Origin of the sequence: Neisseria sp. HMSC067G12, from assembly GCF_001812725.1 — a bacterium.
GTDB lineage: Bacteria > Pseudomonadota > Gammaproteobacteria > Burkholderiales > Neisseriaceae > Neisseria > Neisseria perflava.
The window spans coordinates 206,632-321,974 of sequence record NZ_KV810212.1; the positions used below are offsets into that span (position 1 = coordinate 206,632).

A 115,343-nucleotide genomic window follows, 5' to 3' on the forward strand; every position below is an offset into this window, starting at 1 on the left:
TCAAGTTTGCCGTCAAAATGCTGTCCAAAATCGCAGATGACGTTATCGAAGAAGCCGGTTATACCACCAATCAAATCGATTGGCTTGTGCCGCACCAAGCCAATAAGCGCATTATCGACTCTACCGCCAAACACTTGGGCTTGAGCATGGACAAAGTGATCCTGACCGTCCAAGACCACGGCAACACGTCCGCTGCCTCTATTCCGCTGGCACTGGATGTCGGTATTAAAAACGGCCAAATCAAACGCGGACAAAACCTCTTGCTCGAAGGCATCGGCGGCGGTTTTGCCTGGGGTGCGGTCTTAGTAAAATACTAACGGTTGGGCCGTCTGAACATCCCTTTCAGACAGCCTATTCTGCTAAAACCCATGAAATCCCTAACGTTTGCACTCTGCATCAGCAGCCTGTTTTTAAGCATAACGGCTATAATATTGCCCAAACTGGCAATCGCCTATCTCGCACTGAGTGCATACGTTTTCCTGCTTTACTACCTAGACAAACAGCGCGCACGCAACCACGGCAGACGCATACCCGAAGCAAAATTGCACCTGCTCAATCTGCTTGGCGGCTGACCGGGCGGTTATTGCAGCAGCCTCGCATTCCGGCATAAAACCAGCAAACTCAGTTTTGTCCGCACCTTCCGACTGACCGCCGCAACCAATACTGTCGCCACCCTCCTTCTGCTGGCGGACACCCTCAAACATTCAAACCAATAAGGAATTACCATGTCTTTCGCATTCTTCTTTCCCGGACAAGGCTCACAAAGCCTAGGCATGATGAACGGCTTTGCCGAGCAAGCCATCGTTAAAGCCACATTTGACGAAGCTTCCGCCGTATTGGGTCAAGACCTGTGGGCAATGATTAACGGCGAAGATGCCGAATTAATCGGACAAACCGTCAACACCCAGCCCATCATGCTGGCTGCCGGCGTTGCCACCTACCGCGCCTACTTGGAAGCCGGCGGTAAAATCCCTTCCGTCGTTGCAGGCCACAGTCTCGGCGAATACACCGCCCTCGTCGCTGCCGGCGCATTGGATTTCGCAGACGCGGTCAAACTGGTTCGTCTGCGCGCCGAACTTATGCAATCTGCCGTACCGCAAGGCGTAGGCGCAATGGCCGCTATTTTGGGTTTGGAAGACGATCAAGTAAAAGCCATTTGTGCCGAAGCTGCACAAGGCAAAGTCGTTGAAGCCGTCAACTTCAACTCCCCAGGCCAAGTCGTGATTGCCGGCAATACAGCCGCAGTCGAACGCGCCATGGCTGCCGCCAAAGAAGCCGGAGCCAAACGCGCCCTGCCGCTGCCTGTTTCCGTTCCCTCACATTGCAGCCTCATGAAGCCTGCAGCGGAAAAACTTGCCGAAGCACTGAAAGACATCACCATCAAACAACCGCAAATCCGCGTCATTCATAACGCCGATGTTGCCTCTTATGATGATGCTGACAAAATCAAAGATGCCTTGGTACGCCAACTGTACAGCCCGGTACGCTGGACAGAAACCGTCAACGCACTTGTCTCCGAAGGCATCACTGAATCCGCCGAATGCGGCCCCGGCAAAGTCCTCGCAGGCCTCGCCAAACGCATCAATAAAGAAGCCGCGTGCAGCGCATTGACCAATGCCGATCAAGTGACTGCATTTATCGAAGCCCACTAAAACGTTTTCAGACGGCCTTATCCTGTCAGGCAAGGCCGTCTGAAAAATCAGCTCACTCCAATCCGAATACATTATGAAAAAAAACATTATTCTTGCCGTTCCCTACATGTACGGACTGGATCAATGTATCGAAAAAAATCTGCGTTTTCTTGGTTTTGATGTCATTAACCTGTGCTATGACGACCGAGATTCCTATTATCCGAACTTGGGCAGCAGACTCAAAAATCTCTACCACAAACACATCACCAAAGACGGCAACTATAAAAAATACCTCAAATACAGCCGCCACCTCGACGACATTCAACAAAAACTGGCCTTGTTAAATGGTAAAAAAGCCGATTATGCGCTCTGTATCCGTGCCAATATTTACCCCAAAGAAATCATCGCCACCATCCGCGAACACAGCAATGTTTGTGTGAATTATCAATGGGATGGCGTAGGTCGTTTTCCAGATATTATTGAATATTTGGATTATTTTGACCAATGCTGGGTTTTCGATCCCGACGATATTCAAAAATATCCACAATGCCGTTTCAAAGCCACCACCAATTTTTACTTTGACTTTCCCGTGGCAGAATATGCACCTACCAACAAACTCTACTTTTTAGGCGGCTACGAACTTAGACGCGAAGAACAAACCAAACGCTTTATCCAAGAAACCGAACGCCTCAACCTACCCTTGGATTTTCATATCTACTGTAAAGACGATAGGGCTGAAAAAGCCTTCGGACACAACGGCATCCGCTATCTTGACCGCAGCAGCATCCTCAGCTTTGAAGAAAACCTCAGCCAAGTACAAAGTTGCGGTGCGGTTGTCGATTTTGCACAATTCGAACATTACGGCTTATCATTCCGTATCTTCGATGCGTTGCGTTTCGATAAAAAACTGATCACCACCAACAAACATATCTTGGAGACCGACCTATACCACCCGGACCGTGTGTTCGTATGGGACGGCAGTAATTTAGACGCATTGCCTGAATTCTTGGCGCGCCCGTATCAGCAACCTGACCCTGAAATCAAAGCCTATTATTCGTTTACACAATGGCTAAACCGCCTGCTCGGCATTGATTAACCCTATTGCCTACGGCAGATACTTCTGCCTGACAAAATATTACATCGAATACATTATGAGTAAGAAAAAAGTCATTCTCGCCATGCCGGAACTCTTCAAAATCCACGAACTCATTATTGAGAACTTGGAGAAATGCGGATTTGAAGTGCTGTCCCTGACCTATGAAGAAAAAGAGTTCAAATACAAAAATGTATTTCAACGGCTGAAAAAAATCTGGTATCGAAATATTCTTGGACAAAAAGACTTCAAAAAACGGACCATGTTCCGCGCCGTAGAAGAACGCCTCAATACCCTGTTAAGCGAACATCCCGAACAAGCGGATTATTGCTTCATGATTTGGCTAGGCGCCTACCCGAAAGACTTCATCGCCAAGCTCAGAGCGCATTCAAAATTGATGGTGTACTACAACTGGGAAGCCCTGACCTTCTTAAAAGAAGACTTCGACAACATCGAATTTTTCGACAAATTTTACTTTTTCGATCCGTTTGACCAAGGCAAACACCCCGAATACGCCGAAAAACTCTTTCCAACCACCAGCTTCTACTTTGACAGCTTCAGGCCGTCTGAAAACCCGCAAAACAAAATCTTGTTTATCGGCTCGTACGCTGCCGACCGCAACAATGACATCCGTGCATTTTGCGAAGCTGCACGTTCAATCGGTTTAGAAATAGATTTCCGCTTGGCCAGTAAGAAAATTGAAGAAGAAAAAGCGGCTTTGGGCATTCCCGAGGTCGAGTTCTTCTCATTTGAAAACGCCCTCTCCTATCGTCAAAACTTAGAAGAAGCGGCCAAATCCTCCGTATTGGTAGATTTCCTCAACCGCAAGCACTACGGCCTCTCTTTGCGGATTTTCGAAGCGATTGGTTTGGACAAAAAACTGATTACGACCAATCCGACCATCGTACATTACGATTTTTATCACCCGAACAATATGTTCTACTGGAATGGAAGCAACCTTGACGAACTCAAAGCCTTCCTGACCTTGCCGTATGTACCGCTTGCCCCCGGCCTGAAGCACAAATACAGCTTCAGCAACTGGATCAGCTGCGCATTTGATATTGAACCGAATATCCCTATCGGATTGCCTGAAATCGATAGAGACGTTGTGGAGAATTTAAATGTTTGATAGAGAAAAATTAGTATTAGAAACTGCTCATATCCGCAAACGAGAATTCATTGAACAGCCGAGACATATTGTTTATGCAGCCGATCAAAACTATATCAAACACATCGGCACTGCGTTACTTTCTGTGCTGCAAAACAATACCAATCCAATACATTTTCATTTGTTAGTTAGTGGTTCAGAAGGTTATGATTTTAATATTTTCGATCAAATTGAAACATCAAATCAAAACTACGCAATAAGCGTTTACCATTTAAATACAGAATACTTTTCTACCCTGCAGACTACCCATTATTTTACTATCGCTATGTATTACCGTATGAGTATCCCTTGCTTATTAAAAGGTATTGCTCATACTGCGCTTTATTTAGATACTGATGTACTGTGCTTGGGCAACATTGATGATTTATTTGAAATCGACATTTCAAATTCTTTGATTGCTGCCGTACCTGATGCAATCTTATACAGAGCATATATAAAACAACTCAATCAATTTGGTTTTACAGATACTGAGCCTTATTTCAACTCTGGGGTCATTCTATTCAATATTGACAAATGGAATGATATGGCAATAGATAAAATTTTGTCTGAAAAAATGCAAGCCGTAGAAAAACAGAATTTTAAACTCTCCTGTCCAGACCAAGATATTTTGAATTTAGCCTGTATAGGTCATGTACACTGGCTTTCAGAAAACTTTAACTGGATACATTGGCATCAAAAATACAGTGAATTAATCGACAATCCCAACAATATCCGCTTAGTCCATTTTGTTGGTCATATCAAACCGTGGCATCAATTAGGCTTCCACCCTGCATATGATCAATATTTTAAGAATTCCCCATGGAATAACGGATATCTAGAACAACCTCTATCAACTTGGTTGCCCTTTCCAAATCCTAAAAGGAAATTTAGACAAGCAGCCAAACGGCTTTGGAAACAAGGACAAAAAAAGCAAGCATGGGCATACTACAGAGAATATTTATTACGAAGAATCAACAAACGACGGTATCAAGCACCCTCCCCAGGTAAATAAGGCCGTCTGAAACCATTTTTCCAATCGCAATTAAGGAATAAAACATGAGTACACAAGATTTAAGCGGCAAAATCGCTTTGGTAACCGGCGCATCGCGCGGTATTGGTGCGGCAATTGCCGATACTTTGGCTGCGGCCGGTGCAAAAGTTATCGGCACTGCCACTAGTGAGAGTGGCGCGGTTGCAATCGGCGAACGCTTGGCACAATGGGGTGGCGAAGGCCGTGCATTAAATTCTGCCGAACCTGAAACCATCGAAAATCTAATTGCCGACATCGAAAAAGAATTCGGCAAACTGGATATTCTGGTCAACAACGCCGGCATTACCCGCGACAACCTCCTAATGCGCATGAAAGAGGAAGAGTGGGACGACATCATGCAGGTCAACCTCAAATCTGTCTTCCGCGCCTCTAAAGCCGTATTGCGCGGCATGATGAAACAGCGTGCCGGCCGCATCATCAACATCACATCCGTTGTCGGCGTGATGGGCAATGCCGGCCAAACCAACTATGCAGCCGCAAAAGCAGGCTTAATCGGCTTCTCCAAATCTATGGCGCGTGAAGTCGGCAGCCGTGGCATTACCGTCAACTGCGTTGCCCCCGGCTTTATCGACACCGATATGACCCGCGCCCTACCGGAAGAAACCCGCAAAACCTTTGAAGCGCAAACTTCTTTGGGCAAATTCGGTGAAGCACAAGATATTGCCGATGCAGTCTTGTTCTTGGCTTCTGATCAGGCAAAATACATTACCGGTCAGACACTTCATGTCAACGGCGGCATGTTGATGCCTTAAACCATTTATTTAAAGGCCGTCTGAATATTTCAGACGGCCTTTTTTGTCAATCAAAACACTACTTTACATTCTATCTTGATATAATCTTAATAATCCGTTAGATAACGCTCGAAACAGTAAGTCCAAATAAGCATGATACGGGAAATCAAATCGCAGAAATGAAGTTCATTCTGTGCGTTTTTATTTGGGTTTGCTGTCGGTTTTCGACGTGTTTCAGACGGCCTATATAACAATAGCTACTCTTAACGAAAGGCCGCCCACTCTATGCACGAATTCTCCCTCGGACCCATTGTCATTGTCTTGTTGGTTTCCGTCATTACAGTTATCTGCTGTCGCAAGTTCAACATTCCTTCCATGCTCGGTTATCTTTTGGTCGGTTTTATTGCCGGTCCGGGTATGTTCAAACTGATTCCGCAAAGCCATGCCACCGACTATTTGGGCGAAATAGGCATTGTATTCTTGATGTTCAGCATCGGTCTCGAATTCTCCCTGCCCAAACTCAAAGCCATGCGCCGTCTCGTATTCGGCTTGGGCGGTTTGCAAGTCATCATTACCATGCTCTCGATTATGGGCATTTTGATGGCAATGGGCACGCCGTTTAACTGGGCGTTTGCCACTGCGGGCGCACTGACCATGTCGTCCACCGCCATCGTCAGCCGCATTCTGTCGGAGAAAACCGAGCTGGGTCAGCCACATGGACAAATGGCCATGGGTGTTTTGCTGATGCAAGATATTGCCGTGGTACCGCTGATGATTCTGATTCCGGCACTTGCTGGCGGCAGCGAAGGCAACTTGTGGGTAGAACTGGGCTTGGCCGGTTTGAAAATGTTGCTGACCTTGGGCATTTTGTTTGTTGTCGGCAGCCGTGTGATGTCGCGCTGGTTCAGACTGGTTGCCAAACGCAAATCGTCCGAACTCTTTATGATCAACGTTTTGCTGGTTACTTTGGGCGTGGCCTATCTGACGGAGCTTGAAGGCCTGTCTATGGCATTGGGCGCATTCGTTGCCGGTATGCTGCTTTCCGAAACCGAATACCGTATTCAGGTGGAAGACGACATCCGTCCATTCCGCGATATCCTGCTGGGCTTCTTCTTCATTACCGTCGGTATGAAGCTGGATATTCAGGCGCTGATCGGCAACTGGCAGCAAATCCTGATTTTGTTGGCAATCCTGTTGGTCTTGAAAGCACTGGTCGTCTTCATCATCGCTTTGCGCATGAAAAACCCTACGAGCGACAGCCTCAAGAGTGCGCTTTATTTGGCACAAGGCGGCGAGTTCGGTTTCGTGATGCTGGCTATTTCCAGCAAAATCAATATGGTTTCGCCCGAATTGGAACAAGCAGCCACTGCAGCCGTCTTGCTCTCCATGATTGCCGCACCATTCATTTTGGGCAGCAGCGATGCCATCGTCAGCCGCTTTGTTAAATCCGACTGGGACATGAAAGCCTTGGACTTGCACTCCATGCTGGTGGAAACCATGAGCAAATCCGAACACGTCCTAATTATCGGTTTCGGACGCGGCGGTCAATCGGTTGCCCGTGTATTGGCGCAAGAAGGCATCCCCTACTTTGCCCTTGACTTGGATATTGCCCGCGTACAAGTGGCACGCAACGCAGGCGAACCGGTTTCCTTTGGCGATGCCAAACGCCGTGAAGTCTTGGAAGCCGCCGGCTTGGGACGTGCCAAAATGGTGGTCATCACGCTGAACAATATGCATGAAACCCAACATGTTCTCGGCAACATCATGTCCATGCATCCGAGCATGCCGGTTTATGTTCGCGCCACCAATGACGATTACGTTAAAACCTTTACCGAAATGGGTGCTGAAGAAACCGTCTCCGATACCAAAGAAACCAGCCTGGTGCTGGCAAGCTATGCCATGTTGGGCCACGGCCTTTCCTACAACCATGTTTATCAAACCATAACCCACATCCGTCACAGCCGCTATGCATCTTTGCAAGACTTGTTTGTCGGCAGTGATGATGACAGCTTCTCCGACGAAGACAGCAAGGCCGTCTGCCGCCATGCCTTCCCATTGCAAGGCGAGGCACATGCCATCGGTAAAACCATCCGTGAATTGCCCTTGACCGCCCATCATCTGAAACTATTGTTTATCCGCCGCAATACCGGAAAAATCCAAGACCTTGACCCTGATTTCGTTCTGGAAACCGGCGACATTTTGGTTGTCGCAGGCAAACAGGAAGAAATTATTTCCTTTGAAAACTGGTGCTTGCAGGGAGACATCTAATTATCGGCAAATAAATCTTGCGCGCATCAGGATTTTTTGGTTTAATAACGTCTTCGCAATTTTGCGCATGGGTGATTAGCTCAGTTGGTAGAGCGTCTGCCTTACAAGCAGAATGTCGGCGGTTCGACTCCGTCATCACCCACCACTTTACTTTTCATTGTCCCTGACAATGGATGCGCGGTGGTAGCTCAGTTGGTTAGAGTACCGGCCTGTCACGCCGGGGGTCGCGGGTTCGAGCCCCGTCCGCCGCGCCATTATTTAAAAATACTGATTCTTCAGTATCTCCCTTTTTTGGGTGATTAGCTCAGTTGGTAGAGCGTCTGCCTTACAAGCAGAATGTCGGCGGTTCGACTCCGTCATCACCCACCAAGTTTCCTTTCATTGTCTTTGACAGTGGATGCGCGGTGGTAGCTCAGTTGGTTAGAGTACCGGCCTGTCACGCCGGGGGTCGCGGGTTCGAGCCCCGTCCGCCGCGCCATCAAGTTAAAAATAAAAAATACCGGTTTTTACCGGTATTTTTTTCGTCTGTACCTTATGCCTTTTCGTAAAAAGTCCGATTATTTAGACAAGAGAAGGTGGGAATAAAACTTAAAACATACGTCTTAAATACCGAAGATAAAACCATCTATCTCAAGCGGATTTACACCAAACGCTTATCCATTAAATCCCTAAATTATCCTTCAAAATAGACATAAATACTTGTCCTTCTTACACAAAGGCCGTCTGAAAACGTCAATACATTTTCAGACGGCCTTTTTTAGCTTATCAAGCCTGATACCTAATCATGCAGGAAGCCTTAGCATCAATCCAATGTTCGCCACCGGGCTGAACAATTTTAGACACCAGCTTATCCAAGTCGCGTAAATAATCGGTTGACTTTTGGCTGTTGATAATGACGACAACCAACAACGGCTTTTCGCCCAACCAATACCCAGCCAGTGCGCGGACATCTTTGAGTGTACCGGTTTTGAGGCGCAGGTTTTCACCGGGCTGTTTCAAGCGTGTTTTAAGCGTGCCGTCTTTACCGGCAATCGGCAGCGTACTGATAAACTCGTTTTTAAACGGGCTGAAGTAGGCTTTTTCCAACATTTGCGCCATCATTCGCGCATTGAGCCGTTCTACGCGGGACAGGCCTGAGCCGTTTTCCAACACCAGCCCTTCCGTATTGATACCGGCAACCGCCAGCTCACTTTTTACGATAGACGCGGCCTTGGCCTGCGCCTGCTTGTAATCAGATATATGTCCGGCAAATTTAAGGAAAACCGAACGGGCAATCAGATTATTGGAATGCTTGTTCATATCGGTGAGGATATCGGCAAGCGGTTTGGATTGATGACTCGCCAACACATGCGCGTCATGAGGCGCAGCACCTGTCGTCAGGCCGTCTGAAATCGTGCCGTCTTGTTGGCGCCATTGGTTGACAAAACTTTTGCCGACAAATTCTTTCATGCTATACATATTCAGATACAGCTCTTTGCCCAAGCAGCTTTCCGGCAGCTTGCCCGATACGGTCAGCGTATTGTTTTTATAGGAAGTCTTCATGTGGTTTTTTAAAACACTGCACTTCCCTTCTTTATTCTCAAGTGTCAATTTGTTTTGAATGTTCAGATTCGGAAGCGGCGGATTGGTACGGATGACCAAGCTTCCGTCTTCTTCTTTTTCAGCACGCAGTTCAACGGTTTTATACCCCAACATATTAGGATCGGGCGGCGTCATAAAGCTTTCGGCAGAATCGGAAGCAAAATCATCCGGATTCTTCACATCGCCCCACAGGCTGCGGTCGAGTATCAGATGTCCGTCAATATGGCGTATGCCCTTATCGCGCATCTGTTGCTGCATTTGCACCAGATCATGCTGGTCAAACACAGGATCGCCGCTCCCCACCCAATACACATTGCCTTTCAACGTATCGCCTTTGATTGGGCCGTTGGTTTTAAACTCAGTTTTCCAACGATAATCACCGCCCAACATACGAAACGCGGTAAACGCCGTTACCAGCTTCATGGTCGAAGCAGGATTGCGCAATTCATTGGCACGGTGTTCGGCAATCACGTTGCCGCTGTCCAATTCCTGCACATAAACAGAAATCTCATTTTCAGGAATACGCCCGAAATCCAAAGCCCATGACGGACAAACCGCCATCATCAGGCCGATTGATAAAATACATTTTAACTTCATTGTGTTACAAAATCTTATAAATTCTTACGAGGTGCTTAGGCCGTCTGAACGTTTCAGACGGCCTTTTTCTTTATTTCTGATGCGCTTTCAAACGTAAAGCAAACATGACGACCACAACACCGACAACCAAAGCGCAACCCATCGCCAAATGGATACCGTCCAGCATTGCCTGTTGCGGCATATCTGCGCTGGAAAGTTTCTCGCCGATATTGGTCGCACCAACAAAAAACGCCGCGCCGATGGCACCGGCAATCGGGTTGATGGTGGTCAGAATCGCCGCACCGTGCGGATTGAGCATTTTCGGCAACGCGTTCAGACCATGGGTTTCGCCGGTTACACAAGCAGACACGGAAAGCGCCAACAGCGTAAACATCGCCGTCAACATCACCACTTGCGTATCAATCCGCAAAAACAGCCACAATACCGCCAACGACACCACCAGCATCACTGTTGCCGGCAAAACGACAAAGCGTCCGCCCTTTTTGTCCAACAATTTGCCGAACAAAGGCGCGGCAACCGCTTGGGCAATACTGGCAGGCATCAGGATCAGGCCAGTTGCCGTACCGGTCAGCATCAACACTTGCTGCGTGTACATCGGCACCATCAGTTCCAAGCCCAAAAACAGGAATATCGCACCGGCCAAAATCACAACGCAATATCTGAACTGTTTGTATTCAAACGCACGAAGGTTCAACAACGGCGTAGCCAAACGGAACTGCCGGCGCGCAAACCACCCCACCAGTACAACGGAAGCAGCAAAGAGCAGGATAAATTCCAGCAGCGGCATATGGGCAAAATTACTGCTCGCATAAACCAACCCGCCGAAGCCCACAATCGACAGCACAGCCGACAACATATCAATTTTCGGACGGCTGATGTTGCTCAAATTGACCGTTAAATATTTGCCCGCCAGCACCATCGCCGCCAACATAAACGGCGCGGTAAAACCGAACAGCACGCGCCAATGCGTATGGTCGATGATGATGCCCGACAGCGTCGGCCCCATTGCAGGCGCGGCGGTAAACATCATGGTAATCACACCCATCGCCGTTCCGCGCCTGTTGGGAGGGAAAATCGACAACACACCGTTAAACAGAAGCGGGACAAAAAACGCGGCAGACACTGCCTGCACCATCCGACCGACCACCAATACGCCAAACGTCGGTGCAAACACGCAAATCAGCGATCCTGCTAAAAACGTTGCCTGCGTAAACAGCACCATTTTGCGCGTTTCAAACCATTGAATCACGCCTGCCGTAATCGGCGTAAATGCCCCCATGACCAGCAAAAAGCCCGTTGTCAGCCATTGAACCGTGGTCTTATCGACACCAAAATCCTTCATAATCGGCGTAAGCGCGACATTCAACAGCGTGTCGTTGAGATAGCCGAAAAATGCGCCGATGAATAAGGTGGCGACAATGGTTTTAGCAGGAAAGTCGGTATCGTCGGCGTAGTATTCGTGTGCCGTTTCACCCTCTTGCGAATCAGAAGCGTGCATAATAATTTGAAATATCAGCGAAACCGTTATTTTAGCATAAACCATTTTGACAGGCCGTCTGAAACCTTGACCGCTTCCCCAGATAACACTAAAATTTAGAATTGTTTTCATTTTTATTATTAAACAGGAGAAAAACATGTCAAAGAAAGTCAGCATCTTGGTCGGCAGCCTGCGTAAAGGCTCGTTCGCACGAAAAGTCGCACAAAACGTCATTCCCATGTTCCACGAAGGCTACGAAGCGCAAATCGTCGAAATCGGCCATTTGCCTTTATACAACTTCGACTACGACGATCCTGCCGTTACCGACTTCCCCACTCCATCCAGCTATACCGAGTTCCGTGAAACCATCAAAGCCTCTGCCGGCGTATTGTTCGTGACTTCCGAAAACAACCGTACCGTCCCCGCCTGCCTGAAAAACGCCATCGACATCGGCTCCAAACCCAATGCCGATGTTGCCTGGAAAAAAACACCGGCCGGCATCATCAGCCATTCTGTCGGTAAAATGGGCGGTTATAGCGCGCAAAAAAATCTGCGCCTTGCCCTTTCGTATTTCGATATGCCATTGACCGGCCAACCGGAAGTGTTTCTCGGCAACTCGCCTACCCTGTTTGACGACAACGGCCAGCTCATCGAATCCGCGCGCGGATTTGTTCAAGGCTATATCGACCAATTGGTTGCCTTGATTGAGAAAAACCCTAAATAATCGGGATTGAAGCATACAGGCCGTCTGAAAAACGAAATTTCAGACGGCCTCATCTTTTGCAAAAAATCAGTTTTTAGACAGCTCCTAAATTTTTACTAATTGAGTGCGGTTATAATCACTGTCCACCCATCCTCACGGAGAACTTCCATGCGCGTATTATTGGTTGAAGACGATGCCATGATTGCCCAAGCCGTCAGTGCCAACCTGAAAGACACCGGCTACGCTGTCGATTGGGTCAGCCGCGGTTCGGAAGTTGCCGCAGCAGTGGCGGCGCAGGCATACGATTTGCTGCTTTTGGATTTGGGTTTGCCCGGCAAAGACGGTTTGGACGTATTGGCGCAAATCCGCAACGGCGGCTGTACCGTTCCCGTCTTAATCGTGACCGCGCGCGATGATTTGCACAGCCGCCTCAACGGCCTAGACGGCGGCGCAGACGACTACATCGTCAAACCCTTCGACATGGCGGAGCTGCAAGCCCGTATGCGCGCCGTATTGCGCCGACACGGCGGACAGGCGCAAACGCTACTAACCAACGGCATCATCATGCTCAACCCTTCCACCCATCAGGCAGAAGTGGTCGGGCAGGAACAGGCCATCATGCTCAGCAACAAAGAATTTGCCGTCCTCCAAGCCCTGCTGCTGCGTCCGGGCATGATTCTGTCGCGCAGCGATTTGGAAGACAAAATCTACGGCTGGGGCGAAGAAGTCGAAAGCAACGCCGTTGACTTCCTGATTCACGCCTTACGCAAAAAACTCGGCAAAGAAGCGATTCAAAACGTCCGCGGGGTCGGCTGGCTGGTTGCACAAAACAACCAGGCCGTCTGAAAAACCAAAACAATATCAACACACAAACCATGCAACGCCTTATCCACACTATCAAACAATCCCTGCAAGTCCGGATCAGCCTCGCCCTGATCTGTATGCTCCTGCCCCTCTCCATTCTTGCAGGCATATTTTCATATTACGATACTTATCACGAGACCCAAGAGGTTCAAGACGATCTGTTGCGCCAAGTCGCGAACTATCTCGACCCGAGCGATGCCGATGACGAGAATCACTCACTCGACAACGACAACAAGATTTCCGTTCAATTTCCCAATACGCCCAACCCCATTGTCAGCCTGCCTGAGAAGATTTCAGACGGCCTGCACACCATTCAGTCTGATGACGACGACGATTACTACCGCGTTTATACCCGCACCACCAAACAAGGCCGCATTGCCGTCATGCAGGAAAGCGACTACCGCGAAGAGCTGGCCGAAATGGCTGCCGTGCAGAGCATCCTCCCCATGCTCCTCGCCCTGCCCCTGATTATCCTGCTCACCGTCTGGATTACCCACCGCACCATGCGTTCCGTCAAAACCCTGTCCAACGATTTGGAGCTGCGCCAAATCAACGACCTCTCGCCTATGGACACGCAAGACATTCCCAGCGAAATCCAAGGCTTTGTCGTCGCCATCAACAACCTGTTGCAACGTACCGATGAAAACGTCCGCCAACAGCAACGCTTTATCGCCGATGCCGCACACGAATTGCGCAGCCCCATGACCGCCCTTTCCCTTCAGGCAGAGAGGCTCAACAATATGCAGCTGTCCGCCGAAGCGCGCGAGCAGTCCGCCCTGTTGCAACAAAGCATACAGCGCAACCGCCACCTGCTCGAGCAACTCCTCTCCCTCGCACGCGCCCAAGCGCCCGAAACCCAACGCCCCAAAACCCTGATCAGCCTGCAAAACCAGTTCCGCCGCGTCTTGCAGGAACTCATGCCGCTGGCGCTGGCCAAAGGTCAAGACATCGGCGTCGCCGTCGAAAACGACTGCCAAATCCACGCCGATGACACCGAAATCTACACCCTCATCAAAACCTTTACCGACAACGCCATCCGCTATACTCCCAAAGGCGGCCGCATCGATTTGGGCTTTGACGAAACCGCCGAATACCTCAACATCTGGGTGGAAGACAACGGCCCCGGCATTCCCCCAAGCGAACGCCAACGCGTTATCGACCCTTTCTACCGTATTCTCGGCACCGAACAACAAGGCACCGGACTTGGCCTGTCCATCGCAGACACCATTGTCAAACGCCATCAAGGCCGTCTGAAACTGGCCGACAGCCGACGCTTTGACAGCGGCTTGTTGATTATTGCCGAGTTGGATAAAAAGATGCTTTAAATAATTGACCCGCCCAAATTGGTTTATCTAGCTTTAATCCGATAAATGAAAACGTTTTAAAACCAAAGGCCGTCTGAAAATGACTTTCAGACGGCCTTTTTATATTTTGAAGCAAACCTACTTCATTCCTCACAAATACGGTTGCAAGGTTTGGCGGAGGATTTCCATATCGGTAATTTCGGTAATATTGGCTTTGCCCAAGTATTCCAAACCGACAAAACGCATGATGCCGCTGCTGACTTTTTTGTCGTGGCTCATGTGTTCAATCCATTTTTCAAAGGAGAAAACGGGCGGCGCAGACGGGAGGGAAGCGGCTTCCATTAAAGCGGCAATGCGGTCGGTGTCGGCCTGTCGGGTTTTGCCCAAGATTTGCGACAAACGGGAAGCGAGGACGCAACCGGCGGCAACGGCTTCTCCGTGCAGCCATACGCCGTAGCCCATTTCGGCTTCGATGGCATGGCCGAAAGTGTGGCCGAGATTAAGCCATGCGCGGATGCCCTGCTCGGTTTCGTCTTGGGCAACAATATCGGCCTTCATTTTGCAGCAATGGTAAACGGCTTCCGCCATTTTTTCTTGATGTTGCGCCATCAGGTCGGCCATATTTTCTTCCAACCAGGCAAAAAATTCGGCATCGCCCAATGCGCCGTATTTGATGACTTCGGCCATGCCTGCGGAAAGTTCGCGTTGCGGCAGCGTTTGCAAGGCGGTCAAATCGGCCAAAACGGCTTGCGGCTGGTAAAACGCGCCAATCATGTTTTTACCGAGCGGATGGTTGATGGCGGTTTTACCGCCGACCGAGGAATCGACCTGGCTGAGCAATGTGGTCGGTACTTGGATAAAAGGTGCGCCACGCTGATAAGTCGCCGCGGCAAAACCGACCATATCGCCTATCACGCCGCCGCCCAAAGCGATTAAAGTGGTTTTGCGTTCGGCACGGTTTTGCATCAGGCCATCGTAAATCAGGTTGAGCGTCTGCCAGTTTTTATATTCTTCGCCGTCGGGAAGGATAATGCTGAAATGTGGCACGCCCACTCTGTCTAAGGCCGTCTGAAGCTGTTTGAGATAAAGCGGCGCAACGGTTTCGTTGGTAATGATGGCTGTTTTTTTACCTAAATAGGGCTGAAGCAGCATATCTGCTTGCTCAATCAGTTTATGCCCGATAAAGATGGGGTATTGATGGGACGGGGTCTGGACAGTCAGTGTGCGCATGGTATTCCTTTGCAAAGCGTATTTATTCGTCTAAAGCCTGTATCAGGCGTTTGAGCGTTTTGTGACAACTGTCGGATTCGATGACGAGATGGGCGGTTTGGCGGTACAGCGTATCGCGTTGGTCATACAGCTCTTGCAGTTTGGCCAAAGGGTCGGCAACTTGCAACAGCGGCCGGTTGCTGTCGTAACGTGTACGCTCCAGCAAGGTTTCAGGGCTAGCATGCAGATAAACAACCATGCCGTTTTGGCGCAGAATCTGTCTGTTTTCACTGCGTAACACAGAGCCGCCACCGGTCGATAAAACGATGTTGCGCCGGGAAGCAAGCTTCTTCAGCATATTGGTTTCGCGGTTGCGGAAGCCTTCCTCCCCTTCCATCTCAAAAATGGTCGGAATGGATACGCCCGAAGAAGCGCAGATTTCGTAGTCACTGTCGTAAAACGGGCATTCAAACATTTGGGCAAGCTGCTTGCCCAAAGTGGTTTTGCCCGCGCCCATCAGCCCGATTAAAATTAAATTACCGTTGATTTTTTCCATGTGGGTCATTTTATACGATATGGCGGTTTCTTGGAAAAGTTCGTGGTTTTTCAGACGGCCTGAAACGAAAGGCCGTCTGAAAACGAAAACAGGCATACCTTTGCAGGTATGCCTGTTTGTTATTCTAAAATCAATAACGCAGATTGTTACCCACATTATCCATAATGCGCGGCGTGATGAAAATCAACAGCTCACGACGATTTTCACGCTTGCCGCGTGATTTGAACAGATTGCCGACAACAGGAATATCGCCCAAAACAGGGACTTTGTTCACTGCATTGGTGCTTTCTTCTTCGTAAATACCGCCGACAATCAGCGTACCGCCATCTTCAACCATGGCTTGGGTATTCAAGTGTTTGGTGTTGATACACTTGGTTGTCAGAGAATCCACGGTACAGTCGATCGGGGTATCGCGATTAATCTTCACAGTCATGATGATTTGACCGTCAGGCGTAATATTCGGCGTTACGGTCAAGCCCAAAACGGCTTTCTTGAAGGTAATCGAAGTCGCACCGCTGGAAGAAGCTTCTTGGTAAGGAATTTCCGTACCGGATTCGATTTTGGCTTCTTTGCGGTCTTGTGTCAGCACACGCGGATTGGAAATGGTTTTGCTCTTACCTTGTTCTTCAGACGCGCTGATTTCCAAACCCAATGCACCGGACGAGAACGCACGCACCAGCGCAATGCTGTTGACTGCGGCTGCGGTCGGCAGGCTGACGTTCGGATCCAAAGACCAAGTAGGATAGCGGACATCACCACGGTTAAACGAGGCATTGGTATTGTAGTTGGTTTGTGCATTGCTCCAGTTGCTGCCCCATGCGTTACGGCCACTTGCACCACCGGAACCAAATTTAACGCCCAAGTTGCGGAAGAAGGTATCTTCTGCTTCAACAATGCGCGCTTCCACCATCACTTGACGGGTTGGAACGTCCAATTCATCAATCAGTTTGCGGAATTTCTCAATCACGCCGCGGTTGTCGGTCACGATCAGCGTATTGGTAGCCGGATCGATTAAGGCGCTGCCTCGGTTGCTCAACAGAGTATTGCGGGTATTGGAATTATTGCTGTCGTATTCTTCCAAGCGCAGAATTTTGCGGAATTCTTCCACGTTTTTGTATTTCAACTGGAAGGTTTGAGAATACAGCGGACCCAATTCGGCAATCTCTTTTTCAGCCTGCAAGAAGGCTTTGTCTTTTGCCAACAATTCATCGCGGGGGGCGATATTGATAATGTTGCCTTGACGGCGCATATCCAAATTGCGCGCCTGCATGACCAAATCCAAAGCCTGATCCCAAGGTACATCTTTCAAGGACAAAGTCATGGTGCCTTTGACGGTATCGCTGGCAACAATATTCACGCCGGATTCTTTCGCCAAAATCTGCAAGATGGTACGAACTTCTACATCTTGGAAATCCAAAGAAATTTTACGGCCTTTGAACGATTTGTTCGCATTGTGGTTCAAGCCGCCGGATTCGGTATTGGCGGCTTTAGGCGATACTTCAAATACAAAACGGCCTGAAGAAGCTTTGGTATTGATGTCCCAATTCGCATTATTGTTGCGGATAATGAGCTGGGTAGAATTGCCGATACGTTTGAGCGTAACGTTTTGTACAGGGGTATTGAAGTCAGCCACATCCAAACTGCGTTGCGCTTGTGTCGGCAGCGTATGGTTTTTCAATGTCACAACCACGCGGTCGCGCTGCTGTTTAATGTCCGGCTGTCCGCTAAAACCTGGGGCGGACAATTCAATAATGCCGGAATTGCGTGCGCCTTTGCGGAAATCGATATTGGCTGCTGAAACGGCTTGATAAGTCTGAGCAGCACGCGCGGTAGACGGCGTAGCCGCACGTTCATTGGCAATGGCAGCATTGGTTTGATCAGTAGATTCATTTACAAATACCCAAACTTCGTTGCCGCGAATCTCAGTATTGTATTGGCTGATTTTGTTCAAACCCAAAACCACGCGTGCACGGTCATTGTTTTGTGCCGCAGTAATTTGATGCAGCAATGGGTCGGCATATTCCAAAACAGGCTGAGGCAAACGGATATTGGTGTTGGCAAAATCCAATGCGATACGCGCCGGAGTAGATGTTACAAAACCATGAGGTGTAGTGACGTCTTTGTCGAAACGGATTTTGATGATTTTTTGGTTGTCAGGCAAAGTGGAAACGTTGATATCGGTAATATTGCCTGCAAAGGCCGTCTGAACAGCGAGGGCAACGCTGAAGCCGGCAAATAATTTTGTCATGTGCTTGGTTTTCATAATCGAGTGAGACCCCTAAATTAATTTGAATTCGAACTATCGGAGCTATTGGAAGAATCCGCCTCTTTACTGCTCAATGGCAATTCGGCCTTCCGGTACACCCAGTTGCCGTAGCTGTCTTCAACTTGCTCGGTCAAGATAATTTTGTCTTCGGTAATACTTTGGATTCTGCCGTAATTCTGACCGATGTAGTTTCCGGGATAAACGGTATAAACATGGTCGTTGACCTTGATAAATCCGGAAACTTTGCCGCCGCTTTGCAGCGTTCCGACAAAGGCCATATTTTCCAAACTGAAGGCTTCCAATGTTTCTTTCGGACGGTTCACATCCGGCGCATTGCCGCCTTTAGGGGCAGTGTCCAAACGGCGTGAATCAAACGCATTCATGCCTTTAAAGTTCGGCGGGTTATACGGCTTAGGCAATGTAACCGTCGGCTCTTCAAACGGAATAATCTTGGATTTTGCTTCCTGACGGGTTTGCGTCATCCATTGAGTCAAATCTTCATAGCTTTGCGTACAGGCTGCCAAGGGAAGAAGACTTAAGAGTAAGATGATTTTTTTCATGATTTCCCTATTCTTTTATTTTTGCTCATTCTCGGCAGGTTTGCCTTCTTCTTGTGCCTGTTGCGCAGCCAATTCGGCAGCAATCTCTTCGGCCGGACGTGCTTTATAAGTCGTCGCAATCGCGCTCAATGTCAACTCGCCTTTATTGCCTTTGCCTTCTTTGTCCTCGCCTGCATTCACGAGTTTTAAAGAATCTAAAGTAATAATGCGCGACAAATCGCCTACATCACGGGTAAATTGACTGATCTGTGAGTATTTGCCTGTGATGGAAATCTGATACGGCAGTTTTTGAATCGGACCATCGTTTTCAGGTTGGAGCGGTGCAACGCTATCCAAACGCAACCCGTTGGTTGAACCTGCCTGATGAAGCTCTTGAATCAGGTTCGGAATTTCCGCGTCGGTCGGCAGTTGTTTCAACAAAACATCAAATGCAGAGCGGATCGAAGCCAATTCAGCCTTCAGATTATTCAAGCTTGCCGCCTGAATGCTTTTACGCGTAAAGGTTTCCTTCAGCTCTTCCTCTTTAGCTTCCTGCGTATTCAGGGTCTCAATCTGATCTTTAAATACGCCGACATAGCCCAAAGCCAACACACCGACAATCAATAAACCCGCCAGCAAAAGTTTTGAAGGCATATTGAGCAGGTACAGGTTTTGTACGTCCAATTGTTTCAGGTTTTTAGATGCCATTATTGAGCCTCCGGAGCAGGTTCTGCCACAGGTTCGGCCATTTCACCGCTGCTTTGGGCAGTCGGTGCAGGAGCCGGCGTATTCACTTGGTTGATTGAAGATTTCAAAGTAAATTCTTGGTAGTTATCTACTTTTTTAATGCTCAACAATTCAGGCTGCAAGAAAATACCTGTACTTGGCAGGGAGCGCATCATAACGGCGATTTTATTGTCGCTGACGGCATGGCCGCTGATTTTATAGCTGGTCGAGCTTTCCGCTTCCAACGCAGTCAAATAAGTATTATCGGGTGTAAGCGCATTCAAAGAATCAAGGATATAGGCCGCTTGATAGCGTTTTTCCTGTAACTCTTCCACTTTCAGTTTCTTGGCCAAGAAGGCTTCTTTTTCTTGCTGAAGTTTATCGATTTCGCCCAATTCTCTATCAAGTCTGTCGATTTCGGTTTGCAGGAAGTTGTTGCGCCCTTCTTGATTACTGATGGCGCTGTCAATACCGAGATAGGTAGCGGCCGCCAAGCCCAAACCCACTGCAAAAGCGCCAAGCATCAATACTTTGAATTGCTGCTGCTTGCGCTGTTTAATCTCTTCCCGATACGGAAGAAGGTTGATTCTGGTTAATTCGATCATGTTCTCAAAGCCCCCTTAATGCCAATCCGAACGCCAAAGTCAGTGACGGCGCATCAATTTGAAACTGCGGCAATTCTACTTTTGCACTGCGTTCCACATATGAAATCGGATGCAGATATTCTGTTGCCGTATTGGTTTGCGAGAAAATGCTTTCCGCCAAACCTGCCTGCTGCGCGGTAAAGCCGGTCAGCAGGATGTGTTTGATATTGGAGAAAGAATCAGTGGCCTGCGTGGTATAGTAAAATTGCAAAACACGCTGAACCTCCTGCGCAACCTGCACATTAAAACGGTCGGCAATCTGAGACTGGTAGTCGGAAGGCTTGTTTTGGGAAGCCATCATTTGTGCGGCTTTTTCTTCAGTTACCTGATAAGTACGCTGAATCAGCTGATTGAGCTGCTCTGTACTGACCGGCGTTTCTTGTTTGTAGAGGATACGGCCGTTTTGCAGGATCAGGGCATACATTTGCGTCGCATGAATGCCAAACACGGCAACTTTTTCATCTGCCATTTCGGGAGCATGCGTATTCATCCAATGAACAAAGGCATTGCGTTGCGCCAGCAAGTCTAAATCCAAAGCGGACAAAGGCAAGCCCGCATTCTCAAACATTTCAATGCGTGGCTCGACATCGTCTTTTTTGGCAGCAACAGCTAAAACATGCTGGCCTGAACCGACTTCTTCGGCTTGAAAGTCGTAGTTCATTTCTTCAATAGGCGCAAATTGGCCGACTTCCGCTTCGACAAACTCTTCCAAGTCCAAATCGGTATCACGCGGGTTGTAAATAATTTGCTCGACTGTCGCCAAATTTTGTGGCACGGCCGCAACAATATTTTTGCAAGAACTGCGTAATTGTGTGTAAGTATGTTGGATGTAAGTAGCAAGCTGATCGTAGTCTTGAATTTTGTTGCCTTTGACAATATTTTTAGGCAATTTGGTAATAACGTATTTTTCCAGCTGAATTTGGTTTAAACTACGGCCTGTCAGTTGTACCATCTTAATGGCATGTTGGCTGATATCGACACCGATGGCAGAGCGGTTGTTCAATCCACTAGAAGCCTTGCCTGTTTTGGTATCTTTCGTGCTTTTAAATAAGCGCATGATTTGACTTCCCTGTATCATTTAGGAGTGAGTAACTGTTTCGTTATCCGTAAAGGACTTCTTATTCTTTGCACAGTATTAACTGTGGCTGATAGAAATCGTTTCCCATTTTACTTTATTTATCGCCATTAATGGCAAATTATTACTTAGTCATGATTAAAAAGATTATAACGACCTGCCTGGGTCTCTTATTGGGACTGGCTCTTTTCGGCGTGGGGCTGATTGCAATTGCAATTTTGGTCACCTATCCGAAACTGCCGTCTTTGGACACTTTACAACACTACAAACCCAAAATGCCGCTGACGATTTATTCTTCAGACGGCCAAGTGATTGGCGTTTACGGCGAGCAACGGCGTGAATTCACCAAAATCGGTGACTTTCCCAAAGTTTTGAAAAATGCCGTGATTGCCGCCGAAGACAAACGCTTCTACGACCACTGGGGCGTGGACGTTTGGGGTGTGGCGCGCGCCGCGATCGGCAACGTCATGGCCGGCGGCGTCCAATCCGGTGCCAGTACGATTACGCAACAGGTTGCTAAAAACTTCTACCTGAGCAGCGAGCGTTCGTTCACCCGTAAATTCAACGAAGCCCTGTTGGCCTACAAAATCGAGCAGTCTTTGAGCAAAGACAAGATTTTGGAGCTGTACTTCAACCAAATCTATTTGGGTCAACGCGCTTATGGTTTTGCATCTGCAGCCCAAATTTATTTCAACAAAAATGTTAACGAGTTAACATTGGCCGAAGCCGCCATGTTGGCCGGCTTGCCCAAAGCCCCTTCCGCCTACAATCCGATTGTAAATCCTGAACGCGCCAAACTGCGTCAGGCTTATATTCTGAACAATATGCTGGAAGAAGGCATGATTACCCTGCAGCAACGCGATCAGGCTTTGAAAGAAGAGTTGCATTACGAGCGTTTTGTACAAAACATCGATCAAAGCGCCCTGTACGTTGCCGAAATGGTGCGTCAAGAGCTGTTTGAGAAATACGGCGAAGATGCCTACACTCAAGGCTTCAAGGTATATACCACCGTCGACACCGCACACCAGCGCGTGGCCACCGAGGCCCTGCGTAAAGTCCTGCGCAATTTCGACCGCGGCAGCAGCTACCGCGGTGCAGAAAACTACATCGACCTGAGCAAAAGCGACAACGTAGAAGAAACCGTCAGCCAATACCTTTCTACACTTTACACCGTCGATAAAATGATTCCGGCGGTTGTATTGGAAGCCTCCCGCAAAGGTGTACAGATTCAATTGCCGAGCGGCCGTAAAGTCACGCTGAACAGCCACGCTTTAGGCTTTGCCGCCCGTGCCGTCAACAACGAAAAAATGGGCGAAGACCGCATCCGCCGCGGCTCCGTCATCCGCGTTAAAGGCAGCGGCGATACCTTTACCGTCGTTCAAGAGCCTTTGCTGCAAGGCGCATTGGTGTCTTTAGATGCGAAAACCGGTGCAGTCCGCGCATTGGTCGGCGGCTACGACTACCACAGCAAAACCTTCAACCGCGCAACTCAAGCCATGCGCCAACCCGGCTCTACGTTTAAACCGTTTGTTTATTCCGCCGCTTTGGCAAAAGGCATGACTGCCTCCACCATGATTAACGATGCGCCGATTTCCCTGCCGGGCAAAGGTGCAAACGGCAAAGTGTGGAACCCGAAAAATTCAGACGGCCGCTATTCCGGTTACATCACGCTGCGCCAGGCTTTGACCGCTTCGAAAAACATGGTGTCCATCCGCATCCTGATGTCTATCGGCATCGGCTACGCGCAACAATACATCCAACGCTTCGGCTTCAAGCCGTCTGAAATCCCTGCTAGCCTGTCTATGGCTTTGGGTACAGGCGAAACCACACCGTTGCGTATTGCAGAAGGTTACAGCGTCTTTGCCAACGGCGGTTACAAAGTATCTGCCCACGTCATCGACAAAATCTACGACAGCCAAGGCCGTCTGAGAGCGCAAATGCAACCTTTGGTAGCCGGTGAGAACGCACCTCAGGCCATTGACCCGCGCAACGCCTACATCATGTACAAAATCATGCAAGACGTTGTCCGTGTCGGTACCGCACGCGGTGCAGCCGCACTCGGCCGCGCCGACATCGCCGGTAAAACCGGTACCACCAACGACAACAAAGACGCATGGTTTGTCGGCTTCAACCCTAGCGTTGTGACTGCCGTCTATATCGGCTTTGACAAACCGCGCAGCATGGGTCGTGCAGGTTACGGTGGTACAATCGCCGTACCGGTTTGGGTAGAATACATGCGCTTCGCCCTGAAAGGCACCAGCGTCAAACCGATGAAAGCACCTGAAGGCGTGGTTACAAACGGCGGCGAAGTGTATATGCGCGAACGCATGACCACCAGCTCCGACCTGGCCTTGGACAACAGCGGCGTTGCTCCGCGTCCTGCCCATCGTGCCGTTCCGAATGAAAACCGCCGCCGTACCGAGAGCGGCAATGCGCCAGCCCGTGAAGAATTAGACGAAACCCCAGTTCTGCCAAGCAATACCGGCAACAATAACAGACAACAACTGGACTCTCTGTTCTAACAAATCAAGGCCGTCTGAAACGTTCAGACGGCCTTTTTTGAGAAAATTCAAAGCAAAACCATGATTGATTTACACTGCCATTCAACCGTTTCAGACGGCATGCTTTCCCCAACCGAAGTCGTCCGACTCGCCCTTCAAAACGGTTGCACCCTGCTCGCCCTGACCGACCACGACCATACCGGCGGACTTGCCGAAGCACGTGCCGAAGCCGATACCCTCGGCCTCCCCTTCGTCAACGGCGTGGAAATATCCGTCACTTGGCGCGGCCGCACCATCCACATTGTCGGTTTGGACTTTGACGAACACAACGAAGCCCTGCAAAACCTGCTTGCCGAAGTCCGCAAAGGCCGTCTAAAACGATTGGAAGCCATCGCGGCCAAACTGGAGAAAAAAGGCATAACAGGCTCGTATGAAGGCGCGCTGGCATTGGCCGCCAACAAAGAAATGGCCAGCCGTACCCACATTGCCGAATTCCTCATTCGCGAAGGCCATGTTAAAAACAAACAGCAGGCATTTACCAAATATCTGGGCGACGGCAAATCCTGTTCCGTCAGACACGAATGGGCCACACTGGAAGACTGTGTAGCCGCGATTACAGGCGCGGGCGGCATGGCTATTATCGCCCACCCGATGCGCTATGAATTATCCGCTACCGCCAAACGAAACCTGTTTCAAGAATTTAAAAACCTTGGCGGCGCAGGGATTGAAGTACACAGCGGCAACTGCTGTAAAAACGACCGCCTCAACTATGCCCTGCTTGCCGACCGCTTCGACTTTCTCGCCAGCGCAGGCAGCGACTTCCACCGCCCCAACGACTTCAGCGGCGGCATACTCGGCGCCTGTCCCGACCTACCCGAACAATGCCGTCCTGTCTGGAAACACTTTAAGGCCGTCTGAATTTTTGACAGCAATTTTTCAGACGGCCTGCCAAGTATGAGACAGTTATAAACATATCACACTCTACATATTGAAACTGCCTGCCCGATACACCATAATAACCCTATAAATACCCCAAAAATAAAGGTTAACACCATGTGCCAACTGCTCGGCATGAATTGCAACACTCCCACAGACATCATGTTTTCTTTTGAAGGCTTCCGTCGTCGCGGCGGCATTACCGACCACCACGCCGACGGCTTCGGTATCGGCTTTTTCGAAGGCAAAGGCGTGCGCTTGTTTCACGACGACAAACCCAGCGCCAACTCGCCCGTTGCCGACTTGGTACGCGCCTACCAAATCAAATCTGAAAACGTTATCGCCCATATCCGCAAGGCCTCACAAGGCCAGACCTCATTGGCGAACACTCATCCCTTCATGCGCGAGATGTGGGGCGAATATTGGCTGTTTGCCCACAACGGCCATTTAATTGATTTTTTCCCCGAGCAGGGCGAGTACTACCATGCCGTCGGCTCAACCGATTCCGAACGCGCGTTCTGCTTTATTCTCAACCGCCTGCGCAGCCGCTTTGCCACCAAGCCCAAACCTGAAGTTTTGTTTGACGCCATTGCCGGCCTGACCCATGAAATCCGCCGCTACGGTTTGTTTAATTTCGTGATGTCCAACGGCGACTGCCTGTTTGCCCACGCCAGTACCTTGCTGCACTACATTGTGCGTAAAGCCCCGTTTGGCAAAGCACGTTTGCTGGACGATGATGTCATGGTCGATTTTTCAGAAGTGACCACCCCGAACGATAAAGTTTCCGTCATCGCCACCCTGCCCCTGACCCGCGACGAAACCTGGTCGCAATTGGCAGTCAATGAATTGGTGATGTTTCAAGACGGCGACATTGTCCTCAGCGACCGCCCCGATAATCCGGTTTACATGAGCGCGGAAGAAGGTTTGGAAATCGCCCGTGCCGTCGGCGTATCGGTTTGACGTTTGATTGACTGAAAAACATAAGGCCGTCTGAAAAGCCCAACTTCGCCAAAGTTGCCCTTTCAGACGGCCTTTTTATACCTAAATTCTACGCAAAAGCCTTTACTATACGAAAATAACGCAATCCGCTACAATAATAGTTCACAAACAATAAATTCAATTGCTTAGCGACCTTGCCGAGCGTATGACAAGGAAACCCGATGAAGTGCCCGTTTTGCCAACACCCCAACACTCAAGTAACCGACTCGCGATGGCTGGAAGACACCAACAGCATCCGTCGCCGCCGCAAATGCTTGGAATGCGGACAACGCTTCAGCACTTTTGAAACCGTTGAAATGCGGATGCCGCAAGTCATCAAATCCAACGGCACACGGGTTCCCTTCAATGCGCACAAACTGCAGACCAGCCTTGAGCGCGCGCTGCACAAACGTCCTGTCACACAAGAACAAATCGATGAAACCGTTGCCCTGATCGAGCAGCGCCTCTACCGTTTGGGCAAAAAAGAAGTCGCTTCGCACATCGTTGGCGAAATGGCGATGGAGGAACTGGCAAAAATCGACCAAGTTGCTTATGTCCGCTTCGCGTCCGTCTATAAAAGCTTTAAAGACGTTTCCGAATTCACCCAAGTCATCGCCGAATGCAAAGCCAAATAAGGCCGTCTGAAACCATGTTTTCCGCACTTGATACCCAAATGATGCAAACCGCCCTCGAGCTGGCCAAGCTTGGGCGGTTTTCTACTTCCCCCAATCCCCGCGTCGGTTGCGTAATTGCACACGGCGCACAAATCGTCGGACAAGGTTTCCACGTCAAAGCAGGCGAGCCGCACGCTGAAGTTCATGCGTTGAGGCAGGCCGGAGCGGCGGCCAAAGGCGCAACGGCCTATGTCACGCTGGAACCTTGCAGCCATTACGGCCGCACACCGCCATGCGCCGAAGCGCTGGTTCATTCCGGTGTAACGCGCGTGGTTGCCGCCATGACCGACCCTAACCCGTTGGTCTCAGGCAAAGGCTTATCCATGCTGGAAGCCGCCGGAATCCGTACCGAAAGCGGTTTGCTGGAAGCTCAGGCGCGCGAACTCAACCGCGGTTTCCTGTCGCGTATCGAACGCGGCAGACCGTTTGTCCGTCTCAAGTGCGCCGCCAGTTTGGACGGCAAAACCGCCCTTTCAGACGGCCGCAGCTTTTGGATTACCGGCGAAGCAGCACGCGAAGACGTACAAATTCTCCGTGCCGAAAGTTGCGCCGTTTTGACCGGTATCGGTACCGTACTTGCCGACAACCCGAAACTCAACGTTCGCAGCTTCCCCACCCTGCGCCAACCTGCGCGTATCGTCTTGGACAGCCGACTGCAAATCCCTTTGGACTGCCACCTCGTGACCGATACCGACAGCCCGACCGTTATCGTTACCCTTTCCTCAGACGAACAACGTTTGCAGGCGCTGGGTAAATTTGAACATATCCGCATCATCAGGCCGTCTGAGCACATCAACGGCCGCATCAATCTTCTTTCACTCATGCCGCAACTGGCAGAACTTGGCTTTGGCGAAGTTCTGGTAGAAGCCGGCTCAACACTTGCTTCAGCCTTCCTGAAGGATGACTTGGTGGATGAAATCGTCCTCTACCAAGCACCGAAACTGTTAGGCGCAGGCAAACCTCTTTTCTCCCTCCCTGAAAATCCGGCCGCCCTACTTTCAGACGGCCCTTGGCAAAGTCAATCGGTAGAAATCATCGGGCAGGACATTAAATGGGTTCTCCGAAAAAAAATCCGTCTAATTGCCTCAACTTAATAATTAAACCATTGTAAATAGAATATATCTATCATTTATATAGCAATAAATGTAATTTTTTCGTCAATATATTATAATGACTTTAGCGTATTCCAATTTAAAACTTTGACTTAAGTTAACTATCCTTAAGCCGATTGTCGACAAATTTTCCTTTTTTTCATCACGAAATAATGGATTATTAAGATAAGTTAAGCCACGAAAATTTATTAAAAGTTTTTATTCTAGAAGGGTTTTAAACGGCATAAACGGTAGTTTCATTTCATGAATCATACATTTGACAAAACAATATCTAAAATCAAAACATGTGGTTGAATGTAATTTCTAAAAATTAAGCATTCAAAAATACCGTTTCCATACCATAGAGGCCGCCTGAACGACCGTTAAACTTTTTTGATTGAGACGAATCAGATAAGTGCTTATGATTTTGTCTAATGTAATTATAAGTATGGTTTTAAGGCTTCACACGATACGGCAGCCGGCTATGGCTATGCGGTTGCAGCAAACAACTCAGGCATCGGGCAAACACTCCCGATTTACTCATTCATTACACGAAAGACATCATGAAAAACATTACGATACAAAAATTTGCCGATAAGACCGCAAAAATCGGCATCGTTGGCTTAGGCTACGTCGGTTTACCACTGATGTTGCGCTATGTGGATATCGGTTACCAAGTTTTGGGTTTCGACATTGACACCAACAAAGTCGACAAGCTCAACAAAGGCGAAAGCTACATCGAGCATATCCCTTCCGACAAAATTGCCGCTGCTTCCAACAGCCTGTTTGAAGCAACGACAGACTTCTCCCGCATCGGCGAAGTAGAAGCCGTCATTTTGTGCGTACCGACTCCGCTGAACAAATACCGCGAGCCGGACATGAGCTTTGTGATCGACACTACCGATGCGGTAAAACCTTACCTGCGCGCCGGCCAAGTGCTGTCTTTGGAATCCACTACCTACCCCGGTACTACCGAAGAAGAATTGCTGCCGCGCATGGAAGAAGGCGGCTTGAAAGTCGGTCAAGACGTGTTCTTGGTTTACTCTCCTGAGCGTGAAGACCCGGGTAACCCTAACTTTGAAACCCGTACCATTCCAAAAGTCATCGGCGGCCATACCCCTGCTTGTTTGGAAGTCGGCCTGGCGCTGTACCAACCTGCCATCGATAAAGTTGTTCCAGTAAGCTCCACCAAAGCGGCAGAGCTGACCAAACTTTTGGAAAACATCCACCGCGCCGTAAACATCGGCTTGGTGAACGAGATGAAAATCGTTGCCGACAAAATGGGCATCGACATTCACGAAGTCATCAATGCCGCTGCAACCAAACCGTTCGGCTTCGTTGCTTATTACCCAGGCCCTGGCTTGGGCGGCCATTGTATCCCTATCGACCCGTTCTACCTGACTTGGAAAGCACGCGAATACGGCGTAAACACCCGTTTCATCGAATTGGCAGGTGAAGTGAACTCCCACATGCCCGACTACGTTATCGAAAAAGTCGGCCTGGCTTTGAATGATCACAACCGTTCTATCAAAGACAGCAAAATCTTGGTATTGGGTATCGCCTACAAGAAAAACGTGGACGATATGCGCGAAAGCCCGTCCGTGGAAGTTATGGACCGCCTGCACAAACTGGGCGCGGTGGTTTCCTACTCTGACCCGCACGTTCCAAAGTTCCCGCACATCCCCGGCCACCACTACTTCGATCTGAAGAGCGAAGCGCTGACCCCTGAAACTGTCGCCCAATACGATTGCGTGGTTCTGACCACCGATCACGACAAATTCGACTATGACATGATCACCGAACATGCCAAGCTGATTGTCGATACTCGCGGCAAATTCCCAGTGAAAAATCCTAAAGTCATCAAAGCATAATCTTGATTCAGACGCATCCGGCTGCCTCCGGTTTCTCCGACCGGGACGGCGGCCGGTTTCCCAAGGCCATTTGTTTTTTCAGACGGCCTTGGGAAACCGGCAACGGTAACAACGCATACCTTACGAAAAACGCTCAGCTCTAACTTCTGGCCGTCTGAAAACAAATAATATGAACGCGAAAAAAATCCTCGGCTACGCATTGGGCCCGATAGGAAGCGCCGCTTTCGGCCTGCTTTCCCTGCCGCTCATCTCATGGTACTTCCCTGCGGAAGACATCGGCCGTATCGTACTCTTGCAGACCATTGCCGGATTGAGCATCCTGTTGCTGGGCTTGGGGCTGGACCAATCCTATATTCGCGACTATTACGCCGTTAAAGACAAGGCCGTGCTGTTCAAATCTGTTTTTTTATCGCCATTGATTCTGACGGTGGCGGTTGTGGTTTTAGTGTTACTGATAAACGCATCATGGCCGTCTGAAATCATTTTTGACATCCCCAGTGCAAATTTGGGGATTCTCTTTCTGATTTTCTTGGCCACCACGCTGATTACCCGTTTTTTAGCTCTGATTTTGCGGATGAAAGAGCAGGCATTGGCTTTTTCCGTCAGCCAGCTTGCGCCAAAATTCTTGATTTTGGTGTTGGTTTTTGCCGTGATTGCCTCCGGCCGGCCTGCCAATACCACTTCGCTGGTTTTTGCCTACACCGCCGCCCAAGTGCTGACCGTTGTACTGCTGATATATCAGCTGCGCCAAGACCTGCAAGCCGTTTCCCATGCGAAATGGTCGTCCGAGCTACATCGAGACGGCCTGCGCTACGGCCTGCCGCTGGCATTCGGCAACTTGGCCTATTGGGGGTTGACTTCGATTGACCGCTTCGTCCTCAAAAACATCTCGGGTTTGGACGAATTGGGCATTTACTCGATGGCGGTCAGTTTCGGCGCTGTCGCCCTGATTTTCCAAAGCGTGTTTTCCACCATTTGGGCACCTTTGGTGTTCAAATGGGTAGAAGAAAAAACCAATCTGGATAAAATCGGCGACATCACGCTTTCCATGACCGTCCTCATCAGCGCAATGATTTGCCTCATCGGGATTTTCTCGCCGATGGCGACCTGGATACTGCCGGAAAAATATACGCAGGTTCAATTTATCCTGCTCTCGTGTATGCTTTTCCCCCTGTTTTACACGCTGACCGAAGTCAGCGGCATCGGTTTGAACGTCGTCCGCTCGACTTGGCTGATTACCGTCATCAACATCGTTGCCTTTATCGCCAATACCGCCCTGCTCTATCTGCTGGTGCCGAAATTCGGTGCAAAAGGTGCTGCTATGGCCAGTGCAACGGCTTTTTGGCTGTTTTTCATCTTTAAAACCGAATTCTCTTCACGCCTGTGGCAGCCTTTGCCGCGCCTGAAGATCTATACCAATTCAACACTCTGCCTGATGATCTGCCTTGCCTATACTTGGCTGGGTACGCGCGACAACTACATTTGGTTTGCGCTGGCATGGGCAGTCGGACTGGGTTTCCTGTTCCTAAAATACAAACACGCACTATTTGCCGCGACCGAAAAAATCAAAGCCAAATTAAACCGTTCGGCAAAATAGCCAACCTGAGATCCACGTCTCTACGATAACAACAGAATGACCATGAAAATAAAACGTCTGAACTTATACACTTACATCCTATACATTATGCTCGCAGCCTATATGCTGGGGCCTGCGCTGTCCTTTAAGGTCGGCGTGCCGCGCATCGACAACCCGTTGACCCTGATATTTGTACTGCTTGGTTTTGTCGTATTTTTTCTGGAAAGCAAGCATATTCCGCGCAAGATTTTTGCCATGCTCTGCGCCCTGACCGCCATGTGCATTTGGCCTGCCATCCACATGGGCATTACGTCGCTGACGCCGACGCAGTACATGGATATTTTGTTTTTTATGGCGGTTCCGACTTTCTTCTACTTGTTTTACCAAGTATTGAAACGTGCCGAAGACCCTTTGAGGACAATTCAGAAGTTCCTCATCGTATTTACGCTGTTTATCACCGTACCTCCGTTTGTAGAGCTGGCTACCGGTATTCAGTTTGTGAGTGCCAGCGATGAGTTGGCTATTGATGAAGGCTCGCTCAAAGGCTTGTTCTTTAACCCGAACAACCTTGCCGCCACTGCAGTCTGCCTTGCACCTGCCATTTTGTTTTTCTTCCAACTCCAAGGACGAAAACACAAAGAAAAACTACTGGGCTGGGTTTTGTTCCTGCTGTTGGGCATGGCCATTTTCGCCAGCGTATCGCGTACCGCCATCGGCTGTTATCTGTTGATTTTGCTGGTTTATACAGCCTATCGCAAAAACGGTTTTATTACTGTCGGCGTCGCAGGTTTGCTGGCTTTAGTGTTGTCGATGATTCCGTCACGCGCGATTGCGGAATTTTTGCTGTCGCTCAACGGCAACCAGTTCTTAGAACGCTTTTCCAGCCGCGTGTACCTCTTCCTGTACGACTTGGGCAGCGACAACTCCGTGTCCTACCGTCAGGAGATTTACAACTACTTCTGGAACAATCCGCCCCTGCTGCTGACCGGCTACGGTCCTAAAAACTTCCGCGAATATTTCGGCGGCCATTTGAGTGGCAGCTTGGGCTTTGAAAACCCGCACAGCTTCATCATCGAGCTGTATCTGGGTTTCGGCATGATTTCCTTGCTCGGCTTTATTGCTTTTGCGGCGTTTTATTTCCTTTACACCACCTCAAACCGCGCAGTAACCGGTAAATCGCGCGTTTTGGCTTGGGTTGCCTTGGGCATTTTCCTGCTGGCCGGTTTTATTCCGTCCACCATTTTGCGTATGCCGTTTATTTGGCTGCCCTGCCTGCTAATCTTTATTTACAGCGTATTTGTTGCGCCCAAGCTGAAAGATATGGCCGCTTACGCATACAACGAAACACTATACGATACGAAGAAACCATCATGAAAATCATCCTGACTACCTCCATGTCCGGCCTCGGTGGCACTGAAAATGCCACTTTCCGCCTCGGCCGCCTGCTCAAACAACGCGGACACGATACCGTATTGGCCTCTTCAGACGGCCCTTTGATTCAGGAAGCGCAAGCATTGGGCATCCGTTGGCAGCCGATTGATTTTTACCAAGGCGGTCTTTTGGGTTACGTCAAAGGCATGTTTGCCTATATGAAACTGCTGAAAAAAGAGAAACCTGATGTGATTCACTGCCAAATGGCGCGTATCGTTCCGGCCTGCGCCATTGCGGCCAAGTTTGCCTCTCCGAAAACCAAAGTGTTCTACCACGCGCGCGGCCTTGACCCGGAAACTTATCCAAAAATTGCTAAGCTTTTTGACAAGCTGGGCGTGTACATCATCGGCAACTGTAAACACGAACGCGAAAAACTCATCCGTTACGGTTTCCCTGCCAACCGCATCACCTACACTTACAACGCCCTGCACAAAACGGATTTCATTCCTGAAAAAACGGTCAAAGACTATGTCCAACTGGGCACGCTTTCCCGTTTGGACACCGTCCGCGCCGTGCATCTGATGTTGGATATTTTGAAGAAAATGGTTGGCCGCGGTATGCCTGTACGCCTCAACGTTGCAGGTATCGGCGAAGAAATGGACAACCTCAAAGCCCAAGCCAAACGTTTGGGCATTGAAGACAAAGTCACCTTCCTCGGTGGCGTCCGCGACTTGACCAGCTACTTCAAAGAAGTCGATATTTTGGTGAACACGCCGCATTGCGTGGGCGACCACGGCGCAGGTGTCGGCAACAATATTTTGGAAGCCGGCCTTTACGATACGCCTGTCGTGACCTACAACATGGCGGGCATTTCCGAAATGGTCATCACCGGTCAAACCGGCTATTGCATTCCTTTCGGCGATGACGAAGCGTTTATCGAAGCCGTCGATACACTCATCAAGCATCCAGAGTTGCGCGGTCAAATGGGCAAAGCCCTGCACAAACATGTCGAAACCTTATGCTCCGACGATGAAATCTACCGCACCACCATGGCTGCGTACGAAATGTAAGGCCGTCTGAAACATGAACATTACCATCGTCGCCCCTTATTGCTCGCTGCCGTCCGAGCCGCATTTCAACCGCTTCTGGTATCTTGCCGAGCTGTTGTCGCAGTCGCATGACGTGTTGCTGATTACCAGCAACTTCAAGCACTACGACAAATCTTTCAGACGGCCTGAAGATGCCGAGGCCGCCTCACAAGGCCGTCTGAAAGTCATGCTGTTGGAAGAAAGCGGATATAGCAAAAACGTGTCTTTGGGGCGCGTGACCAGCCATCACCGCTTCGTCAAACATTTTGAACAATGGTTGGAAAACTGCCGTCCGGGCGAACAAGACGTCGTCTTTTCCGCCTATCCGCTGATTGCCACCAACCTGCTGTTGGGCAAACACAAAGCACGTTTGGGCTACAAACTGATTGTCGATGTGCAGGACGTATGGCCAGAGTCTTTCTCCTCGGTCGTACCTTTTTTGAAAAAAGTACCGCACAACCTGCTGCCCTTTGCTTCACGCGCCAACCAAGCCTACCGCTACGCCGACGCACTGGTTGCCGTATCGCAGACTTATCTCGACCGCGCCAAAGAAGCCAATCCGAACGTACCTGGCGAAGTCGTTTATATCGGCGCGGATTTTCCCAAACTCGATGCCGCGCCTGCCAAAGATTTTGGCGACGACAAAACCCGCTTTTTCTACTTGGGCACGCTCAGTTACAGCTATGACGTGGAAACTGTGTGCAAAGGCGTTCGCAAGCTGTTGGATGCCGGCGAAAACGTCGAATTGCACATCATGGGTGGCGGCCCCGATTTTGACAGGCTCAAACAATATGCCTGCGACGGCATCAAGTTTTACGGCTACATTCCTTACGCCGAAATGATGTCGGTCGCCAAAGGCTGCGACATTTCCGTCAACGCCATCCACTCTTACGCCATGCAGTCGATTACCAACAAACTGTCCGACTATATGGCTTTGCAAAAACCGATTCTGAACAGCCAGGTCAACGACGAAGTTGCCGAAGTCCTTACCCTGCTGCCGCATGCGAACTATCGTTCCGGTGATGTGGACGGTTTCGTTCAAGCCGCCAAAGATATTTTGAAGCGCAAAAACGATCCTGTTCAGTCCGAAGAAATCGTCCGCCGCTTCAAACGCGACGTTGCCTATCAAAAAATCGTCAACCTGATTGAAAGATTAGCTCATGAATAAATTTTTCAAACGCCTGTTTGACATTATTGCCTCTGCTTCAGGGCTGATTATCCTGTCGCCTGTGTTTTTGATTTTGGTGTACCTCATCCGCAAAAACTTAGGCTCGCCTGTGTTCTTCATCCAAGAGCGACCGGGCAAGGATGGCAAACCGTTTAAAATGATTAAATTCCGCTCCATGCGCGATGCAATCGATAAAGACGGCAACCCTCTACCGGACAGCGAACGCCTGACCGATTTCGGCAAAAAATTACGCGCCACCAGTTTGGACGAACTTCCTGAATTATGGAATGTCTTAAAAGGCGAGATGAGTCTAGTTGGACCTCGTCCGCTGCTGATGCACTACCTGCCGTTGTACAACGACTTCCAAAACCGCCGCCACGAAATGAAACCGGGCGTGACCGGTTGGGCGCAAGTCAATGGCCGCAACGCCATTTCATGGGATGAAAAATTCGCCCACGATGTTTGGTACATCGACAACTTCAGCTTTTGGCTGGATATCAAAATTTTGTTCCTGACGGTTAAAAAAGTCTTCGTCAAAGAAGGCATCTCAGCCGAAGGAGAAGCCACCATGCCTTATTTCACGGGTAATAAAACTGATGAAAAAAAATAACATACTGATTCTGTCGGCAGGTCGCCGTGTCGAATTGGTGCAGGACTTCCAAACCGAAGCCGCACGTTTTTCAGACGGCATCGGCGTTTTTGCTACTGACCTCAACCCCCACATGTCTTCTGCCTGCCATGTTGCCGACCGCGCTTTCAGCGTGCCGCGCATCGATGCAGCCGAATACATTGACAGCATTTTCGAGCTGGCCAAACAACACGACATCGGTCTGATTGTGCCAACCATCGATACCGAGCTGCTCAAACTGGCCGAAGCACGTGACCGTTTTGAAGCTGAAGGAATACATATTGTCATTTCGGATGCAAAACTGATTACCCTGTGCCGCGACAAGCGCCTGACCGCAGGCCTGTTTGCACAATACGGCATCCGTTCGCCTGAAATTTACGAACGGGACAGCCTGGCCTTCCCGTGTTTTGCCAAGCCTTATGACGGCAGCCGCGCCATCGGTGCGAAAAAAATCAACACTCCGGCCGATCTGACCGCCGACATTGCCGAAGATCCGAAAATGATGTTCGCCCAATACATCGATATTGAAAATGCTTTTTCCGAGTTTACCGTCGATATGTATTACGACCGTCAAGGCCGTCTGAAATGCGCCATTCCTCGCGAACGTTTGGAAGTACGCACCGGCGAAGTCAGCAAAGGCGCGACCCGGCGCAATGCCCTGTATGAAGAGTTGGTTGAAAAAATGGCCGTATTGGAAGGCGCACGCGGCTGCATTACCGCTCAATTCTTCGTCAGCAAAACCGACAATACGACCTACGGCGTGGAAATCAACCCGCGTTTCGGCGGCGGTTTCCCACTGACCTACGCTGCAGGCGGCAACTATCCGGGCTGGCTGATTCAAGAATACATCGGCGGCCAAGACATTCCCTTCTCCAACGACTGGGAAAACAATTTAATCATGCTTCGTTATGATGCTAAGGTTTTGGTAAGAGAACATGATTAAGCCGGAAGAATCCGTCATCGTTTTTGACCTTGACGATACGCTTTACTCCGAACATGACTACAAATGCTCCGGAATACGGGCAGTTGTAGAAATGATTACGTCGCTTTATCCGCAATACAATGCCGGCGTACTATATGAAATTGCCGACAATAAAAGTAAAGACTGGCTCGACAATTTGTGTCATCATTGCAAATTAAACGAATCAGAGAAACAATCACTCTTGTGGCAATATCGACTGCATCGGCCTGCCATCCGACCCTATGTCGAACCGTCTTTTTTACGGAAGCTAATGCGCCCTTTTGCCGCACGCGCCCTGATTACAGACGGCCGCAGCCTGACACAGCGGTTGAAAATACAGGCCTTGGGCCTGACCGATTTGTTTGACGACATTTTGATTTCGGAAGCCATGCAATCGGAAAAGCCCGACGACAAGCGTTTCGTTTTCCTGCAAAACAAATATCCGGCCGCAAAACGTTTTATTTACATCGGCGACAACATCAAAAAAGATTTTGTCGCACCCAACAAACTGGGTTGGCTCTCCATAGGCATCATGCCTAAGCCGCACAATATTCATCAAGCCGAGCCCGAGCAATACGGCCGTGAATACCAGCCCACCCTTTGGATAAACACCCTGGAAGAACTGACTACACTGACAACTTCCGCCACCGAAAAAGCAAATGCATAAGGGACATTTCTCCATGAAAATCTTATTTATGGGTCGTAAACAGGTTTCCGCCAACCTGCTTCGTTTTTTGACCAAACAAGACCATATCGAAATCATCGGTGTCTTGACCGACAGCCATCTGCAAGGCTCGCCGACTACGGCCGCCGCGCAGGAATTGGGCTTGCCCCTGTACACCTTCGATACGGCTTTGGAAGCAATGCGAGAAGGCCGTCTGAAATACGATTTGGGCTTGTCCGTCCTTTACTGGCGCAAGCTGCGTGATGAATTCCTGAGCATTCCGACTTTAGGCACGATCAACTTCCACCCTGCGCTGTTGCCCGAATACAAAGGCACGGGCGGCTACAACCTGGCCATCATGGACGAGCTGAACGAATGGGGCAATACTGCCCACTACGTCGACGCTTCCATCGATACCGGTGAAATTATCGAAGTGGACCGTTTCCCTATCGACGCCGAAACAGAAACCGCCCAATCGCTCGAACGCAAAACCATGCAGGCATTGGAAGATTTCGCACGACGCATCATCACCCGCGCCATCGAGTCGAAAACCAAATTGCCAACCACGCCAAACATTGGTGGCCGCTACGTCAGCCGCGACGAGATGGAAGCCATGAAGCAAATCCACGACGGCGACAATATCGAGAAGAAAATCCGCGCCTTCTGGTTCCCTCCTTACGACGGCGCATACGTCGAAATCAACGGTCAGAAATACACCCTGATCAATCGCCAACTGCTGGAAGAAATCGCCCCCAAAGGCTCAACCAGTCTTTTCGCAGGAAAAACAAATGCTTAATACATCACTCTCCCCATGGCCAAGCTTTACTCAAGAAGAAGCCGATGCCGTTTCCAAAGTCCTGCTGTCCAACAAAGTCAACTACTGGACAGGTACGGAATGTCGCGAATTTGAAAAAGAATTTGCTGCTTTTGTCGGCACTCAATACGCCGTCGCCCTTTCCAACGGTACATTGGCTTTGGACGTAGCCCTCAAAGCAATGGGTATCGGCCAAGGCGATGATGTGATTGTCACTTCGCGTACTTTCTTGGCTTCCGCATCCTGCATCGTGACCGCCGGCGCAAATCCGGTGTTTGCCGATGTCGATTTGAACAGCCAAAACATCAGCGCCGAAACCATCAAAGCCGCTTTGACGCCAAACACAAAAGCCATCATCGTGGTTCACCTTGCCGGCATGCCTGCCGAAATGGACGACATCATGGCTTTGGCAAAAGAACATAACTTGTGGGTTATCGAAGACTGCGCCCAAGCGCACGGTGCGAAATACAAAGGCAAATCCGTCGGCTCTATCGGCCATGTCGGCGCATGGTCGTTCTGCCAAGACAAAATCATGACCACCGGCGGCGAAGGCGGCATGGTAACCACCAACGACAAAGAGCTATGGAGCAAAATGTGGTCGTACAAAGACCACGGCAAAAGCTACGATGCCGTGTACAACCGCGAACACGCACCCGGTTTCCGCTGGCTGCACGAAAGCTTCGGTACCAACTGGCGCATGTTGGAAATGCAGGCGGTCATCGGCCGCATCCAGCTCAAACGTATGCCCGAATGGACGGCGCGCCGCCAAGAAAACGCCGCCAAACTGGCTGAAAGCTTGGGCAAATTTGCCAGCATCCGTTTAGTCGAAGTGGCCGATTACATCGAACACGCGCAATACAAGTTCTACGTTTTCGTCAAACCCGAACACCTGAAAGATGGCTGGACGCGCGACCGCATCGTCAATGAACTGAACGCGCGCAAAGTCCCATGCTATCAAGGCAGCTGCTCCGAAGTGTATTTGGAAAAAGCCTTCGACAACACGCCTTGGCGTCCGAAAGAGCGTTTGAAAAACGCTGTCGAGTTGAGCGACACCAGCCTGATGTTCTTGGTGCACCCAACCCTGACCGATGAAGAAATTGCGTTCTGCAAAGAAAACATCGAAGCCGTATTGACTGAAGCCACGGCATAATCATTTTCAGACGGCCTGCAACTTCAGGCCGTCTGAAAAAAATAAAACAGCCTGCTTCAAACAATCCGTACCAAGCCACATTACAACACTCAGACACAAGAAATATAAAATGAACTTGGAAACCCTGCTGGCTCTGCCGCGCAACCTTAAAAAAACCTTCTTCGTCATCCACGATATCTTGATGATATTCGTGGCGTTTTGGTTTGCCCAAAGCCTCAAAGTGCAATATTCCGACGAATGGTTGAGTATCGCCAACTGGCTGGCTTTCGGCAGCACCGCGTTGCTGACCATCATCCTTTTCATCCGTATCGGCCTCTACCGCGCCGTTACGCGCTTCGTCAGCATCCGCGTCCTGACCGCCGCCGCATTCGGCAGCATTATTTCGGCGGTCTTGTTCTGCCTGAGCACCCTGGTTTTTGAGCAAAAACTGCACCTTGCCCTGCCCATCGTCTATTTCTTGGTCTTGGTGGTCGGCGTGACCAGCTCGCGCATGATCCTGCGCGCGATTCTGACCGATCATCACCGCAAACAGATGACACCCGTCATCATCTACGGTGCAGGCCAATCCGGCCGACAATTGCTGGAAGCCATCAAACAGGTTAACGAATACTCGGCCATTGCCTTTGTCGATGACAACCCAAAAATCCAACGCACCGTCATCTATGACCTTGCCGTCTACAACCCCAACGAAATCCCGATGCTGATCAGCCGCTACGGCGTCCGCAAAATTCTGCTGGCGATTCCAAGTTCTACGCCGGAAGAACGCAAAGACATCATCCGCCGCCTCGAAGCATACAAATGCGAAGTCCTGACCATTCCGGGCATGAAGGATTTGGTGGACGGCAAAATCAACGTCAGCTCATTGAAAAAAATCTCTGTGGTCGATTTGCTCGGCCGCGCCCCTGTGGCACCTCGCCCTGAATTGATGAGCGCCGACATCAGCGACAAAGTCGTGATAGTAACCGGCGCAGGCGGCTCTATCGGCTCCGAACTTTGCCGTCAAATTCTCAATTGCCGGCCGACCAAACTGCTGTTGTTTGAATTGTCTGAATTTGCCCTATACAGCATAGACAAAGAATTGCGCGAAACCCAAGCAGCGCAAGGCAGCCAAGTCGAAGTCGTACCGCTTTTAGGCTCGGTTCAAAACAAAGAACGCCTTAGCAGCATCATGAAGGCCTATCACGTCGACACCGTCTACCATGCCGCAGCCTATAAACACGTCCCTATGGTTGAGTTCAACACCATAGAAGGCATTCAAAACAACGTGTTCGGCACACTCTGCTGCGCACAGGCTGCCGTAGATGCAGGCGTTTCCACCTTTGTTTTGATTTCCACCGACAAAGCCGTCCGACCGACCAATACCATGGGCGCCAGCAAACGCATGGCCGAACTCTGCCTGCAAGCCCTTGCCGCCGAGCCGGAACAAAAAACACGCTTCTGCATGGTGCGTTTCGGCAATGTATTGGGTTCGTCCGGTTCCGTTGTTCCTGTATTTGAAAAACAAATTGCCGAAGGCGGCCCGATTACCCTGACTCACCAAGACATTACCCGCTACTTCATGACCATTCCCGAAGCGGCGCAATTGGTTATCCAAGCCGGCGCAATGGGTAAAGGCGGCGACGTATTCGTCCTCGACATGGGTGAATCCGTCAAAATCATCGACCTTGCCCGTCAAATGATTGTCCTCAGCGGCCTCAAAGTGAAAGACGAACAACACCCCCACGGCGACATCGAAATCAAGATTACCGGCCTGCGCCCGGGCGAGAAACTTTATGAAGAACTGCTCATCGGCGACGAGGTGCAAAAAACCACTCATCCCCGTATTATGACCGCCAGTGAAGTAATGCTTCCATGGACGCAATTATCTGACATACTGTCGGAACTCGAAACCGCTTGTTTCCAAAGCGACCAAAACAGCCTGCGCCAGCTTCTGTTGCGCGCACCGACAGGCTTCGTACCTAAAGACGGTATCTGCGACTTGGTTTGGCAACAAAACAACAAGGCCGTCTGAACATTTTCAGACGGCCCGGACACCATACTGCAAGGACTACTACATGAAAAAAACACTCTCCCTGCTTACTCTATTCGCACTGACTGCCTGCAACAGCACAACAGTCATTCCTGGTTCAACCATCAAAACCCGAACCAAAACCATTGTTTACACCGACACCGACACCGCAGCCGATACCAACCTCGACAGCCGCGTTGCCGTTTACCCCATCACGCCCAACCTGATTGAAAAAATGCGTACGCCACCCGTACTTTCCCAAGCCAACCAAGGCTTGGAGCAAAGCAAAAGCGCTTACCGCTACCGCATCGGCAGCGGCGACGTCCTCAATATCATGGTTTGGGCGCACTCCGACCTCAATTCCCCCATCCAGCAAAGCAACCCGCAAACCAACCAAGTCAGCCGCGGCGCCTGGGTGGATGAGGGCGGTTATATTACTTACCCGTTAGCAGGCAAAATTCAAGCCAAAGGCAAAACTTTGGACGAATTGCAAAATACCCTGACCAACCTTCTGAAACGCTACATCAAAAATCCTCAAGTAGCCATCAACGTTACCGAATTCCGTTCGCAACGCATTTCAGTATCCGGTGCCATCAGCCAAGCAGGTCAGCTGCCGATTACCAATATCCCGATGACCATTTTGGATGCCATCAACCAAGCAGGCGGCGTCACCCAAAGTGCCGACACCCAACACATCAAATGGACGCACAACGGCGTCGACCGCACCATTTCCCTACAAGACATGTTGCAATACGGTGATATGTCGCAAAACCACCTCCTCAGCCATGGTGACATCGTTTATGTTCCTAACAGCAGCAACAACAAAATCTACATCATGGGTGAAGTCGGCAAACAAGCCACCCTGCCGATCGGCAATCACGGCCTCAACCTGACCCAAGCGCTCGGCGAAGTGGGCGGCATGAACCAAGCCTATGCGGATGCAACCGGCGTATTCGTGATCCGCCGCGCACCTGAAGATGCGGCCAGACCTATCCACATCTACCAGCTCAACCTAAAAGATGCGACTTCTTACGCACTGGGCAGCGAATTCAAATTGCGCTCCGAAGACACCGTTTACGTTACCGCCGCCCCAGTTACCCGTTGGAACCGCGTAATGTCACAAATTACCAACTCCATCAGCAACGTCAATACCCTCGACAATACGTTTAAATAAGCAGTGGTTCCTGCTGTCAGACCCTGTTTGACAGCAGGATACAAAATCACGCACAATCCAACCAAATTACATAAACGGCATATAAAAGCCGTACACACCGCACAAACGGAAAAGCAGTACCTTATAGTCTGACTCACGCTTTTTTCAGACCATAAACCGAAACAATATCATGTACCACAACATACTCATCGTCTGCCTAGGCAACATCTGCCGCTCCCCCACCGCAGAGCGGATTATGCAGAAAAAACTACCCGGCCACCGCATCAGCAGCGCTGGCATAAAAGCACTGGCAGGTAAGGATGCCGATTTCCAAGCCATCAAAACCGCACTCAAACACGGCGTTATCGTTGCAGGCCATACGGCACGCCAACTGACTGCCCAAATGTGCGAACAGGCCGATTTGATTCTCGTCATGGAGCCCTGTCAAATTGACATGGTGGCCGACATCCATCCGCCGGCACGCAGCAAAACCATGCTGTTTGCCCAATGGTTGCCTAAAAAAACCGTACCTGACCCATACAAACAAAGCAGTGAAATGTTTGAAGCCGTTTTTGAACAGCTCAATGCTGCCGCAGACACTTGGAAAACCAAACTAAACGGAAAAACTCAACCGGTATAAAACCGGCATGAACAAGAAAGCAAGCAATGAAAAAAACGACCTACACACCTTACAGCGCAGACAACGACGAAATCGACTTCGGCCAACAGCTGCGAGTAATTTGGACAAATAAATACAAAATCCTCGCCGCCCTGCTTGCAGGCGGCATTCTTGGCGCAGCCTTCAGCCTGGCATCCACTCCGCAATACCGTGCCGATGCCATGCTGGAAATTGAAACGCGACAAAACCAAATCCTGACCGAAATCAACAGCATCTTCAACAACCAAACCACGCCGTCTGAAGCAGAAGTCGAGTTGGTTCAATCACGCTTGGTGCTGGGTAAAACCGTTGACGACCTTCAGCTTGACCAAGAAGTCAAAGCCAAATACACACCCGTTATCGGCAGCCTGATGCACAACATCAGTGGCGACCCCGATCCCAAACTGACCGTCGGCAGCTTTTCCGTACAAGACGAATGGTTCAACAAAACCTTCACACTGACCGCCAAGAGCAACAAAGCCTATACCCTTACCCTGCCTGACAAACGCGTTGTCGAAGGCAAGGTCGGCGTGCCTCTGAAAATCAACAATCAAACCACCCTCAAAATCGATCAAATCCTGGCTAATCCGGGTCAAGAATTTGCGTTAACCAAGTTCTCCCGCATCAGCGCCATCGAAAACATCCAAAACAAACTGGCTGTTATCAGCAAAGGTAAAACCAGCCCCATCATTAACCTTACCTTTACCGGCACCGACCCTAAACGTACCAGCGTCATCCTCAACAGCATTGCCGACAACTACGTTGCGCAAAACCGCGAACGCGACGTCCAAGTCGCATCCAGCGGTTTGGCCTTCATCAGCGAAGAATTGCCACGCTTGAAAGAAACCTTGCAAGACGCTGAAAACAAACTCAATGCCTACCGCCAACAATCAGGCTCTCTCGACATTCCGCTCGAGTCCAAAGGCGCATTGGAAAGCCTGACCGGCATCGAAACCCAAATTACCCTGCTCAAAACCGAAGAAGCAGGTTTGGCCGAGCTGTACACGCCGGAACACCCTTCCTATAAAGCCGTATTGGACAAACTTGCCGTCCTCGAACGCGCTAAAAACAAAATCAACCAACAAATTGCCGAGTTGCCGAACACCCAACAAGAAGTTATCCGCCTGACCCGCGACGTAGAAACCAACCAAGCAACCTACGTCCAACTGTTGAGCAAACAACAAGAACTCAACATCATGAAAGCCAGTGCACAAGGTAATGTTCGCATCGTCGATTATGCCTATGTCCCTGAAAACCCCGTTGCCCCGCGCAAAGCCGTCATCACGCTCCTGAGCGCACTTGCCGCAGGCTCATTGACCGCTTTGTGGCTGATGATTCGCAACCGCATGAAAAACGGCATTACTTCATCCGAAGAAATCGAAAACCTCAATTTGGAAGTCGTCGCTCTTGTTCCGCACTCCAAAACCCAGCAAAAACGCGACTTCTTCAAAAACAAATTCAAAAAAACCGGCGGCCGTTCCAACTATCTGCTGGCCAGCGAAGACCGCGCCGACACGGCAGTCGAAGCCATCCGCGCCCTGCGCACCAATATCTACTTCTCCATGCTGGACGCGCCTAACAACGTCCTCATGATTACCGGTGCCGCGCCTGAAGCAGGCAAATCCTTTATCTCTGCCAACCTCGCCACCGTAATGGCGCAGTCAGGCAAACGCGTTCTGCTTATCGATACCGATATGCGCAAAGGCTACCTCGACCGACTCTTCGGCCTTACCCCCGAGTTCGGCTTGTCTGACATCCTCAACGGCAAAGCAGCTCCGGCAAAAGCCGTACAAGAGACCGGCATTGAAAACCTCCACCTTATCAGCAGCGGCAGCTATCCTAGCAATCCGTCCGAGCTTTTGATGGACAACCGTTTCAACGAATTGCTCGCCCACGCGCGCCAACGCTACGATTATGTCATCTTGGACACGCCGCCCGTATTGGCCGTTACCGACGCCATCATCATCGGCCAACATGCCGGCACCGTCCTTATGATTAGCCGTTATGCGCACACGCGTGCACGAGAGCTTGAAGCCAGCGTCGAACGCCTCAAACAAAACCACATCAACATCAAAGGTGTTGTCCTCAACGGCATGAAGCGCGAAGCCAACAACAGCTACGACTACTACGCCTACGATGCCTACCATTCCGGTAACAATAAATCATAAACCGAAGCAGGCCGTCTGAACTTTCAGACGGCCTAAGGCTTTTTAAACAGCACAAAATATTTTTCACAAACGCCGCCCTTGCACCCCAAAGCCGTTTGTTTTAAAGTAAGCCCCGTTCCCATATGGAAGAGAAACATGAAAATTACCGTCATCGGCGCAGGTTCGTGGGGTACAGCTCTCGCGTTGCACTTTGCGCACCACAACAATGAAGTTGCCCTTTGGACACGCAATCCCGACCAAATCCGCACCCTGCAAGCAGATCGCGAAAACAAACGCGGCCTGCCCGGCTTCCCTTTCCCTGAGTCCCTGACCGTTCACGCCGATTTGGGCGAAGCGCTGAAAGACAGCCAACTTGCCCTGATCGTTACCTCCGTAGCCGGCCTCAGAAGCAGCGCCGAGCTGCTCAAACAGCATAACGCCGCCGATATTCCCGTTCTCGCCGCCTGCAAAGGTTTTGAACAAGATACCGGCCTTTTGACTTTCCAAGTACTGAAAGAAGTCCTACCTAACAATAAAAAAATCGGCGTTCTCTCAGGTCCGAGCTTTGCCCAAGAACTTGCAGCCCAACTGCCTTGCGCCGTCGTGTTTGCTTCCGAAAACAAAGACTGGGTGGAAGAAACTACTGCCCAACTGAACACCAACGTAATGCGCCTGTACGGCAGCACCGACGTCATCGGTGTCGCAGTGGGCGGTGCCGTTAAAAACGTCATGGCAATTGCCACCGGCCTTTCAGACGGCCTCGAATACGGCCTCAATGCACGCGCAGCCTTAGTAACACGCGGCCTTGCCGAAATCACCCGCCTTGCCATCGCCATGGGCGCACAACCCAAAACCATGATGGGCTTAGCAGGCATCGGCGACCTTATCCTGACCTGTACCGGCGCACTCTCGCGCAACCGCCGCGTCGGCCTAGGCCTCGCAGAGGGTAAAGAGTTGCATCAAGTGCTTGTCGAAATCGGCCACGTTTCCGAAGGCGTCAGCACCATTGAAGAAGTCTTCAACACCGCCGCCAAATACCAAATCGATATGCCCATCACTCAAACCCTGCTGCAACTCATCCGCAAAGAAATGACCCCGCAGCAAGTCGTTGAACGACTGATGGAACGAAGCGCGCGCTTCGAATAAACGGTCGCGCCGTCTGCCATTCAGACGGCCTGACGCACAATATGGCGGCCATCAGGCCGTCTGAAGGGAAACACATGAACCAATCACTGAACAATCTGGAAATCAACGTTTACCAACTTGTCCAAAAATTTGAAACGCTGGTTTCAGAAAACCGCCGTCTCAACGAAGAAATCGACAGACTCAAACTCGAGCAAGAGCAACAAAAACGCCAACACGACGCGGCCATTGACGAACTCAGCGAAGCCTTGCTGGTTCAAGTCGGCAAACTCAAAGAGGACCTGCAAAGCAAAATTGACAACCTGACTGCCGAAAAAGAAAACTACCGCAACGCGCTGGCCCAAAGCGCAGACCAAATCCGCAGCCTCATTACCCGATTGCCCCAAGAAACACAACAATAAAAGGATGCCCCGTGAGTATCGAACAAGTCAATCTCGACATCATGAATGTCAACTTCACCATCAACACACCGAGTGAAGAAAAAGCCACCCTTCTGCAAGCCGTTGAAATGCTCAACAAGAAAAGCGATGCGATTAAAGAAAGCGGCCGCATCGTCGGCACAGACAAAATCGTCGTCATGGCAGCCCTCAACGTCGTGCACGACCTCTTGAAAACCACCCTCAACGACGATTTGGCAATCGGTGAATTTGAGCGTAAAATAACCGACATGAACAACGCGTGCCAAAAAGCACTGGCGCGCTTGGAGCAAAACTGATTTCCCCCTTTTCCCTGCGGTGTTCGCGAAGGCATATATTCCTTTGAACCAATACGTTCGCTTTAGGTTGCCGGGAGCTGTAGTGGGCGCGAGCGTCCGTTTATTGGACGCACCCGAAACTACCCGAGGTGACCGCCTTGTCAGCAAGGTTCAAGCGGATTCAGCCTAAACGGCACTCGTGGGGATTCCCTAAAAAAAGCCATACCGACAGGTGTGGCTTTTCCCTTTCCAAGTAAAGACTTTCGTAAAGATTTCCGGCCGTCTGAAAAAACCGCATATTCATGCATCAAACACACTCAATTAAGATTGACAAAAACCAATCTCCTCTTTAAAATCCATAACTTTCTATATATATCTGGATTCCAACCATGAAAACCTTCTCTGCAAAACCCCACGAGGTGAAGCGCGAATGGTTCGTCATTGACGCAGAAGACAAAGTTCTGGGTCGTGTCGCAGCCGAAGTCGCACACCGTCTGCGCGGCAAACACAAACCCGAATACACCCCTCACGTTGATACTGGCGACTACATCATCGTCATCAACGCAGACAAACTGCGCGTGACCGGTGCTAAATTCGAAGACAAAAAATACTTCCGTCACTCTGGTTTCCCAGGTGGCATCTACGAGCGTACTTTCCGCGAAATGCAAGAGCAATTCCCAGGCCGCGCTTTGGAACAAGCCGTAAAAGGCATGTTGCCTAAAGGTCCTCTGGGCTACGCCATGATCAAAAAACTGAAAGTGTACGCTGGCGCCGAACACGGCCACGCTGCACAACAACCTAAAGTTTTGGAACTGAAATAATAAGGACACGACATGAACGGTAAATACTACTACGGCACAGGCCGCCGCAAAAGTTCAGTGGCTCGTGTATTCTTGACTAAAGGTACCGGCCAAATCATCGTAAACGGCCGTCCCGTTGACGAATTCTTCGCACGTGAAACCAGCCGCATGGTTGTACGTCAACCTCTGGTTCTGACTGAAAATGCCGAATCTTTCGACATCAAAGTTAACGTAACCGGTGGCGGCGAAACCGGTCAATCCGGCGCCATCCGTCACGGCATTACCCGCGCCCTGATCGACTTCGACGCAGCCCTGAAACCAGCCCTGTCTCAAGCAGGCTTCGTTACTCGCGATGCTCGTGAAGTTGAACGTAAAAAACCTGGTTTGCGCAAAGCACGTCGCGCAAAACAATTCTCCAAACGTTAATACGTTTTCAGAATCGAATCAAAAAGCCTTGCTCTGCAAGGCTTTTTTCATTTATAAAACAATAATCCAATATCCTCCGCAATATATGATGAAAACCCTGCTCCACTACGCCAAATCATTGCTTCAGGCCGTGATTATTTTCATTTTGCTCTCCTTGATTGTCGACTGGGTACGCAAGCCTAACCAGCCCTTACAATCAGCGGCACAAACCATTACTTTAACCGATGGGCAAACCACTTCCCTTCAATCCTTCAGCCAAAATCGGGTTGCCGTCGTTTATTTTTGGGGTAGCTGGTGTCGTATTTGTTCATACACATCATCAACCATAGAAAAACTGCACCAAGACAATATCCCAACATTGGGCGTAGCCTTGCGCTCCGGAAGCGACACGGACATTGCCCACCATATGCAAGAAAACAACCTATCCTTTCCAAATTTCAATGATTCAGACGGCCTGATGGCTCAAAAATGGAATATAGCCGTCACACCGACCATTATCATATTAAAAGATGGCAAAATGATTCATCACACATCCGGGCTTTCTAGCTACATCGGCTTAAAAATCAGAATTTACTTAGCAGACATCTTCGGCTAAATTCATTGAAAATCCACCAAAAATAGAAAATCCAAAGAATCATCTTCGCCGAATATTTTTATCCTATTCCACTTCATAAATAAATAAACTATCTCTTTCCCGATAACATATGATTTTGTTGAGATTATAAAGAAAATAGACTAAGATATAACCATAAGAACAATTGGAAACATTATTATCAAAACAAACTGTTAGAGATCTTCATCTAATATTGTGGCAGTGATGCTTTTGTTCCCATGACCCGGCTGCCGACGGCAGCCTTAAAACAGCAATATTCGCCTTTATCAATCTACCTCACGCTTCAACGGTTTGATTTTTGATAACACCGGAGACTTAGTAATGCCCAACCAATCTAAACATGCATCTATCAATATCGGTCTGATTCAGGCACGGGAAGCATTGATGACCCAATTCCGCCCTATTCTGAACCAAGCCAATATTACTGACCAGCAATGGCGTATCATCCGGCTCTTAGCGGAAAACGGCACACTCGACTTTCAAGATTTGGCCAATCAGGCCTGCATCCTCCGTCCCAGCCTGACCGGCATTCTGACCCGCTTGGAAAAAGCAGGTTTGGCCGTGCGCTTGAAGCCTTCCAACGACCAACGCCGCGTTTATCTGAAACTGACGCCCGAAGGCGAGAAACTCTATGAATCCACCGGCGCATTGGTTGACGAGCGCTATGACGCAATTGAAAAAGTCCTCACCAAAGAAAAAATGGCACAACTCAAAGAACTCTTGGCAGAGCTGGCAAAAATCGAACAGGCATTAAAATAAAGCGAGCCGGATGACAGATTCAACACACACACTCAAGAGATCTTTCCGAGATGCCATGGCCTCCTGTGCCGCCGGTGTACACGTTATCACGACAGACGGTGAAGCAGGGCGCTATGGCATTACTATGACTGCCGTAACTGCCGTTACCGACGAGCCGCCGACGGTCATGCTGTGCATCAACCGCCAATCCGCCATCATTCCCATCCTGCAAGGCAACCGTGATTTGTGTATCAACACACTCAACGACGGCCAACAGGATGTTGCTGAACACTTTGCCGGATTGACCGACCTCTCGCCCGAAGAACGCTTTGAATACCATATTTGGCATAGAGGACAAACCGGACAGCTAGAAGTCGAAGGCGCGCTGGCGCACCTGCACGGCAGCATTGTCGATCAACGCGAAATCGGCACGCATTACGTCTTTTTCGTTCAGATCAATGAAATCCGCAATACCGATACGCAAGCGCCGGCATTGCTGTATTTCCGTAGGCAATTCAAATCTTTGGCATAAATAAAGGTCTCATGCCGTCTGAAACATCGGTTTCATTTTTTCAGACGGCCTGAGACCTTTTCTGTTTCACACATTATAGGCACACCCATGAAAGCAATGATACTGGCCGCCGGTCGCGGCGAACGCATGCGCCCCCTGACCGACCACACGCCCAAACCCTTACTCGAAGTAGCAGGCACGCCGCTTATCGGCTGGCACTTACGCCGCCTGCGGAAGGCCGGCTTTACTGAAATCGTCATCAACCATGCCTGGCTTGGCCAGCAAATCGAAGACACCTTGAAAGACGGTTCAGCCTACGGCGTACACATTGCCTATTCTCCCGAGCGCGCCGGAGGCCTGGAAACTGCCGGAGGCATTGCCACCGCCCTGCCGCTTTTGGGCAACGAGCCGTTTTTGGTCGTCAATGGCGACGTGTTGACCGACATTGATTTCCAAGCTGCACGACTGGCTGCCCAGCGCATGCAGGAACACAACCTTCTCGCCCATTTGTGGCTGGTGGACAATCCACCCCATCATCCCGAAGGCGACTTCGGCCTGCTTTCAGACGGCCTGGTATCCGCATCATCCTCAGACGGCCAGGCCCTGACTTTCAGCGGCGTGGGCGTTTATCATCCCGCGCTTTTCAAAGATACCCCGGCGCACCAGGCTGCCAAGCTTGCCCCTCTGTTGCGTCAAGCTATGAGCCAAAGCCAAATCAGCGGCGAACACCATAACGGCCTTTGGCTGGACGTCGGTACAGTCGAACGCCTGCAAGAAGCTGACCGTATCGCCCAATGCTGGTAAAACAAAAGGAACGTATCCGATACATCCCTTTCAATATCAAAGGCCGTCTGAAAATATTGGTCAACCCATTTTTCAGACGGCCTCAATCTATCATCAAGCTTTAGCCAATTTCTTTTCTTTATTCATTCCTAACAAGCCATTAACAATCATCACGCACAATCCCGACCAAATCAGGCCATAGCCGATCAATGCGCCTTTTTGCACCGGCTCGCCCAGCCATACAATCGACACAATAAAAAGCAATACAGGCTCCAAATAGCTCAACATGCCGAACACTGCCACCGGCAGCAACTGATTCGCCTTCAAATTCAACTGCATGGATATTGCACTATTAAAACCCAGCAACACAATAAAAAAGATTAAAACCGGTTTGGCCGCAATCATCGCCGGCGTATCCGTTGCCAGCAAAATATACGCCAACGCAAACGGCGTAATCATCAATAAATCAAAGGTCAGCCCGATTAAGGAAGGCACGCCCAGCTTGCGGCGCAGCAGATAATAAAACGGATAAGTACCGAACACCCATACAGTCGTCCACGAAAACGCGCCCGACCGCACCAATTCACATGCCACGCCTGCACACGCCAAGATTACCGCCACCCTCTGCAACCGGTTCAAACGCTCTTTAAACCAAATCCGTCCACCCAGCATCATCACCAAAGGAAACAGGAAATAACCCATGGCAATGTTTACTCCTTCCCCATTGACCGGCCCCCAGACAAACAGCCACAACTGGCTGGCAAATATCGGCGTCGGCAATACAATCAGCAGCCACCGTTTCCAATCCCGGCCGACTCCATAAGCAAAACGCATTGCCGCCAGCCAACCGCTGACCATCGTCATCAGCACGCACAAAGCCGACAGCATGGCGACCATGCGCCAGGCAAACACCTCCGTCCCCGTCATCGGCCTCATCCACATACCGTACAGAAACAGCATGGAAAACAACAAATTGGACGCTATCGCAGCCAGCAAACCTTTGGATAAATTCGTCATTTCAGACGGCCTTTTGCAATCAATCAAAGTTAATATTGTAGAAAAAACGGATGAAAAAATTACTCATCTTTTTGAATGAAGTTTTACCGTAAACATCCGTTTCATTAAAGGCCGTCTGAAAACCATGTTTTCAGGTTTTCAGACGGCCTTTCATTGCATCAAAGCAGTCTAATGCATCAACCCTGCTTCACAATATCCGACAGCGGCCAGCGCGGCTTGACATTGAATGCGCCGACAGCCTGACGCTCGGCAAGACGCATCGCGCCGGCAAAGGCAATCATTGCTCCGTTGTCGGTACAATATGCCATCGGCGGGAAATAAACATTGATTTTTTCTTCCTGCGGCTTTGGTTTGCCTTTTTCAGATGGCATTTTGACGGTTAAGCGCGAAAATTCATCACGCAGCTTCCAGTTTGCACCCACACCGCCGGCAACCACCAAAGTTCTGAAGCCGGTATCCAACAACGCTTTTTTGGCTTTGGCCGCCAACACGTCAACCACCGCATCTTGGAAAGCGCGGCAAATGTCGTTACGTGTCTGCTCGGGAATTTCATCGTTGCCGGTTTCGGCGCGGACTTTTTCGACAGCGGTCAAAACGGCTGTTTTCAAACCGGAAAAGCTCATCTGCAAATCGTGCGAATGGAGCATAGGACGTGGGAATGTGAAGGCATCAGGCGTGCCGAGTTTGGCCAGCTCGGATAATTTGGCACCGCCGGGATAAGGCAAACCTAAAAGCTTGGCCGTTTTGTCGAACGCCTCGCCTGCCGCATCATCCACGCTTTCACCCAGCAAGGTGTAATCGCCGATACCGCGTACAGCCATAAATTGTGTATGCCCGCCCGACACCAGCAAAGCGACAAATGGAAATTCAGGCTTGTCGTCTGCCAACAAAGGCGAGAGCAAATGGCCTTCAAGATGGTGGACAGGGATAACGGGCTTACCGATGGCAAATGCCAAGGCGTTGGCGAAGCCTGAACCGGCCAGCAATGCGCCGCCCAAGCCCGGACCTTGCGTAAAGGCAACCGCGTCGATGTCGGCATAGCCTACGCCTGCTTCCTTCAAGCAACCTTGCGTCAACGGCACGACACGGCGGATATGGTCGCGACTGGCCAATTCGGGGACAACGCCGCCGTATTCGGCGTGCATCGCCATTTGTGTGTGCAAATGATGCGCCAACAGGCCGCGCTCGGTATCGTAGAGCGCAACGCCGGTTTCGTCGCAAGATGATTCAATTCCTAATACCAACATGGTTTGAGGCCGTCTGAAAAAATGATTAAAAACGATTCAGACGGCGTTTTCTCCGAAAACGGAAAAAGGCCGTCTGAAATAAAGTGCGGAATAAGCGGTTTACAAAGTGCCGTAAGAATGCAGGCCGCTCAAGAACATATTCACGCCGATAAAGGCAAAGGCGGTAATGACCAGGCCGATGACTGCCCACCAAGCCAACACCCTGCCGCGCCAGCCTGCCACCAGCCGCAAATGCAACCAAACAGCGTAATTCAGCCAAACGATGAATGCCCAAGTTTCTTTCGGGTCCCAGCTCCAATAGCGACCCCACGCAGAGGCTGCCCACAATGCGCCGAGAATGGTGGCAATCGTGAAGAATAAGAAACCGACAGCAATCGCTTTGTACATAACTTCTTCAATGACTTGCGAGTGCGGCAGCCATGATTTTTTGCCCGCATCTTCTTTTCTGAGCACCAGCAGTTCGGCAATACCCAGCATGGCAGCGATACAGAATGCGCCGTAGCCGATAAAGTTGGCCGGAACGTGGATTTTCATCCACCAAGACTGCAAAGCCGGAATCAGCGGCTGAATGGCATGAGCCTCGCGTGAAACGCTGTACCATAAGACAAATCCGACCACAATTGCCATAAAGCTGAAGACAAAGCCACCCAGTTTTTGTACGGCAAAACGGCCTTCGTAATAGAGGTACATCAGTGCCGTAATGACCAAGAACAAGATAAATACTTCGTAAAGGTTGGAAACCGGAATATGGCCGGCATCGGGACGCAGCAGATAGCTTTCATGCCAGCGTACCAGCAAACCGACAAAGCCCGCCATCGCGGAAACCCACGCAAACACGGTACCCATGCCCAAAAGCGTATTGGACGACACATTTTTGCGCACCGCCGCTATCGCGCCGACGATATAGGCAAACAAGGCAAAGAACACAAACGCGCATTGCCACATAATCGCCGACTGGCTGCTTAACAGATATTTGAGCAGGAAACCGTCTGCGTGTTTGATGTCACCGCCATACAAATCAACGGCCAAATACGCCAAGCACACGCCCAAAGGGATAAACCAGCGCATCGGTTTGAAAAACCAACCCAGAAAAACGGCAATACCGGCACTCGCCCACAAAATCACCATTTCGTAGATGTCCATGTGCAGACCGGCTTGGGTTTGGGCAATAAACGCACTGATGGCAATCAGCAGTGCGAATGCCCAGTCGAAGAGGTTGAGGTTTCGGATAAATGATTTGTGTGTCAGAAGCTCATGCTCGGGCAAGGCCTGATGTTTGTTATTCATGGTTCAAATCCTTGGCAAGCTGCTGCAATTGCCGTGTGTGTTGCGGAAATTCTTTCTGCAAGTCGCGTTCGTTGCGGCTGGAAGACATGGCAAAACGGATACGGCCGTCTGAAAACAGCAGCCAAGCACGTTTTTCACGGATATAGAACATAAACACCGTGCCCAACACCAGCAATACCGAACCCAAATACACCAAGAATTCCCCCGGAGAACGGGTCATCTGCAATCCGGAAGAGCGCACTTCGGAATAGCCGTCCAATTGCAGCAACATCGGCGCAGGATACTCGGTTAAACCGGTGTACGCATCCATTGCATGCAGCAGGAAGCGGTTGCGTTTTTCATCTTGCGGCCAAGCCGGCAGGTTGTATGTACTGATCGTGTCTTCCAAAGCGGCATTCATCACGCCATAGAGCATCTCATAGAAATAGCCCTGCATTTTTTCCTGCTGATCTTTGGGAATGTTGGTGGTAACAAATTCGTCCAAAGCCAAATAGCCGCCTTTGGCAAAAATCGACAAAGTATTTTCCGCCGCCGCCATGAATTGCTCGCGGATTTCGGCGGGTGCGCCTTTGACGGCGTTGGCAACGGTTTTACGGCGTGCCGCATCGTCTTTCAAATATTGGCGCAAAGCCATAAAGGTATCGATTTTACCGTTTTTATCCATTGGAATGCGCAACCAGCGGTATTGCTGCGCCAAGCCGCTGCGCGTGCCGGTAATGAAGAAATAGTCTTCATCTTGTTTTACCGGCAACATATAGTTTTTATATTCGACCGCCTGCCCTGCTTTGTCGCGGATGCGGTAAACGATAGATGGGCCAATATTGGTGTATTTTTTGCCTTCCTGACGGACAGAACGAACATCATTGATGGCGGATTTCAGGTTTTGCTCTTTTTCAGACGGCTCGCTCATGTCTTCGACGTTCATCGAAGTAAACTGGTCGAATTCCAATTTATAAGAAGCCTTGCCCAAATCCAGCGGAAACTCGCGCATTGAAGTTGCTTTGAGTTTGACCGGAGTACGGTCGGCATCAGCCAGATTCCACGCTTTAAACGTCAAGTCTGAGCCGCCGTCGGCAAAACTTGCCTGATAAACCGTAATACCGTGCAGCGTCAAAGGATAGTTGACGCGGATGGTGTGTTCGCTGACTTTGCCGGTTGCCTTGTCCGTGACTTCCAAGTCGCTGGCGAAATCGCGCGGCATACCGGTATCGTAAAAATCAATATGGAATTTCTTCAATTTGACGGAAAACGGCAAGTCTTGCACGAGCATGCCGTTATCCGCATTCAGAAATACCACGTCCGCGCTCTGACCTTCCGAAATATTGACATTGCCCCTAAACGACAAATTGGACGTACCCAACACGCTTTCGGGCTTAAAGTCTTTGGCGTAAACCGCCGTATTGTCCGGCACGACCCGGCCGGTGAGCATACCGATTTTCAGCAGAATATTGCTGTCTATCAAACCGCCCAAACAAATCACAATCAGCGCGGCATGGGCAAAGATATAGCCCCATTTGTTCATCGCGCCTTTTTTCGCCGCCACCAAAACCGAACCGTCTTCACGCGTAACGGTTTTGCAGCCATAACCTTGTACTTCCAAATACCGTTGTGCGACTTCGGGCGTCACCTGTCCGTCTAAAACGATGGAATGGCGCATTGCCGCCAGCGATTTTTCCTTCGCGTTTTCACGGAACGAACGAATCTCGCGCAAAAACGGCGGAACATTGCGAATCAGGCACAATCCGGTGGAAATCACCAAAAACATCATGATGACAACGAACCACGCCGAGGCATACACGTCGTACAGGCCCAAAAAGCCGAAAATCTGCGACCAAAACGGGCCGAATTTCACCAAATAATCGACTTGCGGCTGGTTTTGCTGCAAGACCGTACCGATAATCGAAGCCACGCCCAACAGGCTGAGCAGGGCAACGGCAAAACGCATGGAGCTGAAAAAGGCAAACCATGGTCTACGGATAAGTGGGACGGATGATGAAGATTTACTCATATCTCAAATGTCGGCTTGGGGCAACCCGATCGGTAGAACGGACTGCTATGACGTGTGATGCGAAAGGAAGAATATTGCATATTGCAGTAAAAATCTTGCCGTCGCTATTTGAAAAAACCAATCAGGCTTATCGGTTTATATTGGCTAAGGCCGTCTGAAGGGTTTTCAGACGGCCTGTATCAATAAACTCGTTTCAGAACGAAATTTAGTGCAAACCTTGAATGAAGTTGGCTACTGCGTTCAACTCTTCTTCGCTCAGGCGGTTGGCAATATCGGCCATGATAGCGTTTTTACGTTGGCCGGATTGGTAAGCTTTCATTTGCTCGACAACGTAAGCTTTGTGTTGGCCGCCCAAACGAGGATAGGCTTGGATTTCAGTACCGCCGCCCGGGATACCTGCGCCGCTAGGGCCGTGGCAAGACATACATGCCGGCAGTTTTTTAGCGCTCAGGCCGCCGCGATAGATTTTCGCGCCCAGCTCTGGGTTTTCTTTAGGATTGGCTTCGCCCGGTTTGCCTTGTTGTTTGGCGTAGTAGGCGGCAGCGTCGCGGATGTCTTGTTCGGACAAGTTCATCACCATCGGTTTCATCACGCCGGCAGCACCGTGGGTACGGGTACCGTCTTTGATGGCCATGGTTTGACCGTAGGTGTAGGCCGCAGCCTGACCTGCCAGTTTAGGATAAGTTGCGATACCGCTGTTACCATCGGCTGCGTGACACGCCGCACAGATAGTAGTCGCTACCTGTTTGCCTTTTTCAGCATCTGCTTTAGGGGCAGCGGAAACCGCACCGGCAGCCAATACCAAGGCCAATAAAGTCAATCGTTTCATGGAGTGCTCCTGATTACAGCATTGCGTACCGCGTCAATGCCTTTTTTATACTCAAATACCGGGGAATTTTCCCGATTAAAACCGATAATTCTATAAACGTGCTATTCTATACCAAGTTTACATTAAATTACTACTCAAATTACCAAACTGCTGCAACATAAATGCCCGATACAAATTATGATGTTGCAGTTTTGTTTCCATGCAAGGAAATACTGATGAACCTTTTTCAAAATGCTAAATTCTTTACAACGGTCAACCATCTGAAAGACCTGCCCGACACGCCGGCCGAGATTGCCTTTGTCGGCCGAAGCAATGCCGGAAAATCCAGCGCCATCAATACTTTAACCAATCATGTGCGCCTTGCCTACGTTTCCAAAACACCGGGCCGCACCCAACACATCAATTTCTTTGAACTGGAAAACGGCAATTTCATGGTCGATTTGCCCGGCTACGGCTACGCGCAAGTACCGGAGGCTATTCGTGCGCACTGGGTCAAACTCTTGGGCGACTACCTGCAACAACGCCGCCAACTGATCGGCCTGATTTTGATTATGGACTCGCGCCATCCGCTCAAGGCTTTAGACATTCAGATGCTGGACTTTTTCCACATCACCGGCCGCCCTGTGCATATCCTGCTGTCAAAAGCAGACAAGCTGTCTAAAAACGACCAGATTAAAACTTTGGCGGCGGTAAAAAAATCACTGAAACCCTACACCGAACGCCAAAAAATCAGCGTTCAACTGTTCTCCAGCCTGAAAAAGCAAGGTATGGACGAAGTCAATCAAGTGGTCGGCTCATGGTTTGACGCGCATCGCGAAGAAATCGAAAATCTTGCAGGCGAAACATCGCCTGAGTGATTGTAAAACAAGGCGGAATGAGATAAGTTGACCAACCGCAAATCTTATTCTGTCATTTGGTTTCTCACCATCGCATTTACCATTTAATCCGGGGGCATGTCTCACACATGCCCTTTTTTTCATCACGCTTTTTTTGTTTTCACACGCAAACCACAATCTGCGCCAAATATGCCATCACAACATATCAGCAAGGCCGTCTGAAAACGCGGCTTCGATCTCCATTATTAAAGTGTTAATTTTAGTATTGCAACCCATTACACATCTTAGCGTTTTGCTCATGTTCAGCTAATTGTTGAGGCATAGAATGCATTCATCGTTCAACAACACAGTAGGAAAGAAAATCATGAAACGCATTAACGCTTTTATTTCAAAAAAACTCATCATTGCCGGTATTATTGCTTCAAGTTTGGGCGTTGCCGGTGCGGCAGGTACCATGGCTTTCAAAGAAGGTATGTTTGCAAAGGTTTCCGGCCAGCAAGCAGCCGCAGCAGCGGTAGCAGAAGTGGGCGGCGTCGTTAAAGATGTCGATTACAAATACAAACAACATTTGGGCGGCCGTTACAAAGTAGAAATCTTGAAAGACGGCGTTGAATACGAAGCTTTGGTTGATGCTCAAAACGGCAAAGTATTGGCAGTAGCACAAGATGACGATCAAGACAAACGACACTTTGGTAAACATGATAAGCATCATAAACATGACAATGCTGAGCCCTCTTCATCGCAAAATACAGATTATCAGGCTCCTGCCGATGCTGCACCTGGCACACCTGAAAATGCAACCACTTCCGAGGTAACAAAATCTTAATTTAAACTTTAAAAAAGCCAATGCTGTCTGAAACTTTCAGACGGCATTGGCTTTAATGCAGCATTATTTAAAACACGATTTACATCAAGCCAATCGTTTTCAGACGGCCTTTGTCTCATCTTCGCCGCCTACCCAACCTGCTTCTTTCAATTTCCGCCGTTGTGCATCATAGCGGGCTTTTTCCGCCCAATACATTGTCTGGATACAGGCATCGCCGCACTCGCTGCCGCAACATTCCCACGACTCGGGGCGGATAGGTTCGTCTAACAACGGTTCGCCCAAGATGGCTTCGGCTTTATTCTTCAGGGTCGTATCCATCGGCAATTTCCAAGCGTGCGCCGTCAAATTCAATCACTTCGCCGCCGCGTATTTTGGCGGTTTTACGGGTTTCGGTTTCGCCGTTGCGCAACACCAGCCCTTCGGCGATAAACGCTTTTGCCTGTCCGCCGCTTTCGGCTAGGCCGGCCAGTTTCAACAAGTCGCATAAAGCGATGTATTCGTTGTCTTCAAGATAGACAGTTGCTTCCATCATTTAATCCTTTTCAATAATGGCGATATTTTAACATGGCCGTCTGAAAGAAAGCCCCCTTCTGTTTTATTTGCTTTATTCAACCTCATTACATTTGGTTTTCAGACGGCCTTTCGCTGCCAACCCTGCTACAATACGCCTTTTATTGTTCACGCCGATTTTGCCATGACCGAGCCGACCTATATCCCCCTGCGCCTGCATACCGAATTCTCGATTACTGACGGTATGGTGCGGATTAAAAAACTGATTGCCAAAGCGCAGGAATACGGTTTGCCTGCTTTGGGCATCAGCGATTTGATGAACGAATTCGGTTTGGTGAAATTCTATAAAGCCTGCCGCGGCGCAGGGATTAAGCCCATCGGCGCGGCGGATGTGTGGATAGGTAATCCGAATGCGCCTGACAAGCCGTTTCGCGCCATGCTGATTATCCGCAACGATGCGGGTTATCTGCGCTTGAGCGAGCTTTTGACGGAGGCCTATGTCGGCAAAGACCGCAATATCCATCATGCGGAACTCAATCCCGAATGGCTGGAAAACGGCGACAACAGCGGCTTGATTTGTTTGAGCGGCGCGCATTACGGCGAAGTGGGCGTGAATCTCTTAAACGGCAATGAAGACGCGGCGCGTGCGGCGGCGTTGAAATACGCGGCGTGGTTTCCCGATGCGTTTTATTTAGAGCTGCAACGCCTGCCCGAACGCCCTGAATGGGAGGCTTGTGTTTCCGGCAGCGTGAAGCTGGCGGAGGAACTGGGTTTGCCGGTGGTAGCGACGCATCCGACGCAGTTTATGAGCCGCGACGATTTCAACGCGCACGAGGCGCGGGTGTGCATCGCGGGCGGCTGGGTGCTGACGGACAAGAAACGTCCGCGCGATTTCACGCCAAGCCAGTTTTTCATTCCGCCGGAAACCATGGCCGAACGTTTCGCCGATTTACCCGAGGCCTTGGAAAACACGGTGGAAATTGCCAAACGCTGTAATCTACACATCACATTGGGCAAAAACTTCCTGCCGCTCTTCCCTACTCCGGACGGCCTGTCGCTGGACGATTATTTGGTGAAGCTGTCCAACGAGGGCTTGCATGAACGTATGGTTCAGCTTTATCCCGACGAGGCAGAGCGTGCGGCAAAAATGCCGGAATATCAGGAACGGCTGGATTTTGAGTTGAACATCATCATCCAGATGAAATTCCCCGGCTATTTCCTTATCGTACAAGACTTTATCAACTGGGCGAAAACGCACGGCTGTCCGGTAGGGCCGGGACGCGGTTCGGGCGCTGGCTCGCTGGTGGCGTATTCGCTGAAGATTACCGACCTTGACCCGCTGAAATACGCGCTGCTGTTCGAGCGTTTCTTGAACCCTGAACGCGTCTCCATGCCTGACTTTGACGTCGACTTCTGTCAGGCAAACCGTGGCCGCGTGATTGAATATGTGCGCGAAAAATACGGCGCGGATGCGGTAAGCCAGATTGTTACCTTCGGCACGATGTCGTCCAAAGCGGTGATTCGCGACGTCGGACGCGTGCTGGAACTGCCGTTTATGCTGTGCGACAAACTGTCCAAACTGATTCCGTTGGAAGCCAACAAACCCCTGAGTTTGGAAAAAGCCATGGAGGCCGAGCCGCAGATTCAGGAATTGATTGAAGCGGAAGAAGCGGACGAACTGATTACGCTGGCGAAAAAGCTGGAAGACCTGACGCGCGGTTTGGGTATGCACGCGGGCGGCGTGTTGATTGCGCCGGGCAAGATTTCCGATTACAGCCCCGTGTATCAGGCGGACGAATCCGCCTCGCCCGTATCCATGTACGACAAGGGCGACGTGGAAGACGTGGGTTTGGTGAAGTTCGACTTTTTGGGTCTGCGCAACCTGACCATTATCGAAATGGCGCAGAACAACATCAAAAACACCACCGGCGATATTGTCGATGTCGGCAAGATTCCGCTTGACGACCAAGCTGCCTACCAAATCTTCCGCGATGCGAACACCACCGCCGTCTTCCAGTTCGAGTCGACCGGCATGAAAAAAATGCTGAAAACGGCGCACACGACCAAGTTTGAAGAACTCATCGCCTTCGTGTCGCTCTACCGCCCAGGCCCGATGGACAACATCCCCGACTTCGTCGCGCGCATGAAGGGACAGGAATTCCAATACATCCACCCGCTGATCGAAGGCATCCTCGCGCCGACCTACGGCATTATGGTGTATCAGGAACAAGTAATGCAGGCGGCGCAGATTATCGGCGGCTACTCGCTCGGCGGCGCAGACTTGTTGCGCCGCGCCATGGGTAAGAAAAAGCCCGAAGAAATGGTGAAACACCGCGAAATTTTCGCCGAAGGCGCGGCAAAACAAGGCATTTCGCGCGAAAAATCCGACGAAATCTTCAACTACATGGAAAAATTCGCCGGCTACGGTTTCAACAAATCCCACGCCGCAGCCTACGCCCTGATTTCCTATCAGACCGCATGGCTCAAAGCCCATTATCCTGCCGAATTTATGGCGGCAACCATGTCGTCTGAATTGGACAACACCGACCAGCTCAAGCATTTCTACGACGACTGCCGCGCCAACGGCATCGAGTTCCTGCCGCCCGACATCAACGAATCCGACTACCGCTTCACGCCGTATCCGAACATGAAAATCCGCTACGCACTCGGCGCGATTAAAGGCACGGGCGAAGCCGCCGTCGAATCCATCATCGCCGCGCGGCAAAGTGGCGGCAAGTTTACCGGCCTCTTGGACTTCTGCGAGCGCGTCGGCAAAGAACACATGAACCGCCGCACCCTCGAAGCCCTAATACGCGGCGGCGCGTTCGACAGCATCGAGCCCAACCGCGCCATGCTCTTGGCGAACATCGACCTTGCCATGAGCAACGCCGACCAAAAAGCCGCCAACGTCAATCAGGGCGGACTTTTCGACATGATGGAAGACGCCATTGAACCGGTGCAGCTCATCGACGCGCCCATGTGGAGCGAATCGGAAAAACTCGCCGAAGAAAAAACCGTCATCGGCTTTTACCTGTCCGGCCACCCGTTCGGCCCGTATGCCCAAGAAGTCCGCCAAATCGCCCCGACCAAATTGGGCCGTCTGAAACCGCAAGACAGCGTACGCCTCGCCGGATTCGTTACCGCTGTGCGCACCATGATGGGCAAACGCGGCAAAATCGCCTTCGTCAGCCTTGAAGATTTGAGCGGTCTGGTGGAAATCATGGTCAGCGGCCACACGCTGGAAAACTGCGCCGACTACCTCAAATCCGACCAAGTGCTGATTATCGAATCCAAAGTCAGCCGCGACGACTACGGCGGCGGCGACGGTCTGCGCATTATGGCAAACCAAGTCATGACCCTGCAAATGGCGCGCGAACGCTACGCCCGCAGCCTCAGCCTCGTCCTCGCCCCCGGCCACGATATCGCACGCCTCGCCGCCATCCTCACCGCCCACCGCCTGCCCGACACGTCGCACATTCCGCTGCAACTGTCGTACAGCAACGGCAAAGCATCAGGCAAATTGAAAATTGCGCCAAAATGGATGGTAACGCCAAGCACCGCCTTGTTTGACGAACTGGAAACATTGCTCGGCAGCAGGGCCGTCCGCGTGAATTGGTAAAACTAAAGGCCATCTGAAACTATACGTTCAGACGGCCTTTAATTTAAAAAGCGCTTTAAAAACATAAATCAGATAAAGATTCAGGCTTTCAGACGACCTTATTGTATAGGGAGATTATCTGAAAAGTTTATTGTACAAAGCCTTTGGCCAATAGGGAAAAGTAGCCCACAATAAAGGGGAACGACAATGCCGAAACAATACCCAGCACCCAGTAAATACATTGGTTCAGTACAGTTTTTGAGGCGGTAAGCCGCAACAGTTTGAAATACAGAGAGAACCAGGTTGATGACAAAGCAATAATCAGCAAAAAGCTGACTAGGGAGAAGGAACCGGAGAAAGCGTATCCCAGCATTGTCCCTATCGTGGCATAAAGCATGCCTGCGCCTAGCGCCCATTTCCAGATGGGATAAAGCCTATCGGGAAAATTCAGTGTTCCGGAGGCTTGGAGCCTGCCGAATACCAATACAAATATGATGTCAAACATAATAATGGCTGTTTTAGTGTAGGGTACGACAATATATATGAAAAGGGGGTGAAAATACCCCCCCTTTCCCTACAGATGCTCCATATTAAAGGCCGTCTGAAAAACAGTTTTATTTAACGATTTCAACCGGGCCGTGGTCGTCGCAGTGGTCGCCATGTTGGTGATGCAGACGGCCGTTGACGATGTAGTCAACGTGATCGCCGTGCGGTACGGCTTCGTGGCCGCAACCTTCGCCGTGAACGTGGCCGTGGCAGGTGTCAACCGGATGGCAGCCGTCAGGGTTGGTTTCATTGACGCTCAGAGCATGCTCGTCGTAGTGGCCGTTGTGCTCATGGTGCAGGTGGCCGTCGTGCAGATAATCGACGTGGCCTTCGTGTTTGATGGCAGTGTGGCCGCAGTTTGCGCTGTGAACGTGGTCATGATGTTCGTGGGTTTTACAGGTCATTTTTCTCTCCTAATGTTCAGTGAATAGCAATCTTTCTCGATTGATTATTCCATCTTATCTTTTTTTGATGCAAACGTAAATAATTTTACAGTTATTAATATATTGTTACGCTATATCATCTGTTGATATATAAGCCTATTTTATTTTTCAGACGGCCTTTCATCTATAATTCATTTATTTTCAGCGAGAACTTCAAACCCTTCCGGCAATGTAAAATATCGAATTTTTCAGCCGTAACAGGTAACATGGAAACAAAGGGATGAATCCTTCAAACAAACAGGTACTGTAATGGGAAAACAAGCCAAACTTTATATGGTTCGCAGCACGCAAGGTGCGCTTTATGATGTATTTTTTGAACGCGGTGTTGCGGCATTGGCCTGGCCTATGCTGGCCGAAGCGGCGGCCAAGGGTTTTGGCCGTGAGGAGCTGACCGATATTTACCGTTCGGCCGTACCGGATGTGAAGTTGAGAACGGCGCAATCGGGCGCGGCTCAGGTGTGGCGGTTTGTCAACGAATTGGCTGATGGAGATGCCGTACTGACCTACTCGCCTGCTTTGCGCCGTTATCGGGTCGGCAGGATTACGGGCGGCGCGGTACATTGTCCGCAATGGGACGATGAAAAAATGTCGCTGGTGCGGCCGGTTGAGTGGCTGGGCGAAGTGTGCCGTGATGATTTGAGTGCGGCTACGCAACGGGCTTTGGGCAGCGTGGCAACTTTGTTTGCGGTATCGGAAGCGTGTGCGGCAGAAATTTTTGAACGCGTGGGTTTTCAGACGGCCTAAGAAGGGAAAGGAAACAGGATTATGTGGAACACCATGCATGAATGGCTGAACGCTTTGCCTGTCAGTGAAGAAATCATTAAATCGGCATTGATGTCGGTATTGATGATTGTGGCCGTCATTGCCGGGCGCAGCATTTTGCTCTCGGCGCATTTTCGCAGCCATCCGGATTTGAGCATTGAAAACAAACGCCGCTCGCTGGTGTTCAGCCGCAACGTGACCATGTTGCTGATCCTGCTCGGGCTGGCGATGATTTGGGCGGCGCAGATTCAAACTTTGGCCTTGTCGATGTTTGCAGTGGCCGCGGCGATTGTGGTGGCAACCAAAGAGCTGATTATGTGTTTGTCCGGCAGCATCCTGCGCTCGGTAACCAAACAATACTCCATCGGAGACTACATCGAAATCAACGGCCTGCGCGGACGGGTGGTCGATATCAATATGCTGAACACGCTGATGATGCAAATCGGCCCTAATCCATTGATCGGCCAACTTTCCGGCAAAACGCTCTCGTTTCCCAACAGCCTGCTTCTGAGCCACACCGTGCGCCGCGACAATATTTTGGGCAATTATGTGATTCATACGGTGGAAATCCCCGTGCCGATTCATTTGGATTCGGACGAAATCATAGGCCGTCTGAAAGCCGTTCTTGAGCCCTTGTGCGCAGCCTATGTTCCCGTTATCCAACAATATTTGGAAAACGTTCAAGCGCAAAAACTCTTTATTACCCCCGCCGCCCAGCCGCGCGTGTCCCGCGTGCCGCATGATGACAAGGTGTACCACATCATCGTACGCTTCGCCTCCCCCGTTTCCAAACGGCTGGAAATACAACAGGCCGTCTTAGACGAATTTTTGCGCACGCAATACCGACTGATCAACCAAACAAAATAGTACGGTTTGTTTATTGATACAATTAAATCCCTTACAATAATGAAGTTCACAATCAACAATAAGGAAAAGTCATGTTGCCCGAATCAGCCCTTGCCGAAATGTATCCCGTCATTATGACCCCCAGCCATGACGGCAAATATTTCCACAACTACACCCTCTCGCTTCTGAACATCGTCCACACCAACGCCTCCCTCGGCCTGCCGCTGCAAGTAATGATGCAGCGCGGCGAAAGCCTGATTACGCGCGCGCGCAACAACTGCGTGGCCAAATTTTTGGAAAACAAAGAATGGACGCATTTATTCTGGATTGACTCCGACATCGGCTTCTCTCCCGACTCATTCTACCGCCTGCTCTTGGCCGATAAAGACGTTGTAGCCGGCGTTTATCCGCTCAAACGCGAAAACTGGCCGAAAGCAGGCCTTCCGGCCGGCATGACCCAAGCCGATTTTGAGCGTATGTACACTTCTTACACCGTCAACACCAACGACAAAGATGAAAACGGTGAAATCGTATTGAAAGTCGATGAAGACGGTTTTATGAAAGTCCATGACGCGCCAACCGGCTTCATGGTTATCAAACGCAGCGTATTTGAAAAAATGATAGAGGCCTACCCCGAGTTGAACTACGTCTCCGACAGCGACTACAGCCCGGAAAACAAAGGCCTGCACTACCGCTTCTTCGACTGCATGGTCGATCCCGAAAGCAAACGCTACCTGTCTGAAGACTACACCTTCTGCTACCTCTGGCGTCAAATCGGCGGAGAAGTGTACGTCGACGTGCAATCCAACCTGACCCACCAAGGCGCAAAAGTGTATCGCGGCTCGTTTGCCGAATCCCTGCAAACCAATGTTGCCAATGCGGTTTATGCCCCAGAAGGCACCACCATGCGCCTCGAGCTGGCTGCGCCATTGCACGCCAATCCGCGCGGCGCAGAATAAGATTGGCCGACAGGAAGGCAGGACACTTTAATTCTGCCTGTCTGCCACCATATAACGCCTATCGTTTTCTTTTCAGACGGCCACAAGGCCGTCTGAATCCATCTTATTCAGGAGAAACCATATGAGCGACAACGTCCTGCTCCACTTGGGCGAAGAACCCCGTTTCGACCAAATCAAAACCGAAGACATCAAACCCGCCCTGCAAACCGCCATTGCCGAAGCGCGCGAACAAATCGCCGCCATCAAAGCGCAAACGCACACCGACTGGGCCAACACCGTCGAAAAACTGACCGACATTACCGAACGCGTCGGCCGCATTTGGAGCGTGGTTTCCCATCTCAACTCCGTAGTCGACACGCCCGAATTGCGTGCCGTATACAACGAATTGATGCCAGAAATCACCATCTTCTTCACCGAAATCGGTCAAGACATCGAGTTGTACAACCGCTTTAAAATCATCAAAAACTCTGCCGAATTCGACACCCTCTCCCCGGCGCAGCAAACCAAGCTCAACCACGACTTGCGCGATTTCGTCCTCAGCGGTGCCGAATTGCCGCCCGAACAGCAGGCAGAACTGGCGCAACTGCAAACCGAAGGCGCGCAACTGGGTGCCAAATTCGCACAAAACATCCAAGACGCAACCGACGCTTTCGGCATTCACTTTGACGATGCCGCGCCGCTTGCCGGCATTCCCGAAGACTCCCTCGCCATGTTTGCCGCCGCCGCGCAAAGCGAAGGTAAAACAGGCTACAAAATCGGCCTGCAAATTCCGCACTACCTCGCCGTCATCCAATACGCCGACAACCGCGAACTGCGCGAACAAATCTACCGTGCCTACGTTACCCGCGCCAGCGAATTGTCTGACGACGGCAAATTCGACAATACGGCCAACATCGACCGCACTCTCGAAAACGCATTGAAAACCGCCAAACTGCTCGGTTTCAAAAACTACGCCGAGCTGTCGCTGGCAACCAAAATGGCCGACACGCCCGAACAGGTTTTAAACTTCCTGCACGACCTTGCCCGCCGCGCCAAACCGTTTGCCGAAAAAGACTTTGCCGAAATCAAAGCCTTTGCACGCGAGAGCCTGAATATCGAAGATCCGCAATCTTGGGATTTGAGCTACGCCGCCGAAAAACTGCGTCAAGCCAAATACGCCTTCAGCGAAACCGAAGTGAAAAAATACTTCCCTATCAGCAAAGTATTGGCAGGCCTGTTTGCCCAAATCAAAAAACTCTACGGCATCGAGCTGGCTGAAAAAACCGTCCCCGTTTGGCACAAAGACGTGCGCTATTTCGAGCTGAAACAAGACGGCCAAACCATCGGCGGCGTTTACATGGACTTGTACGCACGCGAAGGCAAACGCGGCGGCGCATGGATGGACGGCTACAAAAGCCGCCGCCGTTTCGCCGACGGTACGCTGCAACTGCCGACTGCTTACCTCGTCTGCAACTTCACCCCGCCGGTCGGCGACAAAGAAGCGCGTTTGAGCCACGACGAAATCATCACCCTCTTCCATGAAACCGGCCACGGCCTGCACCACTTGTTGACCCAAGTTGACGAAGTGGGCGTATCCGGCATCAACGGCGTCGAATGGGACGCGGTCGAGCTGCCCAGCCAATTCATGGAAAACTTCGTTTGGGAATACGACGTATTGGCGCAAATGTCCTCGCACGAAGAAACCGGCGCGGTATTGCCGAAAGAGCTGTTCGACAAAATGCACGCGGCTAAAAACTTCCAACGCGGTATGTTCCTCGTCCGTCAAATGGAATTTGCCCTCTTCGACATGGAAATCTACCATCAGGAAGATGAAGGCCGTCTGAAAGAATGGCCGCAAATCTTGGACAAAGTGCGCCAAGAAGTCGCCGTAACCCAACCGCCGGCATACAACCGCTTTGCCTTGAGCTTCAGCCACATCTTCGCCGGCGGCTACTCCGCAGGCTATTACAGCTACGCATGGGCGGAAGTTTTGAGCGCGGACGCTTACGCCGCTTTTGAAGAAAGCGACGATGTTGCCGAAACAGGCCGCCGCTTCTGGAAAGAAATACTGGCCGTCGGCGGTTCGCGCAACGCAGCCGAATCCTTCAAAGCCTTCCGCGGCCGCGAACCAAGCCTGGATGCCCTGCTCCGCCACAGCGGTTTCGACAACGCAGCTTGATTTGAAAATCCGCCGTTTTAATTGCTGATTCAACGCTAAAGGCCGTCTGAAATATTTCAGACGGCCTTTTTATAATCCATTCAATATGTTCAGCAAAACAAATAAAACCATTCAACCGATAAAACTACCCGGCGCGGAACGCCGCAATGATTGCCAAGCTCAATATTTTCCCAATGCAGACCAACCGCCCATAAAAACAGGGCATGTTCCCATGCCCTATCATTTGAATTTCAGACGACCTTTCGGTTGTCAAAATTTATTAGGAACAATGAGTACACCTATCCCTAACAAGACTTCGAGAAAAACAGAAGTCCGCATTTCAAACCCCTATCTCCCCCTGCCCATCGCTAAAATTAGTTTTTGCCTTTTTTATCGCCGGCAGCCAAACGCATATTGATAAATTCCATCATCAAATCTTTTTTCGTCCAGAAAAAGGTTTTCATTTTTTCCAAAGAATAGATTTTCCGAATCATCGCCGGCAATCCTGCGTGAACGATGGCCGCGACTTCGCCATTGGTTGTTTCGTTGTCCATGGCGGCTTTGAGGTTTAGATTGTGCGTATTCAGGTAGTTGCTAAGCTCTTTCCTGACGCTGTTGCTGATTTCAAATTGTTTCATGTTTTCCGTCCATAATGTTTTTATAATTAAATAGTATAGGATTTTAACAAGTTTTTTGCATTGTGCATATATTAACTTGCATATTGTTGCGAAATTTACAATTTGGTTTTTGGGTAAAATCGCGCCTGCAACACATTGTTGCGGCGCACTAAATCGGATTGTTTTGACTATTTTGTTTTGGCTCGGGCCGTATTGCGGATAAAATAATGGTTTTAGGTTTTGGGGCCGTCTGAAATGTATTTGTGGTTTAAGCTGTTACACATATTTTTTGTGATTTCTTGGTTTGCCGGACTGTTTTATCTGCCGCGGATTTATGTGAATCTGGCGCAATTAGAGCCTGGTAGCGTGGAATATGTACGGCTGACGGATATGTCGCGCAGGCTGTACCGCTTTATGTCGCCTTTGGGCTGGGGAACGCTGATATTTGGCGCGGCCATCGGGTTTGTAAATAATTGGTGGGGCAACGGCTGGCTGGCGGTTAAATTATTGTGCGGCCTGCTGCTCTTGGCTTACCAGCTTTATTGCGGCCTGCTGCTGCGCCGTTTTCAAAACGGCAGCAATGTGTATTCGCACCGCTGGTATCGGGTATTCAACGAACTCCCCGTATTGATGATGGTGGCCGCGCTTTATATGGTGGTTTTCAAGCCGTTTTGATCTTCAGACGGCCTGTTTGGTAAATAAGGAAAGAATTCATGACGGTCGAAATCGAACGCCGCTTTTTACTGGCGGATGACAGTTGGCGCAAAGCGGCAAGCGAGCCGCTGGTGTTGCAACAGGGCTATTTGAGCGTGGAAAAAGAGCGCACCATCCGCGTGCGGATTATCGGTTCGCAAGCATGGCTGACCCTGAAAGGCTATATTTCCGACATGACGCGCAGCGAGTTTGAATACGAAATTCCGCTGGCTCACGCGCAGGCGATGATGGCGGACATGTGCCCGTTTAAAATGGAAAAATACCGCTATCGTGTCGAATTTGAAGGCTTTGTATATGAAATCGACGAATATTTCGGCGACAACGCGCCATTGATTGTGGCGGAAATCGAATTACCGTCTGAAGATACCGAGTTCCCCAAACCGTCTTGGCTGGGCAAGGAAATCACGGCAGACGGTAAATTCACCAATGCGTATCTGAGCAAACATCCGTATTCGTCTTGGACGGAATAACGAGTACAACCCACATACAAAAAAGGCATGTATCGCACATGCCTTTTTTCTTTTCAGACGGCCTGATTTGCCTTACCGATATTTGTATCGAGCTGCTTTCGGCATACTGTTTCAAATATCGGGCAAGCCCGTGTGTCTTATCCGTGGAACCTTATGCCGGACGGCAGGCAACCATATAGTTGACCTCGGTCGAGTCGCACAAAGAATAACGGCCGCTCAACAAATTGTAGGTCATGCCCTTGCTGCCGACGATATCCAATCCGGCTTGGCGGCACATGCGAGCGAGTTCTGCCGGCGTGATGAATTTTTTCCAGTCGTGCGTGCCTTTGGGGACGAATTTCAACAGATATTCCGCGCCGACAATCAGATGCAGATAAGATTTGGGATTGCGGTTGATGGTGGAGAAAAACACCATGCCGTCAGGTTTGACCAGTTTCGCACAGGCTTGAACGATGGCAGACGGATCAGGAACGTGTTCCATCATTTCCATACACGTTACCACGTCGAAGCTGTGCGGCTGCTCGGCGGCGAGGTCTTCGACGCGGATACAGCGGTAATCGATATTGGCAACGTGTTGAGCGGCCGCATGGGCAGCGGCGGTTTGCAGGGATTTTTCCGCCATATCGATGCCGGTCACGTGTTCTGCGCCGCGTTTGGCCATGCTTTCCGACAAAATCCCGCCGCCGCAGCCTACATCCAGCACGCGTTTGCCTGCCAATCCGGCATAGCCGTCGATATAGTCGAGGCGCAAGGGGTTGATGTCATGCAGGGGCTTAAATTCGCCGTTTTTATCCCACCATTTGTCGGCGATTTGGCTGAACTTGGCGATTTCGCCGGCATCTACGTTGTCGTGTTGATTGCTCATGGTTTACTCCTGCATAAAATAATTCGCCTGATTTTAGCCGATTGCGCTTCAAAATAAAATGTTTCAGACGGCCTTTGCCTGTTTATCGGCACTATTTCAACTTTCATCCTCCTGCCCATAAAAAACGCACCTTGTGGCAAGGTGCGTTTCAATCTGCATGATTTAGAATTTAGCGCCGGATTCGTTGGCCATGTAGTCAACTGCGGCTTTCACTTCGTCGTCGCTTAAGCTGCCGTTGCCGCCTTTGGCAGGCATGGAATTGAAGCCTTCGAGGGCGTGTTTGTGCAAGGTGTCTTTGCCTTGTTTAATGCGAGGCGCCCAGTCTTCTTTTTTGCCTACGGCCGGAGCGCCGGGAATCAAGCCGCTGTGGCATGCTTTACAGTTCGCTTCAAAAACAGCTTTGCCGTCCACTTTAGCGGATTCGGCAGGCTTGGCTTCAGCGGCAGGCGCTTCAGCTTTCTCTTCGGGCTTGGCGGCTTCTTCAGGTTTCGCGGCTTCCTCTGCTTTGCTGGCGGCAGCTTCAACCTTATCGGCGGCTTCTTGAGCGGCAGATGCAGTCGCCTCGGCAGCAGAAGCGGCTTCGTTTTTCACTTCAGATGCAACGGCTTGAGCAGTCTCTTGTGTCTCCTGTTTAGCCTCTTGGGAACAAGCTGTCAAACCAGCCATCATCATTACGGCAATCAGTAATTTGTTCATGTTCGGTCTTTCCTTAGTTTTAGTTTAAATCACTGTTTTATATAAACAGCTTAAAAATTCTAGCATAGAAACTAATACTTTCGACCTACACTATAATAAATATTGGTATAAATCAGATTTTGTCTCAAAAACTGAAAAACATATTGACACCACCTCTCTACTCGGATAGAAATTCACCCCATTTGTCATGAATCGCGATAACTTTCATTTTATTGTTCAAGCAGTTACTTATTTTATTTTCAAAGTTTCTTTTAGAATTCAACTTTTTACCGATTTCTCCATGAGTAGTGTCAACCTGAAAGCCATCCCCATCCCAAACAGGCCGTCTGAATCCCAATCAGGTTTCAGACGGCCTGTTTGAATCATGTTAATAAACATTTGCCGCTTGGCCATGCAAAAGACACCGGCAGGCCTACTTGTTTATAGAGTTTTTCATATCCCGACTACAATTTAATTCAGTCCCGCCATTAGTCTTTTGCCAATGTTTCAGCTTCAGCCCACAATCCCCGCTTCTGCTCTGCCGTCAATTTCTTAATGCCGATTTCCTGTTTCAGCGCTTCACTCTTGTTCAGGCCGTCTGAAACGATGCGCATCTCGACAGGCTTGTTCAAACGCGTGTATTTCGCGCCTTTTCCTGACAAGTGCGCCGCAAATCGCTCTTGCGGACGGTTGCTGATGCCGCAATAAAACGCGCCGTTTTCGCACAAAATCAGGTAAACGCTCCAATTTTCCGCGTTCATAAATCCCCTTCCTTGGCAAAACTCTCGGTAAAAATGCGCACGGCAGCCTCGGTTTTGGCAGACTGCACACGATAAGGCGTTACCAAATAAAGGCTGACCGGTGGTAATGTCCATTCAGGCAAAACCGCTTTCAGACGGCCTTGTGCAATTTTCTCCTTCACTTCGCCGCCCACTTGTAAAGACAAACCGAAACCACTTTCGGTCAGGCTACACACGGCGGCAAGATGCGTACAGGCAATGCTGTCGGCGACGTCAAGGAAATAGCTTTCTTCACCATTTTGCAAGGTCGTGCGGACAGGTAAAAAATGCAGCCAGCGGTGTGCATGAAGCTGCGATGGATGGGTAATGGGCGGATGCCGGTCGAGATAATCGGGCGCGGCGCAAATGATGTACGGCCAAGTCACGAGATGGCGCGCAACCAAGTTGGGATCATCCAAAGCCCGGTCGCCGCCGCGTATGGCGATGTCGGTCTGATTGTGTTGCAGGTCGTCCAAAGTATCGCTGAAATTGAGGACGGGGCGGATTTTTGGGAACTCGGTTTGCAATCGCGAAAAGGCCGTCTGAAAAGCGCGGGAACCGATGACGGTGGAAGTCAGGGAAATACGCAATTCGCCGACGGGTTCGGTTTTCAGATTGTCGATAACGGTACGCGTATCGGCAAGCGTGGCGGCGAGGCGGCGGCAGTATTCGCCCAAGGCACGGCCGGCATCGGTAGGCGCAAGGCTGCGCGTGCTGCGGTTTAACAGCTTGATGCCGTGTAAGGTTTCGAGGCGGTTGATGTGCTGGCTGACGGCAGACGGCGTCATGCCCAACGCGGCAGCAGCAGCGTTCATGCTGCCGTGTTCGAGGACGGTAGCAAAAACAAGCAGGGGTTTGATGTCTTGCATGATGTTTACTTTACTGAAATTGGTGTTTTCAGACAGCCTGTTATGAATACTGCGGATTATATAGCGCGGATGAAAAATCGGCGCGGAACTGATTGGGCGGTTGAGTAATATTTATTTATCGCCATTTGCATATTTACCCTTTTTAAGATATACCGCCTACTGATGTTTATATTTTAAAAGGATGATTGAATGGCTGATTTAGACACATCCACCCCTGACAAACTCAAAGGGCTACTGTCGCGCCTGCTGCGCTTCTTAGGCATTGGTTATTGTGCTGAAGATGAACAAGAGCGTGCGCGTTTGGCTGCCTTAGATTTGGATACGGCGGTTTATGCAGACTTATTTGGTGACGAATCCGATGAAATACTGGTTTTGACTTCAGATTTCGGCCTTGAAATGGGAACAATCAGGATTAACGCAGCCATAGGCGGCGGCAAAAAACAATTCCAAGGCAAAAGCTGCCCAATTTTGGGCTATATCCATGTTGGAAGCGGTATGCTCATGGATCAACCCTTATACAATCTGACCTGGGCAGAAGATGATGCAAACAACCCCTTTAAAAACTGCTTATTTCAGACACTCAAACCACTGACTATATACCGTACCCGTAGCAAGTTAGGCATGGATTGGGAGCCATTCGGTAGTGATTGGTTAAGCAATATACTTTTAATTGAAGTACTTGAAACTGACGCACACAATCAAAAATTGGAGAACTTACGCCGAGAATATCTGAAGCAACATTCAGATTAGACACATTCATGGGCACTTTCGAGGCATCTTCAAAATGGGCAGGGCTGCCTGTGAAATTATCTTTGAACGCAGACGGCAAAAAACCGGCAAGCAGGGCTGCCAAACGCTTAACGGAAGCATTTGCACAACAGGCGCAACTCTATTCCACCCTAAACGCATACCTGCTCGAACATATCCGTAAACACAACGGCATCCGCACCAAAAACGAATTTTTTGCCAATCCGCATCCGACAGCGGAAAGCTTCCTTCAAGATTTAAAGCCGAAAGCATTGAATTTTGTCGATCAGAATCTCTATATCGTGTTTCACAATGATGACGATGCATTGATACCCGACGATGAATACTATTTTTATGTTTCATTTGATACAAAGGGTAACATTACCGGTATCACTTCCTGACACTAACAACAGGCCGTCTGAAACTTAACCTCCATTTCAGACGGCCTTTTTCTATCTATTATTTAGTTCAACTTCACAATCATAACAGCAAATCAGGGATTATCAAGCGTTTCAGACGACCTTACAATGCACTCATCTAATCAATCACATCCCCACAAGGAGTCAAATATGAAAATCGCAGTTATCGGTGCAACTGGTTATGTCGGCAACGCAGTCGTTCAAGAATTGGCAGGCCACGGTCATGAAGTGACCGCTTTCGCCCGCAACACAGACAAAGTGTTCCAAGCGCAAAATGTTGCCGCAGTCTCCGCAGATGTCAACGCGGCAGATTTTGCCGACAAACTGGCCGGTTTTGATGCCGTGGTCAGCGCCTTTAACCCGGGCTGGACCAATCCCAATATCGGCGCGGATTTCACACGCGGCGCAAACAGCATCGTCGAAGCGGCAAAAGCAGCGCAAGTGCCTTATTTGTTGGTCGTCGGCGGCGCGGGCAGCCTGTATGTGGCACCCGGTTTGCAAGTTATCGATACGCCCGACTTCCCGAAAGAAATTTTCGACGGCGCCAATGCCGCACGCCATCTTTTGGCAGAATTCCTGCCACGCCGCGACGTGAACTGGTCTTTCGTTTCCCCTCCGGCACGACTGGGCGCGGACGGCGGTTTCAGCGAAGACAAAACCGGCAAATACCGCTTGGGCAAAGACGATTTGCTGATGGACGGTGAAATTCCGGCAGGCATCAGCGTGGCCGATTTGGCAGTCGCCATCGCCGACGATGCGGAAAACAAAGCGCATTTGTTTGAACGCTTTACCGTCGCCGCCGTTTAATCATCTTAATTTAAAGGCCGTCTGAAACCCAAAGTTTCAGACGGCCTTTTCATATTCGGATCGATAGAAATAAATATTTAATTACAATTTTGCTATAGCAAACATAACTAACTTTCGATATTTCAAGGCTTCCAACCTCGTCAGTCCCACCTGCGCGGAAATGACGGCAATAGGTATTGCGTATCGAAAATAAAGTAATTGGGCTATATAAAACAAAAACCACCGTTTCCACCCGCCTCAAACGGCAGGCGGTTTTAATTCAATTTGATTTTTCGAGCCACCACCAATTTCGTTATCTATAAAATCATTGAATTGTTGACGGAACTCCATTGGTCGGGCGATATAAGGAATCGGAGCATGACTGCCGCCCGTCCCTCTGACCACTACGGAGCCATAATTGAAAATCCTGCCCCAAAAACCTTGATTTACCGAAATACTTTCGATACGGTTGATATTTATCTCAATTGTTTGCCGGCGGATAAAGCCAAACTTAGCGATAACCCTTTTGTTAGTTAAAGCAAGCTCGGTTGTCATTACATTCAATACCGCGAACACTATAAATACGATACCGATTACCCACATCAACAGCAGGATACCGAAAAAAATCCTCCAGAATTGGGAAAACCACGATACTTGTGCTTTATAAACAATACGTTCACCTCGCCCTAAAGAGCTTTCAATATAACTTGCCATTTAACGTTCTCCACATTAGATATTTTCCAAAAATACGGATTATAATCCGTGGATAAATAAGCGTCAAAATTGGATATTTTGAGATTTGTGAAGACAAATCTCATGAGTAAAATCAGTGTTTTGATAGGTATAAAAATCCGAGAAATCCGCAAACAGTCCAATATCAACCAAGAAAGCTTAGCCTTACTTGCCGATATAGACAGAAGCTATATGGGTAGAATAGAAAGGGGGGAGGTCAACATAACGGTTGATAAACTATATCAACTGTCTTCTGCTTTAAACTGTTCCGTACACGACTTACTACCGGATGATTTGGAAATTAAAAATACTTGAACCGTTCAAGTAGTACGCCCACATTGCCAATCTGCTAAAAAGGTCGTCTGAAACCCCAAAACCCAAAGTTTCAGACGGCCTTTTGCTATAATACGCCCATTAAATTTACCTATACGCGAGTTCTCATGTCCGCATCCCAACCCACCATCGCCGCCATCGCTACCGCCCCCGGACGCGGCGGCGTCGGCGTGATCCGTCTTTCCGGCAAAAACCTGCTGCCTTTGGCACAAACCCTCAGCGGCGGCAAAACGCCCAAACCGCGTACCGCACTTTACACCGACTTTCTCGGCGGCGACGGACAGCCGATAGACAACGGCATCCTGCTCTACTTCGCCGCCCCCGCCAGCTTTACCGGCGAAGATGTGATTGAATTGCAGGGACACGGCGGCCCCGTCGTGATGGACATGTTGCTCTCGCGCTGCCTCGAACTGGGCGCACGCATGGCGGAGCCGGGCGAATTTACCAAACGCGCCTTCCTCAATAACAAACTCGACCTTGCCCAAGCCGAAAGCGTCGCCGACCTCATCGACGCCTCCAGCAAGTCCGCCGCCCGCATGGCATTGCGTTCGCTCAAAGGCGCGTTTTCCCAACACATACACGAGCTGGTGGACGACCTTATTACTTTGCGGATGCTGGTTGAAGCCACGCTGGACTTCCCCGAAGAAGACATCGACTTTCTCGAAGCCGCCGACGCGCGCGGCAAGCTCCAAGCGCTGCAAGGCCGTCTGAAAACCGTGCTTGCCAGTGCGGAACAAGGTGCGATTTTGCGCGAAGGCATGAACGTCGTCCTCGTCGGCGCGCCCAACGTCGGCAAATCCAGCCTGCTCAACGCCTTAGCTGGCGACGACATCGCCATCGTAACCGACATCGCCGGCACCACCCGAGACACCGTGCGCGAACAAATCACCCTCGACGGCGTGCCCGTTCACATCATCGACACCGCTGGCCTGCGCGAAACCGACGACGTGGTCGAGCAAATCGGCATCGAACGCAGCCGCAAAGCCGTCTCCGAAGCCGATGTCGCCCTGATTCTGATTGACCCGCGCGAAGGTGTGAACGCCAAAACCCAAGCGATTTTAAACAGCCTGCCCGAAGGTTTGAAAAAAATCGAAATCCACAACAAAGCCGACCTGACCGGCGAACCTGTCGCCGTCCGTTCAGACGGCCTCGCGCAAACCGGTGTGGAAAGTGTCATCAGCCTGTCCGCCAAAACCGGCGCGGGTCTCGACTTGCTCAAACACGCCCTATTGCAGGAAGTCGGCTGGCAGGGCGAAAGCGAAAGCCTGTTCCTCGCCCGCAGCCGCCACCTCAACGCCTTGCACGAAGCCGAAGCCGAGCTGGAAAACGCCGCACTCTGCAACAACAACCAAATCGAGCTTTTCGCCGAACACCTGCGCCTCGCCCAAAACGCCTGCAGCGAAATCACCGGCGAATTTACCGCCGACGATTTGCTGGGCGTGATTTTCTCGCGCTTCTGTATCGGCAAATAAAACGGTTTGCCATCAAATACAAAGGCCGTCTGAATATTCAGACGGCCTTTTTTATCACCAAAACAAGCTTAATTTCACTTGCGTTTATTTATTGGCAGCTTCTGCCATATTTTTTGCGATTTTGGTCGCACCAACTGTCAAACCGGACATACCGATCAAAGAAGCCGCAGCCAATTTGATTAATGTTTTCATTTTAACTCTTTTCTGTGTATTTAAGGGTGTGTTGTGTATTTTTTATTTATCGGCATCAGCCATATTGTGGGCGATATTGGTTGCACCGACGGTCAGGCCGGACATACCGATTAAAGAGGCTGCTGCCAGTTTGATTAAAGTTTTCATTGTTTATCTCACTTTCTTGTCTGTCGGCCGAAAAACGGCCTAAGTTGCGTTTTCTGAAGTATTGTAATTAATTCGTTTATGATTGAATTATTTGTGTACTACCGTTTCGATATTGTAGGCGACGCCGAGGGCGGAGGCCGGTATCCCGACATGCCGATTAAAGAAGCGGCAGCAAGCGTTATTAAATATCCCATTTTAAGTAGTCCTTTTTCATAGATACAAAATGTTATTTAACAACATACACATTTTCTCGCCGGCATCTGCGCTGCTGACAGGACGAATCATACCGTGTTAATCGTTAATTAATACAACTTTTTCGTAAAGATAAAATACTAAAAATATACATAATTTAGATTTTAGTTAATTTATATTTTGTTTTGAAAATGACACCGATGTCTTTCTCAATGACACCGATGTCTTAATTACATACACACTACAAACGTATCTTGTTGCGCCCATAAAATCCCTCCTTTTTTGTTGCAAAATTGCACTCTAAATTAAATATATTTTTAAATTCAAAATGTTACAAAATTATATTTTTTTGCAAACCAAATATTCATTTAGTCAAAACCAATACCTTTGATAGCTTCTTTTAAAGAAAACACACGTTTCTAGCGCATATCCGACCATAAAATGCGCTGCAAATATATGATATAGTGAAACATTCTGCATATTGACTATTTCCAGCATGAACAACACCCTAATCCTGACCGGCGCGGCCGCATTTTTTATCGGCGCGCTGTTTGCTTGGCTGATAACACGCTACCAAGCCCAAAGCCGACACTTTATTGTTTTGCAAGAATTGGCCGAAAGCCGCCGCCTGCATGAGTTTGCCGAACAGGTGCAGGCTCAAACTGCGGCGGATTTGGCGCAAAGCCGCCATACCGTGCAGGAATTGCAAGACGAATTGCAGGAGACGGGCAACCGCTTTGCCGCGGCCGAAAAACAGATTGCCTATCTGCAAGATTGCGAGGCCGAAGCCGAAGCTTTAAAACACGAATGTGCAAAATGGCAGCAAAGCGCGCAAAACCTGCAAATCAACAATGAGCGATTAAACACGCAGCTGGTTCAAGAGCAGGCATTGAGTGCGGATAAAAATACGCTTTTACAACAGCAGGAAACGGAAAAAAGCCGTCTAAAACAAGACTACGATACGCTGTTAGAGCAAAACCATGCGCTGCAAGTCCAAAACGAACGCCTCTCCACACAACTGACGCAAGAAAAAGCCAATATCGACGATAAAAACAGCCTTTTACAGCAACAGGAAGCCGAACAAGGCCGTCTGAAACAAGAATACGCCGCTCTTTTGGAGCAAAATCACGCGCTTCAAGTCCAAAACGAGCGCCTCAACACCCAATCGGAAAAAGACCGTCAGGCTGCCGAAGAAAAACTGACCCTGCTGGCAGATGCGCGTAAAAACCTGAGCGACCAGTTCCAAAACCTCGCCAACACTATTTTGGAAGAGAAAAGCCGCCGCTTTACCGAACAAAACCACGACCATCTCCAACAACTGCTCAATCCGCTCAACGAACGCATCCACGGCTTCAGCGAGCTGGTTCAGCAGACTTATGAAAAAGAAGCCAAAGAACGCTTGACCATCGAAAACGAGCTCAAACGCCTGCAAACCCTCAACACCCAGCTCCACCACGATGCCAAAGCGCTGACCACCGCGCTGACCGGCACGCAAAACAAAACCCAAGGCAACTGGGGCGAGATGATTTTGGAAAGCGTATTGGAAAATTCCGGCCTACAGAAAGGCCGCGAATACATCGTTCAAGCCTCTAGCGTCCGCCACGAAGCAGATGGCACCCAACGCCGCCTCCAGCCCGACGTCCTCATCAATCTGCCCGACAACAAACAAATCGTCATCGACTCCAAAGTATCGCTGACCGCCTACGTCCGCTATACGCAAAGCACCGGCGCAGAAGCAGAGCGCGAGCTTGCCAACCACGTCGCCAGCATCCGCGCCCACATCAAAAGCTTGGCAGCAAAAGATTACACTGACCTTGAGGGCGTCAAAACGTTGGACTTCGTCTTTATGTTCGTCCCTGTCGAACCGGCCTATCTCCTCGCCCTGCAACATGATCCAAACCTCTTCCAAGAGTGTTTCGACAAACGCATCATGCTGACCGGCCCCAGCACCCTGCTCGCCACCCTGCGCACCGTTGCCAACATCTGGCGCAACGAGCAGCAAAACCAAAACGCACTGGCCATTGCCGAGGCAGGCAGCAAACTTTATGACAAATTTGTCGGCTTTGTCGAAAGCATGGACGGCATCAATAAAGCGCTCGGTCAGGCTCAATCCCAGTTTCAGACGGCCTATGGCCGCTTGGTTTCCGGCAGGGGCAATCTCATCAGCAGCACCGAAAAACTGCGCAAATTGGGCATCAAAGCCGGCAAACAGCTGCAACGCGATTTATTAGAAAAAGCCATGTCGGAAAACGAAGACCACGCCACCTTGCCGACCGCGCAAGACCAAGAAAATGACTGATAAAACTTAAGACATTGCAAATAAAGGGAATTTAACCAATGAGCAACATCACCATCGTCCTTGCCGCCGATACCGGCTATGCCGAGCAAGTTCATACCCTGATGAAATCCATCTGTACTCACAACACAAATGTCAATTTCTACCTCATGCACAATACCTTCAGGCGGGAATGGATCGACTATACCAACCAAAAGCTCGCAGCCAGCGGCAGCCGTCTGAATGATGTCAAAATCGAGATGGACTTCAGCCAATATCGCCGCCTACCCCATATTTCGGATGCCGCATTTTTCCGTCTGATGATGCAACATCTGCCTGTCGATCGCGCCCTGTATCTCGACAGCGATATGGTGGTTACCCAATCCCTGCATGATTTGTTCAACCTCGATATGCGCGGTTATCCCGTTGCAGCGGTACAAGACTCCTTTCTTGCCCGTACCGAATGGAATCACCCGACCGGCCTGCACACTACGCCCTATTTCAATTCCGGTATGTTGTTGGTCGACCTGGCGCAATGGCGGGAACACAATATCGCAGCGCAACTGCTGCAAACTGCTACCACCATTGACAAATCCGTTCCCTACGGCGACCAATGCTTTCTAAACACCGTATTTCAAAAAAACTGGCTGCAACTAGAAGAATCTTGGAACTTCCAAACCGGCGCAGTCGAATACTTCCAAAAACGAAACCTCGGAGAAGTATTCCCCAAACCCGACACTGTCCCGCCCGTTATCCACTACACCACACGCGCCAAACCTTGGTTGTGCGATTACGGCGAAATTCCTTTTATCGAAACCTATTGGCAATACTATTGCGCCGACTGGCCGAAAGCGTAATTTCAGGCAGGGAACCCCTCTCCTTCGATTACTCTTAAACAAAAATAAAAGGCCGTCTGAAATCGTTTCAGACGGCCTTTAAGCCATAAAAAAACAGGCAGAATATTCTGCCTGTTTTTGTTTAAACCCGACCGTAAAGCAGGCTTTGCTACCTACCCTCAGTCAGCGCAATCGTTATCCGATTAGATACCGCGCAACAATTCGTTCACGCTGGTTTTCGCACGGGTTTGTGCGTCCACGCGTTTAACGATAACCGCGCAGTAGAGGCTGTGGCTGCCGTCTTTGGAAGGCATGCTACCGGATACGACAACCGAACCAGCCGGTACGCGGCCTTGATAGATTTCGCCGGTAGTACGGTCAAAGATTTTGGTGGATTGACCGATGAACACGCCCATGGAAATCACGCTGCCTTCTTCGACAATCACGCCCTCAACGATTTCAGAACGCGCACCGATGAAGCAGTTGTCTTCAATAATGGTCGGGCTGGCTTGCAGAGGCTCGAGTACGCCGCCGATGCCGACGCCGCCGCTCAAGTGCACATTTTTACCGATTTGCGCGCAAGAGCCGACAGTCGCCCAAGTATCGACCATCGCACCTTCGTCAACGTATGCGCCGATATTGACATAAGAAGGCATCAATACGACATTTTTCGCCACAAAGCTGCCGCGGCGGGCAACCGCACCCGGAACTGCGCGGAAACCTGCGCTGCGGAATTCGTCTTCAGACCAATCGGCAAATTTAGTCGGCACTTTGTCGAAGTATTTGTTCACACCGTCGTTGAGGATTTCATTGTCCTGAATGCGGAAAGACAGCAATACGGCTTTTTTCGCCCATTCGTTGACTTTCCATTCGCCCACGCCCAAACGCTCAGCAACGCGCAGTTTGCCGGAGTCGAGTTGGCGGATGGTTTCCAAAACCGCTTCACGCACTTCGGGGGTAACGGTATTCGGATTGATTTCGGCACGGTTTTCAAAAGCCGTTTCAATGATGTTTTGCAAAGACATGTTGATTCCTTCAAGAGATCAGGGCCGTCTGAAACCTATTCAGGCCACCCTATTACAAATATTTAACTCGTTATTTTGCCATGTAAAAGCGATTTCGTCAGCTATTAACATGATTAGCGCCAAGCGTTACACGGCCGGATTTCGGTTAAGCCAAGATTTTCAGACGGCCTGTTCGAGTAAATGGAATGACATTTATTTTCTAACTAATTTTCCAGCTACGATATACAGACTATTGCTTCTGCCGACACGCCGTGCCGATAAATCAATCTTCGCCGCCAATCTTTTGCAGAAGATTTTCAGCCACCACGCCGCATTCGATATTCCGCTTTAACGGTTTCGCGTTCAAATCCTTCAAGGTCGTCTGAAAGTCGGCAAAATCCATCAACTGCGAACCGAAACGGCGCATATGTTCGGTATCCTGCTGACAGTCTATCAGCGCAACGCCCAAATCCTCCAGAAACGGGACAGCGCAGGCAAACGCAATCTTTGACGCATCGGGACGCAAGGCAAACATCGACTCGCCATAAAACACGCAGCCGATTTGCACGCCGTAAAACCCGCCCGCCAACTGCATTTCGCCTTGTTCATCCGGCAGCCAACATTCAAACGAATGCGCATGCCCCTGATGGTGCAGCTTCAAATAGGCCGTCTGAAACGCAGGTTCTATCCACGTTCCGTCCTGTTCCGGACGCGGCACATTGGCGCAATGGGCAATCACTTTTTCAAAACAGCGGTTGACCGTTACCCGATACGGCTTGTGACGCAAAGTTTTGGCGAGCGAACGGCCTATATGCAGGCTTTCCGGCACAATCACAGCTCGCGGCGCAACCGCATACCAGAAAAACCAACCGTCGCGGCTAAACCACGGAAAAATCCCCTGCCCATACGCCGACAACAGCCGCCCCGTATCCAAATCGCCGCTGACGCCGACCAAGCCGTCGCATTCGGCCAAAGCGTAAGACGGGTCGGGGAAACGATAATCCCGTGGTGCAAGAAAAGGAATCTTCATCGCAAAGCCCATAAAGTTTCAGACGGCCTCAGGCTGAAAATGCCCAAGGCCGTCTGAAAAATCAACATACAAACTGCTTAACGTTTGGTTTTGGTTTGGCATTCGCCGCATACGCCGTACATATACAGCGCGTGATCGACGATGCGGTAGCCGTTTTCTTCGGCAATTTTGTCTTGCAGCGCTTCGATTTCCGGATTGTGGAATTCGGTTACTTCGCCGCATTTCACGCAAACGATGTGGTCGTGGTGATCGCCTTTGTCCAATTCGTAAACCGCTTTGCCGGTTTCAAAGTGGTGGCGTTGCAAAATGCCGGCCTGTTCAAACTGGGTCAACACACGGTAAATCGTAGCCACGCCGATTTCCACGCCCTCTTCCAACAGGATACGGTACACATCTTCCGCACTCAAATGCTCCTCGGCATGAGTCTCGAATAAGTCCAAAATTTTCAAACGTGGACCCGTAACTTTCAAACCGCTGTCTTTCAATTGCGCAATGTTGCTGAATTTTTCCATAATATTCAATATCCCTGTAAGGTAATAACCGTTATAATACGCACTTTCCGCCCGTTTGCCCACTATTGGGCCGTTAAAGGGCGGCAATCTGCCGCCGGTCTTGCAATTGAAAATCGGCGAAAAGAAAAATTAAGAAGATGATTATCGTTTGCTTTTTAAAAATATTCAAGCGATGATAAACATCTTTCCCGAAATGACAAAGAAAGGTAAGCCCGTGAATAAAGCCTTATGCCTTGCCATCGCCGCTATTTTAGGTCTGGCCTCATGCAGTGCCGAGCGCGTATCCAACTTTCCATCCTACAAACTTAAAATCATTCAAGGTAACGAGCTCAATCCGCGCGCCGTGGTTTCCCTGCGCCAAGGTATGACCCGCGACCAAGTCCAACTGCTGCTCGGTACGCCACTCCTGCGCGACGCCTTCCATGCCGACCGCTGGGATTACACTTTCAACACCAGCCGCAACGGCATCATCAAAGAACAAAGCAACCTGACCCTGTACTTTGAAAACGATGTCCTCACACGCGCCGAAGGTGATGCCATTCAGAAATCCATCGAAGCGGTTCAAGCCGGACAAAACATCGTTCCGACCACCGAAACCAAGCCGCAATAAGGAAGCCCCATGAGCGCATTGAAAATCGCCATTGCCGGCGTCAACGGCCGCATGGGTCGCGTTTTGGTTGAAGCGGTCAACAACCATCCCGATGCCGTCCTTTCCGGCGCACTCGAGCATTCCGGTTCGGAAGTATTGGGTTTGGATGCAGGCTTCGCCTCCGGCCTCAAAACCGGCGTTACCATTTCAGACGACGCAGATGCCGTACTGGCTCAAAGCGATGTCCTCATCGACTTTACCCGTCCCGAGCCAACCCTGAAACACCTGCAAAAATGCGTGGAAAAAGGCGTCAACATCATCATCGGCACCACCGGCTTCGACGACGCAGGCAAAGCCGCCATCCAAGCCGCAGGCGAAAAAATAGGCGTTGTCTTCGCCGCCAACTTCAGCGTCGGCGTCAACCTGACCTTCCACATCCTCGACACCGTCGCCCGCGTGTTAAACGAAGGCTACGACATCGAAATCATCGAAGGCCACCACCGCCACAAAGTCGATGCCCCAAGCGGCACCGCGTTGCGCATGGGTGAAGTCATTGCCGACGCACTCGGCCGCAACCTCAAAGAATGCGCCGTTTACGGCCGCGAAGGCCACACCGGCCCGCGTGATCCGTCCACCATCGGTTTTGCCACCGTCCGCGCAGGCGATATTGTCGGCGACCACACCGCCCTCTTCGCCACCGACGGCGAGCGCGTGGAAATCACCCACAAGGCCAGCAGCCGCATGACCTTTGCCGCCGGTGCTGTACGCGCCGCAGTTTGGGCAAACGGCAAAAAAGGCCTGTACGATATGCAAGACGTACTGGGTTTGAAAAACCGATAAACCCGCATCATCAGGTTTCATACCTTACAAGGCCGTCTGAAAGCACAACGTCGATTTTCAGACGGCCTTATTAAAAAGAAAGCCCCACCATGTCCTATCAACAAATCACCATCAACGTCAACGATGCCGTCGCCGAACGCCTTGCCGACGCGTTGATGGAACACGGCGCATTGTCCGCCGCCATTGAAGATGCCTACGCCGGCACAGAAAACGAGCAGGCCATTTTCGGCGAGCCGGGCATGCCGACCGAGCAAATCTGGCAACAAAGCAAAGTCATCGCCCTTTTCGGCGAAAGCGACGACGCCGCTTCCATTATCGAATCCGCCGCGCAGGAATGCGGTTTGAACGATTTGAAATACACCGGCGAAATTCTTGAAGATCAAGACTGGGTACGCCTGACCCAAGCGCAATTCGACCCGATTCAAATTTCCGACCGCCTATGGATTACCCCGTCTTGGCACGAAGCGCCCGACGGCAACGCCGTCAACCTGCAACTTGACCCGGGTCTTGCCTTCGGCACAGGCAGCCATCCGACCACCCGCCTCTGCCTCAAATGGCTCGACACACAGCTCAAAGGCGGCGAAAGCGTATTGGACTACGGCTGCGGCTCAGGCATTTTGGCCATTGCCGCCCTCAAACTCGGCGCAGGCTCCGCCATCGGCGTAGATATTGACGAACAAGCCATCCGCGCCAGCAAAGACAATGCCGCGCAAAACAACGTTGACGCGCAGTTCTACCTGCCGGACGGCCTGCCGCAAGGCCAATTTGATGTCGTTGTCGCCAACATTCTGGCCAACCCGCTGCGTATGCTCGGCGAAATGCTTGCCGCGCGTACCAAACAAGGCGGCCGCATTGTCTTGTCCGGCCTTTTGGACGAACAAGTCGAAGAACTCAGCGGCATTTACAGCCAATGGTTTGACATTGAGCCTGCCGAAATCGAAGAAGGCTGGGCGCGATTGAGCGGCGTCAAACGCTAAACCTGTTTTCCGATACAAAGGCCGTCTGAAATTTAATCTTTCAGACGGCCTTTTTGTACTTAAAACGCTGAATATTCCAGCAAAATCAGGTATAATTGCCTATTATTTTGACCTTTCGGAACACATCCGCCGCGCCCGTTTGACATTTCATCGCGCGCACGGAAAAATTCCTTGAAATTCAGCAAGAAAAGACCATGACTGACCAAAAACACGAAGAATACGGCGCCGACAGCATACAAGTGCTGGAAGGCTTGGAAGCGGTACGCAAACGCCCCGGTATGTATATCGGCGACACGCAGGACGGCAGCGGCCTGCACCACATGGTGTTCGAGGTGCTCGACAACGCTATTGATGAAGCGCTCGCCGGACATTGCGACAAAATCACCGTAACCATCCATGCCGACAATTCCGTCAGCGTGGCCGACAACGGCCGCGGCATGCCGACCGGCATCCACCCGAAAGAAGGCCGCTCCGCCGCCGAAGTCATCATGACCGTCTTGCACGCAGGCGGCAAATTCGACAACAACAGCTACAAAATCTCCGGCGGTCTGCACGGCGTGGGCGTATCCGTCGTCAACGCGCTGTCCGACTGGGTAACGCTGACCATCTACCGTGACGGCAAAGAACACTTCGTCCGCTTCGTACGCGGCGAAACCGAAGAGCCGTTGAAGGTCGTCGGCGATTCCGACAAAAAAGGTACAACCGTACGCTTCCTCGCCAGCAGCGAAACCTTCGGCAATGTCGAATACAGCTTCGACACCCTTGCCAAACGTATCCGCGAACTTTCCTTCCTCAATAACGGCGTAGATATCGAGCTGATCGACGAACGCGACGGCAAACACGAAAGCTTCGCCCTCTCCGGCGGCGTGGCCGGCTTCGTACAATACATGAACCGCAAAAAAACACCGTTGCACGAAAAAATCTTCTACGCGTTCGGCGAAAAAGACGGCATGAGCGTCGAATGCGCGATGCAATGGAACGACAGCTACCAAGAAAGCGTGCAATGTTTTACCAACAACATTCCGCAACGCGACGGCGGTACGCACCTGACCGCATTGCGCCAAGTGATGACCCGCACCATCAACAACTATATCGAAGCCAACGAAGTCGCCAAAAAAGCCAAAGTGGAAACCGCCGGCGACGATATGCGCGAAGGCCTGACCTGCGTTTTGTCCGTCAAACTGCCCGACCCGAAATTCTCATCGCAAACCAAAGACAAACTGGTTTCCAGCGAAATCGGCCCCGTCGTTAACGAAGTCATCAACCAAGCCTTGACCGACTTCCTTGAAGAAAACCCGACCGAAGCCAAAATTATCACCAGCAAAATCGTCGATGCCGCGCGCGCGCGCGAAGCCGCCCGCAAAGCCCGCGAAATTACCCGCCGCAAAGGCGTGATGGACGGCTTGGGTCTGCCGGGCAAACTGGCCGACTGCCAAGAAAAAGACCCTGCCCTGTCCGAACTCTACCTCGTCGAGGGCGACTCCGCAGGCGGTTCCGCCATGCAGGGCCGCGACCGCAAATTCCAAGCAATTTTGCCGCTCAAAGGTAAGATTTTGAACGTCGAAAAAGCACGTTTTGAAAAAATGCTGGCCAGCCAAGAAGTCGCCACGCTGATTACCGCTTTGGGCGCAGGCATCGGCAAAGAAGAATTCAATGCCGAAAAACTGCGCTACCACCGCATCATCATCATGACCGATGCCGACGTGGACGGCGCGCACATCCGCACCCTGCTCCTGACCTTCTTCTACCGCCAAATGCCCGAGCTGGTCGAACGCGGCTACATCTACATTGCCCAGCCGCCTTTGTACAAAGCCAAATACGGCAAACAAGAGCGCTATCTCAAAGACGAATTGGAAAAAGACCAATGGCTGCTCGGCTTGGCCTTGGAAAAAGCCAAAATCGTTTCAGACGGCCGCACCATCGAAGGCGAAGAGCTTGCCAATACCGCCAAACAATTCCTGTTGGCAAAAACCGTCATCGAGCAAGAAAGCCGCATCATTGACGAACTCGTCCTGCATGCCATGCTGCACGCTTCGCCAGTCGATCTCAGCACCGCAGAAAGCGCAGACCGGGCCGTTGCCGAATTGAGCGGCCTCTTGGACGAAAAAGAAGTCGCGCTCGAACGTATCGAAGGCCACGAAGGACACCAGTTCATCAAAATCACACGCAAGTTGCACGGCAATGTGATGGTGAGCTACCTTGAGCCTAAGTTCCTCAACAGCAAAGCCTACCAAACCCTTACCCAAACCGCCGCCGCACTCAAAGGCATAGTCGGAAAAGAGGCGAAGCTCTACAAAGGCGACAACGAATACGATATCGACAGCTTTGAAGGCGCTTTGGACATCTTGATGAGCGTTGCTCAAAAAGGCATGTCCATCCAACGATACAAAGGCTTGGGCGAGATGAACCCGGAACAACTTTGGGAAACCACGATGGATCCTACCGTCCGCCGCCTCCTGAAAGTCCGCATCGAAGACGCCATCGCCGCCGACGAAGTGTTCGTTACCCTGATGGGCGACGAAGTTGAACCGCGCCGCGCCTTCATCGAAAACAACGCCCTGCTGGCGCAAAACATCGACGCCTAAGCATGGAAAGATAAAAGGCCGTCTGAAAAACGATTTTCAGACGGCCTTTTTGTTTTGTGCTTTATTTCTTACAACTCAAATTCCAATAACTTCGCGTGTTTACTTCAATAATTTATTTTAATTCGCGTATTTTAGAGCGTTCCAACTGATTCGGATTCGGGACAACCCAAATAACCAGTTTGAAATGCTCCAATCCGCTTCAAATTTATTCCGCTTTCCCCAAAATCATCGCATCGCCATAGCTGAAAAAGCGGTATTCCTGTTCCACCGCATGACGGTAAACGCTGCGGATATGCTCCATGCCCGAAAACGCGCTGACGAGCATCAGCAAGGTTGATTTGGGCAGGTGGAAGTTGGTAATCAATCGATCGGCAACATTGAAGCGGTAGCCCGGCGTAATGAAAATATCGGTATCGCCGCGACCGGCTTTCAGACGGCCTGTCTCGCGTGCGGCAGATTCCAAGGCGCGCATGGAGGTTGTGCCCACCGCCCACACTTTATTGCCGCGCGCTTTGGCGGCTTCAATGGCGGCAACAGTCTCGGCCGGTACGTCAAACCACTCGCTGTGCATTTTGTGTTCCTCAATTTTATCGACGCGCACGGGTTGGAATGTGCCGGCACCGACGTGCAGGGTTACTTCCGCGGTTTCTACACCTTTGGCTTTCAGACGGCCCAATAATTCATCGGTAAAGTGCAAGCCTGCCGTCGGTGCGGCCACTGCGCCTTGGTACTTGGCGTACACGGTCTGATAGCGGCTGTCGTCTTCATCATCGGCCACGCGTTCGATATAAGGTGGCAAGGGCAGATGGCCGTTTTGCTCTAAAAGTTCGTAAACGGTTTGCTCGCCTTCAAATTTCAGGCAAAACAATTCTTCCGCACGCTCCATCATGACGGCACGGATATCGCCTTCAAAAATCAATTCTGTACCCGGTTTCGGCGATTTGGACGAGCGGATATGCGCCAATGCGGTATGCGCGTCCAATACCCGCTCAATCAGGGATTCGATTTTGCCACCGCTGGCTTTCTGACCGAACAGGCGCGCCTTCATCACTTTGGTATTGTTAAACACCAGCACATCACCCGGTGCGACATAATCGGGTAAATCGCCGAAATATTTGTCTTCAATCGGCAATGTCGGCAAGGCAACCAGAAGCCTGCTGCTGCCGCGCACTTCCGGAGGATGCTGGGCAATCAGTTTTTCGGGCAATTCAAAATCAAAATCGGAAATATCCATTGTCGTGCATACTTAAAAAAAACAGGCGCCATTATACGCGCAAAGTTGGTTTTCAGACGGCATGTTTTGTCGAAAAACCAATAAATTAGAATAAACGCTCTCGGGAAAATCACCTTTTAACGACAATCAGCGTTCCTTTCTTTTTTCGCCGAAAAACGCCTTTTTTCTATCTTTTACTGGACATTTACCGACAAGTTCGGGAAAATAACCAGATTCATTTCTCAGGCTCCGCCCTGTTCCGACATTATTTAAACGCCGGATGGCAAACCTGCCTTCCGACGTCTCAGGAAATCATCTAAAACCACAGCGGCGCATACCCAATATGCACTTTATGCCGCGCTAAAAAGGAAAAGCAATGGATTTGCGTAAATTAAAAAAACTGATTGATTTGGTCGAAGAATCAGGCATTGCAGAAATTGAAGTTACCGAAGGCGAAGAAAAAGTCCGCATTACGCGTACCACTGCCGCCGCAGCTCCTGTTTATGCTGCTCCGGCACCTGCCGCAGCCGCTCCGGTTGCCGCACCTGCCGCTACTCCGGCCGCAGCCGCTCCAGCCGCCGCCCCTGCCGCTCGCGATTTGTCCAACGCACAAAAATCGCCTATGGTCGGTACGTTCTACCGCGCCCCCGGCCCGAACGCAGCCGCTTTCGTCGAAGTCGGCCAACAGGTTAAAGTCGGCGATACTTTGTGCATCATCGAAGCCATGAAGCTGATGAATGAAATCGAAGCCGAGAAATCCGGTGTCGTTAAAGAAATTCTGGTTGAAAACGGTACTCCGGTCGAATACGGCGAGCCGCTTTTCATCATTGAATAATCCGTTTTTTCAGACGGCCTTCAGTTTCGAGGCCGTCTGAAATTCCTTTTTCTGTTCATTAAGGACAAACCATGCGTCTGATTTTGGCTATTTTCTTGCCTTGGTTGCAGTTTTTCACCATCGGCCGTCCGATTGCAGGCATCATCTGTCTGATTCTGCAATGTACGCTGGTTGGCTGGATACCGGCAGCCATGTGGTCGGTTTACGCCTTGAGCCAATACAAAACCGACCAAAAAATCCGCAACGCATTAGGCGGCCGCTGAGGCCGTCTGAACCATCCGGAAAGATTATCATGCTGAAAAAAGTATTGATCGCCAACCGGGGCGAAATCGCCCTGCGCGTCCTGCGAGCCTGCCGTGAAATGGGCATCGCCACCGTCGCCGTCCATTCCGAAGCCGACAAAGACAGCCTGCACGTCAAACTCGCCGACGAATCCGTGTGCATCGGCCCTGCCGCATCCGCACAAAGCTACCTCAACATTCCTGCCCTCATTGCTGCTGCCGAAGTAACCGAAGCCGACGGCATCCACCCGGGCTACGGTTTCCTCGCCGAAAACGCCAATTTTGCCGAACAAGTCGAACAATCCGGCTTTGTCTTCATCGGCCCTAAAGCCGACACCATCCGTCTGATGGGCGACAAAGTATCCGCCAAACACGCCATGATCGAAGCCGGCGTGCCTTGCGTTCCCGGTTCTGACGGCGCATTGCCAGACGACGGCGAAGAAATCCTTAAAATCGCCGATAAAGTCGGTTATCCCGTCATTATCAAAGCCTCCGGCGGTGGCGGCGGTCGCGGTATGCGCGTCGTCGAGAAAAAAGAAGACCTCCTCCAGTCTGTCGAAATGACCAAAGCCGAAGCAGGCGCGGCATTCGGCAACCCGATGGTTTACATGGAGCGCTACCTGCAACGTCCGCGCCACGTCGAAATCCAAGTGATTGCCGACGAACACGGCAACGCCATCTACCTCGCCGAGCGCGACTGCTCCATGCAGCGCCGCCACCAAAAAGTCATCGAAGAAGCACCGGCTCCGTTCATCACTGAAGAAGAGCGCGCCAAAATCGGCAAAGCCTGTGCAGACGCTTGCAAACGCATCGGCTATCGTGGCGCAGGTACGTTTGAATTCCTGTACGAAGACGGCGAATTCTTCTTTATCGAGATGAACACTCGCGTTCAGGTTGAGCATCCGGTTACCGAGCTCATCACCGGCGTGGACATCGTCCAAGAGCAATTACGCATCGCATCCGGCCTGCCTTTGCAATACAAACAGGAAGACATTCAAGTCGAAGGCCACGCGTTTGAGTGCCGTATCAATGCCGAAGACCCGTACAACTTCATTCCAAGCCCGGGCCTGATTGAAAGCTGCCACCTGCCTGGCGGCTTCGGCATCCGCGTCGACAGCCACATCTACCAAGGCTATCGCATCCCTCCTTACTACGACAGCCTGATCGGCAAAATCTGCGTCGTCGGTAAAGACCGCGACCAAGCCATGGCAAAAATGCGCGTTGCCCTTGCCGAGCTGGCGATTACCGGCATCAAAACCAATACGCCGCTGCACCGCGACTTGTTCAGCGACCCAGGCTTCCAAAAAGGCGGTGTCAGCATCCACTACTTGGAACATTGGTTGGAAGAACGCAAAGCCAAACTGGATAAATAATCCCTTGTTTTGACTAAAAATAAGGCCGTCTGAAACGCAAAATAAAGTTTCAGACGCCCTTTTTTCACAATTAAATTATTTATTAAAACTAATGATATTTAATAATTGATTTATTATATCTATTCTAAATCGGTTTCATAGTTCCAATAGTTAAAACCTTTCTGTATAGTTCTTTTAATAGTTAACAGCAAAAGGAAATAAAATGTCGATACAAGAAATTTATGAATGCCAAGAAACCGGCTACGAATATGCCTTCCGGCAAATTGTTTTATAAACCACTGACCATTTCACAAAGGAAATCATCATGACTGCCTCTAAATGCCCCGTAATCCACCTGACCATGAACAACGGCGCGCCTGTTGCCGACAATCAAAACAGCCTGACTGCCGGCCCACGCGGCCCGTTGCTGGCGCAAGATTTGTGGTTGAATGAAAAACTCGCCGACTTCGTGCGCGAAGTCATCCCTGAACGCCGTATGCACGCCAAAGGTTCGGGTGCATTCGGTACGTTTACCGTAACGCACGACATCACGAAATACACCCGAGCCAAGATCTTCAGCGAAGTCGGCAAGCAAACCGAGATGTTCGCCCGTTTCACCACCGTGGCAGGCGAGCGCGGCGCAGCCGATGCGGAACGCGACATCCGCGGCTTTGCGTTGAAGTTCTATACCGAAGAAGGCAACTGGGATATGGTCGGCAACAACACGCCCGTATTCTTCCTGCGCGACCCGCGCAAATTCCCCGACCTGAACAAGGCGGTCAAACGCGACCCGCGCACCAATATGCGCTCCGCTACGAACAACTGGGACTTCTGGACGCTGCTGCCCGAAGCCCTGCACCAAGTCACCATCGTCATGAGCGACCGCGGCATCCCAGCCAGCTACCGCCATATGCACGGCTTCGGTTCGCATACTTACAGCTTCTGGAACGAAGTGGGCGAGCGTTTTTGGGTGAAATTCCATTTCCGCAGCCAGCAAGGGATTAAAAACCTGACCAACGAAGAAGCCGCAAAAATCATCGCCGACGACCGCGAAAGTCATCAGCGCGACCTGTACGAAGCCATCGAGCGCGGCGAGTTTCCGAAATGGACGATGTACATCCAAGTCATGCCTGAAGCCGATGCGGAAAAAGTGCCGTACCATCCTTTCGACCTGACCAAAGTTTGGCCGAAAAAAGACTATCCGCTGATTGAAGTGGGCGAATTTGAGTTAAACCGCAATCCCGAAAACTTCTTCGCCGATGTGGAACAATCCGCCTTCGCACCGAGTAACCTGGTTCCCGGTATCGGCGCCAGCCCCGACAAAATGCTGCAAGCCCGTTTGTTCAATTACGCCGATGCGCAACGCTACCGTCTGGGCGTAAACTTCCGCCAAATCCCCGTCAACCGCCCACGTTGCCCTGTTCACAGCAACCAGCGCGACGGACAAGGCCGCGCCGACGGCAACTACGGCAGCCTGCCGCACTACGAACCCAACAGCTTCGGCCAATGGCAGCAACAGCCCGACTTCGCCGAACCGCCTTTGAAAATCAGCGGCGATGCGGCGCACTGGGACTACCGCCAAGACGATGACGACTATTTCAGCCAACCGCGCGCCTTGTTCAATCTGATGAGCGACGCACAGAAACAGGCTTTGTTCGACAACACCGCCGCAGCCATGGGCAATGCACCAGACTTCATCAAATACCGCCACATCCGCAACTGCTACCGTTGCGATCCGGCATACGGTGAAGGCGTAGCCAAAGCCCTTGGACTGAATGTCGAAGATGCCCAAGCAGCACGAGCCAACGACCCGGCTTTAGGTCAACCTGGTTTACTGTAAGGAGGCATTATGTGGATAGAAATTGAAGAAATCTTGTCTCAAGCTGTCCGATACAGCCGTTCGGACAAAAAGTAACGGTTTAAATCATTAAGCAGGCCGTCTGAAACGCAAAATAAAGTTTCAGACGGCCTTTTTTTGATAATGAAGTTTATTTGATTGCTTCTAATTCAATGGAACTGGCTACCCTTATTTCTCTGTAAATCATGGCATTCTCCTCACCATCTCATGCCTCTACTGCAAATAAAAAACCGCACGGCTGCTTGCCGTGCGGTTTTGCTTTTTGTCTGAAGGTTTCAGACGGCCTTACATCATGCCGCCCATACCACCCATGCCACCCATATCAGGCATAGCTGGTTTTTCTTCAGGGATTTCAGCGATCATGCAGTCTGTGGTCAGCATCAGGCCGGCGATGGATGCGGCGTGTTGCAGCGCAGAACGGGTTACTTTAGCAGGGTCGAGTACGCCCATTTCGATCATGTCGCCGTATTCGCCGGAGCCTGCGTTGTAACCGTAGTTGCCTTTGCCTTCCAACACTTTGTTTACAACCACGCTAGGTTCGCCGCCTGCGTTGGCAACGATTTGACGCAGTGGAGACTCAACGGCGCGCAAGACGATTTGTACGCCTGCGTCTTGGTCAGCATTGCCGGTGTGCAGGTTTTCCAAAGCAGCACGTGCGCGCAACAGGGCTACGCCACCGCCTGCAACCACGCCTTCTTCAACGGCGGCGCGGGTAGCGTGCAGCGCGTCTTCCACGCGGTCTTTTTTCTCTTTCATTTCCACTTCAGTAGCGGCACCGACTTTGATTACTGCCACACCGCCGGCCAATTTAGCCACGCGCTCTTGCAGTTTTTCTTTGTCGTATTCGCTGGTTGCGGTTTCGATTTGTTGGCGGATTTCGGCAACACGCGCTTCGATTTGGTCTGCGTCGCCAAAGCCGTCGATGATGGTGGTGTTTTCTTTACCGATTTCGATGCGTTTGGCTTGACCCAAGTCGTCCAAAGTCGCTTTTTCCAGAGACAGGCCGACTTCTTCGGAAATCACTACGCCGCCGGTCAGGATGGCGATGTCTTGCAACATGGCTTTGCGGCGGTCGCCGAAGCCAGGGGCTTTAACGGCAACGGTTTTCAGGATGCCGCGGATGTTGTTCACCACCAAAGTCGCCAAGGCTTCGCCTTCTACGTCTTCAGCGATAATCAAGAGCGGACGGCTGGCTTTGGCCACTTGTTCCAAAACAGGCAACAAGTCGCGGATGTTGCTGATTTTTTTGTCGAATAACAATACAAACGGATTGTCCAAAGCTGCGATTTGTTTTTCAGCGTCATTGATGAAGTAAGGAGACAGGTAACCGCGGTCGAACTGCATACCTTCAACTACGTCCAGCTCGTTTTCCAAAGATTTGCCGTCTTCAACGGTAATCACGCCCTCTTTGCCGACTTTTTCCATCGCTTCGGCGATAATCGCGCCGACTTGTTCGTCAGAGTTGGCAGAAATAGAGCCGACTTGGGCGATTTCTTTAGAAGTATCGCAAGGTTTGGCGATGTTTTTCAGCTCGTCAACCAAAGCGGCAACGGCTTTGTCGATACCGCGTTTCAGGTCGGTCGGATTCATGCCGGCGGTCACATATTTCATGCCTTCGGCAACGATGGATTGTGCCAATACGGTTGCAGTAGTGGTACCGTCGCCGGCTACGTCGTTGGTTTTGGACGCAACTTCTTTCACCATTTGCGCGCCCATGTTTTCGAATTTGTCTTTCAATTCGATTTCTTTTGCAACAGACACACCGTCTTTAGTGATGTGCGGGCCGCCGAAAGCGCGGTCGAGTACCACGTTGCGGCCTTTAGGGCCCAAAGTTACGCGTACGGCGTTTGCCAATACATTGACGCCGTTTACCATTTTTTGGCGAACTTCATTGCCGAATTGTACGTCTTTTGCTGCCATTTAAATTCTCCAAATCAATATTAAAAATCTGTTCGAGGCCGTCTGAAAACTTCATGTTTGATTTAGACGGCCTTTGGTTCTGAAACTTAATTCAACAATTATTCAACGATACCGAAGATGTCTTCTTCACGCATTACCAACAGCTCTTCGCCGTCGGCTTTTACAGTTTGGCCACTGTATTTGCCGAAGATCACTTTGTCGCCGACTTTGACATCCAGCGGACGGCGCGCGCCGTCTTTACCGATTTTGCCCGCACCCACGGCGATTACTTCGCCCATGTCGGGTTTTTCAGCAGCCGCACCCGGCAAAACGATGCCGGAGGCGGTTTTTTCTTCAGCTTCTAAGCGTTTGACGACTACGCGGTCGTGTAAAGGGCGGATGGTCATGTCTTAATGCTCCGATAAATAAATAGATTGAAAACAATTGTCTGTCGGACATGACAGACACGGTTTGCTTGAAAATAGCGGCACACTTAGTAGAAAGCCTGCCGTAATGGCGGGTAGATTTGGGTTGTTTGCGACAAATTCAAGGGAAAAAGTAAAAAATTCTATGCAGTCTTTCCAAATATTTTCATACGCAAAAATGCCCGATCACTTATTTTTCAGACGGCCTGATATACCAACTGCAAAGTTCGTTTAAAAACAACCCATTTCCTTAACAAATTCAATACAACTCTTTACAACTGTTTCTTTTATATGCATTATTATAAATGATGATTATTCTTAATTGCATATTTTTAAAGATAATTTCTCTTTATTTGCTTTTATTTTTTTATTACTGTCATTTTATTAAGGACATTTCTCAATGAATACGCCCCTGTTCCGACTGAGCCTGCTGTCACTGACACTGGCAGCCGGTTTTGCCCATGCAGAAAATGAAGCCAAAGACAATGTTGTGCTTGATACCGTTACCGTCAAAGGTCAGGCCACAAGCGCCACACATCGCGTAACGACAAAACGTATGGAAGAAACGACTTCCACTGATTTAAAAGACGTATTGTTCAACGAACCCTCTATCAGTTTCGGCGGCGGCAACGGTCAGTCGCAGTGGGTAACCATCCGCGGTATGGGACAAGACCAAATAGACTATAAAGTTGACGATACTTACACCGACAGCCAGATTTTCCACCACAACGGCCGCTTTATGCTTGACCCCGCATTGGTAAAAGTCGTTGCCGTGCAAAAAGGTACGGGTTCGGCCTCCGCAGGTATCGGTGCAACCAGCGGCGCGATTGTTGCCGAAACGGTTGAAGCCAAAGATTTGCTGAGAGAGGGTCAAAACGTCGGTTTCAAAGTCAATGCCGGCATCAGCAGCAATAAAGGCTATTCACGCGGCGCAAGCGTTTATGGTCAGGCAGGCGGTTTTGACGCTTTGGTTTCAGGCAATTTCGTACGCGACAAAGAATACACGGCAGGCAAAGGCTACCGTAATCTGCTCGGAAGCGATAAGGTTTTAAACAGTGGATTGGGTTCACGCGGTTTGCTGGGCAAAATCGGCTATCGTTTCAACGAGGACAACCGTATTGAATTAAGCCACCGCCAAGAGAAGCAATATGGGGAACGCGCCCTGCGCGAAGAGTTCGATTTCTCGCAAGTATTCCAAACCGACCGCCGTACGGGTCAATACGTTTTGGATGCCAACGGCAACCGTATTCCGAATGTCGCCACCAACTCGCCGCGTTACCGCACACTGACCCAAGACACCACCAACTTGGAATTCAAAGGCGGAAACTTGGGCTTTATTGACAAAATCAAAGCCAATGTTTACCGTTTGAATACCAAACGTGATGAAGCCCCCAGTCCAGATTATGAATTGGACGGCGAAGTACGGACATACGGAGCCAACCTCAATCTCGACAGCCGTCTATTTGACCGCCATACCTTGAAATACGGAGTAAACTGGCGCACTCAAAAAAGCAGCTCAAAAGGAGAAAACAGCGAGAAGAAAAGCGATGCCGGCGTATATGTAGAAGGCATTTGGGATTTCTCACCGGTTACGCTGACCACAGGTTTGCGCTATGACCGCTGGAAAATGAAAACCAGCAGTAATACAGAAAATTCAGACGGCAACCTCAATCCAAGCATCGGGTTGGTTTATGACATTACCCCTGATTTTTCCATCAACACCAGCCTGAACTATGCAACCCGCAGCCCCCGCCTGTACGAAGCAGCTTTAGCAAACAACAGGCCGATTATTTCATCACCTGACTTGAAAGCAGAACGCTCGCGAAATGCAGAAATCGGCTTTAACTACCACTGGAATTCTGCCCTGACGCTCTCCGGCAGCTATTTCCATCAGCAAATCAAAGATGTACAGGCCATCCGTCAAGAAGGACGAAACAACGTCTGGTATAACGGCGGCAAGCTGAAAAACACAGGTTACGAACTGAATGCAGCCTACCGCTGGAAAGGTCTGACCGCACGTGCAGGCGTAGCCTACAGCAAACCGAAGCTGAATGGCGATACCGCTGACAAAGTAACGACCGCCATCCCGATGGGACGCACATGGACAACCGGTCTCTCTTACCAATTCGACAATCCGAATCTGGAAATCGGCTGGCGCGGACGTTATGTCCAAAATGCAGGCTATGCCCCGACCTCGCGCGGCTCTGATGTGGCTCTGAATGTCGTCCGTGCAGGCTACGGCGTCAACGATATCTTCGCCAACTGGAAACCGACAGGCAAAGACGACTTGAACGTCAACTTCTCCGTCAACAATGTCTTTGATAAAAACTACAAGCCGCACAGCCAACGCGCAGGTGCCAATTCCCTGCCTGAACCAGGCCGCGATGTCCGCCTAAGCGTGAACTACCGCTTCTAAGCAATCAGCTTGAAAAAGCCGTCTGAAAACAAAAGTTTTCAGACGGCATCTAGCTTTATAATCCGATACAAGTTATCATTTCTATTTACTTTATTTCCGACCACGGAGAAACCCTATGTTACGTTTGACCGCTTTAGCCGTATGCTGCACCCTCGCTTTGGGTGCGTGTTCACCGAAAGATTCTGCGTCCAACCAAGCCCAAACTGCTTCCGCTTCTGCCGCCCAAACCGAAGGTGCAAGCCTGACCGTTAAAACGGCGCGCGGTGAAGCAAAAGTGCCGCAAAATCCGGAGCGTATCGCCGTTTACGATTTGGGCATGCTCGACACTTTAAACAAACTGGGCGTGAAAACCGGTTTGTCCGTCGACAAAAACCGCCTGCCCTACTTGGACGAATATTTCAAAACCACGAAACCTGCCGGCACGCTGTTTGAGCCTGACTACGAAGCCTTAAACGCTTACAAACCGCAGCTCATCATTATTGGCAGCCGTGCAGCTAAAGCATTTGACAAGTTGAACGAGATTGCGCCGACCATCGAGATGACCGCCGAAACCGCCAATCTGAAAGAAAGCTCAAAAGAGCGCATCGACGCACTGGGTCAAATCTTCGGCAAACAGGCCGAAGCGGACAAGCTGAAAGCGGAAATCGATGCTTCGTTTGAAGCAGCGAAAACTGCTGCGCAAGGCAAAGGCAAGGGTTTGGTGGTATTGGTCAACGGCGGTAAGATGTCGGCTTTCGGCCCTTCCTCACGTTTGGGCGGTTGGTTGCATAAAGATATTGGCGTTCCCGCTGTTGATGAATCGATTAAGGAAGGCAGCCACGGCCAGCCTATCAGCTTTGAATACCTGAAAGAGAAAAACCCTGATTGGCTGTTTGTTTTGGACCGCGGCGCGGCCATCGGTGAAGAAGGTCAGGCTGCGAAAGATGTGTTGAACAATCCGCTGGTTGCCGAAACGACCGCTTGGAAAAAAGGACAGGTGGTTTACCTTGTTCCTGAAACTTATCTGGCGGCCGGCGGCGCACAAGAATTGCTGAATGCTTCCAAACAGGTTGCCGACGCATTCAACGCGGCGAAATAATTGTTTCGGCGGGCGGCAATGTCCACCCTTCCGTTTTACGGCATCCAGACGGCCTTTGCCCAAGCTGTATTTTGGTCATCAGGTCGTCTGAAACGGGCATTCTTGCCCGTTTGCTTCGTTATATTTTAAAACGATACAACTATAAAATAATGCCTTTGTTTCTTTTACGACTTTATCGTTTATGTTTCACAAGCCCTTTTCTTTAAACCTTATCAACGGCATCGCGCTTTTGATATTGTTTGCCGTCAGCCTGTCGGTCGGCGTGGCCGAATTCAAATGGTCCGCCCTGTTTTCGCTATCCGACAGCCAGCAGGTCATGTTCATCAGCCGCCTGCCGCGCACGTTTGCGATTGTGCTGACGGGTGCGTCGATGGCAGTGGCCGGCATGATTATGCAGATTTTGATGCGCAACCGTTTTGTCGAACCGTCGATGGTGGGCGCAAGCCAAAGCGCGGCTTTGGGTTTGCTGTTGATGACCCTGCTACTTCCGGCCGCGCCGCTGCTGGCAAAAATGTCGGTTGCCGCCGTTGCCGCGCTGATCGGGATGTTGGTCTTTATGCTGCTGATCCGCCGCCTGCCGCCGACCGCGCAACTGATGGTGCCTTTGGTCGGGATTATTTTTGGCGGTGTGATTGAGGCGGTGGCCACCTTTATTGCGTATGAAAACGAAATGTTGCAAATGCTCGGCGTGTGGCAACAGGGTGATTTTTCCGGCGTGTTGCTCGGGCGGTATGAGCTGCTGTGGGCAACGGGGATTTTGGCTTTGTTTGCCTATTTGATTGCCGACCAGCTGACGATTTTGGGTTTGGGCGAAACAGTAAGCGTGAATTTGGGGCTGAACCGGACGGCGATTCTGTGGTCGGGGCTGATTATTGTGGCGCTGATTACGTCTTTGGTGGTCGTGACAGTCGGCAATATTCCGTTTATCGGCTTGGTCGTGCCGAACATCATCAGCCGCCTGATGGGCGACAAACTGCGTCAAAGCCTGCCGGCGGTGGCCTTGCTGGGCGCATCTTTGGTGTTGCTGTGCGATATTGTCGGACGCGTGATTGTGTTTCCGTTTGAAATTCCGGTCTCTACGGTTTTTGGCGTAATGGGGACGGCTTTGTTTTTATGGCTTTTATTAAGGAAACCTGCTCATGCCGTCTGAAAAAAATATCGGTTTTATGGCAGGAAGCAGCCGTCCGTTGTGGGTCGCCTTTGCGCTGTTGCTGGTTTCCTGCGTCCTGTTTATGACGCTCAACGTCAAAGGCGATTGGGACTTTGTCTTACACCTGCGTCTGACCAAACTTGCCGCGCTGCTGATGGTTGCCTATGCGGTCGGCGTGTCCACGCAACTCTTCCAAACGCTGACCAACAATCCGATTCTGACCCCTTCGATTTTGGGTTTCGATTCGCTGTATGTGTTTTTGCAGACCTTGCTGGTGTTTACGCTCGGCGGCGTGGGCTATGCTTCCCTGCCGTTGACGGGCAAATTTGGCTTTGAACTGGTCGTCATGATGGGCGGCTCGCTGCTGCTGTTCTACACGCTCATCAAACAGGGCGGACGCGATTTGTCGCGCATGATTTTAATCGGCGTGATTTTCGGGATTTTGTTCCGCAGCCTGTCATCGCTGCTTTCGCGCATGATTGACCCCGAAGAATTTACCGCCGCACAGGCGAATATGTTTGCCACTTTCAATACCGTCCACTCGGAATTGTTGGGTATCGGCGCAGTCGTGTTGCTCATCAGCGCCGCCGTGATTTGGCGAGAACGCCACCGCCTCGATGTTTACCTGCTCGGCCGCAATCAGGCCATCAATTTGGGCATCAACTACACGCGCAATACCTTATGGCTGCTGTTGTGGATCGCCGCACTGGTTGCAACTGCGACCGCCGTTGTCGGCCCGGTAAGCTTTTTCGGCCTGCTGGTTGCCGCGCTGGCCAACCATTTTTCCCCGTCGGTCAAACATTCCGTCCGCCTGCCCATGACTTTTTGTGTCGGCGGCATCCTATTGGTCGGTGGGCAAACCATCTTCGAACATTTCCTCGGCATGCAGGCCGTATTGAGCGTAGTCGTCGAATTTGCAGGCGGATTGGTATTTTTATATTTGGTGTTGAAAAAGAAATAAATTAAACGTGCCCAAACGTTCGCAAAAATAAATTCAGGCCGTCTGAAATCCATGTTTTCAAAATATTTAATCCTTGAAATGAAACTAAATTTCTGACATGTACTCATAGTAAACATTACTGGATTTACTAAAATTACAAAAAATGAGCACGACATTAAAATACCGTCCCGACTTGGACGGCATCCGGGCTTTAGCAGTCTTGGCTGTCATTATTTTCCACATTGATGCCGCTTGGCTGCCCGGCGGTTTTCTCGGTGTGGATATGTTTTTCGTTTTGTCCGGCTACCTGATCACCACCATCATCAGCCGCGAAATGCAAAACGGCAGTTTTTCGTTTTTAGAATTCTACAAACGCCGCGCGAAGCGCATTTTGCCTGTTTTTTCCTGCGTATTGCTGTGTACGAGCTTGGCCGCCGCAATCTTTTTCTTGTCGTTTGACCTGCGCCAATACGTCAAATCGGCAGCGTTTGCATTGCTGTTTTCGGCCAACCTGTTTTTTGCACGGCGCGGCGGCTATTTCGATGCCGACGCGGCAGAAAAACCTTTGCAGCACATTTGGTCTTTATCGTTGGAAGAGCAGTTTTACTTTGTTTTTCCGGTTTTGCTGATTGCCTTTTTCCGATTCAGCAAAGGGCGCAACATCCGCCAATTCATCCTTTTGCTGATTGTATTGAGCCTGTTGTCCGTCTTTTTGCCCACCTTCGGCATGGATCCTTATTTCCTGCCTTATGTGCGCGCATATGAGCTGCTGATCGGCGCACTTTTTGCCTTTATTCCGCCCTCCCAAAACAACGACCGTTTCAGCACACCTGTGGTCGGCTGGGCGATGATGACGGTGATTGCCGCCATGTTGCTGCTTCCTTACGGCGTATTGCCCGGCGAAGGCAATATCGAACGGCTGCTGTGCTGTACGGCGGTTGGCGGCTTGATTTACTCGGGCAAAACCCTGCAAACACAAAACGGCTTCAATACCGCCAAACTGTTGAGCCTCAAGCCTGTTGTGTTTATCGGTTTGATTTCCTATTCACTGTATCTGTGGCATTGGGCGGTCTTAGCCGTCATGCGCTATGTTTACATGGACAACGCTTTGCCAATGTCCGCGATTGTATTGGCAGTGGTGCTGATGTCCGGCTTGTCCGTTTTGTCCTATTACTTTGTCGAAACACCAGCGCGACAGATAAAGAATTTCACCACCAAAAAATTCATCGGGGTAATCGCCGCTTATTTCGCCCTGCTGATTCCTGCCGCCGGCTACCTGCTGACTACCAAACCAGCCGAATACGAGGCAAACCTATATACGGTTGACGAAAGTAAAATCTGCGCGGATACCTTGACCAAAACCGACTGCTCTGTCGGCGCGGAAAATCAAAGCAGCAAAGTCCTGCTGATGGGTGACTCCCACGCCGCCCACCTGACGCCCTTTATCAATATAGTGGGCAAACAGGAAGGCTTTGCCGCCGACATTATCTCGTCCAACAGCTGCGGCGTTGCCTTCGGCTTCCTTCTGCCGCAAAGCGACCGCCGTGCCAACCGCTGCAACCCTTACAACCGCTTTATCGCACAAAAAGTCGAAAACTATCCGGTGGTTTTTATCTCGCAACGTTGGTTCCTGCATACCGACAAGCCCGGTTTTACGGAGCATTTCAGCAAAATGCTCGACACCCTAATTCAACAGGGCAAACAGGTTTACGTCTTTGCCGACACGCCGATGAACGCGCAACTGCCCCTGCGCCATTACTACCTGAAACAGCGTCTCGGCATCGATATGCAATACGTTTCCGAGCATAAAAAAGCGGAAATTGCCCGCTCCGCCGAAGCGGACAAAACCATAGAAAATATCGTCAAACAGCGGCCTGCCGTACATTGGGTCAACATCATGGGGCCAATTCCGGCAGACAAAACCATAGACGGCCTGCCAATATATTTTGACACCAACCACCTCAATACCCACGGTGTGACAAAACTGGCGGAAAAATTTATACAGGACAAAAAAATACTCCTAAAATAACACCGCAGTTTCAGTCCGAAACCTTTGCCGCACTACTGAATGCAAATGCCGCTCAAAGCGCAGCAAACAGTATGCCGCAAAGGTTTCAGGTCATCTGAAACCTTCAGACGGCCTTAGCAAACCCATAAAGGACAACCCTCATGACACAAGAACGCCTCCCTTCATTCTTCGATAATGCCCCGACCATTACCGTCCAAGACGCATTGGCCGACTTCCTCGGCGCGGCCGAAAACGGTATCCTCACTTACCACTACGCCGATGCCGTGCGCCTGTGCGGCCACTCCTGCCCGACCGTCGCCGGTGCCTACCTGATGGTGGTCAAAGGCCTGAAAACCCTTTACGGTGCAGAGCTGCCGCAACGCGGCGACATCGAAGCCTTTATGCAGGGCGAGCGTGACGAAGGCACAACCGGTGTTACTGCTTCCGTCGTCCAACTCCTTACCGGCGCAGCACCCGAAACCGGCTTTGGCGGCGTAGGTCCAGCCGGACGCTTTGCCCGCCGCCACCTCTTGTCCTTTGGTGCAGGCGAAATCAACGGCACACTCGCACTCCGCCGCCGCGATACCGGCAAAACCGTTGCCGTCAGCCTCAATGCCGCGCTCCAACCCTTTGCACCGCAAATGCGCGACATCATGCCCAAAGCCGTCAGCGGCAGCGCAAGTGCTGACGAACTCAAACAATTCGGCGAGCTTTGGCAAGAACGCGTTCGCGCCTTCCTGATTGACCAAGCCGACAATCCCGAATTTGTTACCGTCAGCGAAATCTAAAAACACCATACAGGAATAAAATTCAGACGGCCTCATGCTGAAAGGCCGTCTGAAACCCTAACTTCCCATTTTCGGACCCGCCTATGATTACCATCCGCAACGTCAGCCACACCATCGGCAGCAACCCCATCCTCAACGACGTCAGCCTCGACATCCCCGAAGGCGGCATTACCGCGCTAATCGGCCCGAACGGCGCAGGCAAGTCCACCCTCCTCTCTTTTATGGCGCGCCTGCAGCCCTTGGTACACGGCGACATCAGCTACGCAGGCAAAGACATCAAAACCACCCCCACCGCCGAACTCGCCCGCACGCTTTCCATCCTCACCCAAGAAAACAGCATCATGAGCCGCATTACTGTGCGTGACCTGCTCATGTTCGGCCGCTATCCCTACCACCAAGGCAGGCCGTCTGAAAACGACAAAACCATTGTCGAAGAAGCGCTTGCCGAGTTCCACCTGCAAGACTTCGCCGACCGCTACCTGACCGAGCTTTCCGGCGGCCAACGCCAACGCGCCATGATTGCCATGGTATTCTGCCAGCGCACCGACTACGTTTTGCTGGACGAGCCGCTGAACAACCTCGACATGTATCATGCCCGCTCCCTCATGCAAATCCTGCGCCGGCTGACCGACGAACACAAACGCACCACCGTCGTCGTCCTGCACGACATCAACCAGGCCGCCGCCTACGCCGATTACGTCGTCGCCATGAAAAACGGCCAAGTCGCCATGCAGGGCAAGCCCAACGATATTTTCACCGCCGAAAACATCAAAACCCTATTCGATATGGACGTCAACGTCCTCGATTACGAAGGCAAAAAACTGGTTATCCACCATATCTAAATCCGACAAAAAGGCCGTCTGAAACCCAATTGTTCAGGTTTCAGACGGCCTTTGCCTATTCAAAGCGTTTATTTTTTATCGTACAAACCGCGCACCACCCTGCCGATGGCGGCGATGCCTTTTTCCAGCGTTTCCGCGTCCTGCGCAATGCTCATGCGGATGCACTCGTGCGCGTGCGGATAGTCTTGCCTATCGATGCCGACAAAGAAATGCTCGCCCGGAATAATCAGCGTGCCTTCGGCCTTGAGCATTTCGTACAAGGCTTGCGACGAAACAGGCAGGTTTTCAAACCAAAGCCACAAGAAAATCGCACCTTCAGGCTTGTGGATTTTCAACGGATACGCGCCCAATTCGCGTTTGAGCAGGGAAACCGCCGTTTGCGCCTGCTGACGGTAAAACGGCTGAATCACTTGGTCGGCCAGCTGTTTCAGACGGCCGTCGTTCAACAGCGGAGCCGCAATCGCCGCGCCGAAACGGGTTGGCGACAGGTTCACAATCGCATTCAAACTGCTGACGGCTTTGACCACTTCCGGTGCGGCGACAATAATGCCGGTGCGCACGCCGGGCAGGCCGATTTTAGAAAGGCTGAAGCAGAGGATGATGTTTTCGTGCCAGTTGAGCGTCACATAGCTGTAAATAATATTCGGAAACGGCATTCCGTAAGCGTTGTCGATAATCAGCGGAATCCCGTGTTCCTGCGCCAAAGCGTCCAAACGCGCCATCTCGCCGTCGGTCAACACATTGCCGGTCGGGTTGGTCGGGCGCGAACAGCAAATCGCACCGATTTTGCCCTCTTTCAATTCAGACAGGCTCTCCAGCGCGTCAAAGTCCACGCGGTATTTGAAAAAGCCCGCTTCGCCTTCGTGTTCGACATTTTCGATTTTCGGTTTTACCGAAATAAAATGCTGCCCCTCGACATGCACGTCGGCATAACCTATATATTCAGGCGCCAGCGGCAGCAAAATGGCTTTCTCAGCCGTTTGGCCGTCTGAAAGATTGAATTTGCCGCCAAACAGGTTAAACAAATAGAAAAACGCGTTCTGCGAACCGTTGGTCAGCGCGATATTGTCCGCCGTCAGGTTCCAGCCGTATTCACGGTTGAGAAACTCAGTCAAAGCCGCAATCAGCGCCGCATCTCCCTGCGGATTGGAATAATTGCCGATATTCTCAACAGCGTGTTCCGCTGCCAGTTTAGAAAACACATCGGCGAACACCGCATTGACTTCAGCAATCTTCGCCGGATTGCCGCCGCCAAGCATATTGACGGGCTTGTCACTTTTGAGCGCGTCGCCCAAATCGTCCATCAACTGCAAAATACCGCTGTGTTGTGTGAATTTTTCGCCGAATGCTGAAAACTGCATGGAAACTCCGTTGCTGGGTGTGTAAAAACAATAAACCGCTATTATAAGAACAAAGACCGCCTGAAAACCAGTTATCCTGATTTTTCAGACGGCCTATTTGACGGAATAGTGGCTTGATACAACCTTATTGGTCTACAGGTATTATTTCTTCCTGCCAAAAATCAGTGATATCACCGACAAGATCAAGAAACCAGCAAATAAAATTTTGGCTATGCCTGCCGCACTACCTGCAATACCACCGAAACCTAATACAGCTGCAATAATAGCGATTATAAAGAAAACGATCGAATAATGAAGCATGATTTTTTCCTTTCGGTTTAACATAAAAACGGTCGAGGGGGATACGACCGTTTATTATGAAATTCAACGGTCTTAGCTGTTCAACCAATCATCAATTTCTTTTTCAGCTTCATCTTTAGTGCGACCGTAACGCTCTTGGAGCTTACCAGCCAACTGATCGCGCTTGCCTTCGATAATGTCCAAATCGTCGTTTGTCAATTCGCCCCATTTTTCTTTGGCTTTACCTTTAAGTTGCTCCCATTTTCCTTTGATAATATCTTCATTCATGGTTATACCATCCTATCTTATTGATTAATATTTAACTCACGGATAAAACCGCTTGCATTTAACCTTACTTGATAATTTATTAATTTTCAAGCAAAGATAATACTGATTTTTTAATCAATCAACCAATATCTTATTAATCTCTCAATTAATCAATAAGTTATACAAAACCGTTAAATTTTGAAAATATTAAGATATTATTGATTACCGCCTTTTAAGTGTATTCTTTAAATCAATCAACCTCACTATAAAAAACAGGCCGTCTGAAAACCAGTTATCCTGATTTTTCAGACGGCCTTTTACTATTCAATCTTTCCTTAACGGCCAAAATTATCTCGACGTTCGCGCCAGTCTTGGCGGATGGATCCGCTTTTACCGACCGGAGTATCTTGTTCGACTTCCCAAATAAAATTCGTTCCGCCGCCAATCGGATGTGAGCCGCGCAAACCGATGTGGCTGCCTTGGTCAGCAACGGCGGTTCGGCTGTATGTTTGACCACCGAAACGGGTTTGCGAGGTTTCGATGCCGCTTTTGATGCTGCCGTAAAGCTGTACGTCGGCATGTGCGGCGAGCGCGGCGGTGGAAAGTGCGGCAGTGAGGAGAAGTTTCAAGTTCATGGTTTATCCTTTTTTGGAGAGGAATTGTGTGACGATTGTATCGGCCTTGTGCGTAAACAAGTTACAATTCTTGCAAAATCTGACAGGAGTTTTGATGATGCGCTCTTTACGCGCCGCCGCTGTGCAAATGGTGTCGTCCACCAACCCCGAAACCAATATTGCCACCATGAAGCGCCTTGTCCGCGAGGCGGCCGAACAAGAGGCGGATTGGGTGTTGCTGCCCGAATATTGGCCGCTGATGGGCAAAAATGATACGGACAAGCTGGCATTTGCCGAGCCTTTGGACGATGGAAGCGTTGGCGAAACCTGCCACACCCGTTTTCAGACGGCCTTAAGCGAAACGGCAAGGGAATGCGGCGTGGTGTTGTTTGGCGGCACGGTTCCATTGCAAAGCCCAAACGCTGGCAAGGTGATGAACACGATGCTGGTGTATGACCGCGACGGCAGCCGAATCGGGCTTTACCACAAAATGCACCTTTTCGGCTTTTCCGGTTTGGGCGAACGCTACGCTGAAGCCGATACGATACTGGCGGGAAGCGATGTGCCGAATTTAAGCGTGGACGATGTTCCGCTGGCGGCCGGCGTCTGCTACGATTTGCGCTTTCCTGAGTTTTTCCGCGCCCAGCAGCCGTTTGATGTTTTGCTGTTGCCTGCCGCGTTTACCTACACGACCGGCAAGGCGCATTGGGAATTGCTGCTGCGCGCCCGTGCGGTGGAAAACCAATGCTACGTCATCGCGTCGGCACAAGGCGGACTACATGAAAGCGGCCGCCGCACATTCGGCCACAGTATGATTATCGATCCTTGGGGCGATGTGTTGGCGACGTTGCCGGAAGGCGAAGGCGTGATTTGTGCCGATTTGGATACCGCGCGACTGCAAAGCGTGCGCACGCGCCTGCCTGCCCTGAAACACCGATTACTTTAAACACGCACTATGTCCCAGTTCCAACCCACACGCATTCTCGGCATCGACCCCGGCAGCCGCGTGACCGGCTTCGGCGTGATTGATGTCCACGGCCGCGAGCATCATTATGTTGCTTCCGGCTGTATCAAAACGCCGACCGGCGCGTCGCTTTCCGAACGCATCGCCGTGATTGTCCGCCATATCGATGAAATCATCCGCCACTATCAGCCGCATCAGGCGGCCATCGAGCAAGTGTTCGTCAACGTCAACCCGGCCGCGACTTTGATGCTCGGTCAGGTGCGCGGTGCCGCGATTGCCGCTTTGGTCATGCACGATTTGCCCGTGTTTGAATACACCGCGCTTCAGGTCAAGCAGGCGGTGGTTGGCAAGGGTAAGGCCGCCAAAGAGCAGGTGCAGCATATGGTGGTCCAAATGCTTGCACTTTCAGGTACACCGCAAGCCGATGCCGCCGACGGACTCGCCGTCGCCCTCACCCACGCCCTGCGCAATCACGGATTGGCTTCGCAACTCAACCCCGACGGCTTGCAGGTCAAGCGCGGCCGTTTTCAATGGTAGGCCGACATTCAGGCCGTCTGAAATATGTTCCAGCCCGTTTTCAGACGGCCTTTCGGTTATAATAGCCCTTTGCCCACATACAGCGAGCCTTCATGAAAGCCGCCTTCCTTTTTCTCTATCTCATCCGCCTGCTGCCTTTTTGCGTGTTGCACAAGATTGCCGACGCGATCGGTATTCTCGCCTATTACGCAGTCAAACCACGCCGCAAAGTCGGCGAGGTAAACCTCAAAAAATGCTTTCCCGAGCTAAACGACAGCCAGCGCACTGCCCTGCTCAAACGCCATTTCCAACACATGGCGAAGCTGATGCTCGAATACGGCCTCTACTGGTACGCGCCTGCGGATAAGCTGCGCTCGTTGGTACGCTATCAAGACAAACACCATCTTGACGAAGCCCTCGCCGCCGGCGAAAAAGTCATCATCCTCTATCCGCACTTTACCGCATTTGAAATGGCGGTTTACACGCTCAATCAGGATGTGCCGCTGACCAGCATGTATTCGCACCAAAAAAACAAAGCCCTGGACGAGCAGATCCTGAAAGGCCGCCACCGCTACAACAATGTTTTCCTGATCGGCCGCACAGAAGGCCTGCGCGCCATCATCAAACACCTGCGCAAAAGCGATGCGCCCTTTCTTTATCTGCCCGACCAAGACTTCGGCCGCAACGATTCCATTTTCGTCAATTTCTTCGGCATTCAGACGGCCACGATTACCGGCCTCAGCCGTATCGCCGGCATGACCAAAGCCAAAATCATTCCCGCCATTCCCACGCGCGAAGCCGACAATACCGTAACCCTGCGCTTCTATCCGGCTTGGGACAATTTCCCGACCGAAGATGTCGAAGCCGATACCCAGCGCATGAACGACTTCATCGAAGAGCGGGTACGCGAGCATCCCGAACAATATTTCTGGCTGCATAAACGCTTCAAAACCCGTCCCGAAGGCGAAAGCAGCTTTTATTGACTACATTGAATTACAATTTGAATATGCAAAAAGCGACGAAATCCTTCTTTCGCCGCTTTTTCATTTTAATTGAATCAAACCGAAACTCATGTTTGGTTTTAAACAATCAAATAATATTCTGCTTTAAATGCTTTAAAAACAACTTTTTTCATCGTGATTGAAACTTTCAAACAACCCTATATTTTTTCTCAAATGAAAAACATCAGGCCAATACACTTTTTTCATTTACATATTAAATTTAATTTCTTTTAAAAACAATATATTAAAAAACAGTCCATCTGAAAAAATACATTTTAATCATTCAAAATATGAAATAAAATTAAATTAAAATTTAAAAAAACAAAATAAATATCTAAATTTAAAACAATTATGAAATATAATTGCAAAAATATGACAATACCTGAAATTTATACCGAAACTAGCCTTCAGAAAAAAATACTTGGCAAACTGTAAAAATTCGCGTAAATTTCACTACATCAAATTACAAAACGTTCAGACGGCCTCGCTGGTTTTAGATACTTTTGTAAGCAATTTTCTGATATTGCAAGAAATTGCGGTATTTTAGAGGATTTCGGTGCAATGCCCGAAATGAAAGTTTACCGATGCAGAGTTGAGCTGCATCTGTAAAGCCGCAGGTGAAAGCCTGTATTGTTTGTGAAGCGTAAATCTCTGATTTGAGGTATTGGGGCAATCCTGTGGGGGATTGCCTCTTTTTTTATCTGCGCCGTCATGCCACAATGACATCATCCCTTATCCAACCCGATCACGCCATGACTCCGATACTTGCCTTCGACATCGAAACCATTCCCGACGTAAACGGCATCCGCCAGCTTTACGATTTGCCTGCCGATTTGCCCGACAACGAAGTCGTCCTGTTTGCCCAGCAGCAACGCCGCACCAAAACCGGCAGCGACTTTATGCAACACCATCTGCACCAAGTCGTCGCCATCTCCTGCTGTATGCGCTGGGGTCAGGACAAAATCCGCGTCAGTACCATCGGCGATCCCGAAGACAGCGAAGAAGTCATGATTGCCAAATTCTTCGAGGTCATCGAAAACTATACGCCGCAACTCGTCAGCTGGAACGGCGGCGGTTTCGACCTGCCCGTCCTCCACTACCGCGCCCTGATACACGGCATCAGCGCCGCCCGTTATTGGGACATGGGCGACGGCGACTTTGGCGACAGCCGCGACTTTAAGTGGAACAACTACATCAGCCGCTACCACTCCCGCCATTGCGACCTGATGGATTTGCTCGCCCTCTACCAACCGCGTGCCAGCGTGCCTTTGGACGATATGGCCAAACTCTGCGGCTTCCCCGGCAAACTGGGCATGGACGGTAGCAAGGTCTGGGACGCTTATCATGCAGGCCGTCTGAAAGACATCCGCGATTATTGTGAAACCGATGCCGCCAATACCTACCTGATGTATATGCGCTTTCGCATGATGAGCGGCGCGCTCGATGCCGACGAATACGAAGTCGAAATCAAACGCATCAAACATTATCTGGCCGCACAAGCCGAAGAAAAACAACACTGGGCGGAGTTCGTCGCTGCTTGGCGTTAAATCAGGCCGTCTGAACAGCTAAACCAAAAAACCAAAAGGGCGTGATCGACACGCCCTTTTTTATATTTCGACAAACCATGCCCATTAAGCAGGCAAACGCCCCAGCGTTACCCTATCCAATCCAGCCAAATCCTGTTCGGTTGCCACTTCTGCAAAACCGTTCTCCAGCATAATGTTCCGCACTGCTTTGCCTTGGTCATAGCCGTGTTCAAACAGCAGCCAGCCGTTGGCTTTCAGGTATTTAGGGGCTTCTTGGGTAATGTGGCGGATATGGCTGAGGCCATCTGAAAAGTCGGTCAGCGCATTTTGCGGTTCAAACCTCAAATCACCTTGCGATAAATGTTCATCGCCATCCTCGATATACGGCGGATTGGAAACAATCACATCGTATCGGCCTTCAGACGGCTTGTCGGTATCAAACCACGAACCCTGCGCAAACTCCACTTTTGCGCCCAATTCGGCCGCATTTTGACGGGCAGTATCCAAAGCACCGACGCTGATGTCGGATGCACGAACATCGGCATCACCGCGTTCAAGCGCGATGGTTACGGCAATGGCGCCGCTTCCCGTCCCCAAGTCCCACACACGGCCTTGCGACGGCAAGCGTTTGAGCACGGCTTCCACCAAATGCTCAGTTTCATGGCGTGGAATCAGCACATGGGGATTGACGGTAAAGCGTCGTCCGTAGAACTCGCGCTCGCCCAACAGATAGGCCATCGGCTCGCCTTTCAGACGGCGTTGCGCCAAAGCCTCCAAGATTTGCAGGTCAGATTCCGCCAAATCGTCCGTACCGCGTGTAACCAACTGCGCACGCGTGTAACCCAGCGCATATTGCAACAACATCCGCGCTTCATTTTTGGGCAGTGCCGATTGGCGCAACCATTCATCAAGCGTCATTTCTCGTCCCATCTGCCAGCGTTGTGGCTTTTCTTTCCTTAATCTTTCCGGCAAACGTGCCGATGGTGGCAACCGCAAATGCGGCATACCACAAATAAAATCCCGCGCCGTAGCGCACAATATCCGATGTATTCCCTGCTTCATCGACGTGTACGGCTTTCACACTGAAAGCCACCAGCGCCAAGCCCCAAAGTGCCGTATGGACAGGCACAACCTTCTTCCGCAACACCAGCAACACAATGGCCGCCAACCAAACATAATTCGCATAGGCCGCACAATATCTGATATCCAAAGAAGCAAATATCGACCCCAAAATCAAAACGGTCAAACCCTTCATGCTTTCATGATTGCCCAAATAAAATGCAACATTGGACAAAGATGCTATCCACAGTGCAACCGACACCAGCAACATCACTATGGGAAAACTTGATTTCCGATTCTGTTCCTGCATGGTTTTATCCTAATGCAAAAGGCCGTCTGAAAACCTTTCAGACGGCCTGCCGTTTAAATTTCGCTACCGCCGACGGTCAGTCCGGCATCAATCCTCAGTGTCGGTTGTCCGACGCCGACAGGAACGCTCTGCCCTTCTTTGCCGCAGACACCGATGCCGCTGTCGAGCGCAGTGTCGTTGCCTATCATGGAAACGTGTTTCAGCACTTCGGGACCGTTGCCGATGATGGTCGCGCCTTTGACAGGATATTGCAGTTTGCCGCCTTCCACCCACCACGCTTCGGATGCGCTGAACACGAACTTGCCGCTGGTAATGTCCACTTGTCCGCCGCCAAAGTTGACGGCGTAAATGCCCTTGTCGATGGACGCGATGATTTCTTCCGGCTCATAGCCGCCGTTTTCCATAAAGGTATTGGTCATGCGCGGCATAGGAGCGGAAGCGTAACTTTCGCGGCGGCCGTTGCCGGTCGATTGCATACCCATCAGGCGGGCGTTGGTTTCGTCCTGCATATAGCCGACCAAAATACCGTCTTCAATCAATACAGTACGGCGGGTTTCGTTGCCTTCGTCGTCGATATTGAGCGAGCCGCGTCTGTCGGCAATATCGCCTTGATCCACAACGGTAACGCCTTTGGCAGCCACGCGCTCGCCGATTCGGCCGGAGAAAACGCTGGTTTCTTTACGGTTGAAATCGCCTTCCAAACCATGTCCAACCGCTTCGTGCAACAACACGCCCGGCCAGCCGTTGCCCAAAACAACGGTCATCTCGCCGGCAGGCGCAGGACGGGATTCAAGATTGGTCAGGGCTTGTTTGACGGCGGAATCGACAAACCGATGCACCAAGTTTTCATCGAAATACGCCAAATCATAACGCCCGCCACCGCCTGCGCTGCCCTGCTCGCGACGCTCGCCCTGCTTGGCAATGACGGTTACGTTCATGCGCACCATCGGACGGATATCGGCAGCGTGTTTGCCGTCCAGACGGGCGATGTACACCATGTCGTATTCGCAGGTCAAACCGGCCATCACTTGCACGATACGCGGATCGGCGGCTTTGGCCAGCGTTTCAACTTTGTTCAACAGCGCGACTTTGGCAGCAGAATCAAGACTGGCAATAGGGTCAATCGCCATATGGACAGGCTTGCCGTAGGCAGGTGTCGGCACTTTGACGCTGGCTTCGCCGCCAGCCGCACCAATCACGCGCACGGCTTTGGCAGAGCGGTTGATCGAATCGATACACAGGCTGT

The 115,343-nt window shown here is 50.5% G+C and carries 111 protein-coding genes, 4 tRNA genes and 1 other RNA gene (2 of these 116 only partly in view); 79 read left to right on the forward strand and 37 right to left on the reverse strand.

Features of this window, described 5'->3' with window-relative positions:
- The 12 genes from HMPREF2871_RS08550 to HMPREF2871_RS08605 all read left to right on the forward strand — a co-directional run.
- Positions 1-317, forward strand: the 3' end of a protein-coding gene (locus HMPREF2871_RS08550; protein ID WP_049336364.1) for a beta-ketoacyl-ACP synthase III. 646 nt of this gene lie to the left of the window's left edge; the window shows 317 of its 963 coding nt (coding positions 647-963); its start codon lies beyond the left edge, outside the window; the stop codon is at positions 315-317.
- A gap of 51 nt (positions 318-368) precedes the next feature.
- The gene (locus HMPREF2871_RS12140; protein WP_224783389.1) at positions 369-572 is read left to right on the forward strand and encodes a DUF1294 domain-containing protein; all 204 of its coding nucleotides are present in this window, start codon (positions 369-371) and stop codon (positions 570-572) included.
- A gap of 153 nt (positions 573-725) precedes the next feature.
- The gene (fabD, locus tag HMPREF2871_RS08560; RefSeq protein ID WP_070625182.1) at positions 726-1,652 is read left to right on the forward strand and encodes an ACP S-malonyltransferase; all 927 of its coding nucleotides are present in this window, start codon (positions 726-728) and stop codon (positions 1,650-1,652) included.
- Between the two features lie 73 nt (positions 1,653-1,725).
- Positions 1,726-2,727, forward strand: coding sequence for a WaaS/CpsH family glycosyltransferase (locus tag HMPREF2871_RS08565; RefSeq protein ID WP_049343528.1), 1,002 nt, complete (start codon positions 1,726-1,728; stop codon positions 2,725-2,727).
- Between the two features lie 55 nt (positions 2,728-2,782).
- Complete coding sequence (locus HMPREF2871_RS08570; protein ID WP_049336417.1) at positions 2,783-3,853, forward strand: WaaS/CpsH family glycosyltransferase; 1,071 nt, start codon at positions 2,783-2,785, stop codon at positions 3,851-3,853.
- Positions 3,846-4,883 carry a glycosyltransferase family 8 protein gene (locus HMPREF2871_RS08575; RefSeq protein ID WP_049336358.1) on the forward strand — a complete coding sequence of 346 codons (1,038 nt, stop codon included), beginning with the start codon at positions 3,846-3,848 and terminating at the stop codon, positions 4,881-4,883. Before HMPREF2871_RS08570 ends, HMPREF2871_RS08575 begins: the two co-directional genes overlap by 8 nt.
- Before the next feature lie 44 nt (positions 4,884-4,927).
- Positions 4,928-5,674 (forward strand): 3-oxoacyl-ACP reductase FabG, encoded by a 747-nt coding sequence (gene fabG / locus HMPREF2871_RS08580; RefSeq protein ID WP_049336356.1) that lies wholly within the window; start codon positions 4,928-4,930, stop codon positions 5,672-5,674.
- A 264-nt stretch (positions 5,675-5,938) separates the two neighbouring features.
- Positions 5,939-7,921: a monovalent cation:proton antiporter family protein gene (locus tag HMPREF2871_RS08585; protein WP_049336355.1), complete on the forward strand. Its 1,983-nt coding sequence runs from the start codon at positions 5,939-5,941 to the stop codon at positions 7,919-7,921.
- A 69-nt stretch (positions 7,922-7,990) separates the two neighbouring features.
- Positions 7,991-8,066 (forward strand) — tRNA-Val (locus HMPREF2871_RS08590).
- A gap of 32 nt (positions 8,067-8,098) precedes the next feature.
- Positions 8,099-8,175: transfer RNA gene (locus tag HMPREF2871_RS08595), tRNA-Asp, on the forward strand.
- A 39-nt stretch (positions 8,176-8,214) separates the two neighbouring features.
- Positions 8,215-8,290, forward strand: a tRNA-Val gene (locus HMPREF2871_RS08600).
- Between the two features lie 32 nt (positions 8,291-8,322).
- Positions 8,323-8,399, forward strand: a tRNA-Asp gene (locus tag HMPREF2871_RS08605).
- A 287-nt stretch (positions 8,400-8,686) separates the two neighbouring features.
- Here HMPREF2871_RS08605 and dacB read toward each other — a convergent pair.
- The gene (gene dacB, locus HMPREF2871_RS08610) at positions 8,687-10,099 is read right to left on the reverse strand and encodes a D-alanyl-D-alanine carboxypeptidase/D-alanyl-D-alanine endopeptidase (protein WP_049336968.1); all 1,413 of its coding nucleotides are present in this window, start codon (positions 10,097-10,099) and stop codon (positions 8,687-8,689) included.
- Positions 10,100-10,169: 70 nt separating this feature from the next.
- On the reverse strand, positions 10,170-11,597 hold the full coding sequence (locus HMPREF2871_RS08615; RefSeq protein WP_049336971.1) for an MFS transporter: 1,428 nt from the start codon (positions 11,595-11,597) through the stop codon (positions 10,170-10,172).
- Between the two features lie 136 nt (positions 11,598-11,733).
- On the opposite strand from HMPREF2871_RS08615, the gene HMPREF2871_RS08620 reads away from it, so the two are divergent.
- The 3 genes from HMPREF2871_RS08620 (at position 11,734) to HMPREF2871_RS08630 (ending at position 14,468) form a co-directional block, all read left to right on the forward strand.
- A complete protein-coding gene (locus tag HMPREF2871_RS08620; RefSeq protein ID WP_049344266.1) occupies positions 11,734-12,300 on the forward strand; it encodes an NADPH-dependent FMN reductase in 567 nt (188 codons plus the stop codon).
- 147 nt (positions 12,301-12,447) lie between these two features.
- On the forward strand, positions 12,448-13,125 hold the full coding sequence (locus HMPREF2871_RS08625; protein ID WP_049344268.1) for a response regulator: 678 nt from the start codon (positions 12,448-12,450) through the stop codon (positions 13,123-13,125).
- Positions 13,126-13,154: 29 nt separating this feature from the next.
- On the forward strand, positions 13,155-14,468 hold the full coding sequence (locus HMPREF2871_RS08630) for a sensor histidine kinase (RefSeq protein WP_049344271.1): 1,314 nt from the start codon (positions 13,155-13,157) through the stop codon (positions 14,466-14,468).
- Between the two features lie 129 nt (positions 14,469-14,597).
- On the opposite strand, the gene aroB is transcribed toward HMPREF2871_RS08630, so the two are convergent.
- The 7 genes from aroB to pilM form a co-directional block, all read right to left on the reverse strand.
- Positions 14,598-15,677 (reverse strand): 3-dehydroquinate synthase, encoded by a 1,080-nt coding sequence (gene aroB / locus HMPREF2871_RS08635; RefSeq protein WP_049344273.1) that lies wholly within the window; start codon positions 15,675-15,677, stop codon positions 14,598-14,600.
- Positions 15,678-15,699: 22 nt separating this feature from the next.
- Positions 15,700-16,212 carry a shikimate kinase gene (locus HMPREF2871_RS08640; protein WP_049344360.1) on the reverse strand — a complete coding sequence of 171 codons (513 nt, stop codon included), beginning with the start codon at positions 16,210-16,212 and terminating at the stop codon, positions 15,700-15,702.
- A 130-nt stretch (positions 16,213-16,342) separates the two neighbouring features.
- On the reverse strand, positions 16,343-18,475 hold the full coding sequence (gene pilQ, locus HMPREF2871_RS08645; protein WP_049344275.1) for a type IV pilus secretin PilQ: 2,133 nt from the start codon (positions 18,473-18,475) through the stop codon (positions 16,343-16,345).
- Between the two features lie 20 nt (positions 18,476-18,495).
- Positions 18,496-19,038: a pilus assembly protein PilP gene (locus HMPREF2871_RS08650; protein WP_049344277.1), complete on the reverse strand. Its 543-nt coding sequence runs from the start codon at positions 19,036-19,038 to the stop codon at positions 18,496-18,498.
- Between the two features lie 15 nt (positions 19,039-19,053).
- The gene (pilO, locus tag HMPREF2871_RS08655; RefSeq protein ID WP_049336961.1) at positions 19,054-19,725 is read right to left on the reverse strand and encodes a type IV pilus inner membrane component PilO; all 672 of its coding nucleotides are present in this window, start codon (positions 19,723-19,725) and stop codon (positions 19,054-19,056) included.
- Positions 19,725-20,348, reverse strand: a complete 624-nt coding sequence (locus HMPREF2871_RS08660) for a PilN domain-containing protein (RefSeq protein WP_049336960.1) — start codon at positions 20,346-20,348, stop codon at positions 19,725-19,727. The genes pilO and HMPREF2871_RS08660 overlap by 1 nt, the downstream gene beginning before the upstream one ends.
- A 4-nt stretch (positions 20,349-20,352) precedes the next feature.
- On the reverse strand, positions 20,353-21,444 hold the full coding sequence (pilM, locus tag HMPREF2871_RS08665) for a type IV pilus assembly protein PilM (RefSeq protein ID WP_049336959.1): 1,092 nt from the start codon (positions 21,442-21,444) through the stop codon (positions 20,353-20,355).
- Between the two features lie 152 nt (positions 21,445-21,596).
- Here pilM and HMPREF2871_RS08670 point away from each other — a divergent pair, with 152 nt between their 5' ends.
- From HMPREF2871_RS08670 to murU, 29 genes are all read left to right on the forward strand, one after another.
- Positions 21,597-23,984 (forward strand): penicillin-binding protein 1A, encoded by a 2,388-nt coding sequence (locus HMPREF2871_RS08670; protein ID WP_049344279.1) that lies wholly within the window; start codon positions 21,597-21,599, stop codon positions 23,982-23,984.
- Between the two features lie 60 nt (positions 23,985-24,044).
- Positions 24,045-24,881, forward strand: coding sequence for a PHP domain-containing protein (locus HMPREF2871_RS08675; protein WP_049344281.1), 837 nt, complete (start codon positions 24,045-24,047; stop codon positions 24,879-24,881).
- Between the two features lie 135 nt (positions 24,882-25,016).
- The gene (locus HMPREF2871_RS08680) at positions 25,017-25,859 is read left to right on the forward strand and encodes a class II glutamine amidotransferase (RefSeq protein WP_049344283.1); all 843 of its coding nucleotides are present in this window, start codon (positions 25,017-25,019) and stop codon (positions 25,857-25,859) included.
- A 200-nt stretch (positions 25,860-26,059) separates the two neighbouring features.
- Entirely contained in the window at positions 26,060-26,512 is a 453-nt protein-coding gene (gene nrdR / locus HMPREF2871_RS08685) for a transcriptional regulator NrdR (protein WP_004520863.1), read from the forward strand.
- A 14-nt stretch (positions 26,513-26,526) separates the two neighbouring features.
- Positions 26,527-27,645 carry a bifunctional diaminohydroxyphosphoribosylaminopyrimidine deaminase/5-amino-6-(5-phosphoribosylamino)uracil reductase RibD gene (gene ribD / locus HMPREF2871_RS08690; protein WP_049344287.1) on the forward strand — a complete coding sequence of 373 codons (1,119 nt, stop codon included), beginning with the start codon at positions 26,527-26,529 and terminating at the stop codon, positions 27,643-27,645.
- Positions 27,646-28,205: 560 nt separating this feature from the next.
- A complete protein-coding gene (locus HMPREF2871_RS08695) occupies positions 28,206-29,513 on the forward strand; it encodes a nucleotide sugar dehydrogenase (protein ID WP_070629756.1) in 1,308 nt (435 codons plus the stop codon).
- A gap of 169 nt (positions 29,514-29,682) precedes the next feature.
- Positions 29,683-31,110, forward strand: a complete 1,428-nt coding sequence (locus HMPREF2871_RS08700; RefSeq protein ID WP_070629754.1) for an oligosaccharide flippase family protein — start codon at positions 29,683-29,685, stop codon at positions 31,108-31,110.
- Between the two features lie 42 nt (positions 31,111-31,152).
- Positions 31,153-32,463 carry an O-antigen ligase family protein gene (locus tag HMPREF2871_RS08705; protein ID WP_049336953.1) on the forward strand — a complete coding sequence of 437 codons (1,311 nt, stop codon included), beginning with the start codon at positions 31,153-31,155 and terminating at the stop codon, positions 32,461-32,463.
- Complete coding sequence (locus HMPREF2871_RS08710) at positions 32,460-33,530, forward strand: glycosyltransferase family 4 protein (RefSeq protein ID WP_049344291.1); 1,071 nt, start codon at positions 32,460-32,462, stop codon at positions 33,528-33,530. The genes HMPREF2871_RS08705 and HMPREF2871_RS08710 overlap by 4 nt, the downstream gene beginning before the upstream one ends.
- Positions 33,531-33,543: 13 nt before the next feature.
- Positions 33,544-34,716 carry a glycosyltransferase gene (locus tag HMPREF2871_RS08715; RefSeq protein ID WP_049336951.1) on the forward strand — a complete coding sequence of 391 codons (1,173 nt, stop codon included), beginning with the start codon at positions 33,544-33,546 and terminating at the stop codon, positions 34,714-34,716.
- Complete coding sequence (locus HMPREF2871_RS08720) at positions 34,709-35,326, forward strand: sugar transferase (protein ID WP_004520870.1); 618 nt, start codon at positions 34,709-34,711, stop codon at positions 35,324-35,326. Before HMPREF2871_RS08715 ends, HMPREF2871_RS08720 begins: the two co-directional genes overlap by 8 nt.
- The gene (locus HMPREF2871_RS08725) at positions 35,313-36,287 is read left to right on the forward strand and encodes an ATP-grasp domain-containing protein (protein WP_070629752.1); all 975 of its coding nucleotides are present in this window, start codon (positions 35,313-35,315) and stop codon (positions 36,285-36,287) included. The genes HMPREF2871_RS08720 and HMPREF2871_RS08725 overlap by 14 nt, the downstream gene beginning before the upstream one ends.
- On the forward strand, positions 36,280-36,972 hold the full coding sequence (locus HMPREF2871_RS08730) for an HAD family hydrolase (protein ID WP_036492784.1): 693 nt from the start codon (positions 36,280-36,282) through the stop codon (positions 36,970-36,972). The genes HMPREF2871_RS08725 and HMPREF2871_RS08730 overlap by 8 nt, the downstream gene beginning before the upstream one ends.
- A gap of 13 nt (positions 36,973-36,985) precedes the next feature.
- The gene (locus HMPREF2871_RS08735; RefSeq protein WP_039862513.1) at positions 36,986-37,765 is read left to right on the forward strand and encodes a methionyl-tRNA formyltransferase; all 780 of its coding nucleotides are present in this window, start codon (positions 36,986-36,988) and stop codon (positions 37,763-37,765) included.
- Entirely contained in the window at positions 37,758-38,933 is a 1,176-nt protein-coding gene (locus HMPREF2871_RS08740; RefSeq protein WP_004520874.1) for a DegT/DnrJ/EryC1/StrS family aminotransferase, read from the forward strand. Before HMPREF2871_RS08735 ends, HMPREF2871_RS08740 begins: the two co-directional genes overlap by 8 nt.
- A 109-nt stretch (positions 38,934-39,042) precedes the next feature.
- On the forward strand, positions 39,043-40,944 hold the full coding sequence (locus tag HMPREF2871_RS08745) for a polysaccharide biosynthesis protein (RefSeq protein WP_004520875.1): 1,902 nt from the start codon (positions 39,043-39,045) through the stop codon (positions 40,942-40,944).
- A gap of 43 nt (positions 40,945-40,987) precedes the next feature.
- Positions 40,988-42,115, forward strand: a complete 1,128-nt coding sequence (locus HMPREF2871_RS08750) for a polysaccharide export protein (protein ID WP_004520876.1) — start codon at positions 40,988-40,990, stop codon at positions 42,113-42,115.
- Positions 42,116-42,284: 169 nt separating this feature from the next.
- Positions 42,285-42,734 (forward strand): low molecular weight protein-tyrosine-phosphatase, encoded by a 450-nt coding sequence (locus HMPREF2871_RS08755; RefSeq protein ID WP_004520878.1) that lies wholly within the window; start codon positions 42,285-42,287, stop codon positions 42,732-42,734.
- A 26-nt stretch (positions 42,735-42,760) separates the two neighbouring features.
- Entirely contained in the window at positions 42,761-44,920 is a 2,160-nt protein-coding gene (locus HMPREF2871_RS08760) for a polysaccharide biosynthesis tyrosine autokinase (protein WP_004520879.1), read from the forward strand.
- A 135-nt stretch (positions 44,921-45,055) separates the two neighbouring features.
- Positions 45,056-46,045, forward strand: coding sequence for an NAD(P)H-dependent glycerol-3-phosphate dehydrogenase (locus tag HMPREF2871_RS08765; protein ID WP_004520880.1), 990 nt, complete (start codon positions 45,056-45,058; stop codon positions 46,043-46,045).
- 74 nt (positions 46,046-46,119) lie between these two features.
- Positions 46,120-46,443, forward strand: coding sequence for a hypothetical protein (locus HMPREF2871_RS08770; protein WP_039862529.1), 324 nt, complete (start codon positions 46,120-46,122; stop codon positions 46,441-46,443).
- An 11-nt stretch (positions 46,444-46,454) separates the two neighbouring features.
- Positions 46,455-46,757 (forward strand): cell division protein ZapA, encoded by a 303-nt coding sequence (gene zapA, locus HMPREF2871_RS08775; RefSeq protein WP_003681511.1) that lies wholly within the window; start codon positions 46,455-46,457, stop codon positions 46,755-46,757.
- An 8-nt stretch (positions 46,758-46,765) separates the two neighbouring features.
- Positions 46,766-46,946, forward strand: a non-coding RNA gene (gene ssrS / locus HMPREF2871_RS08780) — 6S RNA.
- A 179-nt stretch (positions 46,947-47,125) separates the two neighbouring features.
- Positions 47,126-47,557 (forward strand): 50S ribosomal protein L13, encoded by a 432-nt coding sequence (gene rplM, locus HMPREF2871_RS08785; protein WP_003684605.1) that lies wholly within the window; start codon positions 47,126-47,128, stop codon positions 47,555-47,557.
- 12 nt (positions 47,558-47,569) lie between these two features.
- A complete protein-coding gene (gene rpsI / locus HMPREF2871_RS08790; RefSeq protein ID WP_003681515.1) occupies positions 47,570-47,962 on the forward strand; it encodes a 30S ribosomal protein S9 in 393 nt (130 codons plus the stop codon).
- Between the two features lie 85 nt (positions 47,963-48,047).
- Complete coding sequence (locus HMPREF2871_RS08795) at positions 48,048-48,557, forward strand: protein disulfide oxidoreductase (protein WP_039862516.1); 510 nt, start codon at positions 48,048-48,050, stop codon at positions 48,555-48,557.
- A 339-nt stretch (positions 48,558-48,896) separates the two neighbouring features.
- Positions 48,897-49,334, forward strand: a complete 438-nt coding sequence (hpaR, locus tag HMPREF2871_RS08800; protein ID WP_004520883.1) for a homoprotocatechuate degradation operon regulator HpaR — start codon at positions 48,897-48,899, stop codon at positions 49,332-49,334.
- 10 nt (positions 49,335-49,344) lie between these two features.
- Entirely contained in the window at positions 49,345-49,845 is a 501-nt protein-coding gene (gene hpaC, locus HMPREF2871_RS08805; RefSeq protein ID WP_049336944.1) for a 4-hydroxyphenylacetate 3-monooxygenase, reductase component, read from the forward strand.
- Positions 49,846-49,932: 87 nt separating this feature from the next.
- Positions 49,933-50,628, forward strand: coding sequence for an N-acetylmuramate alpha-1-phosphate uridylyltransferase MurU (murU, locus tag HMPREF2871_RS08810; RefSeq protein WP_004520885.1), 696 nt, complete (start codon positions 49,933-49,935; stop codon positions 50,626-50,628).
- 93 nt (positions 50,629-50,721) lie between these two features.
- Here the strand turns inward: murU and rarD are convergent, their stop codons facing one another.
- The 5 genes from rarD to HMPREF2871_RS08835 form a co-directional block, all read right to left on the reverse strand.
- Positions 50,722-51,624, reverse strand: a complete 903-nt coding sequence (rarD, locus tag HMPREF2871_RS08815) for an EamA family transporter RarD (RefSeq protein ID WP_039862520.1) — start codon at positions 51,622-51,624, stop codon at positions 50,722-50,724.
- Between the two features lie 176 nt (positions 51,625-51,800).
- Entirely contained in the window at positions 51,801-52,871 is a 1,071-nt protein-coding gene (tsaD, locus tag HMPREF2871_RS08820) for a tRNA (adenosine(37)-N6)-threonylcarbamoyltransferase complex transferase subunit TsaD (RefSeq protein WP_004520888.1), read from the reverse strand.
- 99 nt (positions 52,872-52,970) lie between these two features.
- Complete coding sequence (gene ccsB / locus HMPREF2871_RS08825) at positions 52,971-54,158, reverse strand: c-type cytochrome biogenesis protein CcsB (RefSeq protein WP_049344296.1); 1,188 nt, start codon at positions 54,156-54,158, stop codon at positions 52,971-52,973.
- Positions 54,151-56,103: a cytochrome c biogenesis protein ResB gene (locus HMPREF2871_RS08830; RefSeq protein ID WP_049344298.1), complete on the reverse strand. Its 1,953-nt coding sequence runs from the start codon at positions 56,101-56,103 to the stop codon at positions 54,151-54,153. The genes ccsB and HMPREF2871_RS08830 overlap by 8 nt, the downstream gene beginning before the upstream one ends.
- A gap of 268 nt (positions 56,104-56,371) precedes the next feature.
- On the reverse strand, positions 56,372-56,995 hold the full coding sequence (locus HMPREF2871_RS08835) for a c-type cytochrome (protein WP_003684518.1): 624 nt from the start codon (positions 56,993-56,995) through the stop codon (positions 56,372-56,374).
- A 215-nt stretch (positions 56,996-57,210) separates the two neighbouring features.
- Between HMPREF2871_RS08835 and yihA the strand changes: the two genes are divergently transcribed.
- Both yihA and HMPREF2871_RS08845 read left to right on the forward strand, forming a co-directional pair.
- Complete coding sequence (gene yihA, locus HMPREF2871_RS08840) at positions 57,211-57,852, forward strand: ribosome biogenesis GTP-binding protein YihA/YsxC (RefSeq protein WP_049336942.1); 642 nt, start codon at positions 57,211-57,213, stop codon at positions 57,850-57,852.
- 343 nt (positions 57,853-58,195) lie between these two features.
- Positions 58,196-58,657, forward strand: a complete 462-nt coding sequence (locus tag HMPREF2871_RS08845; RefSeq protein WP_225905463.1) for a PepSY domain-containing protein — start codon at positions 58,196-58,198, stop codon at positions 58,655-58,657.
- Positions 58,658-58,756: 99 nt separating this feature from the next.
- Here the strand turns inward: HMPREF2871_RS08845 and HMPREF2871_RS08850 are convergent, their stop codons facing one another.
- Both HMPREF2871_RS08850 and HMPREF2871_RS08855 read right to left on the reverse strand, forming a co-directional pair.
- Positions 58,757-58,975 carry a hypothetical protein gene (locus HMPREF2871_RS08850; protein WP_049336941.1) on the reverse strand — a complete coding sequence of 73 codons (219 nt, stop codon included), beginning with the start codon at positions 58,973-58,975 and terminating at the stop codon, positions 58,757-58,759.
- Positions 58,953-59,186: an RNA-binding S4 domain-containing protein gene (locus HMPREF2871_RS08855; RefSeq protein WP_002221492.1), complete on the reverse strand. Its 234-nt coding sequence runs from the start codon at positions 59,184-59,186 to the stop codon at positions 58,953-58,955. The genes HMPREF2871_RS08850 and HMPREF2871_RS08855 overlap by 23 nt, the downstream gene beginning before the upstream one ends.
- Before the next feature lie 165 nt (positions 59,187-59,351).
- Here HMPREF2871_RS08855 and dnaE point away from each other — a divergent pair, with 165 nt between their 5' ends.
- Complete coding sequence (gene dnaE / locus HMPREF2871_RS08860) at positions 59,352-62,786, forward strand: DNA polymerase III subunit alpha (protein ID WP_049336940.1); 3,435 nt, start codon at positions 59,352-59,354, stop codon at positions 62,784-62,786.
- Between the two features lie 127 nt (positions 62,787-62,913).
- Here dnaE and HMPREF2871_RS08865 read toward each other — a convergent pair whose 3' ends face one another.
- Entirely contained in the window at positions 62,914-63,270 is a 357-nt protein-coding gene (locus tag HMPREF2871_RS08865) for a hypothetical protein (RefSeq protein WP_004520896.1), read from the reverse strand.
- Between the two features lie 109 nt (positions 63,271-63,379).
- Positions 63,380-63,715 carry a hypothetical protein gene (locus HMPREF2871_RS08870; RefSeq protein ID WP_039862525.1) on the reverse strand — a complete coding sequence of 112 codons (336 nt, stop codon included), beginning with the start codon at positions 63,713-63,715 and terminating at the stop codon, positions 63,380-63,382.
- A 288-nt stretch (positions 63,716-64,003) separates the two neighbouring features.
- On the opposite strand from HMPREF2871_RS08870, the gene HMPREF2871_RS08875 reads away from it, so the two are divergent.
- The 4 genes from HMPREF2871_RS08875 (at position 64,004) to HMPREF2871_RS08890 (ending at position 68,479) form a co-directional block, all read left to right on the forward strand.
- A complete protein-coding gene (locus tag HMPREF2871_RS08875; RefSeq protein ID WP_004520899.1) occupies positions 64,004-64,498 on the forward strand; it encodes a restriction endonuclease in 495 nt (164 codons plus the stop codon).
- A gap of 21 nt (positions 64,499-64,519) precedes the next feature.
- Complete coding sequence (locus tag HMPREF2871_RS08880) at positions 64,520-65,383, forward strand: mechanosensitive ion channel family protein (RefSeq protein WP_004520900.1); 864 nt, start codon at positions 64,520-64,522, stop codon at positions 65,381-65,383.
- 71 nt (positions 65,384-65,454) lie between these two features.
- Positions 65,455-66,321 (forward strand): hypothetical protein, encoded by an 867-nt coding sequence (locus HMPREF2871_RS08885; RefSeq protein ID WP_004520901.1) that lies wholly within the window; start codon positions 65,455-65,457, stop codon positions 66,319-66,321.
- Between the two features lie 121 nt (positions 66,322-66,442).
- Positions 66,443-68,479, forward strand: coding sequence for a M3 family metallopeptidase (locus HMPREF2871_RS08890; RefSeq protein ID WP_049336939.1), 2,037 nt, complete (start codon positions 66,443-66,445; stop codon positions 68,477-68,479).
- A gap of 353 nt (positions 68,480-68,832) precedes the next feature.
- On the opposite strand, the gene HMPREF2871_RS08895 is transcribed toward HMPREF2871_RS08890, so the two are convergent.
- Positions 68,833-69,096, reverse strand: coding sequence for a hypothetical protein (locus HMPREF2871_RS08895; protein WP_004520905.1), 264 nt, complete (start codon positions 69,094-69,096; stop codon positions 68,833-68,835).
- A gap of 234 nt (positions 69,097-69,330) precedes the next feature.
- Between HMPREF2871_RS08895 and HMPREF2871_RS08900 the strand changes: the two genes are divergently transcribed.
- Complete coding sequence (locus HMPREF2871_RS08900) at positions 69,331-69,750, forward strand: CopD family protein (protein WP_004520906.1); 420 nt, start codon at positions 69,331-69,333, stop codon at positions 69,748-69,750.
- Between the two features lie 38 nt (positions 69,751-69,788).
- A complete protein-coding gene (locus tag HMPREF2871_RS08905) occupies positions 69,789-70,259 on the forward strand; it encodes a CYTH domain-containing protein (protein WP_049344300.1) in 471 nt (156 codons plus the stop codon).
- Between the two features lie 151 nt (positions 70,260-70,410).
- Here the strand turns inward: HMPREF2871_RS08905 and ubiG are convergent, their stop codons facing one another.
- From ubiG to HMPREF2871_RS08925, 4 genes are all read right to left on the reverse strand, one after another.
- Entirely contained in the window at positions 70,411-71,124 is a 714-nt protein-coding gene (gene ubiG, locus HMPREF2871_RS08910) for a bifunctional 2-polyprenyl-6-hydroxyphenol methylase/3-demethylubiquinol 3-O-methyltransferase UbiG (protein WP_049344302.1), read from the reverse strand.
- 162 nt (positions 71,125-71,286) lie between these two features.
- Positions 71,287-71,820: a c-type cytochrome gene (locus HMPREF2871_RS08915; protein WP_049344303.1), complete on the reverse strand. Its 534-nt coding sequence runs from the start codon at positions 71,818-71,820 to the stop codon at positions 71,287-71,289.
- A 467-nt stretch (positions 71,821-72,287) separates the two neighbouring features.
- Positions 72,288-72,560 (reverse strand): GIY-YIG nuclease family protein, encoded by a 273-nt coding sequence (locus HMPREF2871_RS08920; protein WP_049344305.1) that lies wholly within the window; start codon positions 72,558-72,560, stop codon positions 72,288-72,290.
- A complete protein-coding gene (locus HMPREF2871_RS08925; protein ID WP_049344307.1) occupies positions 72,557-73,447 on the reverse strand; it encodes a LysR family transcriptional regulator in 891 nt (296 codons plus the stop codon). Before HMPREF2871_RS08925 ends, HMPREF2871_RS08920 begins: the two co-directional genes overlap by 4 nt.
- A gap of 189 nt (positions 73,448-73,636) precedes the next feature.
- Between HMPREF2871_RS08925 and HMPREF2871_RS12145 the strand changes: the two genes are divergently transcribed.
- The 3 genes from HMPREF2871_RS12145 (at position 73,637) to HMPREF2871_RS08935 (ending at position 75,420) form a co-directional block, all read left to right on the forward strand.
- On the forward strand, positions 73,637-74,197 hold the full coding sequence (locus tag HMPREF2871_RS12145; RefSeq protein ID WP_239665348.1) for a DUF7021 domain-containing protein: 561 nt from the start codon (positions 73,637-73,639) through the stop codon (positions 74,195-74,197).
- A 50-nt stretch (positions 74,198-74,247) separates the two neighbouring features.
- Entirely contained in the window at positions 74,248-74,595 is a 348-nt protein-coding gene (locus HMPREF2871_RS12150) for a hypothetical protein (RefSeq protein ID WP_283126918.1), read from the forward strand.
- Positions 74,596-74,763: 168 nt separating this feature from the next.
- On the forward strand, positions 74,764-75,420 hold the full coding sequence (locus HMPREF2871_RS08935; RefSeq protein WP_049344309.1) for an NAD(P)-dependent oxidoreductase: 657 nt from the start codon (positions 74,764-74,766) through the stop codon (positions 75,418-75,420).
- A gap of 237 nt (positions 75,421-75,657) precedes the next feature.
- On the opposite strand, the gene HMPREF2871_RS08940 is transcribed toward HMPREF2871_RS08935, so the two are convergent.
- On the reverse strand, positions 75,658-76,113 hold the full coding sequence (locus HMPREF2871_RS08940) for a PH domain-containing protein (RefSeq protein ID WP_049344311.1): 456 nt from the start codon (positions 76,111-76,113) through the stop codon (positions 75,658-75,660).
- A 102-nt stretch (positions 76,114-76,215) separates the two neighbouring features.
- Here HMPREF2871_RS08940 and HMPREF2871_RS08945 point away from each other — a divergent pair, with 102 nt between their 5' ends.
- From HMPREF2871_RS08945 to HMPREF2871_RS08960, 4 genes are all read left to right on the forward strand, one after another.
- A complete protein-coding gene (locus HMPREF2871_RS08945; RefSeq protein ID WP_049344313.1) occupies positions 76,216-76,446 on the forward strand; it encodes a helix-turn-helix domain-containing protein in 231 nt (76 codons plus the stop codon).
- A gap of 125 nt (positions 76,447-76,571) precedes the next feature.
- Positions 76,572-77,936, forward strand: a complete 1,365-nt coding sequence (mnmE, locus tag HMPREF2871_RS08950) for a tRNA uridine-5-carboxymethylaminomethyl(34) synthesis GTPase MnmE (protein ID WP_049344315.1) — start codon at positions 76,572-76,574, stop codon at positions 77,934-77,936.
- A gap of 1,027 nt (positions 77,937-78,963) precedes the next feature.
- On the forward strand, positions 78,964-80,766 hold the full coding sequence (gene rmuC, locus HMPREF2871_RS08955) for a DNA recombination protein RmuC (protein WP_049336918.1): 1,803 nt from the start codon (positions 78,964-78,966) through the stop codon (positions 80,764-80,766).
- Between the two features lie 38 nt (positions 80,767-80,804).
- A complete protein-coding gene (locus tag HMPREF2871_RS08960) occupies positions 80,805-81,599 on the forward strand; it encodes a glycosyltransferase family 8 protein (RefSeq protein ID WP_049336917.1) in 795 nt (264 codons plus the stop codon).
- 182 nt (positions 81,600-81,781) lie between these two features.
- Here the strand turns inward: HMPREF2871_RS08960 and dapD are convergent, their stop codons facing one another.
- The 3 genes from dapD to fur form a co-directional block, all read right to left on the reverse strand.
- On the reverse strand, positions 81,782-82,603 hold the full coding sequence (gene dapD / locus HMPREF2871_RS08965; protein WP_003684212.1) for a 2,3,4,5-tetrahydropyridine-2,6-dicarboxylate N-succinyltransferase: 822 nt from the start codon (positions 82,601-82,603) through the stop codon (positions 81,782-81,784).
- Positions 82,604-82,865: 262 nt separating this feature from the next.
- Positions 82,866-83,612 carry a leucyl/phenylalanyl-tRNA--protein transferase gene (gene aat / locus HMPREF2871_RS08970; RefSeq protein WP_049344362.1) on the reverse strand — a complete coding sequence of 249 codons (747 nt, stop codon included), beginning with the start codon at positions 83,610-83,612 and terminating at the stop codon, positions 82,866-82,868.
- A gap of 77 nt (positions 83,613-83,689) precedes the next feature.
- Positions 83,690-84,187, reverse strand: a complete 498-nt coding sequence (gene fur, locus HMPREF2871_RS08975) for a ferric iron uptake transcriptional regulator (protein ID WP_003682812.1) — start codon at positions 84,185-84,187, stop codon at positions 83,690-83,692.
- Positions 84,188-84,338: 151 nt separating this feature from the next.
- Between fur and HMPREF2871_RS08980 the strand changes: the two genes are divergently transcribed.
- The 4 genes from HMPREF2871_RS08980 to gyrB all read left to right on the forward strand — a co-directional run bounded on the left by HMPREF2871_RS08980 (position 84,339) and on the right by gyrB (position 89,115).
- Positions 84,339-84,734 (forward strand): outer membrane protein assembly factor BamE, encoded by a 396-nt coding sequence (locus tag HMPREF2871_RS08980; protein ID WP_049336924.1) that lies wholly within the window; start codon positions 84,339-84,341, stop codon positions 84,732-84,734.
- A 9-nt stretch (positions 84,735-84,743) separates the two neighbouring features.
- On the forward strand, positions 84,744-85,553 hold the full coding sequence (gene dapB / locus HMPREF2871_RS08985; protein WP_049336916.1) for a 4-hydroxy-tetrahydrodipicolinate reductase: 810 nt from the start codon (positions 84,744-84,746) through the stop codon (positions 85,551-85,553).
- An 89-nt stretch (positions 85,554-85,642) separates the two neighbouring features.
- Entirely contained in the window at positions 85,643-86,530 is an 888-nt protein-coding gene (prmA, locus tag HMPREF2871_RS08990; protein WP_049336915.1) for a 50S ribosomal protein L11 methyltransferase, read from the forward strand.
- 194 nt (positions 86,531-86,724) lie between these two features.
- Positions 86,725-89,115: a DNA topoisomerase (ATP-hydrolyzing) subunit B gene (gene gyrB / locus HMPREF2871_RS08995; protein ID WP_049336914.1), complete on the forward strand. Its 2,391-nt coding sequence runs from the start codon at positions 86,725-86,727 to the stop codon at positions 89,113-89,115.
- 205 nt (positions 89,116-89,320) lie between these two features.
- Here the strand turns inward: gyrB and queA are convergent, their stop codons facing one another.
- Positions 89,321-90,349 (reverse strand): tRNA preQ1(34) S-adenosylmethionine ribosyltransferase-isomerase QueA, encoded by a 1,029-nt coding sequence (gene queA, locus HMPREF2871_RS09000; RefSeq protein WP_049344317.1) that lies wholly within the window; start codon positions 90,347-90,349, stop codon positions 89,321-89,323.
- A gap of 355 nt (positions 90,350-90,704) precedes the next feature.
- On the opposite strand from queA, the gene accB reads away from it, so the two are divergent.
- The 4 genes from accB (at position 90,705) to katA (ending at position 94,636) form a co-directional block, all read left to right on the forward strand.
- The gene (gene accB, locus HMPREF2871_RS09005; protein ID WP_049344319.1) at positions 90,705-91,163 is read left to right on the forward strand and encodes an acetyl-CoA carboxylase biotin carboxyl carrier protein; all 459 of its coding nucleotides are present in this window, start codon (positions 90,705-90,707) and stop codon (positions 91,161-91,163) included.
- Positions 91,164-91,234: 71 nt separating this feature from the next.
- On the forward strand, positions 91,235-91,426 hold the full coding sequence (locus tag HMPREF2871_RS09010; protein ID WP_003684175.1) for a YqaE/Pmp3 family membrane protein: 192 nt from the start codon (positions 91,235-91,237) through the stop codon (positions 91,424-91,426).
- Between the two features lie 29 nt (positions 91,427-91,455).
- Positions 91,456-92,817: an acetyl-CoA carboxylase biotin carboxylase subunit gene (gene accC / locus HMPREF2871_RS09015; RefSeq protein ID WP_049344322.1), complete on the forward strand. Its 1,362-nt coding sequence runs from the start codon at positions 91,456-91,458 to the stop codon at positions 92,815-92,817.
- A 304-nt stretch (positions 92,818-93,121) separates the two neighbouring features.
- Entirely contained in the window at positions 93,122-94,636 is a 1,515-nt protein-coding gene (gene katA, locus HMPREF2871_RS09020) for a catalase KatA (RefSeq protein WP_049344324.1), read from the forward strand.
- A 303-nt stretch (positions 94,637-94,939) separates the two neighbouring features.
- Here katA and groL read toward each other — a convergent pair whose 3' ends face one another.
- A complete protein-coding gene (gene groL / locus HMPREF2871_RS09025; protein ID WP_049344326.1) occupies positions 94,940-96,574 on the reverse strand; it encodes a chaperonin GroEL in 1,635 nt (544 codons plus the stop codon).
- 98 nt (positions 96,575-96,672) lie between these two features.
- Entirely contained in the window at positions 96,673-96,960 is a 288-nt protein-coding gene (gene groES / locus HMPREF2871_RS09030) for a co-chaperone GroES (protein WP_003744509.1), read from the reverse strand.
- 418 nt (positions 96,961-97,378) lie between these two features.
- Between groES and HMPREF2871_RS09035 the strand changes: the two genes are divergently transcribed.
- From HMPREF2871_RS09035 to HMPREF2871_RS09065, 7 genes are all read left to right on the forward strand, one after another.
- Positions 97,379-99,394, forward strand: a complete 2,016-nt coding sequence (locus tag HMPREF2871_RS09035) for a TonB-dependent receptor domain-containing protein (protein WP_049336909.1) — start codon at positions 97,379-97,381, stop codon at positions 99,392-99,394.
- A 115-nt stretch (positions 99,395-99,509) separates the two neighbouring features.
- Positions 99,510-100,472 carry a siderophore ABC transporter substrate-binding protein gene (locus HMPREF2871_RS09040; RefSeq protein WP_049336908.1) on the forward strand — a complete coding sequence of 321 codons (963 nt, stop codon included), beginning with the start codon at positions 99,510-99,512 and terminating at the stop codon, positions 100,470-100,472.
- Between the two features lie 181 nt (positions 100,473-100,653).
- Positions 100,654-101,622, forward strand: a complete 969-nt coding sequence (locus HMPREF2871_RS09045) for an ABC transporter permease (RefSeq protein WP_004520979.1) — start codon at positions 100,654-100,656, stop codon at positions 101,620-101,622.
- Complete coding sequence (locus HMPREF2871_RS09050; protein WP_004520978.1) at positions 101,612-102,583, forward strand: iron chelate uptake ABC transporter family permease subunit; 972 nt, start codon at positions 101,612-101,614, stop codon at positions 102,581-102,583. The genes HMPREF2871_RS09045 and HMPREF2871_RS09050 overlap by 11 nt, the downstream gene beginning before the upstream one ends.
- Before the next feature lie 142 nt (positions 102,584-102,725).
- Positions 102,726-104,591 carry an acyltransferase family protein gene (locus tag HMPREF2871_RS09055; protein WP_049344328.1) on the forward strand — a complete coding sequence of 622 codons (1,866 nt, stop codon included), beginning with the start codon at positions 102,726-102,728 and terminating at the stop codon, positions 104,589-104,591.
- 140 nt (positions 104,592-104,731) lie between these two features.
- A complete protein-coding gene (locus tag HMPREF2871_RS09060) occupies positions 104,732-105,358 on the forward strand; it encodes an FmdE family protein (protein ID WP_049322654.1) in 627 nt (208 codons plus the stop codon).
- An 83-nt stretch (positions 105,359-105,441) separates the two neighbouring features.
- A complete protein-coding gene (locus HMPREF2871_RS09065) occupies positions 105,442-106,200 on the forward strand; it encodes an iron ABC transporter ATP-binding protein (RefSeq protein WP_003684210.1) in 759 nt (252 codons plus the stop codon).
- A 68-nt stretch (positions 106,201-106,268) separates the two neighbouring features.
- Here HMPREF2871_RS09065 and HMPREF2871_RS09070 read toward each other — a convergent pair whose 3' ends face one another.
- The 4 genes from HMPREF2871_RS09070 to HMPREF2871_RS09085 all read right to left on the reverse strand — a co-directional run bounded on the left by HMPREF2871_RS09070 (position 106,269) and on the right by HMPREF2871_RS09085 (position 108,742).
- Positions 106,269-107,561 carry a valine--pyruvate transaminase gene (locus HMPREF2871_RS09070; RefSeq protein ID WP_049344331.1) on the reverse strand — a complete coding sequence of 431 codons (1,293 nt, stop codon included), beginning with the start codon at positions 107,559-107,561 and terminating at the stop codon, positions 106,269-106,271.
- Between the two features lie 141 nt (positions 107,562-107,702).
- Complete coding sequence (locus HMPREF2871_RS09075; protein ID WP_039862543.1) at positions 107,703-107,861, reverse strand: DUF1328 domain-containing protein; 159 nt, start codon at positions 107,859-107,861, stop codon at positions 107,703-107,705.
- 72 nt (positions 107,862-107,933) lie between these two features.
- Positions 107,934-108,128 (reverse strand): CsbD family protein, encoded by a 195-nt coding sequence (locus tag HMPREF2871_RS09080; RefSeq protein WP_049344333.1) that lies wholly within the window; start codon positions 108,126-108,128, stop codon positions 107,934-107,936.
- A gap of 314 nt (positions 108,129-108,442) precedes the next feature.
- Positions 108,443-108,742: a porin gene (locus tag HMPREF2871_RS09085; protein ID WP_004520970.1), complete on the reverse strand. Its 300-nt coding sequence runs from the start codon at positions 108,740-108,742 to the stop codon at positions 108,443-108,445.
- A 94-nt stretch (positions 108,743-108,836) separates the two neighbouring features.
- On the opposite strand from HMPREF2871_RS09085, the gene HMPREF2871_RS09090 reads away from it, so the two are divergent.
- The 4 genes from HMPREF2871_RS09090 (at position 108,837) to HMPREF2871_RS09105 (ending at position 112,749) form a co-directional block, all read left to right on the forward strand.
- Positions 108,837-109,667 carry a carbon-nitrogen hydrolase family protein gene (locus HMPREF2871_RS09090; protein ID WP_053088859.1) on the forward strand — a complete coding sequence of 277 codons (831 nt, stop codon included), beginning with the start codon at positions 108,837-108,839 and terminating at the stop codon, positions 109,665-109,667.
- A gap of 9 nt (positions 109,668-109,676) precedes the next feature.
- Positions 109,677-110,222: a crossover junction endodeoxyribonuclease RuvC gene (ruvC, locus tag HMPREF2871_RS09095; protein WP_049344335.1), complete on the forward strand. Its 546-nt coding sequence runs from the start codon at positions 109,677-109,679 to the stop codon at positions 110,220-110,222.
- Between the two features lie 77 nt (positions 110,223-110,299).
- Positions 110,300-111,184, forward strand: a complete 885-nt coding sequence (locus HMPREF2871_RS09100; RefSeq protein WP_224783391.1) for a lipid A biosynthesis lauroyl acyltransferase — start codon at positions 110,300-110,302, stop codon at positions 111,182-111,184.
- Between the two features lie 770 nt (positions 111,185-111,954).
- Entirely contained in the window at positions 111,955-112,749 is a 795-nt protein-coding gene (locus HMPREF2871_RS09105) for a 3'-5' exonuclease (protein WP_039862538.1), read from the forward strand.
- 84 nt (positions 112,750-112,833) lie between these two features.
- Here HMPREF2871_RS09105 and prmC read toward each other — a convergent pair whose 3' ends face one another.
- The 3 genes in view from prmC to tldD are tightly spaced (at most 53 nt apart) and all read right to left on the reverse strand, a layout consistent with a single transcriptional unit that may run on beyond the window.
- Complete coding sequence (prmC, locus tag HMPREF2871_RS09110; RefSeq protein ID WP_004520961.1) at positions 112,834-113,646, reverse strand: peptide chain release factor N(5)-glutamine methyltransferase; 813 nt, start codon at positions 113,644-113,646, stop codon at positions 112,834-112,836.
- Positions 113,636-114,097: a hypothetical protein gene (locus HMPREF2871_RS09115; RefSeq protein ID WP_004520960.1), complete on the reverse strand. Its 462-nt coding sequence runs from the start codon at positions 114,095-114,097 to the stop codon at positions 113,636-113,638. Before HMPREF2871_RS09115 ends, prmC begins: the two co-directional genes overlap by 11 nt.
- 53 nt (positions 114,098-114,150) lie before the next feature.
- A protein-coding gene (gene tldD, locus HMPREF2871_RS09120) for a metalloprotease TldD (protein WP_004520959.1) crosses the window boundary here: on the reverse strand, positions 114,151-115,343 show its 3' portion. It continues 250 nt past the right edge of the window; only the last 1,193 of its 1,443 coding nucleotides appear in the window; the start codon falls outside the window, past its right edge; it ends in the stop codon at positions 114,151-114,153.

Bases quoted from the DNA above. Each gene is read 5' to 3' on its own strand.
- HMPREF2871_RS12140 (WP_224783389.1), top strand. From the start codon at position 369: ATGAAATCCCTAACGTTTGCACTCTGCATCAGCAGCCTGTTTTTAAGC.
- fabD (WP_070625182.1), top strand. From the start codon at position 726: ATGTCTTTCGCATTCTTCTTTCCCGGACAAGGCTCACAAAGCCTAGGC.
- HMPREF2871_RS08565 (WP_049343528.1), top strand. From the start codon at position 1,726: ATGAAAAAAAACATTATTCTTGCCGTTCCCTACATGTACGGACTGGAT.
- HMPREF2871_RS08570 (WP_049336417.1), top strand. From the start codon at position 2,783: ATGAGTAAGAAAAAAGTCATTCTCGCCATGCCGGAACTCTTCAAAATC.
- HMPREF2871_RS08575 (WP_049336358.1), top strand. From the start codon at position 3,846: ATGTTTGATAGAGAAAAATTAGTATTAGAAACTGCTCATATCCGCAAA.
- fabG (WP_049336356.1), top strand. From the start codon at position 4,928: ATGAGTACACAAGATTTAAGCGGCAAAATCGCTTTGGTAACCGGCGCA.
- HMPREF2871_RS08585 (WP_049336355.1), top strand. From the start codon at position 5,939: ATGCACGAATTCTCCCTCGGACCCATTGTCATTGTCTTGTTGGTTTCC.
- dacB (WP_049336968.1), bottom strand. From the start codon at position 10,099: ATGAAGTTAAAATGTATTTTATCAATCGGCCTGATGATGGCGGTTTGT.
- HMPREF2871_RS08615 (WP_049336971.1), bottom strand. From the start codon at position 11,597: ATGCACGCTTCTGATTCGCAAGAGGGTGAAACGGCACACGAATACTAC.
- HMPREF2871_RS08620 (WP_049344266.1), top strand. From the start codon at position 11,734: ATGTCAAAGAAAGTCAGCATCTTGGTCGGCAGCCTGCGTAAAGGCTCG.
- HMPREF2871_RS08625 (WP_049344268.1), top strand. From the start codon at position 12,448: ATGCGCGTATTATTGGTTGAAGACGATGCCATGATTGCCCAAGCCGTC.
- HMPREF2871_RS08630 (WP_049344271.1), top strand. From the start codon at position 13,155: ATGCAACGCCTTATCCACACTATCAAACAATCCCTGCAAGTCCGGATC.
- aroB (WP_049344273.1), bottom strand. From the start codon at position 15,677: ATGCGCACACTGACTGTCCAGACCCCGTCCCATCAATACCCCATCTTT.
- HMPREF2871_RS08640 (WP_049344360.1), bottom strand. From the start codon at position 16,212: ATGGAAAAAATCAACGGTAATTTAATTTTAATCGGGCTGATGGGCGCG.
- pilQ (WP_049344275.1), bottom strand. From the start codon at position 18,475: ATGAAAACCAAGCACATGACAAAATTATTTGCCGGCTTCAGCGTTGCC.
- HMPREF2871_RS08650 (WP_049344277.1), bottom strand. From the start codon at position 19,038: ATGAAAAAAATCATCTTACTCTTAAGTCTTCTTCCCTTGGCAGCCTGT.
- pilO (WP_049336961.1), bottom strand. From the start codon at position 19,725: ATGGCATCTAAAAACCTGAAACAATTGGACGTACAAAACCTGTACCTG.
- HMPREF2871_RS08660 (WP_049336960.1), bottom strand. From the start codon at position 20,348: ATGATCGAATTAACCAGAATCAACCTTCTTCCGTATCGGGAAGAGATT.
- pilM (WP_049336959.1), bottom strand. From the start codon at position 21,444: ATGCGCTTATTTAAAAGCACGAAAGATACCAAAACAGGCAAGGCTTCT.
- HMPREF2871_RS08670 (WP_049344279.1), top strand. From the start codon at position 21,597: ATGATTAAAAAGATTATAACGACCTGCCTGGGTCTCTTATTGGGACTG.
- HMPREF2871_RS08675 (WP_049344281.1), top strand. From the start codon at position 24,045: ATGATTGATTTACACTGCCATTCAACCGTTTCAGACGGCATGCTTTCC.
- HMPREF2871_RS08680 (WP_049344283.1), top strand. From the start codon at position 25,017: ATGTGCCAACTGCTCGGCATGAATTGCAACACTCCCACAGACATCATG.
- nrdR (WP_004520863.1), top strand. From the start codon at position 26,060: ATGAAGTGCCCGTTTTGCCAACACCCCAACACTCAAGTAACCGACTCG.
- ribD (WP_049344287.1), top strand. From the start codon at position 26,527: ATGTTTTCCGCACTTGATACCCAAATGATGCAAACCGCCCTCGAGCTG.
- HMPREF2871_RS08695 (WP_070629756.1), top strand. From the start codon at position 28,206: ATGAAAAACATTACGATACAAAAATTTGCCGATAAGACCGCAAAAATC.
- HMPREF2871_RS08700 (WP_070629754.1), top strand. From the start codon at position 29,683: ATGAACGCGAAAAAAATCCTCGGCTACGCATTGGGCCCGATAGGAAGC.
- HMPREF2871_RS08705 (WP_049336953.1), top strand. From the start codon at position 31,153: ATGAAAATAAAACGTCTGAACTTATACACTTACATCCTATACATTATG.
- HMPREF2871_RS08710 (WP_049344291.1), top strand. From the start codon at position 32,460: ATGAAAATCATCCTGACTACCTCCATGTCCGGCCTCGGTGGCACTGAA.
- HMPREF2871_RS08715 (WP_049336951.1), top strand. From the start codon at position 33,544: ATGAACATTACCATCGTCGCCCCTTATTGCTCGCTGCCGTCCGAGCCG.
- HMPREF2871_RS08720 (WP_004520870.1), top strand. From the start codon at position 34,709: ATGAATAAATTTTTCAAACGCCTGTTTGACATTATTGCCTCTGCTTCA.
- HMPREF2871_RS08725 (WP_070629752.1), top strand. From the start codon at position 35,313: ATGAAAAAAAATAACATACTGATTCTGTCGGCAGGTCGCCGTGTCGAA.
- HMPREF2871_RS08730 (WP_036492784.1), top strand. From the start codon at position 36,280: ATGATTAAGCCGGAAGAATCCGTCATCGTTTTTGACCTTGACGATACG.
- HMPREF2871_RS08735 (WP_039862513.1), top strand. From the start codon at position 36,986: ATGAAAATCTTATTTATGGGTCGTAAACAGGTTTCCGCCAACCTGCTT.
- HMPREF2871_RS08740 (WP_004520874.1), top strand. From the start codon at position 37,758: ATGCTTAATACATCACTCTCCCCATGGCCAAGCTTTACTCAAGAAGAA.
- HMPREF2871_RS08745 (WP_004520875.1), top strand. From the start codon at position 39,043: ATGAACTTGGAAACCCTGCTGGCTCTGCCGCGCAACCTTAAAAAAACC.
- HMPREF2871_RS08750 (WP_004520876.1), top strand. From the start codon at position 40,988: ATGAAAAAAACACTCTCCCTGCTTACTCTATTCGCACTGACTGCCTGC.
- HMPREF2871_RS08755 (WP_004520878.1), top strand. From the start codon at position 42,285: ATGTACCACAACATACTCATCGTCTGCCTAGGCAACATCTGCCGCTCC.
- HMPREF2871_RS08760 (WP_004520879.1), top strand. From the start codon at position 42,761: ATGAAAAAAACGACCTACACACCTTACAGCGCAGACAACGACGAAATC.
- HMPREF2871_RS08765 (WP_004520880.1), top strand. From the start codon at position 45,056: ATGAAAATTACCGTCATCGGCGCAGGTTCGTGGGGTACAGCTCTCGCG.
- HMPREF2871_RS08770 (WP_039862529.1), top strand. From the start codon at position 46,120: ATGAACCAATCACTGAACAATCTGGAAATCAACGTTTACCAACTTGTC.
- rplM (WP_003684605.1), top strand. From the start codon at position 47,126: ATGAAAACCTTCTCTGCAAAACCCCACGAGGTGAAGCGCGAATGGTTC.
- rpsI (WP_003681515.1), top strand. From the start codon at position 47,570: ATGAACGGTAAATACTACTACGGCACAGGCCGCCGCAAAAGTTCAGTG.
- HMPREF2871_RS08795 (WP_039862516.1), top strand. From the start codon at position 48,048: ATGATGAAAACCCTGCTCCACTACGCCAAATCATTGCTTCAGGCCGTG.
- hpaR (WP_004520883.1), top strand. From the start codon at position 48,897: ATGCCCAACCAATCTAAACATGCATCTATCAATATCGGTCTGATTCAG.
- hpaC (WP_049336944.1), top strand. From the start codon at position 49,345: ATGACAGATTCAACACACACACTCAAGAGATCTTTCCGAGATGCCATG.
- murU (WP_004520885.1), top strand. From the start codon at position 49,933: ATGAAAGCAATGATACTGGCCGCCGGTCGCGGCGAACGCATGCGCCCC.
- rarD (WP_039862520.1), bottom strand. From the start codon at position 51,624: ATGACGAATTTATCCAAAGGTTTGCTGGCTGCGATAGCGTCCAATTTG.
- tsaD (WP_004520888.1), bottom strand. From the start codon at position 52,871: ATGTTGGTATTAGGAATTGAATCATCTTGCGACGAAACCGGCGTTGCG.
- ccsB (WP_049344296.1), bottom strand. From the start codon at position 54,158: ATGAATAACAAACATCAGGCCTTGCCCGAGCATGAGCTTCTGACACAC.
- HMPREF2871_RS08830 (WP_049344298.1), bottom strand. From the start codon at position 56,103: ATGCGTTTTGCCGTTGCCCTGCTCAGCCTGTTGGGCGTGGCTTCGATT.
- HMPREF2871_RS08835 (WP_003684518.1), bottom strand. From the start codon at position 56,995: ATGAAACGATTGACTTTATTGGCCTTGGTATTGGCTGCCGGTGCGGTT.
- yihA (WP_049336942.1), top strand. From the start codon at position 57,211: ATGAACCTTTTTCAAAATGCTAAATTCTTTACAACGGTCAACCATCTG.
- HMPREF2871_RS08845 (WP_225905463.1), top strand. From the start codon at position 58,196: ATGAAACGCATTAACGCTTTTATTTCAAAAAAACTCATCATTGCCGGT.
- HMPREF2871_RS08850 (WP_049336941.1), bottom strand. From the start codon at position 58,975: ATGGATACGACCCTGAAGAATAAAGCCGAAGCCATCTTGGGCGAACCG.
- HMPREF2871_RS08855 (WP_002221492.1), bottom strand. From the start codon at position 59,186: ATGGAAGCAACTGTCTATCTTGAAGACAACGAATACATCGCTTTATGC.
- dnaE (WP_049336940.1), top strand. From the start codon at position 59,352: ATGACCGAGCCGACCTATATCCCCCTGCGCCTGCATACCGAATTCTCG.
- HMPREF2871_RS08865 (WP_004520896.1), bottom strand. From the start codon at position 63,270: ATGTTTGACATCATATTTGTATTGGTATTCGGCAGGCTCCAAGCCTCC.
- HMPREF2871_RS08870 (WP_039862525.1), bottom strand. From the start codon at position 63,715: ATGACCTGTAAAACCCACGAACATCATGACCACGTTCACAGCGCAAAC.
- HMPREF2871_RS08875 (WP_004520899.1), top strand. From the start codon at position 64,004: ATGGGAAAACAAGCCAAACTTTATATGGTTCGCAGCACGCAAGGTGCG.
- HMPREF2871_RS08880 (WP_004520900.1), top strand. From the start codon at position 64,520: ATGTGGAACACCATGCATGAATGGCTGAACGCTTTGCCTGTCAGTGAA.
- HMPREF2871_RS08885 (WP_004520901.1), top strand. From the start codon at position 65,455: ATGTTGCCCGAATCAGCCCTTGCCGAAATGTATCCCGTCATTATGACC.
- HMPREF2871_RS08890 (WP_049336939.1), top strand. From the start codon at position 66,443: ATGAGCGACAACGTCCTGCTCCACTTGGGCGAAGAACCCCGTTTCGAC.
- HMPREF2871_RS08895 (WP_004520905.1), bottom strand. From the start codon at position 69,096: ATGAAACAATTTGAAATCAGCAACAGCGTCAGGAAAGAGCTTAGCAAC.
- HMPREF2871_RS08900 (WP_004520906.1), top strand. From the start codon at position 69,331: ATGTATTTGTGGTTTAAGCTGTTACACATATTTTTTGTGATTTCTTGG.
- HMPREF2871_RS08905 (WP_049344300.1), top strand. From the start codon at position 69,789: ATGACGGTCGAAATCGAACGCCGCTTTTTACTGGCGGATGACAGTTGG.
- ubiG (WP_049344302.1), bottom strand. From the start codon at position 71,124: ATGAGCAATCAACACGACAACGTAGATGCCGGCGAAATCGCCAAGTTC.
- HMPREF2871_RS08915 (WP_049344303.1), bottom strand. From the start codon at position 71,820: ATGAACAAATTACTGATTGCCGTAATGATGATGGCTGGTTTGACAGCT.
- HMPREF2871_RS08920 (WP_049344305.1), bottom strand. From the start codon at position 72,560: ATGAACGCGGAAAATTGGAGCGTTTACCTGATTTTGTGCGAAAACGGC.
- HMPREF2871_RS08925 (WP_049344307.1), bottom strand. From the start codon at position 73,447: ATGCAAGACATCAAACCCCTGCTTGTTTTTGCTACCGTCCTCGAACAC.
- HMPREF2871_RS12145 (WP_239665348.1), top strand. From the start codon at position 73,637: ATGGCTGATTTAGACACATCCACCCCTGACAAACTCAAAGGGCTACTG.
- HMPREF2871_RS08935 (WP_049344309.1), top strand. From the start codon at position 74,764: ATGAAAATCGCAGTTATCGGTGCAACTGGTTATGTCGGCAACGCAGTC.
- HMPREF2871_RS08940 (WP_049344311.1), bottom strand. From the start codon at position 76,113: ATGGCAAGTTATATTGAAAGCTCTTTAGGGCGAGGTGAACGTATTGTT.
- HMPREF2871_RS08945 (WP_049344313.1), top strand. From the start codon at position 76,216: ATGAGTAAAATCAGTGTTTTGATAGGTATAAAAATCCGAGAAATCCGC.
- mnmE (WP_049344315.1), top strand. From the start codon at position 76,572: ATGTCCGCATCCCAACCCACCATCGCCGCCATCGCTACCGCCCCCGGA.
- rmuC (WP_049336918.1), top strand. From the start codon at position 78,964: ATGAACAACACCCTAATCCTGACCGGCGCGGCCGCATTTTTTATCGGC.
- HMPREF2871_RS08960 (WP_049336917.1), top strand. From the start codon at position 80,805: ATGAGCAACATCACCATCGTCCTTGCCGCCGATACCGGCTATGCCGAG.
- dapD (WP_003684212.1), bottom strand. From the start codon at position 82,603: ATGTCTTTGCAAAACATCATTGAAACGGCTTTTGAAAACCGTGCCGAA.
- aat (WP_049344362.1), bottom strand. From the start codon at position 83,612: ATGAAGATTCCTTTTCTTGCACCACGGGATTATCGTTTCCCCGACCCG.
- dapB (WP_049336916.1), top strand. From the start codon at position 84,744: ATGAGCGCATTGAAAATCGCCATTGCCGGCGTCAACGGCCGCATGGGT.
- prmA (WP_049336915.1), top strand. From the start codon at position 85,643: ATGTCCTATCAACAAATCACCATCAACGTCAACGATGCCGTCGCCGAA.
- gyrB (WP_049336914.1), top strand. From the start codon at position 86,725: ATGACTGACCAAAAACACGAAGAATACGGCGCCGACAGCATACAAGTG.
- queA (WP_049344317.1), bottom strand. From the start codon at position 90,349: ATGGATATTTCCGATTTTGATTTTGAATTGCCCGAAAAACTGATTGCC.
- accB (WP_049344319.1), top strand. From the start codon at position 90,705: ATGGATTTGCGTAAATTAAAAAAACTGATTGATTTGGTCGAAGAATCA.
- HMPREF2871_RS09010 (WP_003684175.1), top strand. From the start codon at position 91,235: ATGCGTCTGATTTTGGCTATTTTCTTGCCTTGGTTGCAGTTTTTCACC.
- accC (WP_049344322.1), top strand. From the start codon at position 91,456: ATGCTGAAAAAAGTATTGATCGCCAACCGGGGCGAAATCGCCCTGCGC.
- katA (WP_049344324.1), top strand. From the start codon at position 93,122: ATGACTGCCTCTAAATGCCCCGTAATCCACCTGACCATGAACAACGGC.
- groL (WP_049344326.1), bottom strand. From the start codon at position 96,574: ATGGCAGCAAAAGACGTACAATTCGGCAATGAAGTTCGCCAAAAAATG.
- groES (WP_003744509.1), bottom strand. From the start codon at position 96,960: ATGACCATCCGCCCTTTACACGACCGCGTAGTCGTCAAACGCTTAGAA.
- HMPREF2871_RS09035 (WP_049336909.1), top strand. From the start codon at position 97,379: ATGAATACGCCCCTGTTCCGACTGAGCCTGCTGTCACTGACACTGGCA.
- HMPREF2871_RS09040 (WP_049336908.1), top strand. From the start codon at position 99,510: ATGTTACGTTTGACCGCTTTAGCCGTATGCTGCACCCTCGCTTTGGGT.
- HMPREF2871_RS09045 (WP_004520979.1), top strand. From the start codon at position 100,654: ATGTTTCACAAGCCCTTTTCTTTAAACCTTATCAACGGCATCGCGCTT.
- HMPREF2871_RS09050 (WP_004520978.1), top strand. From the start codon at position 101,612: ATGCCGTCTGAAAAAAATATCGGTTTTATGGCAGGAAGCAGCCGTCCG.
- HMPREF2871_RS09055 (WP_049344328.1), top strand. From the start codon at position 102,726: ATGAGCACGACATTAAAATACCGTCCCGACTTGGACGGCATCCGGGCT.
- HMPREF2871_RS09060 (WP_049322654.1), top strand. From the start codon at position 104,732: ATGACACAAGAACGCCTCCCTTCATTCTTCGATAATGCCCCGACCATT.
- HMPREF2871_RS09065 (WP_003684210.1), top strand. From the start codon at position 105,442: ATGATTACCATCCGCAACGTCAGCCACACCATCGGCAGCAACCCCATC.
- HMPREF2871_RS09070 (WP_049344331.1), bottom strand. From the start codon at position 107,561: ATGCAGTTTTCAGCATTCGGCGAAAAATTCACACAACACAGCGGTATT.
- HMPREF2871_RS09075 (WP_039862543.1), bottom strand. From the start codon at position 107,861: ATGCTTCATTATTCGATCGTTTTCTTTATAATCGCTATTATTGCAGCT.
- HMPREF2871_RS09080 (WP_049344333.1), bottom strand. From the start codon at position 108,128: ATGAATGAAGATATTATCAAAGGAAAATGGGAGCAACTTAAAGGTAAA.
- HMPREF2871_RS09085 (WP_004520970.1), bottom strand. From the start codon at position 108,742: ATGAACTTGAAACTTCTCCTCACTGCCGCACTTTCCACCGCCGCGCTC.
- HMPREF2871_RS09090 (WP_053088859.1), top strand. From the start codon at position 108,837: ATGATGCGCTCTTTACGCGCCGCCGCTGTGCAAATGGTGTCGTCCACC.
- ruvC (WP_049344335.1), top strand. From the start codon at position 109,677: ATGTCCCAGTTCCAACCCACACGCATTCTCGGCATCGACCCCGGCAGC.
- HMPREF2871_RS09105 (WP_039862538.1), top strand. From the start codon at position 111,955: ATGACTCCGATACTTGCCTTCGACATCGAAACCATTCCCGACGTAAAC.
- prmC (WP_004520961.1), bottom strand. From the start codon at position 113,646: ATGACGCTTGATGAATGGTTGCGCCAATCGGCACTGCCCAAAAATGAA.
- HMPREF2871_RS09115 (WP_004520960.1), bottom strand. From the start codon at position 114,097: ATGCAGGAACAGAATCGGAAATCAAGTTTTCCCATAGTGATGTTGCTG.